The sequence below is a fragment of the Nitrospira sp. genome, assembly GCA_035968315.1.
GTDB lineage: Bacteria > Nitrospirota > Nitrospiria > Nitrospirales > Nitrospiraceae > Nitrospira_D.
This window is the reverse complement of the sequence record JAVYIN010000007.1, coordinates 57,118-172,460: the sequence shown is the minus strand read 5'-3', so window position 1 is coordinate 172,460 and position 115,343 is coordinate 57,118. Positions and strand designations below refer to the sequence as shown.

110 protein-coding genes and 1 tRNA gene (2 of these 111 only partly in view) are annotated in these 115,343 nt (G+C 61.0%); 45 read left to right on the top strand and 66 right to left on the bottom strand.

The annotated features are described in order from the left end of the window. Positions 1 to 857, top strand: the 3' portion of a protein-coding gene (gene tdh, locus RI101_10595) for an L-threonine 3-dehydrogenase (protein ID MEC4890497.1). 178 nt of this gene lie to the left of the window's left edge; the window shows 857 of its 1,035 coding nt (coding positions 179-1,035); its start codon lies beyond the left edge, outside the window; its stop codon occupies positions 855 to 857. 98 nt (positions 858 to 955) lie between these two features. Next, the gene (locus RI101_10590; GenBank protein MEC4890496.1) at positions 956 to 2,146 is read left to right on the top strand and encodes a glycine C-acetyltransferase; all 1,191 of its coding nucleotides are present in this window, start codon (positions 956 to 958) and stop codon (positions 2,144 to 2,146) included. Between the two features lie 82 nt (positions 2,147 to 2,228). On the opposite strand, the gene RI101_10585 is transcribed toward RI101_10590, so the two are convergent. Next, entirely contained in the window at positions 2,229 to 3,137 is a 909-nt protein-coding gene (locus RI101_10585) for a VacJ family lipoprotein (GenBank protein ID MEC4890495.1), read from the bottom strand. A 146-nt stretch (positions 3,138 to 3,283) separates the two neighbouring features. Continuing rightward, on the bottom strand, positions 3,284 to 4,048 hold the full coding sequence (locus RI101_10580) for an alpha/beta hydrolase (GenBank protein MEC4890494.1): 765 nt from the start codon (positions 4,046 to 4,048) through the stop codon (positions 3,284 to 3,286). 117 nt (positions 4,049 to 4,165) lie between these two features. Between RI101_10580 and RI101_10575 the strand changes: the two genes are divergently transcribed. Beyond that, a complete protein-coding gene (locus RI101_10575) occupies positions 4,166 to 4,678 on the top strand; it encodes a hypothetical protein (protein ID MEC4890493.1) in 513 nt (170 codons plus the stop codon). Positions 4,679 to 4,701: 23 nt separating this feature from the next. Here RI101_10575 and RI101_10570 read toward each other — a convergent pair whose 3' ends face one another. The 11 genes from RI101_10570 to RI101_10520 all read right to left on the bottom strand — a co-directional run bounded on the left by RI101_10570 (position 4,702) and on the right by RI101_10520 (position 16,796). Beyond that, complete coding sequence (locus RI101_10570) at positions 4,702 to 6,687, bottom strand: DUF4105 domain-containing protein (GenBank protein MEC4890492.1); 1,986 nt, start codon at positions 6,685 to 6,687, stop codon at positions 4,702 to 4,704. Positions 6,688 to 6,712: 25 nt separating this feature from the next. Continuing rightward, complete coding sequence (locus RI101_10565) at positions 6,713 to 7,219, bottom strand: DUF3015 domain-containing protein (GenBank protein ID MEC4890491.1); 507 nt, start codon at positions 7,217 to 7,219, stop codon at positions 6,713 to 6,715. 114 nt (positions 7,220 to 7,333) lie between these two features. Further along, positions 7,334 to 7,849: a DUF3015 domain-containing protein gene (locus tag RI101_10560; GenBank protein ID MEC4890490.1), complete on the bottom strand. Its 516-nt coding sequence runs from the start codon at positions 7,847 to 7,849 to the stop codon at positions 7,334 to 7,336. An 82-nt stretch (positions 7,850 to 7,931) separates the two neighbouring features. Then, positions 7,932 to 8,093, bottom strand: a complete 162-nt coding sequence (locus RI101_10555; protein MEC4890489.1) for a hypothetical protein — start codon at positions 8,091 to 8,093, stop codon at positions 7,932 to 7,934. A gap of 29 nt (positions 8,094 to 8,122) precedes the next feature. Continuing rightward, complete coding sequence (locus RI101_10550; GenBank protein ID MEC4890488.1) at positions 8,123 to 9,268, bottom strand: M48 family metallopeptidase; 1,146 nt, start codon at positions 9,266 to 9,268, stop codon at positions 8,123 to 8,125. A 108-nt stretch (positions 9,269 to 9,376) separates the two neighbouring features. Further along, on the bottom strand, positions 9,377 to 10,060 hold the full coding sequence (locus RI101_10545) for a TIGR00266 family protein (GenBank protein MEC4890487.1): 684 nt from the start codon (positions 10,058 to 10,060) through the stop codon (positions 9,377 to 9,379). Positions 10,061 to 10,179: 119 nt separating this feature from the next. Next, on the bottom strand, positions 10,180 to 10,722 hold the full coding sequence (locus tag RI101_10540; GenBank protein ID MEC4890486.1) for a DUF3106 domain-containing protein: 543 nt from the start codon (positions 10,720 to 10,722) through the stop codon (positions 10,180 to 10,182). Then, positions 10,719 to 11,036 carry a hypothetical protein gene (locus RI101_10535; protein MEC4890485.1) on the bottom strand — a complete coding sequence of 106 codons (318 nt, stop codon included), beginning with the start codon at positions 11,034 to 11,036 and terminating at the stop codon, positions 10,719 to 10,721. The genes RI101_10540 and RI101_10535 overlap by 4 nt, the downstream gene beginning before the upstream one ends. Beyond that, entirely contained in the window at positions 11,020 to 11,373 is a 354-nt protein-coding gene (locus RI101_10530) for a hypothetical protein (GenBank protein MEC4890484.1), read from the bottom strand. Before RI101_10530 ends, RI101_10535 begins: the two co-directional genes overlap by 17 nt. After that, positions 11,370 to 11,981, bottom strand: a complete 612-nt coding sequence (locus RI101_10525) for an RNA polymerase sigma factor (protein ID MEC4890483.1) — start codon at positions 11,979 to 11,981, stop codon at positions 11,370 to 11,372. The genes RI101_10530 and RI101_10525 overlap by 4 nt, the downstream gene beginning before the upstream one ends. 231 nt (positions 11,982 to 12,212) lie before the next feature. Continuing rightward, positions 12,213 to 16,796 (bottom strand): hypothetical protein, encoded by a 4,584-nt coding sequence (locus RI101_10520; GenBank protein ID MEC4890482.1) that lies wholly within the window; start codon positions 16,794 to 16,796, stop codon positions 12,213 to 12,215. Between the two features lie 501 nt (positions 16,797 to 17,297). Here RI101_10520 and RI101_10515 point away from each other — a divergent pair. The 3 genes from RI101_10515 to RI101_10505 are packed head-to-tail and all read left to right on the top strand — an operon-like array spanning position 17,298 to position 19,428. Next, the gene (locus RI101_10515) at positions 17,298 to 17,633 is read left to right on the top strand and encodes a hypothetical protein (GenBank protein ID MEC4890481.1); all 336 of its coding nucleotides are present in this window, start codon (positions 17,298 to 17,300) and stop codon (positions 17,631 to 17,633) included. Then, on the top strand, positions 17,630 to 18,463 hold the full coding sequence (locus RI101_10510; protein MEC4890480.1) for an HDOD domain-containing protein: 834 nt from the start codon (positions 17,630 to 17,632) through the stop codon (positions 18,461 to 18,463). The genes RI101_10515 and RI101_10510 overlap by 4 nt, the downstream gene beginning before the upstream one ends. After that, positions 18,460 to 19,428, top strand: a complete 969-nt coding sequence (locus RI101_10505) for a diguanylate cyclase (protein MEC4890479.1) — start codon at positions 18,460 to 18,462, stop codon at positions 19,426 to 19,428. The genes RI101_10510 and RI101_10505 overlap by 4 nt, the downstream gene beginning before the upstream one ends. 100 nt (positions 19,429 to 19,528) lie before the next feature. Here the strand turns inward: RI101_10505 and RI101_10500 are convergent, their stop codons facing one another. After that, positions 19,529 to 19,912, bottom strand: a complete 384-nt coding sequence (locus RI101_10500; protein ID MEC4890478.1) for a hypothetical protein — start codon at positions 19,910 to 19,912, stop codon at positions 19,529 to 19,531. A gap of 182 nt (positions 19,913 to 20,094) precedes the next feature. Here RI101_10500 and RI101_10495 point away from each other — a divergent pair, with 182 nt between their 5' ends. After that, entirely contained in the window at positions 20,095 to 21,657 is a 1,563-nt protein-coding gene (locus RI101_10495; protein ID MEC4890477.1) for a secretin N-terminal domain-containing protein, read from the top strand. Positions 21,658 to 21,770: 113 nt separating this feature from the next. Here RI101_10495 and RI101_10490 read toward each other — a convergent pair whose 3' ends face one another. Continuing rightward, positions 21,771 to 21,998, bottom strand: coding sequence for a hypothetical protein (locus tag RI101_10490; protein ID MEC4890476.1), 228 nt, complete (start codon positions 21,996 to 21,998; stop codon positions 21,771 to 21,773). A 117-nt stretch (positions 21,999 to 22,115) separates the two neighbouring features. Between RI101_10490 and RI101_10485 the strand changes: the two genes are divergently transcribed. Further along, the gene (locus RI101_10485) at positions 22,116 to 23,144 is read left to right on the top strand and encodes a zinc-dependent peptidase (protein MEC4890475.1); all 1,029 of its coding nucleotides are present in this window, start codon (positions 22,116 to 22,118) and stop codon (positions 23,142 to 23,144) included. A 116-nt stretch (positions 23,145 to 23,260) separates the two neighbouring features. Further along, entirely contained in the window at positions 23,261 to 23,476 is a 216-nt protein-coding gene (locus RI101_10480) for a hypothetical protein (GenBank protein MEC4890474.1), read from the top strand. Positions 23,477 to 23,721: 245 nt separating this feature from the next. Here the strand turns inward: RI101_10480 and RI101_10475 are convergent, their stop codons facing one another. The 8 genes from RI101_10475 to pyrF form a co-directional block, all read right to left on the bottom strand. Then, a complete protein-coding gene (locus RI101_10475; protein MEC4890473.1) occupies positions 23,722 to 23,934 on the bottom strand; it encodes a DUF2283 domain-containing protein in 213 nt (70 codons plus the stop codon). Next, positions 23,919 to 24,230: a DUF4258 domain-containing protein gene (locus tag RI101_10470; protein ID MEC4890472.1), complete on the bottom strand. Its 312-nt coding sequence runs from the start codon at positions 24,228 to 24,230 to the stop codon at positions 23,919 to 23,921. Before RI101_10470 ends, RI101_10475 begins: the two co-directional genes overlap by 16 nt. Continuing rightward, complete coding sequence (locus RI101_10465) at positions 24,227 to 25,420, bottom strand: restriction endonuclease subunit S (GenBank protein ID MEC4890471.1); 1,194 nt, start codon at positions 25,418 to 25,420, stop codon at positions 24,227 to 24,229. Before RI101_10465 ends, RI101_10470 begins: the two co-directional genes overlap by 4 nt. Beyond that, positions 25,417 to 26,952, bottom strand: a complete 1,536-nt coding sequence (locus tag RI101_10460; protein ID MEC4890470.1) for a class I SAM-dependent DNA methyltransferase — start codon at positions 26,950 to 26,952, stop codon at positions 25,417 to 25,419. The genes RI101_10465 and RI101_10460 overlap by 4 nt, the downstream gene beginning before the upstream one ends. Before the next feature lie 90 nt (positions 26,953 to 27,042). After that, positions 27,043 to 28,545 (bottom strand): ATP-binding protein, encoded by a 1,503-nt coding sequence (locus RI101_10455; protein MEC4890469.1) that lies wholly within the window; start codon positions 28,543 to 28,545, stop codon positions 27,043 to 27,045. 34 nt (positions 28,546 to 28,579) lie between these two features. Further along, complete coding sequence (locus tag RI101_10450; GenBank protein ID MEC4890468.1) at positions 28,580 to 30,997, bottom strand: DEAD/DEAH box helicase family protein; 2,418 nt, start codon at positions 30,995 to 30,997, stop codon at positions 28,580 to 28,582. A gap of 172 nt (positions 30,998 to 31,169) precedes the next feature. Then, a tRNA-His gene (locus tag RI101_10445) sits at positions 31,170 to 31,246 on the bottom strand. An 84-nt stretch (positions 31,247 to 31,330) separates the two neighbouring features. Further along, on the bottom strand, positions 31,331 to 32,044 hold the full coding sequence (gene pyrF, locus RI101_10440; GenBank protein MEC4890467.1) for an orotidine-5'-phosphate decarboxylase: 714 nt from the start codon (positions 32,042 to 32,044) through the stop codon (positions 31,331 to 31,333). A 93-nt stretch (positions 32,045 to 32,137) separates the two neighbouring features. Here pyrF and rpsT point away from each other — a divergent pair, with 93 nt between their 5' ends. Next, positions 32,138 to 32,416: a 30S ribosomal protein S20 gene (gene rpsT, locus RI101_10435; protein MEC4890466.1), complete on the top strand. Its 279-nt coding sequence runs from the start codon at positions 32,138 to 32,140 to the stop codon at positions 32,414 to 32,416. Here the strand turns inward: rpsT and holA are convergent. From holA to leuS, 3 genes are all read right to left on the bottom strand, one after another. Continuing rightward, on the bottom strand, positions 32,388 to 33,500 hold the full coding sequence (gene holA, locus RI101_10430) for a DNA polymerase III subunit delta (protein ID MEC4890465.1): 1,113 nt from the start codon (positions 33,498 to 33,500) through the stop codon (positions 32,388 to 32,390). The genes rpsT and holA overlap by 29 nt on opposite strands. A 16-nt stretch (positions 33,501 to 33,516) precedes the next feature. Further along, a complete protein-coding gene (lptE, locus tag RI101_10425) occupies positions 33,517 to 34,158 on the bottom strand; it encodes an LPS assembly lipoprotein LptE (protein ID MEC4890464.1) in 642 nt (213 codons plus the stop codon). A gap of 404 nt (positions 34,159 to 34,562) precedes the next feature. Next, entirely contained in the window at positions 34,563 to 36,998 is a 2,436-nt protein-coding gene (gene leuS, locus RI101_10420) for a leucine--tRNA ligase (GenBank protein ID MEC4890463.1), read from the bottom strand. 126 nt (positions 36,999 to 37,124) lie between these two features. Here leuS and RI101_10415 point away from each other — a divergent pair, with 126 nt between their 5' ends. Further along, on the top strand, positions 37,125 to 37,766 hold the full coding sequence (locus RI101_10415) for a class I SAM-dependent methyltransferase (protein ID MEC4890462.1): 642 nt from the start codon (positions 37,125 to 37,127) through the stop codon (positions 37,764 to 37,766). Here the strand turns inward: RI101_10415 and RI101_10410 are convergent. Beyond that, the gene (locus RI101_10410) at positions 37,735 to 38,442 is read right to left on the bottom strand and encodes an HAD-IA family hydrolase (protein ID MEC4890461.1); all 708 of its coding nucleotides are present in this window, start codon (positions 38,440 to 38,442) and stop codon (positions 37,735 to 37,737) included. The two genes, RI101_10415 and RI101_10410, sit on opposite strands and share 32 nt — an antisense overlap. Before the next feature lie 85 nt (positions 38,443 to 38,527). Between RI101_10410 and der the strand changes: the two genes are divergently transcribed. From der to RI101_10375, 7 genes are all read left to right on the top strand, one after another. Next, entirely contained in the window at positions 38,528 to 39,904 is a 1,377-nt protein-coding gene (der, locus tag RI101_10405; protein ID MEC4890460.1) for a ribosome biogenesis GTPase Der, read from the top strand. Positions 39,905 to 40,034: 130 nt separating this feature from the next. Further along, complete coding sequence (locus RI101_10400) at positions 40,035 to 41,024, top strand: hypothetical protein (protein MEC4890459.1); 990 nt, start codon at positions 40,035 to 40,037, stop codon at positions 41,022 to 41,024. A 57-nt stretch (positions 41,025 to 41,081) separates the two neighbouring features. Beyond that, on the top strand, positions 41,082 to 41,723 hold the full coding sequence (locus tag RI101_10395; protein MEC4890458.1) for a sigma-70 family RNA polymerase sigma factor: 642 nt from the start codon (positions 41,082 to 41,084) through the stop codon (positions 41,721 to 41,723). Positions 41,724 to 41,725: 2 nt separating this feature from the next. Beyond that, positions 41,726 to 42,028 carry a zf-HC2 domain-containing protein gene (locus RI101_10390; GenBank protein ID MEC4890457.1) on the top strand — a complete coding sequence of 101 codons (303 nt, stop codon included), beginning with the start codon at positions 41,726 to 41,728 and terminating at the stop codon, positions 42,026 to 42,028. A gap of 141 nt (positions 42,029 to 42,169) precedes the next feature. Continuing rightward, complete coding sequence (locus tag RI101_10385) at positions 42,170 to 43,885, top strand: hypothetical protein (GenBank protein MEC4890456.1); 1,716 nt, start codon at positions 42,170 to 42,172, stop codon at positions 43,883 to 43,885. Positions 43,886 to 44,100: 215 nt separating this feature from the next. Next, positions 44,101 to 47,034, top strand: coding sequence for an ATP-binding protein (locus RI101_10380; protein ID MEC4890455.1), 2,934 nt, complete (start codon positions 44,101 to 44,103; stop codon positions 47,032 to 47,034). Between the two features lie 36 nt (positions 47,035 to 47,070). Then, entirely contained in the window at positions 47,071 to 47,706 is a 636-nt protein-coding gene (locus tag RI101_10375) for a response regulator (protein ID MEC4890454.1), read from the top strand. A gap of 114 nt (positions 47,707 to 47,820) precedes the next feature. On the opposite strand, the gene RI101_10370 is transcribed toward RI101_10375, so the two are convergent. Beyond that, on the bottom strand, positions 47,821 to 49,188 hold the full coding sequence (locus tag RI101_10370) for a M20/M25/M40 family metallo-hydrolase (GenBank protein ID MEC4890453.1): 1,368 nt from the start codon (positions 49,186 to 49,188) through the stop codon (positions 47,821 to 47,823). Positions 49,189 to 49,295: 107 nt separating this feature from the next. Here RI101_10370 and RI101_10365 point away from each other — a divergent pair, with 107 nt between their 5' ends. From RI101_10365 to RI101_10355, 3 genes are read left to right on the top strand one after another with little or no spacing between them, the layout of a single operon-like run. Further along, positions 49,296 to 49,775, top strand: coding sequence for a hypothetical protein (locus RI101_10365; GenBank protein ID MEC4890452.1), 480 nt, complete (start codon positions 49,296 to 49,298; stop codon positions 49,773 to 49,775). A gap of 5 nt (positions 49,776 to 49,780) precedes the next feature. Continuing rightward, positions 49,781 to 50,695 carry an NAD(P)-dependent oxidoreductase gene (locus tag RI101_10360; GenBank protein ID MEC4890451.1) on the top strand — a complete coding sequence of 305 codons (915 nt, stop codon included), beginning with the start codon at positions 49,781 to 49,783 and terminating at the stop codon, positions 50,693 to 50,695. 7 nt (positions 50,696 to 50,702) lie between these two features. Further along, positions 50,703 to 51,455, top strand: a complete 753-nt coding sequence (locus RI101_10355) for a hypothetical protein (protein ID MEC4890450.1) — start codon at positions 50,703 to 50,705, stop codon at positions 51,453 to 51,455. Positions 51,456 to 51,512: 57 nt separating this feature from the next. Here RI101_10355 and RI101_10350 read toward each other — a convergent pair whose 3' ends face one another. Beyond that, a complete protein-coding gene (locus tag RI101_10350) occupies positions 51,513 to 51,995 on the bottom strand; it encodes a DUF1566 domain-containing protein (GenBank protein MEC4890449.1) in 483 nt (160 codons plus the stop codon). Between the two features lie 179 nt (positions 51,996 to 52,174). On the opposite strand from RI101_10350, the gene RI101_10345 reads away from it, so the two are divergent. Continuing rightward, positions 52,175 to 52,798: an acetate uptake transporter gene (locus tag RI101_10345; GenBank protein MEC4890448.1), complete on the top strand. Its 624-nt coding sequence runs from the start codon at positions 52,175 to 52,177 to the stop codon at positions 52,796 to 52,798. A 17-nt stretch (positions 52,799 to 52,815) separates the two neighbouring features. Here the strand turns inward: RI101_10345 and RI101_10340 are convergent, their stop codons facing one another. The 8 genes from RI101_10340 to pyk all read right to left on the bottom strand — a co-directional run bounded on the left by RI101_10340 (position 52,816) and on the right by pyk (position 61,336). After that, on the bottom strand, positions 52,816 to 53,394 hold the full coding sequence (locus RI101_10340) for a hypothetical protein (protein ID MEC4890447.1): 579 nt from the start codon (positions 53,392 to 53,394) through the stop codon (positions 52,816 to 52,818). 217 nt (positions 53,395 to 53,611) lie between these two features. After that, positions 53,612 to 54,583 (bottom strand): site-2 protease family protein, encoded by a 972-nt coding sequence (locus RI101_10335; protein MEC4890446.1) that lies wholly within the window; start codon positions 54,581 to 54,583, stop codon positions 53,612 to 53,614. Between the two features lie 8 nt (positions 54,584 to 54,591). Beyond that, positions 54,592 to 55,434, bottom strand: coding sequence for an MBL fold metallo-hydrolase (locus RI101_10330; protein ID MEC4890445.1), 843 nt, complete (start codon positions 55,432 to 55,434; stop codon positions 54,592 to 54,594). A gap of 172 nt (positions 55,435 to 55,606) precedes the next feature. Next, entirely contained in the window at positions 55,607 to 57,037 is a 1,431-nt protein-coding gene (locus RI101_10325; GenBank protein MEC4890444.1) for a pitrilysin family protein, read from the bottom strand. A gap of 41 nt (positions 57,038 to 57,078) precedes the next feature. Beyond that, on the bottom strand, positions 57,079 to 58,674 hold the full coding sequence (locus RI101_10320) for a pitrilysin family protein (GenBank protein ID MEC4890443.1): 1,596 nt from the start codon (positions 58,672 to 58,674) through the stop codon (positions 57,079 to 57,081). Next, a complete protein-coding gene (locus tag RI101_10315) occupies positions 58,671 to 59,318 on the bottom strand; it encodes an HAD-IA family hydrolase (protein MEC4890442.1) in 648 nt (215 codons plus the stop codon). The genes RI101_10320 and RI101_10315 overlap by 4 nt, the downstream gene beginning before the upstream one ends. Continuing rightward, the gene (locus RI101_10310) at positions 59,315 to 59,860 is read right to left on the bottom strand and encodes a hypothetical protein (protein ID MEC4890441.1); all 546 of its coding nucleotides are present in this window, start codon (positions 59,858 to 59,860) and stop codon (positions 59,315 to 59,317) included. The genes RI101_10315 and RI101_10310 overlap by 4 nt, the downstream gene beginning before the upstream one ends. A 15-nt stretch (positions 59,861 to 59,875) precedes the next feature. Further along, positions 59,876 to 61,336: a pyruvate kinase gene (gene pyk / locus RI101_10305; GenBank protein MEC4890440.1), complete on the bottom strand. Its 1,461-nt coding sequence runs from the start codon at positions 61,334 to 61,336 to the stop codon at positions 59,876 to 59,878. 228 nt (positions 61,337 to 61,564) lie between these two features. Here pyk and RI101_10300 point away from each other — a divergent pair, with 228 nt between their 5' ends. Beyond that, positions 61,565 to 62,008, top strand: a complete 444-nt coding sequence (locus tag RI101_10300; protein MEC4890439.1) for a ribonuclease domain-containing protein — start codon at positions 61,565 to 61,567, stop codon at positions 62,006 to 62,008. Further along, positions 62,005 to 62,541 (top strand): barstar family protein, encoded by a 537-nt coding sequence (locus tag RI101_10295; GenBank protein ID MEC4890438.1) that lies wholly within the window; start codon positions 62,005 to 62,007, stop codon positions 62,539 to 62,541. Before RI101_10300 ends, RI101_10295 begins: the two co-directional genes overlap by 4 nt. A 51-nt stretch (positions 62,542 to 62,592) precedes the next feature. Here RI101_10295 and RI101_10290 read toward each other — a convergent pair whose 3' ends face one another. Next, positions 62,593 to 62,853, bottom strand: a complete 261-nt coding sequence (locus RI101_10290) for a hypothetical protein (GenBank protein ID MEC4890437.1) — start codon at positions 62,851 to 62,853, stop codon at positions 62,593 to 62,595. Between the two features lie 264 nt (positions 62,854 to 63,117). Between RI101_10290 and hemL the strand changes: the two genes are divergently transcribed. Then, positions 63,118 to 64,401 carry a glutamate-1-semialdehyde 2,1-aminomutase gene (hemL, locus tag RI101_10285; protein MEC4890436.1) on the top strand — a complete coding sequence of 428 codons (1,284 nt, stop codon included), beginning with the start codon at positions 63,118 to 63,120 and terminating at the stop codon, positions 64,399 to 64,401. 197 nt (positions 64,402 to 64,598) lie between these two features. On the opposite strand, the gene RI101_10280 is transcribed toward hemL, so the two are convergent. Beyond that, positions 64,599 to 64,829 carry a hypothetical protein gene (locus RI101_10280; protein MEC4890435.1) on the bottom strand — a complete coding sequence of 77 codons (231 nt, stop codon included), beginning with the start codon at positions 64,827 to 64,829 and terminating at the stop codon, positions 64,599 to 64,601. A gap of 131 nt (positions 64,830 to 64,960) precedes the next feature. Between RI101_10280 and RI101_10275 the strand changes: the two genes are divergently transcribed. Beyond that, on the top strand, positions 64,961 to 65,545 hold the full coding sequence (locus RI101_10275) for a thermonuclease family protein (GenBank protein MEC4890434.1): 585 nt from the start codon (positions 64,961 to 64,963) through the stop codon (positions 65,543 to 65,545). Between the two features lie 168 nt (positions 65,546 to 65,713). Beyond that, positions 65,714 to 66,313, top strand: a complete 600-nt coding sequence (locus RI101_10270) for a hypothetical protein (GenBank protein ID MEC4890433.1) — start codon at positions 65,714 to 65,716, stop codon at positions 66,311 to 66,313. A 368-nt stretch (positions 66,314 to 66,681) separates the two neighbouring features. Here RI101_10270 and RI101_10265 read toward each other — a convergent pair whose 3' ends face one another. The 3 genes from RI101_10265 to RI101_10255 form a co-directional block, all read right to left on the bottom strand. Beyond that, positions 66,682 to 67,083, bottom strand: a complete 402-nt coding sequence (locus RI101_10265; GenBank protein MEC4890432.1) for a YbgC/FadM family acyl-CoA thioesterase — start codon at positions 67,081 to 67,083, stop codon at positions 66,682 to 66,684. A gap of 102 nt (positions 67,084 to 67,185) precedes the next feature. Further along, positions 67,186 to 67,539 (bottom strand): four helix bundle protein, encoded by a 354-nt coding sequence (locus RI101_10260; GenBank protein ID MEC4890431.1) that lies wholly within the window; start codon positions 67,537 to 67,539, stop codon positions 67,186 to 67,188. A 66-nt stretch (positions 67,540 to 67,605) separates the two neighbouring features. Further along, on the bottom strand, positions 67,606 to 68,862 hold the full coding sequence (locus tag RI101_10255; GenBank protein ID MEC4890430.1) for a TIGR02710 family CRISPR-associated CARF protein: 1,257 nt from the start codon (positions 68,860 to 68,862) through the stop codon (positions 67,606 to 67,608). A gap of 113 nt (positions 68,863 to 68,975) precedes the next feature. Here RI101_10255 and RI101_10250 point away from each other — a divergent pair, with 113 nt between their 5' ends. The 3 genes from RI101_10250 (at position 68,976) to RI101_10240 (ending at position 71,260) form a co-directional block, all read left to right on the top strand. Continuing rightward, a complete protein-coding gene (locus RI101_10250) occupies positions 68,976 to 69,554 on the top strand; it encodes a D-sedoheptulose 7-phosphate isomerase (GenBank protein ID MEC4890429.1) in 579 nt (192 codons plus the stop codon). Beyond that, positions 69,538 to 70,530 carry a hypothetical protein gene (locus RI101_10245; GenBank protein MEC4890428.1) on the top strand — a complete coding sequence of 331 codons (993 nt, stop codon included), beginning with the start codon at positions 69,538 to 69,540 and terminating at the stop codon, positions 70,528 to 70,530. Before RI101_10250 ends, RI101_10245 begins: the two co-directional genes overlap by 17 nt. 76 nt (positions 70,531 to 70,606) lie before the next feature. Beyond that, positions 70,607 to 71,260: a SprT-like domain-containing protein gene (locus tag RI101_10240; protein ID MEC4890427.1), complete on the top strand. Its 654-nt coding sequence runs from the start codon at positions 70,607 to 70,609 to the stop codon at positions 71,258 to 71,260. Here RI101_10240 and RI101_10235 read toward each other — a convergent pair. Continuing rightward, positions 71,257 to 74,454, bottom strand: a complete 3,198-nt coding sequence (locus RI101_10235; protein ID MEC4890426.1) for a PAS domain S-box protein — start codon at positions 74,452 to 74,454, stop codon at positions 71,257 to 71,259. The two genes, RI101_10240 and RI101_10235, sit on opposite strands and share 4 nt — an antisense overlap. Further along, positions 74,454 to 78,860, bottom strand: a complete 4,407-nt coding sequence (locus RI101_10230) for a PAS domain S-box protein (protein MEC4890425.1) — start codon at positions 78,858 to 78,860, stop codon at positions 74,454 to 74,456. Before RI101_10230 ends, RI101_10235 begins: the two co-directional genes overlap by 1 nt. 211 nt (positions 78,861 to 79,071) lie before the next feature. On the opposite strand from RI101_10230, the gene rfaE2 reads away from it, so the two are divergent. The 4 genes from rfaE2 to RI101_10210 all read left to right on the top strand — a co-directional run bounded on the left by rfaE2 (position 79,072) and on the right by RI101_10210 (position 85,008). Beyond that, complete coding sequence (gene rfaE2, locus RI101_10225; protein ID MEC4890424.1) at positions 79,072 to 79,554, top strand: D-glycero-beta-D-manno-heptose 1-phosphate adenylyltransferase; 483 nt, start codon at positions 79,072 to 79,074, stop codon at positions 79,552 to 79,554. 3 nt (positions 79,555 to 79,557) lie between these two features. Further along, positions 79,558 to 83,013 (top strand): transcription-repair coupling factor, encoded by a 3,456-nt coding sequence (gene mfd / locus RI101_10220; protein MEC4890423.1) that lies wholly within the window; start codon positions 79,558 to 79,560, stop codon positions 83,011 to 83,013. A gap of 32 nt (positions 83,014 to 83,045) precedes the next feature. Continuing rightward, positions 83,046 to 83,945, top strand: a complete 900-nt coding sequence (locus tag RI101_10215; protein ID MEC4890422.1) for a peptidylprolyl isomerase — start codon at positions 83,046 to 83,048, stop codon at positions 83,943 to 83,945. Between the two features lie 91 nt (positions 83,946 to 84,036). Continuing rightward, the gene (locus RI101_10210) at positions 84,037 to 85,008 is read left to right on the top strand and encodes a peptidyl-prolyl cis-trans isomerase (protein MEC4890421.1); all 972 of its coding nucleotides are present in this window, start codon (positions 84,037 to 84,039) and stop codon (positions 85,006 to 85,008) included. On the opposite strand, the gene yihA is transcribed toward RI101_10210, so the two are convergent. Next, positions 84,986 to 85,588, bottom strand: coding sequence for a ribosome biogenesis GTP-binding protein YihA/YsxC (yihA, locus tag RI101_10205; protein MEC4890420.1), 603 nt, complete (start codon positions 85,586 to 85,588; stop codon positions 84,986 to 84,988). The two genes, RI101_10210 and yihA, sit on opposite strands and share 23 nt — an antisense overlap. 84 nt (positions 85,589 to 85,672) lie before the next feature. On the opposite strand from yihA, the gene mtgA reads away from it, so the two are divergent. After that, positions 85,673 to 86,407 (top strand): monofunctional biosynthetic peptidoglycan transglycosylase, encoded by a 735-nt coding sequence (gene mtgA, locus RI101_10200; protein MEC4890419.1) that lies wholly within the window; start codon positions 85,673 to 85,675, stop codon positions 86,405 to 86,407. A 46-nt stretch (positions 86,408 to 86,453) separates the two neighbouring features. Here mtgA and RI101_10195 read toward each other — a convergent pair whose 3' ends face one another. The 5 genes from RI101_10195 to murJ form a co-directional block, all read right to left on the bottom strand. After that, positions 86,454 to 87,386, bottom strand: a complete 933-nt coding sequence (locus RI101_10195; GenBank protein ID MEC4890418.1) for an isoaspartyl peptidase/L-asparaginase family protein — start codon at positions 87,384 to 87,386, stop codon at positions 86,454 to 86,456. Continuing rightward, positions 87,383 to 87,949 carry a hypothetical protein gene (locus RI101_10190; protein ID MEC4890417.1) on the bottom strand — a complete coding sequence of 189 codons (567 nt, stop codon included), beginning with the start codon at positions 87,947 to 87,949 and terminating at the stop codon, positions 87,383 to 87,385. Before RI101_10190 ends, RI101_10195 begins: the two co-directional genes overlap by 4 nt. A 118-nt stretch (positions 87,950 to 88,067) precedes the next feature. After that, entirely contained in the window at positions 88,068 to 88,523 is a 456-nt protein-coding gene (gene dtd / locus RI101_10185) for a D-aminoacyl-tRNA deacylase (protein ID MEC4890416.1), read from the bottom strand. A gap of 3 nt (positions 88,524 to 88,526) precedes the next feature. Then, positions 88,527 to 89,066, bottom strand: a complete 540-nt coding sequence (locus tag RI101_10180; GenBank protein ID MEC4890415.1) for a methylated-DNA--[protein]-cysteine S-methyltransferase — start codon at positions 89,064 to 89,066, stop codon at positions 88,527 to 88,529. Positions 89,067 to 89,069: 3 nt separating this feature from the next. Then, on the bottom strand, positions 89,070 to 90,683 hold the full coding sequence (murJ, locus tag RI101_10175) for a murein biosynthesis integral membrane protein MurJ (GenBank protein ID MEC4890414.1): 1,614 nt from the start codon (positions 90,681 to 90,683) through the stop codon (positions 89,070 to 89,072). Between the two features lie 102 nt (positions 90,684 to 90,785). Between murJ and RI101_10170 the strand changes: the two genes are divergently transcribed. The 3 genes from RI101_10170 (at position 90,786) to RI101_10160 (ending at position 93,790) form a co-directional block, all read left to right on the top strand. Continuing rightward, positions 90,786 to 92,168, top strand: a complete 1,383-nt coding sequence (locus tag RI101_10170) for a cytochrome P450 (GenBank protein ID MEC4890413.1) — start codon at positions 90,786 to 90,788, stop codon at positions 92,166 to 92,168. A gap of 405 nt (positions 92,169 to 92,573) precedes the next feature. Then, positions 92,574 to 93,338 carry a hypothetical protein gene (locus tag RI101_10165; GenBank protein MEC4890412.1) on the top strand — a complete coding sequence of 255 codons (765 nt, stop codon included), beginning with the start codon at positions 92,574 to 92,576 and terminating at the stop codon, positions 93,336 to 93,338. A 92-nt stretch (positions 93,339 to 93,430) separates the two neighbouring features. Beyond that, complete coding sequence (locus tag RI101_10160; protein ID MEC4890411.1) at positions 93,431 to 93,790, top strand: hypothetical protein; 360 nt, start codon at positions 93,431 to 93,433, stop codon at positions 93,788 to 93,790. Positions 93,791 to 93,934: 144 nt separating this feature from the next. On the opposite strand, the gene RI101_10155 is transcribed toward RI101_10160, so the two are convergent. Genes RI101_10155 through RI101_10145 form a run of 3 tightly spaced genes read right to left on the bottom strand, consistent with a single transcriptional unit; the run spans position 93,935 to position 96,088 of the window. Next, positions 93,935 to 94,597 (bottom strand): TPM domain-containing protein, encoded by a 663-nt coding sequence (locus tag RI101_10155; protein ID MEC4890410.1) that lies wholly within the window; start codon positions 94,595 to 94,597, stop codon positions 93,935 to 93,937. After that, on the bottom strand, positions 94,584 to 95,456 hold the full coding sequence (locus tag RI101_10150) for a TPM domain-containing protein (GenBank protein ID MEC4890409.1): 873 nt from the start codon (positions 95,454 to 95,456) through the stop codon (positions 94,584 to 94,586). Before RI101_10150 ends, RI101_10155 begins: the two co-directional genes overlap by 14 nt. Positions 95,457 to 95,485: 29 nt before the next feature. After that, on the bottom strand, positions 95,486 to 96,088 hold the full coding sequence (locus RI101_10145) for a LemA family protein (protein MEC4890408.1): 603 nt from the start codon (positions 96,086 to 96,088) through the stop codon (positions 95,486 to 95,488). Positions 96,089 to 96,186: 98 nt separating this feature from the next. Between RI101_10145 and RI101_10140 the strand changes: the two genes are divergently transcribed. Beyond that, positions 96,187 to 96,492, top strand: a complete 306-nt coding sequence (locus tag RI101_10140) for a hypothetical protein (protein MEC4890407.1) — start codon at positions 96,187 to 96,189, stop codon at positions 96,490 to 96,492. Here the strand turns inward: RI101_10140 and RI101_10135 are convergent, their stop codons facing one another. After that, positions 96,493 to 97,008, bottom strand: coding sequence for a PilZ domain-containing protein (locus RI101_10135; GenBank protein MEC4890406.1), 516 nt, complete (start codon positions 97,006 to 97,008; stop codon positions 96,493 to 96,495). It abuts the gene before it with no gap. A 237-nt stretch (positions 97,009 to 97,245) separates the two neighbouring features. Here RI101_10135 and RI101_10130 point away from each other — a divergent pair, with 237 nt between their 5' ends. From RI101_10130 to RI101_10120, 3 genes are all read left to right on the top strand, one after another. After that, positions 97,246 to 97,578, top strand: coding sequence for a PilZ domain-containing protein (locus RI101_10130; protein ID MEC4890405.1), 333 nt, complete (start codon positions 97,246 to 97,248; stop codon positions 97,576 to 97,578). Positions 97,579 to 97,679: 101 nt separating this feature from the next. Further along, positions 97,680 to 98,507 (top strand): DUF6502 family protein, encoded by an 828-nt coding sequence (locus RI101_10125; GenBank protein MEC4890404.1) that lies wholly within the window; start codon positions 97,680 to 97,682, stop codon positions 98,505 to 98,507. A gap of 18 nt (positions 98,508 to 98,525) precedes the next feature. Continuing rightward, entirely contained in the window at positions 98,526 to 100,043 is a 1,518-nt protein-coding gene (locus RI101_10120; GenBank protein MEC4890403.1) for a DUF5666 domain-containing protein, read from the top strand. Between the two features lies 1 nt (position 100,044). On the opposite strand, the gene RI101_10115 is transcribed toward RI101_10120, so the two are convergent. The 12 genes from RI101_10115 to RI101_10060 all read right to left on the bottom strand — a co-directional run bounded on the left by RI101_10115 (position 100,045) and on the right by RI101_10060 (position 112,058). Further along, positions 100,045 to 101,358, bottom strand: coding sequence for an NAD(P)-binding domain-containing protein (locus RI101_10115; GenBank protein MEC4890402.1), 1,314 nt, complete (start codon positions 101,356 to 101,358; stop codon positions 100,045 to 100,047). Between the two features lie 14 nt (positions 101,359 to 101,372). Next, a complete protein-coding gene (gene ccmI / locus RI101_10110) occupies positions 101,373 to 102,650 on the bottom strand; it encodes a c-type cytochrome biogenesis protein CcmI (protein ID MEC4890401.1) in 1,278 nt (425 codons plus the stop codon). Next, positions 102,647 to 103,090, bottom strand: coding sequence for a cytochrome c-type biogenesis protein (locus RI101_10105; GenBank protein ID MEC4890400.1), 444 nt, complete (start codon positions 103,088 to 103,090; stop codon positions 102,647 to 102,649). Before RI101_10105 ends, ccmI begins: the two co-directional genes overlap by 4 nt. Positions 103,091 to 103,104: 14 nt before the next feature. After that, entirely contained in the window at positions 103,105 to 103,632 is a 528-nt protein-coding gene (locus RI101_10100) for a DsbE family thiol:disulfide interchange protein (protein ID MEC4890399.1), read from the bottom strand. After that, positions 103,629 to 105,620: a heme lyase CcmF/NrfE family subunit gene (locus tag RI101_10095; GenBank protein ID MEC4890398.1), complete on the bottom strand. Its 1,992-nt coding sequence runs from the start codon at positions 105,618 to 105,620 to the stop codon at positions 103,629 to 103,631. The genes RI101_10100 and RI101_10095 overlap by 4 nt, the downstream gene beginning before the upstream one ends. Next, on the bottom strand, positions 105,617 to 106,096 hold the full coding sequence (gene ccmE / locus RI101_10090) for a cytochrome c maturation protein CcmE (protein ID MEC4890397.1): 480 nt from the start codon (positions 106,094 to 106,096) through the stop codon (positions 105,617 to 105,619). Before ccmE ends, RI101_10095 begins: the two co-directional genes overlap by 4 nt. After that, positions 106,093 to 106,272: a heme exporter protein CcmD gene (gene ccmD / locus RI101_10085; protein MEC4890396.1), complete on the bottom strand. Its 180-nt coding sequence runs from the start codon at positions 106,270 to 106,272 to the stop codon at positions 106,093 to 106,095. The genes ccmE and ccmD overlap by 4 nt, the downstream gene beginning before the upstream one ends. After that, entirely contained in the window at positions 106,272 to 107,015 is a 744-nt protein-coding gene (gene ccmC / locus RI101_10080) for a heme ABC transporter permease CcmC (protein ID MEC4890395.1), read from the bottom strand. The genes ccmD and ccmC overlap by 1 nt, the downstream gene beginning before the upstream one ends. Positions 107,016 to 107,024: 9 nt before the next feature. Further along, the gene (ccmB, locus tag RI101_10075) at positions 107,025 to 107,708 is read right to left on the bottom strand and encodes a heme exporter protein CcmB (GenBank protein MEC4890394.1); all 684 of its coding nucleotides are present in this window, start codon (positions 107,706 to 107,708) and stop codon (positions 107,025 to 107,027) included. Beyond that, positions 107,705 to 108,325: a cytochrome c biogenesis heme-transporting ATPase CcmA gene (ccmA, locus tag RI101_10070; protein MEC4890393.1), complete on the bottom strand. Its 621-nt coding sequence runs from the start codon at positions 108,323 to 108,325 to the stop codon at positions 107,705 to 107,707. Before ccmA ends, ccmB begins: the two co-directional genes overlap by 4 nt. A 2-nt stretch (positions 108,326 to 108,327) precedes the next feature. Next, complete coding sequence (locus RI101_10065) at positions 108,328 to 110,631, bottom strand: tetratricopeptide repeat protein (GenBank protein MEC4890392.1); 2,304 nt, start codon at positions 110,629 to 110,631, stop codon at positions 108,328 to 108,330. Positions 110,632 to 110,699: 68 nt separating this feature from the next. Next, the gene (locus RI101_10060) at positions 110,700 to 112,058 is read right to left on the bottom strand and encodes a cytochrome c3 family protein (GenBank protein ID MEC4890391.1); all 1,359 of its coding nucleotides are present in this window, start codon (positions 112,056 to 112,058) and stop codon (positions 110,700 to 110,702) included. A 270-nt stretch (positions 112,059 to 112,328) separates the two neighbouring features. Here RI101_10060 and RI101_10055 point away from each other — a divergent pair, with 270 nt between their 5' ends. The 3 genes from RI101_10055 to RI101_10045 all read left to right on the top strand — a co-directional run. Then, a complete protein-coding gene (locus tag RI101_10055; protein MEC4890390.1) occupies positions 112,329 to 112,463 on the top strand; it encodes a hypothetical protein in 135 nt (44 codons plus the stop codon). A 470-nt stretch (positions 112,464 to 112,933) separates the two neighbouring features. Then, positions 112,934 to 113,860 (top strand): hypothetical protein, encoded by a 927-nt coding sequence (locus RI101_10050; protein MEC4890389.1) that lies wholly within the window; start codon positions 112,934 to 112,936, stop codon positions 113,858 to 113,860. 15 nt (positions 113,861 to 113,875) lie between these two features. Further along, positions 113,876 to 115,343 carry the 5' portion of a hypothetical protein gene (locus RI101_10045; protein ID MEC4890388.1) on the top strand. Its footprint extends 524 nt past the window's final position, so the window shows 1,468 of its 1,992 coding nt (coding positions 1-1,468); its start codon is at positions 113,876 to 113,878; its stop codon lies off the right edge, out of view.

Genomic DNA, 115,343 nt, shown 5'->3' with positions numbered 1-115,343 from the left:
TCATCGGCCATGAAATGTGCGGCGAGGTCGTGGCCGTCGGTTCCGATGTGACGCTCGTCAAGGTCGGCGACTACGTGGCGGCTGAATCACATATCACCTGCGGCCAATGCTTCCAATGCCGCACCGGCCAGGCGCATGTCTGCCGGAACTATCGCATCCTAGGGGTCGATCGAGACGGATCATTTGCCGAATACGTCGCCTTGCCCGAAAAGGTGCTCTGGCACACCGCGGCGGCGCTGCCACCGGAATGGGCGTCCGTCCAGGAACCGCTCGGGAATGCGGTGGATGCGGCGCTGGCGGAAGATCTCACCGGCCACACGGTCTTGATCACCGGCTGCGGTCCGACCGGGCTCTTTTCAACCGCCGTCGCGCGCACCGCGGGTGCCGCCACCATCATCGCCTCCGACGTGAGCGACTATCGTCTCAATCTGGCCAAACAGGTGGGCGCGGACTACGTACTGAATGCCAAGACCGAGACGCCCGCGCAGATCGCCGCCGCCATTCGCGACATCACCGCCGGAGAGGGCGTGGACGCGGCGCTGGAAATGTCCGGCAACCCCAGCGCCTTGCACGTAGCCTTCGGCGCTGTGAAGAACGGCGGGCGCGTCACGCTGTTCGGCATTCCGACCGGTCCCATTGCGTTCGACCTGGCCAACGAAATCATCTTCAAGGGCATTCGCGTACACGGCATTACCGGCCGGCACCTCTTCAGCACCTGGTATCGCTTGGCCGGTCTCTTCAAAGCCGGTCTGAACATCAAGCCGGTCATCACCCACACCTTCCCGATGAGCGACTATGCCAAAGGGTTCGAGTTGATCAATTCAGGCCAGTGCGGCAAAGTGGTGTTGTTTCCTTAAAGATGGGCACGGGGTACGTGGCGAGAGGCAAGAGGGCTGAAAATCAAATCGGATGACCCTCTAACCCCTAACCCCGCGCCTCTTGCCTGAGACAGACAATGGCCTACACCTCTCTCAAAAAGATCCTCGTCCAGTCCCTCGCCGACATCCGTGCCGCCGGATTGTATAAACACGAGCGGCACCTGCTCAGCCCGCAAGGGACCGATATTCGCGTGGCTCAGGGATCGGTCGTGAACCTCTGTGCGAATAATTATCTGGGGCTCGCCAACCATCCGGACATCCGGCAAGCCGCCACCGAGGGATTGAACCGGCACGGATACGGCATGGCCTCCGTGCGCTTCATCTGCGGCACCCAAGACCTGCACACACGCCTTGAACGGACCATCAGCGATTTTCTGGGAACCGAGGAGACCATCCTCTATGGCTCCTGCTTCGATGCGAACGGCGGGCTCTTCGAAGTGTTGCTCGATGAGCAGGATGCGGTCATCAGCGACGCGTTGAATCATGCCAGCGTGATCGACGGCATTCGCCTCTGCAAGGCCCAACGGTTCCGCTATGCCCATGGCGACATGGCCGACCTGGAAGCACGGCTGCAAGACGCCCGCGCCTGCCGGTTGCGCCTGATCGCCACCGACGGCGTGTTCTCGATGGACGGGGATCTGGCCAAGCTGGACCAGATCGTGAACCTGGCCGACCGTTACGACGCCGTGGTGATGGTGGACGACAGCCATGCGACCGGCGTCCTGGGGCCCAACGGCCGGGGCACGCCGGGGCACTTCGGCGTCACGGAGCGCGTGGACATCGTCACGAGCACATTGGGCAAGAGTCTCGGGGGCGCGGCGGGGGGATTCACCTCGGGACGGGCGGAGATCATCGAACTGCTGCGCCAGCGATCCCGGCCCTATCTGTTTTCCAATGCCTTGCCGCCGGTCATTGCCTCGGCCGCGCTCAAAGCCGTGCAGCTGGCCGCACAAGGCGATACGCTCCGCGCGCAGCTGCAGGACAACGCCGCCTTCTTCCGTGCGCAGTTGAATGCCCTGGGGTTCCGTCTGGTACCCGGCACCCACCCGATCATTCCGGTCATGTTAGGGGAAGCCGCGCTCGCCACACAAATGGCCGATCGCCTGTTGCAAGAAGGGATCTATGTGGTGGGGTTCAGCTATCCCGTGGTACCGAAAGGGCAAGCCCGCATTCGCGTGCAGATGTCGGCGGCGCACACCAGAGCCCAGTTGGAGAAGGCTGTTGCGGCCTTTGCCACCGTCGGAAGAGACTTAGGCCTCATTCCCTGAAGCGGGCAAGAGGCACGAGGTGAGAGGCGAACCGTCATCGTTCTCCCTCTAGCCCCTTGCCTCACACCCCTCGCCTTGCAATCTATTCCTGAATCGCCCTGATCCGCTTCTGCTGATAGGCATTACGGACGGCGGTATAGAGATCCAGCGTCGCTTCTTCGACGCCTTGATACTTTTCCAGATTCAGCGAGCGCTCATTGACGATTTCAAACACGCGCCCTCCCAACTGGATCGTGGACGACGTCATGCGATTCTTATGTGCGATCACCGAGGGCACACCGTTCACTTCGATAATCGGCGCCACCAGCCAGTTGATCGGATTGAGCGCAATATCGCCGAGGAACCCGGCAAAGTCTCGGACGTTGAACGGCGGCAGCAACGGCAGCACCAGATAGGGGCCTGGCGGCACCCCATAAAAACCCAGAGTCTGACCCGTGTCTTCCTCGGGCGTCTTCAAATCGAGGTGTTGCGCAACGTCGAAAAATCCGCCGATCCCGGCTGTCGAGTTGACGAGAAAACGGCCCATCTCGATCCCGGCTCCCTTGGCCTTGCCCTGAAACACATTGTTCAAGAACCGGGGCGGGAAGCGGAGATTATAGAAGAAGTTGCTGATGCCGACCTGCGCGGCATTCGGCATGATGAAATCATACCCCTTCGCGACCGGCTTCAACACCCAGCGATCGACCTGCCGGTTGAACTCGAAGATCTTCGTATTGAAGGGCTCCCAGGGATCATATTCTTCAACGGTCTCCTCCCCGCCTTTGGCGAAGGGATCGAACAGATCATCCGGCGGCGCGGCTTGGCCGTTTCCCTCTGGCCTGACTGGAACATCATTCGCCGCCAGCAGCCCCGGCGCTTGCCCGTCGCGCACCCCCATCGACGCCCCAGGCCCCTGCGACGTCGATCCTGGCCCACTGGCACAGGCAGAAAGCCACAACGTCGCCACCACTATTCCAACGCCCCGAAACACTCGCGTCCGATCAATCCTCACTCCGGCCTCCTTGCACACGATTCAACACCGTCTCCCATCCGCCGCATTTCCCCGAATGGGCATGCGGCGCACTGTATCAAAAGTTCCCGGCTTCGCCAACGCCAATCGCAATCCCCGTGAGGCGTTGATCATCGAGACTTGCGATCTCACATCCGAGTGGCCCGCTGGATGAACTCGGCCCACCGGCGGAAGTACGGCGCCCCTCCGGCCTGATAGGTGTTGTTGTGATCGGCGCCCCGGATCACATACCACTCTTTCGGAGGTGTGGCCGCCTCAAACACCTGGCGCCCCAGTTCGATCGGAATAATGTCGTCTCGATCGCCGTGAAGGATGAGCTTGGGCAGAGAGAGCTGCGGAAGCCGGTCGATCAACCGGAATTCCGCTCCCAGCAGCCAATGCACCGGCGCACCGCCGTAATGGTATTTCGCGACGGCTTCGATGGAGGGGAAGGACGATTCGAGAATCAATCCGGCCGCCGGTTGTTGCGCAGCCAGCTCTCCCGCCACGGCCGCACCAAGCGAGCGGCCAAACAGGACGAGCCGATCGGGACGAATCCGCCTCGTGCGCGTCAGATACTCATACGCGCCCAATGCATCCTGATAGAGCCCCGCTTCGCTGGGCCGGAGGTTCAGGCTTCTCCCGTACCCCCGGTAATCGAACAGGAAGACCGATATTCCCAATTGGTAGAGGAGCGTCAGATTCTCAAGGCGGTGAATGATATTGCCGGCGTTCCCATGGCACCAGAGAATCACCGGACGGTCCGCCTGCGCCTCGACATACCAGCCAAAGAGCTTCGCCCCGTCGCCGGACTGAAACCAGACCTCCTCCAGCGGCAATCCGCTGAGGCCGGCCCAGTCCCGCTCCTGCCAGGGCTCCGGATGATAGACGAAGATTTGGTCGAGAAGGCTCACGGCCCAAGAATAAACGAACTCGCTGATGCAGGAAAGCGGTTGTCAGAAATCATTCGTTGCGTTATACGGTAATCCTTCCTATCTTTTTGAGTGTCACACCGACTAAGGGAGACTGCCATGAAAAAGACTCTGATGACTATCCTTGGTGCCTTGTATGCCACTGCGATTCTGTCGGGCTGTTCCATCGGCATGGCGCTCTCAGGCCATCCAGAGCCCGATTTCGACTACATTACGGTAGGAGCGAGTCGGGAAGAGCTGGAATTTGAACTTGGCAAGCCCATCTCTGAACAAGTTCTCACTGATGGCAAAAAAGAATCCGTGTACAAGTATGAGATGGGGAACACCGTCAATGCAGGGCGAGCGGCGGTCTGGGGTTATGCCTGGTTGACCATTATCGGAATCCTCGGAGAGCCCATCTATGACTTGATTGAACTGTCCCAAGGGCACGACGAAGAAACACGCGTCATTTATGATGCTCAGAACCGTGCCATCGAAATATCTGGCTATATCCCCCCTGCTCTCTCTGAAACAGAGAAAGCAGCACGAGCCGCCCAAGAAGAACATGTGCGGAAGCGGCCCAAACCCTCGACCGAACGCCAGACGGGACCCTCTACTCCCCCTCAACCATAACGACAGGGTAAGAATACTCGAGTCTAGAAATAGAACAGTCCTGAAAAGACCACATCGTCATCACGGTCTCTGTGGTTGTAATCAAGTCGGAGCGAAAAGTTCTGCAGAATCGTCACGCGTTGGCCCACAGTCCAGCGCACGTCGTCACCGTGTTCTCCGAGCGCATAGCGAAGGTACGTCCCTGAAATCAGCAGCTTCCAGCGATCCGTAAGGTCCGCCAACAACCCGACCGTGCCGCCACCGCCAATGCGATGGCGCTCCTCGTACGCTTTGCTGTAGTTGGCTTCTGCTTCCGCGAAGGCAAACCACAATTCACGCCTCAGCCAGTGACTTTCCGTCGAACCGCCCATGCCCGCATTGAACACCCCGTTGCTGCACAATTGGCAGGTATTGTGATGGATCGTGTTCATCCCGATTCCAAGCTTCCAGGAGGGCGCATGGAACAGGCTGTCCATGGGAGCTAAGGACACCATGTTGAATAACGAAAACCGCTCCAGACGGACCTGCGATTCATTCAGGCTCCGGCCCATGCTCATGTTGTACCAATTAGCCGGCGCATACTTTCTGATGGCCAATGAGACGATTTCAATTTGCGCATCCGGCGTATAGCCCCGCTCTGGGTCAAGAATGTCGTGATACGCCCCGCGGAACGCTACCTCCTCGAAAGGCCGATTATTCCTCCAGCCAGCACCTACCCCAATACGCCTGGTCTCATGCCCAGCATCAGGACGATCGACAAAAGGTTGCACCTCCATGTCTGGAGATGGCGTCTTTAGCTCCGCGCGAGCGGACAGTATAATTTTATTGCGATCCCGCCAAGGATTCTCCTTCTCACCGGCCCCTTCGCTCCTCAACAGCAGATAATCTGACGCAGTGTCCAGAAGAAGAACCCTGCGAGCCTGCGGGACCGCAGAAAACGACTCGCTCCGCGCCTCATCTGGCTTCTCTAAAAGTCGCCGCAACCAGCGATCTTCTTCCTGGTCAAGCAGCTCCCGTTTGCGTTTGACCAGCGTCAATCGTGACGGGCGGTACACGACCGCGCCGACAAGCCCCTGCTGCGCCAACACGGCGCGCATACTATCGGCGGGAATCGTGTAGTACGGGAACTGGTCGGCCAGCCGGAAGGCCGTGTCGGCGGCATCCAAGAGGGCCAGGATGTGATATGAGCAATTCTCGCCGAAGAAATAGTAGTCGAAGGTCGCATTCCCCATTTCCCAGGCATGCATGAGCAGACGGCGGACTTGGTCAGGCGTCAGATTGAGCCGGTACTCCCAAATATCCCGGTTCTCGATATCCCGATACTCCTGCACCTTGAGATAGTACGGAATCGTTGAAAAATACCCCGGGTACATTCCGAAAATGCCTTTGATCGGATATTCGATTCCGGCGTCCGGCGGTAATTCCGCGGCGAAGTTGATCGTGGACGCCAGTATGCGCGTGTGCGGAGTTTGGCCCTTTTGATCGATCCTGAGAAACGTGTGCCCAAACATGGACGAGGGATTGTTCATGAACCCGGTTGGGAATATGAGACTGATTCCCTCCACATCGAAATCGGCCAGCCAATTATTGAATCGCTCGCACACGAGAGGCCGTAATCGTTCCGGATCAAATGCGAGCCGCTCTTTCAGAAAAGAATACCGCGCCACGAATGCGCATTGGGCCGGCTGCTTCGATCGCCCGACAAACTCGTCGGAGAAAAACTGCGTCAATGTGGCCGCCAATTCCGCCTGTGGATTCACTTTCCCGTCCGGCGCCAGGAAAAATCCTGGGGCATCCTGCTCGCTCGTATACCCGCCCCACAAATTCCTCCGGTAATGAAGCAAGACCTGCCATTCACGAGTCTCCGCCAAACGCAGGCCATTCGCCCGGGTGACTAACTCGTCAAGATAGGCGCGCGAAACATCCTCGGTCGCCCAAACAGGCCCCGCGAGGCTGAGAATGATCAAGGCAGTGGTCAGGAAGGGGAACAAGGAGCAACGTAGAGGTAAAAATAAAAGGGGTCCGGCCATCAGCCGGACCCCTCCGCTTCTTGGATTACTTTACAATGGCTTGAGCCAGCACCGGATGGGTCGCGATCGTGGCATTCAGCGCCTTCACCATGGCCACGGGTGAAGCCTCGCCCGCTTTCACCAAGGAGGTGTAATGTTCCTGCGCGAGGGCGAAAAATTCACCCTGGTGCTGAGCCGGCACCCCCATCAGCGTCGCCATCGACGCCAGGTGCTCACCCTGCCCCTGAGCCATCTCCTGAGACAGGTTCTCGAAATTCAACTCCGCAAACATCGTCGCCTTATGTTCGCTCATGATCTTGCCGTCATTGGTGCAGCCGGAGGTACCCGAGCTGATTCCAAATGTCTGGCTCCAGAATGTGCCGTTTGTCGTGGCCATCAAAACCTGCGGCGCGATGTCCTTCTGGTTCTTATAATCGCCCCACGCCAACTTGCCGAGGCCACAGCCTGGGCCAGTGTCGGGATTGGCCGCCATAGCAAGGCCTGCCTGCATGCCAAACAGCACTGCTACAGACAACAAAAGCATTTTCTTCATAGGTCCTCCTCCGTTAGTAGTATTAATAAAATACCAATCCTACCGGTCATCAACCGGGTGGGATTATACCCTACTCCGTCAATCTCGTTAAGAACTATTTTCTCGCCCACTATCCTAATCGGCTTGCGACATCTTCGCGAACACAGGATGCCGCGACATCGCCTCATCAAGCGCCTTGATCAACGCACCCGACGAGTTCCCGCCTTGGCTTTCCAGCTCGCGATAGCGCTCCTGAACGAACGCAAAAAACTCCGCTTGGTGATCGCCAGGCACTCCCAATAGCACCGCCAACGCACTCAGATGTTCCCCCTGGCCACGGGCCATATCCCCCGCTAAATTGTCAAACGTAGCCGCTACAAAAAACTCCGTTTTGTGCTCGGCCCACACCTTTCCATCATTGGTGCAGCCGGACGTTCCAAAACTGATCCCGAACGTCTGACTCCAAAAAGTCCCGTTCGTGGTAGCCATGAGTATCTGTGGCGCTATATCTTTTTGACGTTTGAAATCTGACCAGGCCAGCTTGCCCAGCCCGCAGCCGGGACCCGTGTCAGGATTCCCGGCTGCCGCCGCGATCCCCACCTGACTCAGCCCAATGAGAACCATAACGAGTACGCTCCGCAACACCTTCATTAGGAACACCTCCTTAGAAACTAACAGCACAGACCGCCCCCCGGCCACCTGAACTACATATAACCGAACCAACTGTTTTCACCTACTCAAATAGTTTATGGGCCGCTCCCTTCACCTCTGGCATAGCGCGGCCCACCAATGAAATCACGCGTGCGTTCGCTTTCCCGTTGGCAAGGAGAATGGCCGCCACGCTGGCAACCTGCTCGATGAGCGCCGGATCGAACAACCCATGGGTATCAGCCATCACGCCGATACGAGTGAGCCCCTGCGGGTTTACGGAACCGCGACCGGCTGCACACCGAGCGCCTCCTGCACGGTCTTCCACTCGAAGGTGAACGGCTCGGAGGAGCGTTTCGGAAGCGCGGCCAGCTCGGCCTTCAGGCGCTCCGCTCGGGCGCGGCTCATCGGGTGGGTGGAGAGCCACTCCAAGCGCCCCTCGTCTTTCTCCGACAGCTTCTGGAAAAAGGTAATCATGCCGGACGGGTCGATCTTGGCCCGATAGACCAATTGCAACCCGGTGAGGTCGGCTTCCGTTTCCTGCGCCCGGTCGAACTTCAGCGTCAGCAGCTCGACGCCCACTTGCCGCATCAATCCGATAAGCCCCTGCTGATCCCCGGCGATGATCGCGACCACCGCCATCACGCCCATGTTCTTCACAATCCGTTCGAGCCCGTGGCGCTGGAGCACATGGTTCAGCTCGTGCCCTAAGACACCCGCCACTTCCTCGCCGCTGTCGGCTTTTTTCATCAAGCCGGTGAACACGACCACGTAACCGCCGGGCAGGGCGAAGGCATTGACGACGTCGCTCTTCACCACCGTCACTTGAAACTTGTAGGGGTTGTTCGGGATCTGGTCCGCCAGCCGCTGCGTCATCTCCTCCACCGCTTTGACGGCGGGCCCCTCTTTCATCACTTCTTGATGGCTGAGAAAATCACGATAGGCCGCTTCGCCGAGCTTCTGCTCCCACTCAACCGGAATCCGGCTGACCGCCATTTCAACCAGCAGATCGGCCCCGAACCAGAGTCCTACCACCACAGCCAGGATCGAGCCGGCGGCAGTCCCCCACATGACACGATGCCGGTGGCGTATCTGGCGCACCCGCTCGGCCGCTTGCTCGAACGGCTGGCTCAGATGATCCGGCGCCGCATCGCGAAAGGCCCGGATGAGATGCGGATTCTTGAGGTACAGGGTGCGCGCCTGCTGCGCCTCACCCCATTTCAGCACGAGATGATCGTGATCCAGTCCGCCGGCGGACACCGCGAAGGCCGCAAACGGCACCGTTTCCTGCACACCCTCTCCACCATCCCGGTCAAACGTGATGGCCAGTCCGTGCCCCTCGATTTGCACAAAGCAGGGCACGCCGCTGGCTGGCAACTCCTCACCGAAACAGAGGGCGTTGGGGGAAATCGTGGTGGCCATTTAGAGATGATCCGGCCGCTCAACACGGCAGAGAACGAAGCTCGGGAACCAGCGTGTCCTGGCGCGCGGGGAATGGGTGGGTAAGCCGGTTGCCGTGTTCAGCATCCGCTACTCGGATACCGGGATGAACTGTCTGATCCACGCGCCAAAGCTGCCTGGATTGCGGCTTTGAATATAGACCACACCAGGCCCGCGGAACCGGCACACGAGACCTTCGCCGGAGGTAAAACTGGCCACCCAGCCGGACGCGGCTTTTTCGATATTGTAGGACGTCGTGGCAGACCAGGCGACAAGGTGGCTGTTGTCCACGATGTATTCCTGGTCCGGTTTCAGCTCGATCTTGTGAATGGCCCCGAAACTGTTCAGGACCAGCGTGCCCTTCCCGCCGATCTTCAGGATGAAAAATCCTTCGCCGCCCAGCAGTCCCCGGCTGAGGCTCTGCATCTTGCTCTCGATCGTGATGGAGTCGGCCCCGGCCAGGAATCCATCCTTCTGAACCATATATTCATTCACCCCGTCGAGTTCCAAAATGACGATTTCACCCGGCACGGTCGGCGCCAGCAACACTTCGCCGGCCCCGCGGCTCGCCCGCAAGGTCTGGAAGAAGAATTTTTCCCCGGTCAGCAATTTGCGGGAGAGGGCGCCGAGAAACCCGCCTTCCATCTTGCTTTCGACATCCACCGTCGGCGAGGAGCCCACCATGGCACCGGACTCGGCTTTGATGTGCTCGCCGGAGGCCAATTCGATTCGCACCATCGGAAACGCACCCGGATATAAGATCTCGCTTTTCATCGATTCATCTCCTGAGATACGCGCGCGGCCAGCAGACAATCTGGCGGCCTATCGCGAGCGGTGATTCTGTGGAATACCTCCGGCGCTGTCAAGCTGCGGCGGAAAACCGGCCCGCCGAATCAACGGCCGTGACGGGGGGGATGGTTCTGAAACGGACGGTCGTGCGGGCGCGGCTGGTTGGGCGGCACTCCCTGTCCCTCGCCAAACCGCTGGCGGAGCTGGCGCCGGTAGGCCTGCCGCTCTTCGGGCGACATATTCTTCCACTGCTGGCGCATCTCGTGCCGCTCTTCCTGCGGCAGGGATCGGTACCATTGGCGGGCATTGCGAATGGCCTCACGCTTTTCCGGGGGCAATTCCCGAAAGCGCTGGAATCGCTCGCGCAACCGCTGCTGCTCGTCCGGCGACATCTGGCGCCACTCTTGGAACCGCTGGCGCGCTTCGGACCGCTCGTCGGGATTCATGTTCGCCCACTGCCGCGCGCCGTTGCGCAAGCGCTCCTGACGATCCGCGGGAAGCTGATCCCAGTCCTGATTGAATTTCTGCAAGAGCTGCTGCTCCGGCTGGCTCAGCTGGTTCCACGGCACACCGTGAGAATCGGCCTGGGCCCAGGCCGACAGGCTCCCTCCGCAGAACACGATGATAGTGAGCACCAGGACCATCATGGCGTCATCTCTCGCTGAGGCTCGACTGGCCGGCTGCCCTTTGCATCCGATTCCCCACGGCTCTCTCGCCGTTTCGTTTGTGGCCGCGCTTGGGATTCAGATGGCCGGATGTCTCTCTGAGGATCCACGGACTCCTTTCCCGACAGATCGGCCGCATGAAAGGGATCAACCCAGCGGTCATCACCGGTCTGCCAGGAACCCAAAAACTCCAAGAACTCCGCATCCGGAACCGGAGCGGCGTCGGGCGGCGCCGCAGAGGCCGTTGCCACACCCCACAACAGCACCGACAGCGCCCAACTAACCCGTCGTATCATCGTCGGCCAGCCAATGAAAAAATTCGAGGTCTTCGGCTAGCTCGACATTCTCCACCGAGGTGACGAGCTCGACATCGTCCAACGAAACCGCCGCATGCGGCTGGGGTGCGGGCTGCCGCATCCACAGGAACACCGCCAACGCCGCCACCGAGACCACGGCAAACCCCGAGGCCCAGGGGATCCAGGCCGGCCTCCCGGAACTGGCCGCGAGGGCCGCAAGGCGCCCCCGCTGCAGCCGCAAGACGGTCGGCTGATCCAGATCACTAACCGTGCGATCCAGCGCCGCCTTGGCCCGGCTGATCCATTCGCGCTCGTCTGACTGAAGGTCCTGGCTCATGGCCAATGATTCCCTAACTGTTTGCGCAGCGTATGGATCGCCCGAAAGTAATGCGTCTTCACGCTTCCCTCCGAACACCCCATGGCCGCCGCCGTCTGCGCGACATCCAGCTCTTCCCAAGCCCGCAACAGAAACGCCTGCTGTTGTCGTAACGGCAGCGTCCGCAAGGCCTCCTCGAGGGCAGCCGCAGCTTTTTGGGTCTTCAGCTGGTGCTCCGCGGTCGGGACCGTCGTATCGGCAATCGCCTCGAGAGGATCGTCGGCCTCGTCACCATCCTCGTCCCGCCCCAGCCAGAGCCGCCACCGATTCCGCACCCTCGTACGCCGATACCAATCGCGAATCTTGGACTGGAGAATACGATGAAAGAGCGGTCCCCACTCGGCTTCCGGTCTCGCTCCATAGTGCTCAACCAGCTTCAGCATCGCCTCCTGCACGAGGTCGAGCGCGTCATCGTCATGCCCCAGGGCAATCTGCGCCATCCGGAACGCACGGCGTTCTACTCCGGCCAGAAACCGATCGAGAGCCCGCGTCTCCTCCAGGGTCGAGATCCTCCCACTCAGACAGTATCGACCGGTCTCAGCCTGTGTCATGCCTTCGGATACGAACATTCGCCGCTCCTCATCTCGGTGCTGACGGCAAGGCACTGCGGCGCTGCACACGATTGTCGTGCAATCCGCGCCCGGGATCAAGTCGCCGGTCTTCCGTCCCGCGGCGCTGGCGCACGCAGAGCCCCTGCCACTCGTTCTAATGAACGTCATGCCCCACGGCTGGTTGACCGGGGGGAACGGCGATCCCGGAGCAGATGGGCGGCAAGAGGATCGCAGCGCGATGAAATGTGGTTATTTGGGCTTCCCGGAGTTCACAGACCCTTTGGCGCTTCCGGACGAAGAGGGACTGGGAGGAACGGACACCACCACGTCCTGCTGGGAATCCGCATCCTGGTCTTTTCCGTCATGCCCGACGCTGTAGATCACGCCGCGCTTGGGATTCACCAGCATGGGCATTCCTGTATAAGGGTCGTAGAATCGCTGACCGGCCTTGGCGATGCGCGTCACCAGATCGCCCTCTTGCGAGCCACGGCGGAGCCAGGCCTGTACACTCGCGAGACGCAACCGCGCATCGGTATCGATCACCATCCCGTTATACTGCTCCCAGGACGACAAGGGCTTGATCCCCACGATGTTTTCGATTGGGTTGGTCAGATAATCCATGGCCGTCGCCGGCGGATTCTTGATATAGGCGGCGCGCTTGGGCATCGCGCCGTGCCGTCCCTCGCCGGCCGCTTTGGAAGAGGCGTCATAATACGCCGCATACTCGTTCAAGCGCCGCTGTTTGGGCAGCGGCAGCCACTTGGCCACCATGACATGCCACGGAACATCGTCGCCATGATCGCCTTTGAGCTGCGCGTCGGCCGCCTGGCTTGCGGCGGCCAGTTCACTTTGCATCGGCCAGCGCATCGACGACTCCACCTGATCGAGCGGGCGCAGCATCGTGGCCAGAGCAGGAAGGTCTTTGTTGTCGAAGTCCGCTTGAACCAGCAGTCCGGAGGCCACCGCAAGATCATCCTGCAGCGCGTGCACCGCCAGCATCTTCACCGGCAGGGTCTTCGCCTGCCCCAATGCCGTGCGCCAGGCCTCCATATCCTCCTGCAGCCGATGAATCCCCGAATCCGCCGGCTGTCCAGATGCAAATCCTTCCGCAATATACAAGCGATGCGCAAAGAGAATGGCGGCGCAGGGCGGCGCCACCGCCTGACCGTAGCCCCAATCCTCAAACGGCATTTTGAGCCATTGCCGATAACGCCCGATCGATGATTGGGCTTGACCGATCCAATCTTTCAACCCGTCCGCTTTCGTCTTGAACTGCGCCACCGGATTGGACGAGCGGAACCACCCGTCTGCCACACTCGCCGTGGCATTGAGCGGCCCCCCACCGGAATGGCCATCGGGCCCGCCCAAACAGGCCGACAAGGCTTCCTCCTCGTTCACACCAGGCTTGCGCTCATACCCTGCTTGAATCGGATCGGCCCCCGCCTCCGCATCGAATCCAAGCAGCAGCACATACCCGTTCTTCCGTGAATCCATCGGCGAATGTTGCGGCGCCGCGGTTAAGCTTTGGAAGGCCGGACTCGGTTTCTCTTCCATGATGACCCACGCCACCCCCACCGCTCCGATCGCGATCGCCGCCAAGGCGCCCACCACGGCCACCAGCCCGACGAGCGACATGATCAGTGCCTGCGAGGTGGAGAAACAGGAGCCAATGAACGCGGACAGGGCCAGCCCGACACGGGCCAGCTTTGCACCGATTCGTGGACGAGGTTTGGCGGCCGTCGCCTGTTCGCTCGTGTGTGTTCGCGCCATGCGCCCGGACGATTGAAACAGCGCATCGACGGCTGACGCCACAGGGGCAGACGCCGGCTCCCCGGAATCTCGAGCGGCCGGCCTGGCCGATTGAATGCGCCGAGAATCAACCAACCGAACAGACTCGCCAGTTCTCACCCACGCCTCTTGTTCCGGCACAGGCGGAGGCTGGGGCACGGCGGGGACCGAGTCCTCCACTGCCGGAACACTGACAGGCGATACCGCAGAGGGGCCGGCAAGGTCTACCGCGTGGTGTGCCGGCTCGACGGCCGCCGCGCTGTGGGATACCCCAGGACTTTCCTTCGTCCCTTCCGAACGCTCGTAAACGGGAGACTCCACCATCGGAATGGCATCATGACTCAAGACCTGAGGAGCAACCAGTTGCTCCTCCTTGTTCAATACCGGTTCGCTGACCGCCGCCGGCTCTCCCGCGGAAACCACCTGACAGGCCTCCGGCGGAATCAATGGCGTTACGCCAAGCGAAGCGGGGCTCAGAAGCTCCTCTCTCTCCTCATCGGCCACCGAGGAGATCGCCTCACGTGCTGAAATCGTCCGGAATTCGTCGGGCTGCACCAACGGGTCAGGACTGGCTACGGCAGGACTGAAGACCTCCCGCAATGCAGCCTCTGGTGCCGAATCTAAGGAAGCGGGCCCGCCTGAAGCGACAAACCGGAATTCGTCCGGCTGCACCGGCGGTTCGGAATGTACTGCGGCAGGACTCGAGACCTCCTGCGGCAACGGCTCAACCGGCGGCGCAGCCTCCATTGCCGGCTCGGCAACCGGTGCAGGCTCTGCCGCCATTTCCATCGATGAATCACCCCACGACGCGGCAGTCCCGATTTCCGGCGAGGGAGGAACCAAAACCGGCTCAATCGTATCGGCCATCGTCGGGGTCGGAAGAACCAGAGCCTCTGGCTGATCGACTGCCGGTGCGACCTCCTGAGGAATCTCCGCAATAGCTTCCGCGGGCGCCACAGCCATGTCCACAGCGGAATCCGCTGGGCGATGTTCAACCGGCTCCACCAGTGGAATGGTGATAGGAACCTCTTGCGCCTGCTCACTGATTATGGCCTGGGCCACCGGCTCCGGCGGAGTCTCCATCACCGGCGTGGGATCTGCGGCTGGGGCCTCGTGAACCGCAGCAGCTGGCGCCACTGATTCCGCAGGCGGAAGCAAGACTCCCGTTTCGCGCGGCGCATCAACTGGAGCAAGATGAACTGGCTTTTTTGAGGACGACGATGAGGGGCCATATTTCCAGGTGCTGAAAATCGACTCCCAGGAGAATCCTGTATTCTTAGGCGTCTCCGTTTTCTCCGGAAGAGGCGGATTCTCAGACGGTGATATCGAGTCGGCCGGCGGCGGCCCTGAGATCGGGGCCTCACCGCTGACTGGCTCCTGCGGAGAATCTGCAGGACCGGCCGAAAGTTCCTGAGCCTGCTCCCATGTAGTTGAAGCGTCCATCGGCTCAACGGCCGCAGACAGCGGCGCGTCTGCCGGTGAGGCTAAAGCAGCTGGAGCTGCCTCACCTGTCGAAACAGGCTCTTCCACAGAATGCGATGGGAAAGATGCTTCCGGGGGCAAATCCGGGCTTGCCGCCTCAGGCCTGGCCGAGGCCGTATCGGGAGCGGTCCAGGCTGACAGACTCCCCGCCTGCGGCTCGGCTTGAACGGCATCCGACAAAGCAAAGAACGGAGACTCTGTGGCTACCGAGCTCGCCGACCGGGTTTCGATGCCACTGGACTCGTCGGCATGGGGAATCGTCACTGTGACATCTTGCACTTGATCCCACGGCATCGGGGCTGATACCGAGTCAGCGGCCGTCTCTATATTCGAAGGAGTTTGCGGACCGTTCGCGTCATAAGACCAGGGTCCTTCGGACGCAGTCACCGCTGGCGACTCCGCAGACGAAATATCCATCGGTCGTGATTCGACGCCGGAACTGGCTTCTACTGGCGGGATGGTAACCGTGACCTCTTGCACCTGATCCCACGGCATCTGAGCCGGAACGGATTCAATCGGTTGAGCCGGCTGGACCGCTTGCGGCCCCTCCTCTACGCGAGAGAGTGGCGTATCCGTGACAATGGACTCGCTCGTGATGTTCAACGCCGGAGAATCGGGAATGGGAGCCTGAGAGGTCGATTCGGAAGACACCACCGGCTCGCCGACCGCGGCCGCTTCTGTGGCATGACTGTCCGATGAATAGTCGGTCCGAGGATCCGCTCCCGAGGCACTCTCCGCTTCGATCTGGCCCTGCGCAGACTCAGGCAGCGGTGAAGAGATCTGCCAGTCCGTGATATCGGACTGATAGCCGGATGACGGGGCGGAAGAGCCCTCTTCCCCAACTCGGTCCCATGGCATCACACCGGACACCGGCTCGTCGGGCCTCAGCAGAGTATCGCGAGACACCTCTGGCATCGCTGGTTCAACCAACTCAGACGGAGAGGCCTCTGATACGCTCAATTCAGCAGGGGCCGCCGCCGGACGGACAATCAGCTCTCCGGTTTGCGCATCAAAATAATTCGCCAGACGAAACGCCGGAGGACTTGCCGGTGCCAGCTCACGAATCTTGGCATACAGCTGGGTGGGCTTGTTGGGATTCTCCGTATCGGGATCTTCGAGCAGAACGTCGATGGCCTTGCCGAATTCTTCCGCCGCAGCAAGTTCATCGCCCTTTTCCTGGTAGACAATCCCCAGCTTCTCGATGAACGGCACGCAGCGGGGACCGGCCACGAGATATTCCCGCAACAGTGATTCGGCCAGCCAGTAGTCTTGCCGTTCCAACGCCTCGTTCGCCAACGCCTCGAATGCTTGCCTGGCCGGCAGCAGACTGCCGAGGCGTAGATGCAGCGTGGCAAAGAGCCGGCGAGCCTCCAGGTTGAGGGGATCAAGGGCCAGCAGTTCCTTCAGCGCCGCTGACGATCGCCCATACTTCCCGGCATTCATCTGGGCAATGGCGTCTTCGAGCAGCGCGGCCTTCTTGCTATAGTCGGCCCCACCCCGCTTGCTGTTCAGGGCTGTGCTTTTCTGGTCGGGTTTGAGTGGCGATTTCTTTGCGGCACGCACAATAATATCTCTATTCTCTCTTGTTCTCTCTTGCAGATCCGAAAGGGTTGTCAGTCTTATCGGTGACCGATTCACGCGACTTAATCGGAGTCCGCGCCATCCGGGATAGCGAGGGAACCCCTTTACCATGCAAGCGATGCGCCTCAGACCAGGAATGCCGTCCATGGGTCAACCCATTGATCTCTCGTGAAAATTATTTTTGTGACGCCCGTCACTAGCCAAGCAGGCTTTCCATTTTTGAACACTCGTGCAGGATCCGCCCACTCCTTGCTCACGAAACCGGCGATAGGCGACGAGCTCCATCTCCTGCTCTCCCACTGCCCACTCCGAACCGCTCAGTGGGCATCCACGGAATTCCGTGATGGGCTCAACCTTCAGAAAATCAGCAGAAAAACCGATACAGCCTCTGCGGAAGAGCAGGCGATGGCTGGAATCCATGCGTCCTCGCCTCTGCACATGATAGTGCGTTTTTCAATGATCCAACGGTAGGAACGTACGACGATGAAACGCGTGGTCATCACCGAAGTCTTGCCCGGCATGGTCCTCGCCAAACCGGTCACCAATGCCAACGGGCTCCCGATTATCTCGGCCGGCACCACCCTGGATGACGCCATGATCGACCGGCTCAAACGCCTGGAGCTGACGTCGGTCTATGTCGAGGGAGACGCCGGAACCGCTACCGGCAAGACCTTGGCGGAACTGGAAGCCGAGCTGGAGCACCGCTTTCGCCGCGTCATCCGCGATCCGCTCCAACAGAACATCCTGGCCGCCCTTCGCCTGCACCTCCAGCAGACACACGGCGTTGCCGGCACAGAAGGGGAAGCCTCCACGTCATGAGCGTCACAGCCACAGATTTCCGTCAGCGAATCGGCCAACTCGGCGACCTGCCCACCCTGCCGCACGTGGTGCAGAAACTGACCTCGATGATCGGGCGGCCGAATGTTTCCGCCGAAGACATCGGCTCCCTGATCGAAAAGGATCAGGTGCTGGCGGCAAAAGTCCTGCGCCTGGCGAATTCGCCTTTTTACGGATTTCCTTCCCGCATCGCATCCGTGCCGCACGCCGTGGTGATCCTCGGCCTTAACGTGGTCAAAGGGCTCACGCTCTGCGCGACGGCCTACGACATCATGAAAGACGCCGGCATGGTGCAGTTATGGCGGCATTCGCTCGGCGTGGCCATCACCTCGCAAATCCTCGGCAAACACTTGAATATGAAGAACCCGGAAGAGGTCTTTGTCGCCGGCCTCCTGCACGATATCGGCAAAGTCATTCTGTACGTCAAATGGCCGGAAGTGGGCACCAAGATTCGAGCGGCGAATCCAGCTGGCGACCGCCCGATGTTTGAAGTCGAACAGGAATTGTACGAGGTCTCCCATGCCAACGTCGGCGGATGGCTGGCCAATGCCTGGCATTTGCCGACCGCGCTCCGGGAGCCGATCATGTTTCACCATCAGCCGGGCGCGGCGCAGGAGGCCCCCCTCCAGACCGCCGTGGTCCATGTTGCCGACATCCTCGTCAAAGGCATGGCCTGCGGCAATCCTGGCGATGACCTGATCCCGCCCCTCTCGCGCCAGGCCTGGGAGCTGGTGGGATTGACCGACGAGACTCTGGCCGGCTGCCTCGCCGCCGCGTCAGAGGAATTTCTCGCCATCGACGACTATCTATGACCAAGTCCACACCAACCCAGCGGGTGCTGATCCTCCACAACGACCCCGTCGAAATGGAATCCCTGTCGAGCCTCCTCACCAGCGCGGGCTACCAGGTCGTGGCGGGGGATTTGTCCAGCATCGCCCTGCATGAACTTGTCCATGACCCGCCCCACCTGATGCTGGCAGCAGAAGGGACCAGCGGGCGATCGGTCGAATCTCTGACCCGGCAGCTGAAAAATGACCCGTTTTTGGGGCGGCTGCCCCTTATCGTCCTCATCCGCGAAAGCCGGCTCAACGATGTCGACTGGGGCGCCCTGCACGTGGATGACTATATCTGCCTGCCCTATCGCCCCGACGAAATCGTCCATCGGGTGCGCCTCTGCATGAGCCGGCTAACCCGCTCGCTCGATGCCAATCCGCTAACCAGGCTTCCCGGCAACACCACGATCCTGTTTGAAACCACGGCACGGATCGAGAGCGGCAAACCCTTCGCGCTGGCCTATCTCGACATCGACAATTTCAAGTCCTTCAACGATCGCTACGGCTATGGCCGTGGCGACGAAGTCCTCGTCGTCACCTGCCGCATCCTCTCCACCGTCGTCAGCGAGCTGGCGGGAACAGAAGGCTTTGTCGGGCATGTGGGCGGCGACGATTTTGTCTTCATGAGCGCGCCCGACCGTATCGACGCCATCTGCGAGACCATCATCAAGCGGTTCGATCTGGTGATTCCTGACTTTTACGACCGGGAGGAGCGCCTGCGCGGCTATATCGACTCCGTCGATCGGAAAGGCAACCGCGAACAATTTCCCATCATGAGCTTGTCCATTGCCGTGGTGACCAACTGCCACCGTTCCATCGACCATCCCGGCGATGTCAGCAAGATCGCATCGGAACTCAAGAAACGCGCCAAAACGCTCCAAGGCAGCGTCTTCGTAAAGGACCAGCGTACTCCCGACGCCACCGCAGCCCACCACGCCGCATAACGGCGCAACACGCAGGGTTCGGCTTTTATTTTAATTGGGGCGATTAGAAGAGGGATTGTTCGTCAGAACAAGCGAATAAGACGATCCGGGAAGGCCCGTCCTACTGGCACGGCTCGAAATCATCGCACGCATCCGCTGTCACACGGGACCCCACCTCATAGACATAGCCGGACAGGATCGCATGTTCCACGTCGCGGCCCTGCTTCGTGAGGACCTTCCCACATCGCAAACAATGCTGGACGCCTTCCCAGGACGCCTCTCCGGCAAGATGCTGAATGGGCTGGCCGGACTCAATGGCATGCTCCGGCACGAGCACTTTCCGAACCTGCGCCACCAGTCGATGCACATGATCGCCAGACTCCAGCTCGGCATCGTCCAAGACCAGCACCAGAAGGCCCAAGGCACGCACAGGATCGCCCTGTGCTTCGTCAAGCAAGCGTTGTGCGAACGCCTGAACCTTATCGTGTAGGGGCTGTGAGTTCATAGCAAGTACCCGTTGTCCATCTGATATCGCTCTATCGGCTGGAATCGGGAAAATCCTGAGGCCCATCGGAAGCCCCCCGGTAAAAATCTGCTCGTCGGTTGTCTCTCCACGCCCCCTATGATAGCTTCCCTGGTGGGATCGTTCGTCCATTGTCGGCTAGGTCCAATACGTATTGAGGGATTGTGGCTAGAGATTTGTTCCTGTCATCGCCGTATCGACCCCGCCGAACGGGACGCTGGCTTGGCGCGGCCTTGGCACTCCTCCTGGCCATGCAGCCAATGTCGGCCTACGCCGAATCCCCGGGAACCTCATCCGGCAAGATTACCCTCGATTTCAATGAAGTCGATATCCCGGTCTTTGTCCGGTTCATCAGCGAGTTGACGGGCAAGAACTTCGTCCTCGACGATACGATCAAAAAACAGAACATCAAGATCTCCGTCTTTTCCCCCACGAAGGTGACTCCGGATCAGGCCTATAGCATGTTCGTCTCCGCGCTGGAGGTCAGCCGCCTGGCTGTCGTGGCCAAGGGCGGCATCCATCAAATCGTCCCCATGGGCGAACTGCCTCCCGAGCGTGGTGTGTACGTGTACAAACTCAAGCATGCCAACGCCACCGACCTGGCCGCCGTGCTGACCAACCTGGTCGCCCGATCGCAAACGGTCGCCCAGACCTCGCCGGGCACGAGGCCCCCCATGCGGCCGCTGACCGAATTCGAAGCCCCCGTCCAAGTCTTTGCCGACAAAGCGACGAACGCCATTGTCATCAGCGCCACCAAGGCGGCATACAGCCGCCTGCAATCGGTTATTCACGATTTGGATACCCGCCGCAAACAGGTGTTTGTCGAGGCCGTCATTTTGGAAGTGCAGGTTGACCGGCTTCGACAGATCGGCACCGACCCCCTCCAAGTCATCGGTTCCGGCAAAGCAGGAGCGCTGCAGGGGATCGCGGGATTCAATCGCGCACCGGAAGATCTGGCCGCCATCGCCCAGACCATCAGCGGCGTCGCCTCGGGGGGCACCGCCGCCGTTCTCAACACGGTCAATGTCCGCGCCTTCCTGCAGCTGCTCATGAGCCTTACGGACACGAACATTCTCTCGACGCCGCAAGTCCTGGCCGCCGATAACCAGAAGGCCAAAATCGTCGTCGGTGAAAATCGTCCTTTCCCGACCGGCCAGGCCCAGGGCATCACCGGCGGCACCCTCGTCACCATTGAGCGGAAAGACGTCGGCGTCACACTGGAACTCACCCCCCAGGTTCTGGAGGACGACCTCATCCGCCTGGAGCTCAAACAGGAAATTACCGCCATCGCTGAAAACGTGGCGCAAACCATCGGATCAGGCACCGCCAGCATCCCTGTCGGTCCCACCACGACCAAACGGTCCATGGAAACGACCACCATCGCCAGAGACAATCAAACCATCGTGGTGGGCGGACTCGTGCGGGACAACGTCACCATCAGCGAGCGAAAAGTTCCCCTCCTCGGGGATATCCCCTTGATTGGCTGGCTTTTCCGGTTTCAAAGCCGCCAGACAGAAAAACTCAACCTGCTTGTTTTCCTGACTCCCCAGCTCGTCCGGGACGAACACGACATGGCGGACCTCAGCGCCAGAAAAGCCAAGGAAATTAATATCCTCCAGCGGGATAACCGGATTGAAGAGCCCACCAGGCTGAAGCAGGATGTCCTCGAACGCCTCGAACGGCCTGCACCAGCCTCTCCCGCGCCGGCTGAACCGAAAACTCCCTAGCGAACCGACTTCATATTCACCGCATCCCCCATCCGCTGAATTTCGCATGAGTGACAACGAGACATCATGTCCCGTCACGTCCGCATTCCTGCGACCACGGGAACAAACTGCCGTCAGCGACCGATCGTGAGCCAGATAAACGGCGTCAGGTAATACGCCACGATGGACGAGAGCAGGCCGAGCACCGCGCCAAACAGGCCCGTCACGTAGAGCCCGGCGAAGGGAGAGAGGAACACGATCAGGATCATCAATACCGCAATGGACCGATGATCTTCATAGAATTGCCGGCGGCGGTCGCTGGTGAGCGACTCGGCGAAGGAACGGTCAGAGCGAATGGGCATAGCCGGAGTATAGTACAAATCTCACGGCCAGCGCAGGCACGGCAGCCACACCCTCTCCAGAAATATCACCGGCACAAGAGAGACAGCCGCCAGGGCGTTCAGAGTAGAATTGTGGCATTGGCCATATCCTCCCTGGAGATCGACTCGATGCTCGTGACGCCGGACAGTCATCGTCGGAACCGACGGCAGGCATTCGTGGTGGCGGCGCTCGTAGCCTGGGGCGCGATCTTGCTCGGCTGGGCCGCCCCTCCGTTCTGGCTGCTGCTGAGTCTCAGCCCCCTCAGCTATTGGTGGGTGCGGCGGCGGGCGCTCCGGCGGGCGGCGGTAATGCGGCAGCCGTTTCCCGAGGAATGGGAGCGGATTCTTCGCGAACGGGTGGCGTTCTTCACCGCACTCGATAAGGCGGGACAATCACGCTTCCGGCAGCTGGTGCAGATTTTTCTCGACGAGGTGCGGATCACGGGCATTCGCACGGAGGTGGATGAGACGATTCGGGTACTGGTGGCGGCAAGCGCGGTGATCCCGATCTTTGGCTTCCACGACTGGGAATATCATCAGTTGCGGGAGGTGCTGATCTACCCGGACACCTTCGACGATGCCTATCAGCACACAAGCGAGGCGTCGATCGTGGGGATGGCAGGTCTCCACCATTTGAGCGGAGTGATGATTCTTTCGAAACCCGCGCTGCTCGCAGGTTTTGCCCCTGATCCTGGGACCCACAATGTCGGGGTGCATGAATTTGCGCACCTGGTCGAAATAGAAGCCGGCGAGTACGGGCTGCCTCCCGAAGTGCCCTGGATGGCGGTCCGCCAATGGGTGCGGTACGTGGGGCGTGAGCTGGCGCGGCCCTCCAAGCATGGCGCCCACATCAACCCCTACGCCTATACGAACGAGCACGAATTCTTCGCGGTGCTGGCGGAATATTTCTTCACGTCGCCCGAGCGGCTGCAGCGCCGCGATCCCGCCTTGTACGCGCTGCTGCGGGACCTCTTTCACCAGGATGCCGGCGCGCTGCTCTCGCTGGTGCCCCGGCGCCGCCAGGGGATCAGCCGCAACGCGCCCTGCCCCTGCGGCAGCGGGAAAAAATACAAGCACTGTTGTCTCAAGGACCACATCTCAAATGGCGTACGGAAGTCCGATCAGTGACGCGAGGCAATATTCCTGGCCGACACAATAAGCGACTCTGCGGTTACGTCGCGACCACAATCCCCATTGGTGAACATAACAAAACGTCTGTTAGGGGAAGTGCCCTCCTATGGTGCATGGAAGCCACACATGACTTGCGCATCCCGCGCACAACGATCCGAGACTGGGTGTCCAGCCGGCATTACCGCAGCACCACAGGCATTCCAACGGACGTCATCGCAAAACGATATAAAGCCGGTGAATCCGTGGACGATTTGGCAGTGGACCATGGACGGCGGCGCCTCGAAATCGAAGCAGCCATCAGGTGCGAACTCTCCGTCGAAGCCGCCTGAACGACCCGTCTTCTTTCTTGACCGATCTCTGGGAAAGAATCGTGTGGCCTCAGCGCTCCGTCAGTCTGGTGCCACACTTCACATCCACGTCGATCACTTTCACCACGATGCCAAGAATGAAAAGGGATGGCTTGCTCTAGATAGGGGCGGGAGTTCGCAGGACTTCCAATTATCGAAGGTGGGTGGCGCGAACGGCGTAGAGATGACGGTGAGTGTAGATGGGGCGGGCACAAACATCCGCACGATCACTCTCCGACCACCAATTCCGCTTCTAACGGATGGTCTTTGCGAAAGCGGCTGACGCCAAGCACGCTGAAACCGAGGACATGCCCCGCCTCGTCCACCCGTTCCATGACGGCATCATGAGCCGTCGGGCGCATGAAGCCGGGCGCCTCACGGAATTGCACTTCGAGATAGTCCGCTTCCGGGTCAAACCAGACTTTTACTTTTTCGGCCATATGGTTTCTCCTGACTTCAGTCGATCGGTCAAATAGGCCGTCACCACAAACGCATCCTCTGGTGGGCACTTTACCACGACGCAGAGCCATTTCCCACCAACCAGCGTTTGCGCGTAGAATTCGTAAAACAACTGCACGGTGTCGTCCGATCGAGACAGGCGCACTTCAGCCGGGGCTTGGAGCACCCGCTCAATCTCTGCCTCCATCCCTGCCATTTCCTGATGTTGAAGGATATGCACGACCCGCTCATCGGTCAGCCTGACGGAGCGCCCGAAACAATCACGGATAATCTTCATAGCTCTCCCTGAAACACGCGATGGAGCATGGAGTGAAAGAGATCGTCCAGGCGGCGGCGGGAAGCGGCTTGCTCAGCCTGCATGGCGCGGATCTCGGACACGCGGGCAGCGAACTCCTTTTGCAGGAAAAGTGGCGGAAGCGGAACAGGCAGAGCACGCAATTGTGTCATGTTGATGCTCGCGAGGTTCGTCGTCCTCTTGGCGCAACCGAGGAAGTACCTGCGGGCCTCGCCGGTCAAAAGGAACTTAGCGAAATAGACCGGATCGAGCTCCGACTGCTCAACACGCACACGAAAGACATGATTTTGGTGGATGTAGTTTGGGAGGTCTTGCTCCAGCATTGCCCCACGTCCCAACTTGTCGAAGTCGCCGCCTTCTGTGAGCAGTACGTCTCCCTTCCGCAGCGCAAGTTCTTCGACTTCTTCCGGCAACGCCTGAATCGTTTTGATTTCTGACAGATCAAGATGCCCTGCCTGCACGTTTGCCACACGAAGGTAAGGAACTTCGACAGGCAACCGTCCGTTGAACTTCCGGCCCTTCGCAACACCAGAGACAACTTCAGCGATTTGTCCCAGCTTTGCATGGGCGTGTGGCTTCTTCGCATTCTCTCCAAACATTTCGTGGAAGAGGGCTGGGATCAGGTCGGCGGTGCGGCGGTCGGCTTGGGCGCGTAGCTTCCGCAACTCGTCCGCTTCGTCCAGCAGCTTCACAATCCGCTCTTGCTCCACCAGCGGAGGAATAGGAATACACACTTGGCGGAGATCTCGCAAAACGATTCTTCGTATAGCCGAACCAGATTTCCGGTTGATGGCGTCTCCAAGCACGGCCTCGGAGCGCAAAGCATAAGCGAGAAATCGTTGATTCAATACATCTTGCTTTGGACGAAGGATTGCCAGCGATGAAAGAACAACGAAGTCGGCGTCGAAATCAATAACTGCCACTTTGCCAACCGTACCATCTTTGGAAAAGAGGACATCACCTGGCAAAGGACGGCAGTCGTTTCGTCTAAGCTCCTCAAAGTCTGAGGGTGAGATTCGCTTGCATGATGCAAGATCGATTATGCCATTGTCATCCACGTGCGCCACTGTAGCGAATGGATAACCTTCCTCTGTGAACGGCGGCGTGCGATGAGAACCATCTGTTATTCTCTCGCAGGCATCAGCCAACGGTTTGGCAATCCAGCCGCTCATTTCTTTCTACCGATTTGGCCAAGCAGAGCGTTGCCGCGCTTGACGATTTCACTCTCAAGCTCAAGCACCTCGCCGAGAATGTCAGCAGGCTTGTCATGGTTGACGGCTTTTGCTGTGACAGGTTTATAGCGGCCTGCGGCGAGACTCCAGTCGTGCTCCCGAATCTTCTGAACCGGCACCCGGTAACTGTTCGGCCCTTCTTCACGGTTCGGCCATTTCGCCAGTGTGTCGGGAATGTCGTTGGCCTCGATTGGCGTGCGCTTGTCGTCCAGGCTGTAGCCGTCGGCGGTGAGGTCGTAGAACCAGACACTCTCTGTCTTCTTGCCCTTCTCAAAGATCAGCGCGGCGGTGCCGACGCCGGAATAGGGCTTGAACACGCCGCTCGGCAGATTGATCACCGCTTGCAGGTCGCACTCGGTCAGGAGCAGCTCGCGCAGGCTGGTGGCGGCGTTGGTGGAGCCGAAGAGTACCCCATTGGGCACGATGACGCCCGCGCGCCCGCCGGGCGCGAGATGGTCGATGAACCATTTGAGAAACAGCAGTTCCGTCGAACGGGTATTCAGCTTGTAGTTGAGGTCGGCCAGGATGCTTTCGTCCTGCACCTTTCCGGCGAAGGGCGGGTTGGCAAGAATGATGTCGAACTGCTGGCCCGGATAGGCGCCGCCGAAGCCAGTGGTAAGCGGGTTCAGCATGGAGACGCGCGCTTTCTCCAACTGGTGGAGGTAGAGGTTCAAGATGGCGATCTTCACCATATTCGCGTCGTTGTCAAAGCCGGTGAAGGCCTGTTCTTCGAGGAACTTCCACTGCGCGGCCTTGAGGAGCCCGCCGTCCACTAGGCCCTGCTTCAGGTCCGCCGGTTTCGTGTGCTGGCGCAAGATGTGCGTAAAGGCCGAGATGAGAAAGCCCGCTGTGCCGCAGGCCGGGTCGCAGATCCGGTGCTTCGGTTGCGGGTTTACGAGCGCCACAATCAGGTCAATGATGTGGCGCGGCGTGCGAAACTGTCCGTTGGTGCCGGAGGCCGACAGTTTGCTCAGCAAATACTCATACATGTCCCCCTTCAGGTCGTGGCCGTCATGGGCGGACAGGTCCATCCCGTGGATAGCTTGCACCACGGCGCGGAGGGTTGGGCGGTCGTAGATCTTGAGGGTGGCGCGGCTGAAGAGCAGCTTGCCGGTGTCGGTCAAGCCCTGGAGTTCATGCAGCTTTTCAATGGCATCGCGGACGGCGGTGAAGAGATCATTGCCGGCCAGCGTGACGAAGTTGCCCCAGGCGTATTTGGCCCACTTGCCGGAGAAGATGCAGACATATTTCTTGTCGAGACTGGCGAGGACGTTGTCCTTCTCCGTCAGCAATCGCAGGAACAGCAGATAGGAAATCTGCTCGATGGAATCCATCGGATTGTTCACGCCCCCGGCCCAAAGGATGTTCATGAGCTGATCGACCTTCTGCCGGAGGCCGGAGGAAAAGAAATTCGACGGCGCGGCAAGGGCCTGGGCGGCAACGGAGTCAGACTGTACAGGAGGCGTGCGCATGGAGTTCTAGAACCCTTCTTTGGTCGGCTTATGGCTTATTGGGAGACTTTTGGATAACAACGGTTTTGCAAGTTATTGAATTGCCTAGCCTTACGCCTTCCCCTTTCGTTGTTTTCCTTCGAGGGAGGAAAACAACTGGATTGGAGGAGGCATATTCGGTTTGCTATATCGCCGGGCGCGAGTCCCCACTGCGGGGTTGAGAATAATCAACAGACCCTGGTCAAGCCACTTCTTAATCTGCTTTGAAGCTGTCAGCACATCGTCTGTTTCCATCGCCGCACGAACTTCGGTATTGCCGATAGAACCATGCTGGTCAATGTGTCGGCTCACCTGTTCCCAGGCAGTCGGCCGATGCTCGTTCAGTAGAAAAACAATAACCGCTTCACGCTGAACATGCGGACGAGTCAAGTAGAGCGGCGGGTATAGCCCGACGGCCTGCATGGTGCCGAACATCATGCGGACCCCCTCGCCAGCATCGAGATTCGGTGGCGTGGGAAAGTCACGGAGATGGTTAACTAAGACGGGGTTGCGGGCATGCGTGCCGATGGTGCCGATGTTCGCAGCGGTGACCGGACCGACCAGTAATCCAGGGCTTTCTACCTCGATGCGATCGGAAAAGATCCGGATGTGCACATCGGCGGACAGACGATAGTCTCGGTGGATAAGGGCATTCGTGATGGCCTCTTTGATGACACGGACAGGATAGCTCTGGACGATGTCGAACCCGAGGGGCCCCATTTGCACGCCTGAAGCCAATTCACTCACCACATAATCGGTGGCGTCTTGAATCTGACGAATGATCGGACCAGAGATCGTTCGCGGCGGCTTGAGCAAGTTGGTGTGTGGATCAGTCTGAACACGGTTGCCGCGATAATGGAACACACGAACAGCGGCTTTGCCGCTGAGCAGGCCAGACGGCTCCTCGGCAAACAACAGCACGGCAGCACGGCTTGGGCGCAATGTCCCCTGTGCATCTGGCCTAGCCAGACCGATGTGGCGCAACGCCTCGGCGATGGGACGCGTAAGACGACGGTGCTGTGCATACTGTTTCCAGTAGTCGGTATCGAGTAACTCGATCTCGATCGGTTCTAACTGGGCTTCAACAGAAATCGTGCCGCGCGAAAAACACAGATCATTGATCTCATTCGCCGTTAGTTCTTTATTGCCCTTTTCGAGACGAACCCATGTGCCGTCATCCACAATCGAATGGATGCGGTTACTCTTCTCGATTTTTAAGAACACGACCGATCCCCTAGCTCCATCACGGAGTGTGCAGCCTATCTCGACGGGCGAACAGGGGAGCAGATTGGGCTCAGTAATGCGCGACTGAAGGTGTCGCCGAAGTTCATCCCAATTGTTTGGATTTTCCTGGATACCATAGACGCGGTCACGGCCCTTTGCCTTATCGGGATCTTCGAACCCCAAAGCAATGATACCCCCCTCGCTGTTAGCGAGAGCCACAATGGATTCGAGGACTGAGGTCAACTTCCCCGCCAATCGCTTGCATTCAAATTGGCTATTCTCCGGCCATTGGAGAAACTCGTCGATGAGCTTGTCGTCGAATGGCGGGGACAATGGTGGTGGCTGTACCATGTGAGTCATATGCTCATCCGTTCAGTTGAGCCATTCACTGAGGAGGGCTAGTGGGCAATTGTGAGCCGCCCAATGCACTTTGCCGGACGAGCGTGGACTGGCGCAAGGCGTCGAAGACTTGCTCTCGATCCTCAAATCGGGCGAGCGCGGAGACGCCGCCCAACTGGTTGAACTGACTCGCCGTGAACAGCGTCATGTCTCCTGCCAGAAAGCGGCGAAGCGCCGCAGGATCTTCGGCCAGCAATTGCGCGGTGGCATCGACCCACTTCTGCTCACTGTACCGGAGGTTGAACCGGGCGGCGATGGAATCGACCGTGTCCGTCACGATGGCGTCGCGCGTGGGGAGCGGCTTGCGCCCGAGCGCATGATAGACAAAAGCCGGTGTCGTCGCCGGCACGCCATAGGAGACGATCAGCTTGTCCGGCGAATAATACATCTCCGGGCGATGGTAAAACCGCTCATTGAGAATGGCTTCGATGGCGTCGTCGTCCTCAGCTTCTACGGCGTCTTGCAGCGCAGGCGTCTGCGCAACGAATTCTTTGATATCCCGCTCGTAGCCGCCACGGAAGGTCATGACATCGACCTTTTCGCCATTGGGGCCGACGATCCGCACCTCCTGACTCACGAGGGTGTCGATCCCCTCCCAGGTCGGGATCTCGCGCTGCGGCCGTTCCCCCCGAGGAAGATCCGGTTGAGCTTCTGCCGCCACACTGTTGCCGCCATCGCCCTGGGCATACGAATCCGTTGAGGCCGGGGATTTCTTTTCGCGCGGAGCCTTCAATGGGACCGAGTAATTGTATTGGTCCTCGAAGTATTCCGCGACGGCACAAAAGTCGAGGAGGTAGAAACAGGCCTTCTCATAAGCGGTGTGGCCGATCATGAAGGTATAGCGACGGGTCCCCCGGCCTTTGATCTGAATATATTCCGTCGGCGAGAACACCGGGCGAAAGAGGCCGATGTTCAGCACGTCGCGGCAATTGTAGCCGGTTGAAAGCATGTCCACGGACACCGCAATGCGCTCGTGCCGTTTGCCGTCACGAAACTCTTTCGCCAGCACCGATGCCTCGGGGATGCGCGAGGTGATGGTCAAGGCGATGCCGGGCTGCAGCTCGTTGAAGATCTTCGTGAGGTTGGTGGCATGTGCCTGATTCACGGCAAACACGATGGACTTGCCGATGGCCCCTGCCGGATCTTGCTGCGCCTCCTTCAGAAAGGCTTCGCACATCAGCCGGTTCCGTGCCGGCGTGAAGATCTTCTTTTCCAGATCCTGGATCTTAAAACTCTCTTCCTTCTCGTTGACGACGACGGCCCAGCCGGACTCAGCCAGCGCCTTAGTCGTGATATCGGAACGGAGGTCGAAAATCTTCGGCAGACAGAGGAACGGGCCTTCCGAATCTTTGACAGCGTCGATGATGTCGTAGCGAAACGTGGGGAAGCCCGGCTTGCACCCGAAGTAATGGTACGTGTCGCGCAACTGACGCGCCTCCAGCGCCTTGGGATTCTCCTCGGCCAATTTCTCAATATCGACGTTCTTGAGATAGGCCTTGGGCGTGGCCGTCAGACCAATGCGCGTGGCCTGGAAAAATTGCACGACTTCGCGGGCATCGCCATAGATGGACCGATGCGCCTCATCGTTGATGACGAGATCGAAATAGAAGGGCGTGAACTCGTCTCGATAGCGGCGATCGGTCAGCAGCGATTGAATGGTCGCGATCACGACGGACGATCCCAGCAGCTCACCGGTCCGGCGAGCGGTTTTGTAGATCACCGGCTTGAACTCCGGCAAGACGGCGGCAAAGTCTTCGATGGTCTGCTTCGCCAGCTCGATGCGATCCACGATGAACAGCACGCGTTCGGCATTGCGGGTCATGAGAAAGCGGCGAATCAGCGCGGCACAGAGCAGCGTCTTGCCCGTACCCGTCGCCATCTCCAGGAGGAACTTCCGCAGGCCTTGGGCATCAAAGTGCCTGGCAATCTCATCCATGGCGTGAATCTGATAGCGCCTCAGCGTGAGGCCGGGCTTGAGCTGGCGGAGATACTCGGGCGTGATGAGTTCGCTTCCGAGGGGACGCGGCGGCTGAAGATTCTTGAGCCGGGCTCGTTCAAGATCATCACGCGAGGGCAGCCGCTCGATGCGGTAGGCGTCGCGCTGGCCGGCCCGCTCATAATTCCAAAACCAATGCTCGCGGCCGTTGGACAATATGATGAAGGGAGCCTTGAGGCTCCCGGCATAACCACGGGCCTGTTCTTTTGCATCGTAGGGATCACGGCCTTCGCGTTTTGCTTCGAGCACGCAGAGTACCCGGCCTAAACTGTCCTTCAGCAGATAATCTGCCCGCCCATTCCCTGTATGCAACTCGAACTGAACCTGCTGAGGATTCAGCAAATCCCATCCACTAAATTCCAATGCTTTGTCGATGAGGACACGGGAGAAGGCTTCAGGTTGGCTCATTGCCGATCGACTCCCTCAGGCTCGCATTAGCGCCGCAGCTTACCCCTTTCCCCGAGAGAAATCATTAGCCCGAAGTGGCACGAGACGTGAGCCGTGAAAGGTGAAACGCAGGAAAGGCTCAGACGTGCTGAGCGTTAAGCCCTGAGTACCGAACAAAGGCATGGTAAAGGCATGGGGTGGATGACGGGTTTCGAACCCGCGACCTCCGGATCCACAATCCGGCGCTCTAACCAACTGAGCTACACCCACCATGCAGGGAGAGACTTGGAAGCACTGTGGAAGGGGGGATCTTAGCAAAGAGGAGTAAGGCCCCGCAACCAGACCGACTTCGGGCTATCCCCGTGCGTCGAAGGCGGCCTGCATCTCGTTCACAATCTCCGTCACGGTCGCGGAAGGATCGGCCGCGTCTCGTATGGGCCGGCCGATGACCAGGTAATCGGCTCCGGCCGCGATGGTCTGCGTCGGCGTGGTTGCCCGTGCATGGTCATCCACGCCTTTTCCAGCCGGCCGCACGCCGGGCGTGACGATGACGAAACGAGGCCCGACTTTCTGCCGGATCGCCGCCGGCTCTTCGCCGGACGCGACGACGCCGTCGCACCCCACTTCCGAGGCCAGGAGCGCCCGCGCAGTCACCAAGTCCTGCACCGTCCGCTGGATGCCCATTTCACGCAGGTCGTGGCTGTCGAAGTTCGTCAGCACGGTGACGGCCAGCAATTTCAGAGAGGAGCCCTCGCGTCCCTGCACCGCCGCGGTCAGCGCCTTGCGGTTGGCATGGACCGTGAGAAAGTCGACGCCCATGGCGGCGACCCGCGCGGTGGCGCGGCGGACGGTTTCTTCGATATCGAGAAATTTCAGATCGAGGAAGACCCGCATATTGCGATCAAGCACCCGCTTGATCATGTCCGGCCCCGCGGCGGTATACAGCTCCAGTCCGATTTTCACGAACGAAATGTGGCCCTGCAGCCGATCCAGCAGCCGCTCGGCTTCGGCCGCGGACGGCACATCGAGCGCAAAAATGAGCCGGTCACGTGCGATGATTTTTCCCATGGACAATCTCCTCACTCACGACAATCCCCGCGCATTCTTGACGCTGCGCTGGTTTCTATGCTACAAAGCTCATTCTTTTTGGAGGATTCTATAATGCCTATCGTTCACAAATCGACGATTCGACAAGCCCGCCGGGCCGAACTCCGGCACAAGCGCAACCACGCCATCATGAGCGCGGTGAAGACGCTGGTCAAGAAGGTTCAAACGGCCGTGGCCGAGAACAAAGCGGATGACGCCAAGACCGCCCTGCGCAGCGCCACCTCGGCGATCAGCAAGGCCGTGACGAAGGGCGCCCTCAAGCCCAATACCGCGTCCCGTCGTGTGTCTCGCTTGACCCAGCATGTCAATGGCCTGACCGCGTCCCGCTCGTAATCGTCCTGACATTCGAGACCACTCGCGCCGATCCCCGCCCGCTTGGGGCCGGTGGTCGGCGCGGGGCATCGGTCGGCGCTCCGCCCGTCGCAAACCGGCACAGCTGCAATAACACCCGCTCCATCGTGAGCTTGGGCTGGCCGCTGCTGCCTCCCTTGAGCTGCCCATCCGCTTCCAGAAACAGCCGCATTGCGTTCTGAAGATGCGCCTCGGAAAACCGGCTGAGGAACGCCCGCACTTTCAGCGGATCCATCCGCAACGTCCGCGCGGCCTCGCCTTCACGGCCCCCTTCACGAATCTGCTCCTTCACTTTCCAGATCCGGCGATACTGCCAGGCCAGCGATCCCAGGATGCGGAGCGGCGCTTCACCCGCCTCCAAATTCCTCGCCAGAATTGACAGCACACGCCCGCGCTGTCCATCGGCGATCGCCAGCGTCAGATCGAAGACCGACGCGCCGGGCTCGACGCCCCGCAGCTGATACACATCGTCGGCCGTCGCGGGACGGTCAGGCGCGACATACGACGCGAGCTTCTCCATCTCACGGCGCGCCGCATACAGCGAGCCGCCGCAGGTTTCCTTCAATACCTCGACCGCCTTCTCATCCAGCCGCAACCCCAGCCGCTGCGCGTCACGGCCCAGCCAGGGCCCCACCTGCACGTCCCGCAGCGGCGAGCAATCGACCGTCACCGCCGCGCGCGTGAGCGCCTGGGAAAACTTCAGCCGTCCGTCCAGTTTCACGGCCACAAACACCAGCGTCGTGCTCTCGACCGGCGCCGCCAGATAGGCCAGGAGCTTCTCCGCTTCGCGGGCCGGCAGTTTCTCAGCGGTCTTCACCAGCACCACCCGGCGCTCGGCAAACACCGGCACTTCCGACGCGCAATTGAGAATCTCCGACCCCTCCGCTTCGTCGCCATAGAATAGGTCGAAATTGAATTCGCCGCCTTCGCCCAGCAGCGCGGCCTTGAGCGTGGCGACGGCTTCGTCGCGCAGCAAATCCTCTTCCCCCACCACAAGATAGAGCGGCGCGGGCGGCCCTTGCTTGAGCACGGATTGCAATTGTGTCGGATTGACGGCCGTTCCCATAGATCCTGTGCGAGTCTTATTTTGTATCCGGCGCAACGGCCGGATCGACAGCACCCGGCTTCTTCAGCCCGCCGGATTCCAGCTGCAGGAGAAACCGCGAAGCCAAATCTTCGGCGACAAAGCGGCCCGCCTGCTCCAGAGCGCGGTTTTGCAGCGCGCGGTTAAATTGCAGATCGGGAGTGATATAAAATTCCGACGACCCTTTGGCGATCTGCATCCAGACCATTTTTTTCGTCCGGGTCTCTTCCACTTTGACGACGACGGTGACTTCCGTCCGGCTTTCCATGGTCGTCGCCGATCCCGTGGTATTCCCCGGCGTCGGCGTGAGACTGAAACTTAAGGTGGGCACGCTCACCGACAGGATCTGCCCGGTCAGGACGAGATCGGCCGCCTCGGAATCGGGCACCACTTGTGCGCCGCTTCCAGAGGAGAATTCGCGCCGCAGATAATTCGTATAGCGGGTTTCCAGATTGGGCTCAAAACTCTTATTTTCCAACGTCCGGATCACCAGCCGTGGCGGGGGCACTTCGGACACCTTCGCCGTGGTCCCGCCGATGGTCGGACCGGCGCCTTCCACGCGGAATTGATAGCCGCAACCGGATAAAACTGAGGCCAGAATGAGAATCACCATCTGGATTGAGATCGTTCGGTGCAGCATCCTCATTCCCGCATTGCAACAAGTTTTCGCCTAATATTCGACATGGAATGGGGCATTCCTCTTAGGCTCCTCCATCAAGACCCATTCCGCAATTCGCACATTTACTCAAGGCCCAGACAGAGGGAAAGGGCCCTTTAAAAAAAGATTTGTGGCAACTCGGACACACACTCATCATTGGCGACATCCATGTTGCAATACTCAAGATCACCCACACCAGTCCGGCCACTTTCGCGGCCGCGATGCTGACCGGGATAAGCAAAAGCGCTGACACAAGCCCGCCACACAATGTGATCCAATGTAACCGGGCACGCAGTCTTATCTTTTTTAGGGCGCGCTGAATTGCATGGATCTCCGCCATTGAATGCATCCTCTTTTAGAATATGGAAAGAAGAGGAGCCTCCTCTCTACACTACGAAGTTCATCAGCTTCTTTTCGACGTAGATCACCTTTTTCGGCTCTTTCCCCTGCAGCCATTCGGCCACGACTTCACGAGACGCGCGCTCAATCGCCTCGCGCGACACATCCGCCGCCACGTCGATCTTGCCGCGCAGCTTGCCGTTCACTTGAACCGGGATCGTCAGCCGGTCGCTCACCGTGAGCGCCGGATCGAACATCGGCCAGGGCTGCTGCGAGACGCTCGGCCGATGCCCAAGGATCCCCCAGAGCTCTTCGGCGACATGCGGCGCAAAGGGCGAGAGAAGCAACACAAACGGCTCCAGCAAGGCTCGTGGCCGCTGCTCGGCCTTGGTCATCTCGTTCGTGAACACCATCATCTGCGCGATGGCCGTATTGAAATGGAGCTCTTCGATATCTTCCGTCACCTTCTTGATCGTCTGGTGCAACAGGCGCTGCTGCTCGAGGCTGGGCGCCGAAGACACGACCGACGGAGAGACCTCGCCCTCTTCCGTGACCATGAGGCGCCACACCCGCTCCAAAAAGCGGGTAATCCCATCCACGCCTCTGCTGCTCCAGGGCTTCATGGCCTCCAGCGGGCCCATGAACATTTCGTAGAGCCGCACCGCATCGGCGCCGAACTGGTCCATCATCTCGTCGGGATTCACGACGTTGCCGCGCGACTTGGACATTTTCTGATTGTCCTCGCCGAGCACAATGCCTTGATGGACCAGCTTTTTGAAAGGCTCCGGCGTGCTCACCACTCCGATGTCGTGCAGCACCTTGTGCCAGAATCGGGAATAGAGCAGATGCAGCACCGCATGCTCGCTGCCGCCGACGTAGAGATCCACCGGCATCCAATAGTGTTCTTTGGCCGGATCGACGAGCTGCGCCTGATTCTTCGGATCGATGAAGCGGAGGTAGTACCAGCAGGATCCGGCCCACTGCGGCATCGTATTCGTTTCCCGCCGGGCCGGCTTCCCGGTGGCGGGATCGGTCGTCACCAGCCAGTCTTCCAAATTCGCCAGAGGGCTTTCGCCCGATCCGGAGGGCTTGAAGTTGCTGGTCTCCGGCAAAATCAGGGGCAACTGTTCTTCAGGCAAGGGACGGGATTCGCCATCCACCCAGATGATCGGAAACGGTTCACCCCAGTAGCGCTGGCGGGCAAAGAGCCAGTCGCGCAGCTTGTAGTTGATGGCTTTTTTGCCCTTGCCGCGCTGTTCCAGCCAGGCCGTGATCACCGGAATGGCGTCGGCCGGCTTCATGCCGTTGAGCGAGAGCGCCCCGTCGGCCGAGACGGAATTCACGACCGTGCCGCGATCCGTCGCCACGAACGCCGCTTCGTGGACATGACCGCCCTGAATCACTTCTCGAATGGGCAGCTGATAGGCTTTGGCAAAGGCCCAGTCCCGTTCGTCGTGCGCCGGCACCGCCATGATCGCGCCGGTGCCGTAACTCATGAGGACGTAATCGGCGATCCAGATCGGCAGCCGCTCGCCGTTGACCGGATTGATCGCGTACCCTCCGGTGAAGCAGCCGGTCTTTTCCTTGTCGAGTTCGGTCCGCTGCAAATCGCTCTTGCGCGCGGCGGCGTCACGATAGGCCGAGATTGCCGCCTTCTGCGACGCGCTGGTCACGACCTCGACCAGTGGATGCTCGGGCGCCAACACCATATAGGTCGCGCCAAAGAGGGTGTCCGGTCTGGTGGTAAAGACCCGGATCGCGCCGTTGGTGTCGGCCAGGGCAAAATCCACTTCCGCGCCGATGGAACGGCCGATCCAATTCTTTTGCATCTCCAGCGTGCTGGGGGGCCACTCCACCAGTTTCAAGTCTTCCAGCAAACGGTCGGCGTAGGCCGTGATCTTCAGGACCCACTGGCGCATGGGCTTGCGAATGACGTCGAACCCGCCGACTTCGCTCTTGCCATCCACGATTTCTTCGTTCGCCAGCACCGTGCCCAGCGACGGGCACCAGTTCACCGGCACTTCGGCCACATAAGCCAAGCCGCGCTTGTAGAGCTGAAGGAAGATCCATTGCGTCCAGCGGTAATAGTCCTGGTCGGTGGTGCTGATCTCCCGCTCCCAGTCATAGGAGAGCCCCACCCGTTTCATTTGCCGTTTGAACGTGGCGATGTTTTGCGCGGTGGTAAGGGCCGGATGCACGCCGGTCTTCACCGCATATTGCTCGGCCGGCAGGCCGAACGCATCCCAGCCCATCGGATGCAGCACATTGAAGCCCCGCATCCGTTTATAGCGCGAGACAATGTCCGTCGCCGTATAGCCTTCGAGATGTCCGACGTGGAGGCCGGATCCCGAGGGATAGGGAAACATGTCGAGGCAGTAATACTTGGGCTTCGAGGAGTCGTCCAGGGCTCGAAACGGGCGATGTTCTTCCCAGTAGGCCTGCCACTTCGACTCAATGGCGTGATGATCGTACCCTTTGCTCATAAGCTCATAATCGTCCGGTCATGAATGGGCGGTAGAAAACGACGCAGGACTCTAACACAGCCCCCCTAGCGTCACAAGATTGGCGGCGGGCTGCGGCACACCGGGTTTGGTATACTGGGCCTCCCCATGGGACTCTACAGCCGCTACATCTTCCCCCGGCTCATGGACCGGCTCATGAGCGGAACGGAGTTTCAACAACTCCGGGCGGCGCTGTTGCAAACAGCGCATGGGCACGTGCTGGAAATCGGCCTGGGAACCGGACTGAATCTGCCGCACTATCCCGGCGCCGTCTCGTCGTTGCGCGCGGTGGATCCCGCCCCCCTGCTGCCCGATCGTCTCGCGGAACGGAGCGCGGCCCTGCCGTTCCCGATCGAAGTGGCCCGCATCAGCGCCGAACGGCTTCCATATGAGGACGGGATGTTCGACTGCGTGGTGAGCACCTGGACCCTCTGCACCATCCCCGACCCCCTCGCCGCGCTTCGAGAAATCCGCCGCGTGCTCAAGCCGGATGGGACCTTTTTCTTTCTGGAACATGGGCAAAGCGACGATCGACGGATCGCCGTCTGGCAGGATCGCCTGAACCCGATTCAGAAGGTGCTGGGCTGCGGCTGCCACTTGAACCGCCCGATCGACCGGCTCATCACGGAAGCCGAGCTCACCCTCACGCACCTGGATCGGTTCACGATGGAGTCCGTGCCGCGCATCGGCGGGACGATGTACCGGGGCACGGCCGTCGTCAACGCCCCTGAGAGCCCGGATGCCCGTTGAGCAAGGCCATCATGCTCTCGACCGAGGGGAACCCCGGCGCCGCCACGGGCGGCAGTTGGGAACTGGACTTGGCGCTATGGACAATGTGCCCAAGGCCGAACTGCCGTGCGGCGGAGAGACAGCCCTCGTCGTCATCGACATAGAGTGACCGTGCCGGGTCGAACCCCAGCAGCCGCTGGCAGGCCGGCCAGTATTCCGGCCGCATCTTGAGATAGCCGACCTCGAATGCGTCGATGATGCGATCCACGTGCCGGTCGAGGCCGGTCTTGGCGGCCTTCACCGACACCCCCGCCTCATGCGCATTCGTGACAATCGTCACGCGCTTCCCCAGCCGCCGGAGATCCAGCAGGAATTCTTCCGCCCCCGGCAGAAACCCGATCATGTGATCCAGCTCGCGATGCAAGGCCACGACGTCGATCCCCACGCGCTCGGTCCAGTAATGCAGATCGGTCCAGGCGAGTTCGCCTTCCACGGAGCGGTACATGGCCATCAGCCGGTCGCGCGATTCTTCGAAGGTAAGGCGGTGGAGCGCCGCATACCGGCGCGGCAGCTCTTCCTCGAAGAAGAAATTGTCGAAATGCCGGTCCAGCAACGTGCCGTCCATATCGAGCAGCACATCGTCGATTCGGGACCAATCGATCGAGTGATCAGTGATGCCTGAGGGGTGACGAGCCATTGGAATTTCAGTATACCTGAGCTGGCCGGAAGCGGCGAGGCCTGTTGTGCTGGGGAAAACCTGTGTGATACGGTCCAAACTACCTATGAGAACCAAACGCGACTCCATTACGACGACGAATGCCCTGCCTTTTCGCTCCGATGCTCCGATGCCGCTCGTGGCGATCATCGGCCGGCCGAACGTGGGCAAGTCCACGCTGTTCAACAAAATCCTCGGCGTGAAGACCGCCATCGTCGATGACGTGCCGGGCGTCACGCGCGACCGGAACTATGCGGACGCCAGCTATCGGGAGCGCAAATTCCGGCTGGTCGATACCGGCGGCCTCGATCTCTCCGCCTCGGATGGCATGCTGCCGTTGATTCGCCGGCAGTCCGAGCTGGCGATCGCGGAAGCCGACATCCTCCTGTTCGTCCTGGATGGCCGGGCCGGGTTGATGCCGCCGGATCACGAGGTCGTGAAGCTCCTGCGCGGCGTGACCAAGCCCATCTTTTACGTGATTAACAAGATCGATACGCCGAAGGCCGAGCCGCTCATGGCCGACTTTTATCGATTGGGCAAAGACGAACTCTACGCGGTTTCCGCCGAACACGGGATCGGCGTGTCAGAATTGCTGGATGCCCTCTACCCGCTGCTGCCCCCCGCGGACCAGGCGGGGGAGATCGCCCAGCTTCCCCGGATCGCCATCGTCGGCCGGCCGAACGTCGGCAAATCCACGCTGATCAATGCCGTGCTGGGGGAAGAGCGCGTGGTCGTCAGCGATGTGGCCGGCACCACGCGGGATCCCATCGACTCGCTCGTCACCCACAACGGCACACGCTATATATTCACCGATACCGCCGGCATCCGGCGGCGCGGACGCATCGACCGGGGCATCGAAGGCTACAGCGTCATGCGGTCGCTCCGGGCCATCGGACGGTCCGACGTGGCCGTCCTCTTGCTCGACGGAGTGGAAGGCGTGACCGAACAGGATACGAAAATCGCCGGCGCCATCCTCAAGCAGGGCCGGGCGTGCGCGCTCCTGGTCAACAAGTGGGACCTCCGCGCGGGCGATGCCGAGGCGCGGAAAGAATATGAGCGGGAATTCAACCGGCGCTTTCCCTTTCTCACCTGGGCACCGGTCTTCTACGGCGCCGCGGCCAAACCCGAGTCGCTGCGCCAGCTGTTTCCTCACATCGACACCGCCTACGGCTCCTTCACCAAACGGGTCCCGACCGGACAACTGAATCAATTCCTCCAGGAAATTCTCACCCAGCATCCGCTGCCGGTGCGCAAAGGCAAGCCGTCCAAAGTCACCAAGTCGGCCTTCATGACGCAAGTCGCCACGAAGCCGCCGGTGTTCGCGTTGTTCGTGGGGCATCCGCAAGACATCACGCCGTCCTATCTCAAATTTCTCGAAAGCCGCCTGAGAGACACCTACGGATTTTCCGGCACCCCGATCCGCATCCTCGCGCGCAAAAAATAGCTGCACGCACAGGCATTCTCCGGACGATCCGCCTCATGTGCGACGAGGCGGATCGCTTAGAACTTGACTCCCTTTCGATCACATGTTATTCGCAAATGACTCGAAACCGGCAATACCGACGGCTGACTCCATGATGACACCCCTGCACATCGTTCTGCGGATCCTGTTGATCATGGCCGGCCCGGCGGGAGCGCTCGCGTTGAGCCCCGTCGCTCCTGTGTGTGCGGAAGACTCGCCCGCGCCATCCTCCGCACCTCCTATCGAACGCCCCGCCGATCCTGCCGCCGCGAATGCCGATGAAATCAACCCGTCCATCACGCTAAAGGGGTCAATCTGGCGCACGAAGCCGGGCATCGTGTTTTTGAAAACGCCGGTCGGCCTCCTGACGCTCAGTTCCAAGACGACCTTGAAAGATCTGCGCGGATCACAGGAGGTTTCATTGTGGATTCATGGCGCCAGCATGGCCATCGACATCCGCAAGCGAACCGACGGCTCGCTCGTCCATCGCTACCTGAGCGGCCCCTTCACAACGGGAGAGGATAAACAATTGCCGCGCTGGACCCCGGAGGGGAGCCAATCGTTTCACTACGGGAATCAGGAAGCGCCGCTCACCGTCCTGCGCCAGGGCGACCCCGTCACCGTGGAAGTGGACGGCACCGGCACCATCATCGGCCTGCACGATCTGCAATTCGATTTGCAAATCGGGCAAGTCCCGCCGAGCGGCTCGTCGGCGCATGTGTTGCTGAGCGGCACCGTGTCCAAACTCAAATCCAACTTCATTTTCTTCCGAACCCCCGTCGGCGTGATCAACGTCAATGCAAAAATCGGCATCAAGAACGCCAAGGTGGGCCAAACGATGACGCTCCATGTGCATCAACACCATGTCGTCGCCGATTTGTCCGCGCCCCAGCGTACAGCCCCGGCCCATCGGTTTGTCACCGGACCGCTCGAATTCGCAACGGAGGACCGCACCAGCGTAAAACTCTGGACGCCCGAAGGCGAACAGATCTTCTCCGCCGACCTGGGGAAATCCGCGCTGGCGGGCACGAAGGACGGCACGCCCATTACCGTCGAGCTCGACGCGCAGGGATCCGTCGTCGGATTTCATCGCTTCAATTAGCCGGCGTGGCGTTCCTTGACAGGCTTTTCATTCCCTCCGTAGACTCCACTGAATACCATGGCCAGCTCCGCCACCAAGACAAGTCCAGACCGGCCCTCTGCCGATCCTTCACGCACGGCGGCGAGCTTCGATGCGCTCTATCGCGATCATGTCGATCTCATGTACCGGTTCGCCACCAGGCTGTGCGGCGAAACCGAAGCGGCGAAAGACCTCGTTCAGGAAACCTTTCTCAACGCGTACCGGGGATATCACGCATTCCGCGGGGACGCCCAAATCTCAACCTGGCTCTATACGATCGCGTCGCGCGCCTGCATGCGCATGCGGCGCAAACGCAAAGGAGAACCGGACCACGAACTCTCGCTGGAGGAGTTTATCCCGACCTCGGAGGGAGAGTTTCGTCTTCAGATTCCCGTTGACGGCCTCAGCCCGGAAGAAGCGCTGCAAAACAAGCAGCTTCGCCAGGCGCTCGACGACGCCATTGCCAAACTCCCGAAAAAGTACCGCATGGTGCTGATCTTGCGCGACATGGAAGGGCTCAGTGCCAAAGAGGTCGGCAGTATCGTCGGCCTCAATGAGCGCGCGGTGAAATCCCGGCTCCACCGTGCGCGGTTGTTTGTCCGGCGCGAACTCAGCGCGCGCGGCATGGCCGAGCCTCACCACGCGCACAACGGACACCCGGCTCCACAGGGAAGGATCTAACCATGGCGAAACGCGCGGCGGCAGACACCACTCAGAAATCCGTCTCGGCATCGACGCACACGCACGGGAAGGGACGGTGCGTGGCGATCTTGAAGCAACTGTCGGCCTATCTCGACGATGAGCTGCCGGGAGACATTTGTTCGGACTTGCGCCGGCATCTCGGCGCCTGTCCGAATTGCGAGGAGTTCCTCACGTCACTCCGGCAGACCGTCACCCTCTGCCGCCACCAACCGGCGCCGGCCCTGTCTTCCGCAGAACGGGCCCGCATGCGCGCCAACATTCTTCGGACCGCCCGGCCGCGCTAACCCCCTGAGCGCCGACTCATCCGCTAGATCGGCGCCCGGCATCAGCGCACCGCATCCCCGGCCCTTTCAGATTCGCCGACCGCCATGCTAGAGTGTTATTTTTTGACTGCCAAGACCTTTACTCGCATACAGGTGATCATTATGATTCGTCGTTCTTTGACGCCCTTGTCTTCCATGATCCTTGCGGCACTGGTTGCGCTCCCCGTTGCGGGGTGGCTGGGTACCAGCCAGGCCCTTGCCGCGCCTGCGCACAAGCACACACCGGCCAGTCCGGCGAAAAGTCCCGCCACAGAGACCGCCCTGCTCTATGCCGAAGCCCTCGCGAAAGGCGATCGCACCACAGTCGGCCGCCTAGACTTTGCCTGTCAATTTCGCCTTGTGTCCGCGGCGCCGTCCGGGCTGAAATCCTACCCCCGGGCCGATGATCCGTCCTACGAATCCTGCTGGCAGGAATTGCAAACCGCCCATGCTCCCGCCTTGAAGCGGGACGACGTCGGGATGACCGTCCTCTGGCCGAGCGCCGGCCCGCTGGTGTTCTTCGGCGACGATCTGCCGCGCCTGCCGGCGTCGGCGTTCGTCATGAATGAGCTGGGCATCTCGCCTCCCGGAAGCGGTCTGCACGTCGCCGTGACCAAGAGCCAGCCGCTGCCCTCCGGCTCATTCCGCCTGAATGCGAACGGAAAGGTCCTCGCCGCGCCGGCCACGCTGGTCACGATGACCGTGACCTACCAGGATCCCCTCGCATCCCCGGTGACCTATGCCGCGGGCACCGTCAAGTGGACCAATACGATCAAGCGCGCGCGAAAAGCGCTGAAGTCCGTCGCGACGCAGTGGGTTGTGCTCACCGGCTTGAAGAAACACGGGTTTCCCGGCGATGCCGCCGTCTTCAATCTGCCGGTGGTGATGCAGCCGGCGGTGGCCGGCATGCAGCCTGAGAAAATTCCCTTTACGACCGAGATCAGCCGTGTCCTCCCCGAATCGATGGTGTGGTGGGGGCCGGACGACCAGCCGGGCACCTTGACCGCCGCCGCCGCCCGCGCCGCGACATTCCCGGACATGCGCGACCGCGTGGCGCTCCTAAACCGCATCCTGCTGATCGACCCGAACCAGGTGGATGCGCTCACCGTCCTGACCCGCAACCTCTATGCGATCCTCCTGCGGGAAGGCGGCAAGGGCCACAACCTCCTCGTCAAGGATCCGTCGCTCTCGCTGGTCGTCAGCGAATTCTATTGGAACATTTACGCCCAATCGACCAGAACCGATCTGTCGAACGGCATGGAAATGGGCGGGCTCTCACAACCGACCCCGGCCGACTATCTCTTCCGCCTCTTGCCGGCGGCTGAAGCCCTGGCCACCGTCCGGCCGGAACAGCTCGACAACCGGTTTCGCCTCGGCGTCGCCTATCGCTGGAATAACGACCAGCAGGCCGCCATCGAGACGCATGACGCCCTGGTCAAAGACATTCCCGACAGCCGGCGGTCGGCCAAGGCCGAAGCCTTGCTGCAGCTCGCCTGGTCCCGCCTGCATAAATCGGCCTGGAACCGGATCCTCCACGATCCGGAAATCAACCGCGCCTACGCCGACGCCGAGGCCTCGCTGGCGGTCGCCGACCTGCCGCTCGACAAATTTCTGGCCGAATACACCATGGCCTACAGCATGATCTTCATGCCGAACTACGGGGACAAAGCCCAGCTCCTCCACCATGTGACGGAAGCCAAGCGGTGGTTTGACGAGATCCCCGGCAAGACCGACGACGTCTGGCGGTATTTCCTGCACTCGGAACTGCTGAAGGCCGTGCTCGACGCCGATCCGATGTTCCTGCCCATTCTGGCCTCAGCGGAAGAGAAGCAGCCCTAAGCTTCTATTAGGCGGCGGAGGCCTGCATCCCAACCCTCCGCCGCCGTTTCGTTCCCTTCTGATTCCTCCTGACCATCCATTCGACGCGCAGATTCCAAACTGAAAATCTTCTAGGTATTCCACCCACCTCGGGGTATTTTAAACATGTGTGCGGCACATTCCTTCTCGCATCGCGAGGCACACGGTCCCGTCCTGACGCACAGGCTCACGGCATAATGATGTGGCAACGCTATCTGGGCACTTCCCTCATCCGTCGAATCGTCATCGGCCTGATCGTGGGCCTGGCCCTCGGCTTGGTGCCAGTGACGCTCCTCCTGGTAAAACAGGAACTCATCGCGCGCGCCGGCGACACAGTGGCGCTCGGCGCAGCGGATATCGCCGACAAATTGGATATGGTCCTGGCCGAACGGCTCGGGGACATTCAAGCCTTCTCGCGCGCGCCCGTGCTGAATCAACCGGACCGGGAACGGATCACGGCGTATCTGGACCACCTGAAACAGCTGTACCCAATGTACCAACGCCTCTCCGTCGTAGCGACCGATGGCCGCGTCCTGGCCTCCACCGATCGCGCGCTACAGGGAACGCCTCTTTCCTCGGAAGCCTGGTTTCGGGCCATTGCGCACAACCCTCAGCCGTACGCCGAAATCGTCCAGCAACATCATCACGCCGGAGGCTCCCTGGGTTCGGTTCGCTTTGCGACACAATTCGTCGGGACCACAGGTACGTGGCAGGGTGCCATCATGACCGAGGTCCATGAACAGGTCTTTCGCACATTCGTCACGCAGACCACCCATCGGGGGAACGAGTCGTCCTCCCAACCGGAAATTGCCGAATTTCTGGTCCTCAGCCCAACCGGCGACGTTCTGCTGACTTCCGATGCTCACCCGGCTGCACCATCCGATCGGAACCCGGTTCGCTTGCCGTCGACCGTCCTCGCAGACCAGGGTAAGACCGGCTATGTCGAGGAAGTCGATACCGGCAGCGGAATCAACGCGCTCACCGGATTTGCGCGCATGGGCGGGTTGCCGCATGAACCGGAATTTCAATGGCGCATTCTCGTGCGAGCCGACCGGAGTGCGGTGCTGCACTCTATTTGGATCCTGCTGTGGAAACTGATCGGGATCGGCACAGTCGCCCTGCTTCCCCTCTTGGGGCTGTTGTATCGATCATGGCGCCAGCAGCTCGCGGATGAGACGCGAGCAGCGATCGCCCATCGCGCCATGGAGGCAACCAACACACGGACACGGAAAATTATCGATATTGCGCTCGATGCGGTCATCACGATCGACCACCAGGGCGTGATCACCGGCTGGAATGCGCAAGCAGAACAGATCTTCGGGTGGACCGTCGAAGAAGCGCTTGGGCAATCCCTGACCGACACGATTATCCCGCCCTCCTACCGCGAGGCGCATGAGCGTGGCATCCGGCTTCACAGGGAAACCGGCCAGGGCCCGGTCTTGAACCAGCGCATTGAGGTTTCGGCCCGCCATCGAAGCGGGCGAGAATTCCCGGTCGAACTGGCCATCACGCCCATCCATCTCGATGGGCAGACAGAATTCAGCGCATTCTTGCGCGACATCACGGAACGCAAGCAGACGGAAGAAGACCTGCGGCGCACCCGGACCGCCGCCGAATCCGCCAACCGGATGAAGACCGAATTTCTGGCCAATATGAGCCATGAGCTTCGCACCCCGCTCAACGCCATTATCGGAACCAGTGACTTGCTCTTGAAATCCTCCCTGACACCGGAGCAGCGGGAATGCGCCGTCATGGGACAGCGTGCGAGCCAGGCGCTCTTGCGGCTGGTCGACGACCTGTTGGATCTGGCGAAGATAGAAGCCGGCACCTTGCGTGTGGAATCTAGTCCCTTCGATCTGACCGAACTTCTGGAACGCACGAGACGGCTCGTGGAATTGCGCCAGCGGGGAAAAGACGTCGCGTTGCACATCGACATCGCCCCGGAGGTGCCGACTCTGTTGGAAGGAGACGGATTCCGGCTCCAGCAAATTCTCCTCAACCTCCTAGGGAACGCGCTGAAATTTACGGAGCAGGGCTCCGTCAGCCTCATCCTGTCGATCGCCCAGGCCGATCCCCGCCGCCCCCTGCTTCAATTCACCGTCAGCGACACAGGAATTGGAATCCCTGCGAACCAGCTCGATCACATCTTCGGCCGCTTCACACAAGTCGATTCCGGCGACAGCCGAAAATATGGAGGGGCCGGCCTGGGGCTGTCGATCTGCAAGCAACTGGTGGACATGATGGGAGGCACCATCCAGGTGACCAGCGAGACCGGCAAGGGGAGCACCTTTACCGTGGCACTCCCCTTCTCCGTCACGGCCGCACTGTCCGGAACGCCCGCGACGTCTGATCGACTGGAATTACCGGACGCGGCCGCCAGAAACACGCCCGCCAAGACGCAGGCTGCCGTGCCCTTGACCATCCTGCTCATCGATGATTCCCCCGAGACCGGACAACTGGTGAGCCTGTACCTCAAAGACCTCCCTTATCAGCTGGATCTGGCTGGCAGCGGGCCAGCCGCCCTTCAACAGTGCCAGGCCCACCGCTACGACCTTGTGTTCCTGGATCTCCAAATGCCCGGTATGGACGGCTACGCCACGGCCGAAGCCATTCGCGCCTGGGAGAAGGCGCAAGGACTTCCCCCCATGCCGATTCTGGCCTTGACGGCCGATGTGTTGAATGCCGCCTGGGAACGGAGCCTCAAAGCCGGATGCACGGGCTTCATCGGCAAACCATTTTCCCAAACGGCCTTCCTCGAAACGATTTCGTACTACGCCAACCTGTCCACGGCCCCTCCGGATCGGAAACGGCCCTCGCCGGCGGATTCGCCTCCGCCGCTGATGGATGAACAGGATCTGGATCGACTCCGTGAAAAATTTCTCCACAATCGCCGGCTCGACCTCGAGATCTTGGCCTCGGCGGTTCGCACCAGCGATTGGGCCACTATTCAGACCATCGGCCATCGCATGAAGGGTCTGGCCGGATCCTACGGATTCACGGAGATCGGCGCGATCGGCACCGCCCTGGAAGACGCGGCGCACAGGCGACAACTCCATCGTGTTGCAGCGGAAATACACGCGCTCACACAGATTCTGACCCCGCTCGACCCCGCGCAGGATCACGCGGCATGAGCAAGGCGATGCAGCCATTCCATTGGAGACACGGACATGAGCATTTTGCTGGTCGACGATTTTGACGAAGAACGGGAATTCTTACAGCTCGTGCTACACAAGGCAGGCTATGGCCCGGTGATCACGGCCGAATCGGGCCGCCAGGCGCTGGACCTGCTCGGAATCACGGGCAGGAGGATTCCCCCCTGCAATCCGGACGTGATTCTCATGGATCTGATGATGCCGGACATCGACGGGCTGGAAGCCTGCCGTCATATTCGGTCGAGCGAACGGTTGGAACTGGTTCCCATCATTATGATCACGGCGAAAACCGACGCGAGCGATCTGCAAGCCGCCTACACTGCCGGCGCCACCGACTTTCTCAGGAAACCGATCACCCCGGTCGAACTCATCGCCAGAGTCTCCACCGCCCTTAGCCTGAAGCAGGAACTGGATGCCAGAAAGGTGCGCGAGCAGGAACTCCTGATCAAGACGGAGGAACTGGAACGGGCTCTTGAAGAACTGAAAAGCCTGCGCGGGCTGATCGCCATCTGCGCGAAATGCAAACGTGTCCGGTCGGACGGAACTTACCGGAAACGGATCGAAGACTATCTGGAACAGTGCTTCGACAGAAAGCTGACACGGGATATCTGCCCCGACTGCCTGAACGAGGCCTATCCCAAGGCGGGATGACTATTCCCACTCTCCTCTCACGGGAGCATCCGGCCTATCTTTCACTGCGCGCATTGAGGGACCACCGCTTTATCGTGGGGCCTCAGCGAGCAAGAAAGACGGGCCGGGTGCTCCCTACCCCTTCCCCATTTTCGCCAGTTCCTCGAAATAGTGCGCGAAAGCTTTCATGCCGCTGGAGGCCTGGCCCCAGTCGAAGTATTCGTTCGGCGCATGATAGCCGTGCTCGGGCAGACTGAGGCCCAGAAACAGAATCGGCACCTTCCAGGCTTTCTGCATCGTCACCACGGCGCCGATCGATCCGCCTTCGCGAATAAAGGCCGGCTCCTTGCCGAATCCCGCCTTGGCCGCCCGCTTCACCGCGTCGACATAGGGCCCTTCAAACAGGCCCTTGAACGGCTGGAGCATCCCTTCCCGCTCCACCTTCACATTCGGATTCACCTTGGCGACATGTCTCTTGAGCAGCGCAAAGGCCTTTTCCGGCGTCTGGTTCGGCACCAGCCGCATGCTCACTTTGAGTTCGCCATGCCCCGGCACCACGGTCTTCACACCGGGGCCATGATAGCCGCCGGTGAGGCCATGCACTTCAAAGGTCGGTGCGGCCCAGATGCGGCGCATGATGTCGGCCGGATCCTGCGTGCGCAGCGTCTGAAATCCATAGGCCTGCTTGAATCGCGACACTTGAAATCCTGACTTCAGAAAACTCTTGATCTCCGCCTTCGTCGGCTCCACCACATCGTCATAGAATCCGGGAATCTTCACCTTGCCCGTCTTGGCATCCACACAGGCCTGGGCGACTTCCATGAGTTCGGCCAGGGGATTGCGCGCCGCGCCGCCGGTGACGCCGGAATGCGCGTCCTTCGTGCCGGTTTTGAGCGTGAGCCGCGCCCCGATCAACCCGCGCAACCCGTACGGCATGGCGGGCTTGCCTTTGGCGAGCCAGATGGTATCCGACACGACCACCGAGTCAGGCCGGGGAATCGCCGCGCGATTCTTCAAACCGGCCGCAAAGTGCGGACTGCCGATTTCCTCTTCCAGCTCCCACAGAAAGCGAATATTGATGGGCAGCCCCTGCTCGATCGCGAAGCGCGCGCCGAGCAAGGCCGCCAACGCCGGCCCCTTGTCATCGGTCGCGCCGCGGCCATGATAGATGCCGTCCTCCTTGCGAAAGGCGAAGGGCGCCTCTTTCCATTCCGGCTCCTGCGCCGGCTGCACATCGAGATGATTGTAAATCGTCACGGTCGGATGATGGGCGCCCGTCGTCCATCCTCCGGACACAATGGGGTAGCCGCCTGTTTCGACGACCTTCGCCTCGGCTCCGAGACTCGTCAAATAGTGCACGGCCAGCGTCGCCGCGCGCGGCATCTCTCCGGCCCGCGCCGGATCCATGCTGATGGACGGCACTTCCACCAGCTGCCCCAGCAGGTCTTCAAAGCGCGGCCGGCTGTCGTTCACAAAATGTTTCAGCTGCTGCTCGTTCGCCATGGTCGTCTGCCTCCAGTCTGATGAGCGCGAATTATACCGGCGAGGCGGCGGAAGAGAAAGCGGCCCGCCGCGCGCTCATTCGTCAAACAATGGTAGAATAGAACATTATGAACGCCCTCAGACCCACGACGAAGAGCGCCGTCCAGGTCGCCTCCTGGCTCGCGCTCCTCATCCCCCTCATGGCTCTGCCCACACCACTCCTGGCCGAGGAACCGATTCCGATTGAGCAGATCCTGGAAGATCCGCGCATCTATCATTTGCGGCAAGTGACCATGCTGGGCGTCGCGCGTGATGTCACACCGCTCGATCCCTATAAACTCCAGAACGAACACGTCTGTTACGGCGGCTACCTCTTCAAGCTTGAAGACGATACCGGTGTCATGTCCGTCGCGGTGCTCGGCATCTGCGATCGGCCACTGGTGAAAGACCCTGACATCGAGGACGGGCAGCGCGTGGAAGTGAGCGCCACCATTCAGGCGCCCAGCCATGGCGGCTACTACCTGAGCTTTCAAGGGCTCAAGGTTGTCCGGGAAGAAGAAGGCTTTGTCCAAGCCGTGGCCACACGTATTCTCCCCGTCATCGAGTGACCAGCATGTCCGCACCGGTCCATCCATCCCGCACCACTGTCGCCTGGATCGGCACCGGCGTGATGGGCGCCGCCATGTGCGGACACCTCCTGAAAGCCGGCTATCGCGTCTCCGTTCATACCCGCACGCCGGCCAAGGCCCGACCGTTGCTCGATCTCGGAGCGGCCTGGGCGGAGTCGGTGCGCGCGGCGGCCGCCGGAGTGGACCTCCTCGTCACGATGGTGGGATTTCCCCGGGATGTGCGAGCCGTCTACTTCGGCGACGAGGGCCTGCTGCACGCCGCCAGACCCGGCACGATTCTCATCGACATGACAACGACCGAGCCCTCGCTGAGCCGCGAGATCGCCGCAGCCGCGGCGGCCAAAGGCGTGACAGCCATCGATGCGCCGGTGTCCGGGGGTGACGTCGGCGCGAAACAGGCCACCCTCTCGATCATGGCGGGTGGGGACCGTGATGCGGTCGAACGCGTGCGCCCCCTCCTCGAATGCCTGGGCAAGAAGATCGTGTATCACGGCCGCGCGGGCGCCGGCCAGCATGCGAAGCTCTGCAATCAGATCGTCATTGCCGGCACGATGGTGGGGGTCTGTGAAAGCCTGCTCTACGGCCACACAGCCGGGCTCGACCTGCCCCGCATGCTGGAATCGATCCGAGGCGGCGCCGCCGCGTGCTGGACGTTGGATCACTTGGCGCCCAGAATGTTGCAGCGCAACTTCGACCCGGGGTTTTTCGTCGAACACTTCGTCAAAGACATGGGCATCGCGCTGGAGGAAGCGGCCCGCATGGGCCTCACGCTTCCGGGACTCGCCCTCGTGCACGGCCTGTATCAGCGCGTCCAGGCCCTGGGCCACGGCCGCAGCGGCACCCAGGCTCTCGTACTGGCCCTGGAAGAACTGTCCGGCACCACAGGCTCCATGACATGAGGATGGGATGACTCGACCCACACCGCTCTCGGCGCTCACGCTTCTGATGCTGCTCACGCTGCCGGCCTGCGCCAGCCACTCCGCGTTTAACCGGACGGAGATACAGGACGTGATCCGTCAGACGGTGACGGTGACTCTGACCCAGCCGCCCACAGTGCCTGGGGTCGCAGAACAGCCCATACCCTCGGTGGCTGCCCCGTTCCGCCTCGGTGTCTTTTTCACGCGCCAGGAATTTCCCACCAGAGAGACCATCCGGCCGGTCGAATGGCTGAGCCAGGACAAGGATGCGCTGCTTCGTGCGCTGGCCCCCTTGCAAGACCAGCACATTCTGCGCGAGAGCCTCATCCTTGCCGACTCGGCCGTGCCGCATGTCAGCCTCGCGGATATCAGGAAAGCCGCCGCCCGCTATGGCGCAGACGTGATCATGATTGTCACCGGAGCCGGAGCCGTGGACCGCTACAACAACGGCTACGCCCTGCTCTACCCGACGATCCTCGGAGCCTACCTCGCGCCGGGCACCGTCAGCGAGGCGCTGGTGCTCATCGACGGCAGCCTGTGGGATGTCCGCTCCGGATTGGCTTATGGCATCGTGTCGGCCGAGGGCCAATCACGGCTTGTCGGCCCGGCCATGGCCATTGAGGATCAGGCTGCGTTCATGCAGGGGAAAAACCTGGCGTTGGACACATTGAACACGAGGCTTGTCGAGCAGTTGCGTCGGCTCAGACAGTCCCATCCGAAGGTGACGAATTCCCAACCGTGAGTCGAATACACCCCACATGGGTTCGCCATTCAGGGAGCAAGCTACGAAGCGTCAGAACTACCGCGTTTCATTGAGCACGCACCACATGCGGCGCGTGCCGGATTTCTGGTCGGTGACCGGCTCGCCGCTGAAGAAACTCACCTGCCACGCCACGATGTCGTCCTTGGGATCGGGCGTCGCGGTCCAGTAAATTTCTGATTTGATATTCGAGAAGGGATGGCCGGCCGGCAAGGCGGGATCATGCTGTGACGGATCGATCAAGGTCTTGAGCTCGTCGATGGTCGGCCCACGCCAGCCCTGCTGGCCACCGACGGTTTTCGCCGCACAGCGCTCATTGGACCGGCCCCAGACGTCATGCTCCCGGTCCGGTTCCTGTTCCCAGATAAGCCCGGTCTTGGCGTCTTTCACGCCCGCTCCGTTCAACACCAGCGTGAAGCGTTCCAGACTTGGGCCGGCAAGACCCTCTCCCGGCAGAAACAGCAGCGCACTCCCCAGTCCGATCAGCCGGAAACCCGCTTGAAGCAATGCTCGCCCCGCCATGGTGATCCTTTCCTCCGCACGATCGCGGCTTGTTCGATCACAGATGAGAAGGCAGTCTGCCGCAGGGCGCTTGTCTTTTCAAGAGCCCCTCAGGCATGCTGGGCGCCGATTGGCGGCAGCCGGTCGCTCGCACCATTGGGGAACGGCGGCCTTCGTAAGACCATCAAGGGAGGGGCCCTATGAGCGGCGGAGAGCATCATCGTCGAATTGATGTGCTGGCGATCGGGTTATTCGGTCTCGCGGTCGGCGCCTTGACCTTGGGGATCGCGCAGATGGGCGGCATTCCCGACTCCAATAAAGTCGGCACCCTGGTGATCGCCCTGATGTTCGGAGGGGTCGTGCAGATTCTGGCCGGCATCACCGATATCCGCTACCACGAGCAGCTGGGCGGCACGGCCCTGACCATGTACGGATTCTTCTGGCTCACCGTCTCCATCGCGAAACTGGTCAGCGAAGGCACCTCCTTCCATCTCGATATGGTCCTGTTTGCCCCGATCAATTTCGTGTATGCCGCCTTTTCCCTGGTCATGGTCTATCTGACGGCCTACAGGAACGCCACGCTGTGCATTCTCCACATCGTCATTACCGTTTCCTTTTCCTCCACCGTGCTGGCGCGGCTCAACATCATCGGCGAAACGCTACCGGGCATTCTCCACCTCATCGTGGGATTCATGGCCTTCTATCACGCCGTCGCCAGCCTGACTCAAGCCTTTACGGGCCATCAATTGGTTCCGCTGGGACCTCCGTTCCTGCATCGCACCCCGTTGTTGCGGCGCGCGACGGACCGGCCTCAGGCCGGTTAGTCTCTCGGAATGGGAGGCTACCCCTGTTGGCGCCGGTAGTGGCGCAGGAGCAGCCAGCCGCCCCACGCGAAGGAGGCCAGCATCAGCACGATGCCGAGGTTGTAGGCCAGATGCGCCAGGCGATGGTCCCATGGCAGCCAGCCAAGCATCGTGAGCAGATTGTTCCAGTCATGCCCGTCGGTTTCTTTCCCTGTCACTCCGCCTAACAGCATCAGGTCCATGGCTCGCGCGTCGTTGATATAGGGCGCCACGTCCATGAGACTCTCCGCCGTCCACCAGAGCGCCACCGATCCTCCGAATGGATCGCGGGTCTTCACGAGGAACGTGCCGAGACAGATGAGCGGCATCAGCACCTGCCCCAGGCTTCCGCCGAGGATCATCATGAACCGGCCGAAGGGACTGAAGATCAGGTGCCCGGCTTCATGGAATGGGAGATTGATGAGATGCAGGAACGACTCTCCCGTATAGTTCGTTTCGAGCGGCGTGACGATAAATTTCAGGCCCCACCACACCATTAGGACAAAGACCAGTCCCCGCCCCATGAGCGTCATGGAATCGGCCGCCTGATCAGATTCGATCAGCCATGCTCGCGCCATGGGCATCCACCGGGACTCGCTCACAGCTGGAGCCGGTCCAAGGACGTAAGCCGGCAATGGACGATATTTTGAGAAGATAACCCCGCACCGCGCACATTCGATCGCCGTATCAGACCGATCGGCCCGGCACTTGGGGCAGGAGTGGGGTGAGGCTTCGACGGCATCCATGCCTGCATGCTAGGGCGAAGCGTCCCATCCGGCAAGAATTTGTGTGGAATCAGCGAGTCACAATAGGGAAGGGCGTAAAAATGAGTACAAACAGGACAACCGTGGCCCAGCCGAGCCCGATACGCAATACGCCAAGCGGCGACCGGGGAGAGGGTATCGGCGGATGGGCCACGCCCAAGAGACTCGACAAGACGACCCACAACCACCAGCCTGGCCAGCCCACGTAGCCCAGCAGCAGCAGAATGGGGATCACGCCCAGGGCAATGGTCCGCTGAGCCCTGCCCCACAAGGCATAGGCCACATGCCCGCCGTCGAGCTGCCCGATCGGAATCAGATTGAGACAGGTCACGAAAAGCCCGAACCAGGCCGCCTCGGCAACCGGGTGCAAATTGATACTCGCGCCGCGCGGCAACTCGCCGAATACCCACGCCACCCCCCAATCGATGAGCAGCGACCGGCCTACCAGAAAGGGGCTGGTGGGGCTGACCCCGATTTCCACCTGCGACCAGGACAGCCCCGCCACCAGCGCCACCAGCGCGACGGCAAACCCCGCCAGGGGACCGGAAATGCCAATATCGAAGAGCGCCTTGCGCTCCAGGATTTGTCCGCGCACCCGGATGATCGCGCCAAACGTACCGACCAGCACTGGCAGCCCCGGAATAAAGAGCGGCAGCGAGGCCGGAACACCATGCCACTTGGAGCAAAGAAAATGCGCCAGTTCGTGCGTACCCAAGATCAGCAAGAGCGTGGCGGCAAAGGGAATCCCCTTGACCAAGTCGCCTGGCCGCTCAACTAGAAACTCCCACGCCCCGCGAAGCGGATGAAACAGATTGGGTTGATCTTGGTAGGCCCCGGCCCAGAGGGTCGTAAAGACCGTGAGCGCAAACAGTCCGACAGGCAGCACATAGCGCGAGAACGACGATTCAATATACTCATCGTCGTCCGCCATGGGCTCGCCGGCGAACGGCGGGTCGATCCCCTCATCGAGAGGGCCGCTCGTCCTCCGCCGGTCATCAGTCATCTGAACTCCTAGGAGGCCGCGTAAAATGGATTGTGGGTAAGTTCTTCTGAGACGGTCGTGGCCGGTCCATGTCCCGGCAGCAGGCGATAGGCCGGGGGCAATCCGAGGACTCGGGTCCGGACCGATGCGAGATGGGTCTGATACAACGAACCGGGATTCGAGCGGCCGATGGACCCGGCAAACAACGTATCGCCGACACAACAGAGCGGCGCGTTCGGATCATCCACTCGATAGCAGACCCCGCCGGGAGTATGACCCGGCGTTGCCAGGCACTGGACGCGCAGACGCCCGACCGCGATCGTGTGTCCATCCTCCGGCGCATGGAGTTGCGCGGCGGGAGGCCGCCAGCTGAGCAGCGCGACATCTTCCGCCCCGAGATACACCGGCACCTCGCGAAACCGTAGAAGCTGCTCGATGCCATCGGCATGGTCCGCATGACCGTGCGTCAGACCAATGCCGACCAGCTTCAGCCGATGCATGGACAAGCACTCGATCATCGCCGGAGCATTGTAGGCCGTGTCGATCAGCAGCGCGTCGCCCTCGTCATGAATGATATAGCCCTGCACCCCATAGCCATTGATCGAGCCCTCGATCCTGTGAACCCAGGCAGGCAGTTCCTGGGCAAGCGGTTCCCACTTCTCGATGGCGATTTGTTCCAGCGGCCCGGGACGAAGCCCGAGCGCCTTCGCCAGCGCCCGCACCTCCATGCGATCGCGCGGCGGATCGCCGCGCTCCAGCGCCGTGATGTCGCCGCCAGGCAGGCCCGTCATCCGCGCGACATCCACGACGGAAAGGCCCTGCCCGGTCCGGGACTTTTTCAGAATGTCACAGAGCTCGTCTTCTAAGGGCATGCCAACCGATCACCCGTTATGATCTTTCTTCCCCTATCCTCTCCAAGGCGGGAGGAGGGGGTCGTTCTTACTGCGCGCATGCACCGAGCACCGCCCCCTTCGATGAGACGTCCATTGATCCTGCGTGCGCGGGGCGCGAGCAAGAGAACGCCCCCCGCCTCCGGCCATTCCCTCACCCTTCCGGACTCAGCTTGATCTCTTTCACTTCTCCAAACGTGGAGAGCACTTTCGGCAGCGCTTCGCCGGAGCCGACAGCCACGATCTTGAGGCGGTCCGGATGGAGATGCTTCTTGGCCGCAGCCAGCACCTCCTCCTTGGTCAGTTTCAGCACGTGGTCACGCACCTGCTGGAGAAAATCCTTGGGCAGTCCGTCGTACTCCAAGTCCACCAGCCGGCTGACGATCGCCGACGGACTGCTGAACGAGAAGACAAACGAATTGACGTAGGCCTCTTTCGCCTCGGCTAATTCCTGGTCGGTGACGAGTTCCGTGCGCATCCGTTCGATATTGGCCACGAACCGGCTCACCACTTCCTGCGTCGAGGACAACTTCGTCTCCGCCCGCATGAGCCAGACCCCTTGATCGTGCACGCCGGAATTCAGCCGGCTGCCGACGGAATAGGCCAAGCCACGCTTCGTCCGCACGTCGTTAAAGAGCCGGCTGCGGAAGGAACTCCCGCCCAGAATATCGTTGGCAATCGCGAGCGCCACGTAATCCGGATCGTTCTCCCGAATCGTCAAGTGGCCCACACGAAGATGGGTCTGCGACGTTTCTTTGTTCACAAACCGGATCGCCGGGGTGGCGCTGTCGCGCTCCGGCACGTCGGCAATCTTCAATTCCGGCAGCGGGCCTTTGGCCCAATCCCCGAACGCGGCACGCAAGGCCGCCAGCATCTCCGCTTTCTGAAAATCGCCGGTGATGCCCAGAATGATGCCGTTGGGATGAACCGTGCTCCGGTGAAACGCCACGAGATCGTCGCGGGTGATCCGCGTGATCGAGGCGAGGGAGGTTTCCCGCGCGGACGGATGCTCCGGCCCGTAGAGCAATTTCATGAACTCCCGGCCCACGACGGATCCGGGGCTATCCTGCCGGCGGCGGATGCCTTCGAGGGCCTGCAGCTTGGCAATCTCCACCCGCTCCTGATCGAACGCCGGCGCCCGCAGCAGCCCGGCAAAAATCTGGAGGCCCCGCGTGAGATCCTTCTTCAGCACATCGAGCGAGGCGGAGCCTGATTCGTGCCCGATCGAGATGCTGACATCCCCGGCAAAGTGCTCCAACTCTTCATCCACCTGCTCCGGCGTCAGGCCGCCCCCGCCACCGGTCCGCATGAGCGCCCCGGTCAGAGCGGCCAACCCCACCTTGTCCGCCGGATCGAGCCACGATCCGGTCTTCATCGTGGCCGTGACCGTGACAAGCGGCAGCTCATGATCTTCCAGGAGATACACCACCATCCCATTGTCGAGCACGACACGGTCCGGCTCCGGCGGCGTAAACTCGACCGGCTTGAACGTCATCGTCCGCGGATCGCTGAGCGCCGGCCCTCCCGCGCAGGCCGTGGTGACAGCACCTGCCACCAGCACAGCCACACTAAATAGACCCAGCATTCCCACGCCCCTCGCCTCTTGCCCCTTGCCTCTTGCCTGCCTCATCGCGCCACCTCACTGCCCGGCATTGCCGCCATCGTTTTCCCGTTCAGTTTTTTCACAAGCGTCCCCACCGTGCGATTGGATTTGATGAAATACTGTTTCGCGACCCGTTGAATATCCGCCGGCGTGACCGCCGCGACCCGGTCCCGCGATGTCAAAACATGGCGCCAATCCCGCGCCACGGTCTGGTACAAGGCCAGTTGCGACGCGAGGCCGCTGTTCGAGCGGAGCGTCCGCACCAGATCGGCATCGATATTGTTGATGATCTTTTCCAATTCCTTGGCCGGCACCGGTTCGGTCTTCAGCCGGTCCAATTCCTCATACAGCGCCGCTTCCACTTCGGCCGCCGTGTGGGGCGCGAGCGGCGTCGCCGTAAGGATGAACAGATTGGGCGCGCCCACGCCCGGATAGTTGGCATCGGAGCCCACGGACGCAGCCAGCCGCTTCTCGCGCACCAGTTTGGTCTGCAAGCGGGAAGTGAGCCCGTCGGTCAGAATCTCATCGATCACGTCGAAGACCTCGTCATCAGGATGGCCCAGACTCGGCTTGTGATAGCCGATGGCCACGATCGGTTCGGCGTCGAATTCCACTTCCACACGCCGTTCCCCGCGCTGTTCCGGCTCAACCGTGACAATGGCCGGCGCCTGCGGGGCTGCGGGAATCTTGCCGAACGTCTGCTCAATGAGGGCGATGACCTCCTTCGGATTCACGTCGCCGACCAGCGCGATGGTCGCATTGTTCGGCCCGTAATAGGTCTTGAAGAAGGCTTCGGTCTCCGCCGGAGTGAGCGAGAGAATGTCCGATCCCCAGCCGATGGTCGGAATCCCGTAGGGATGCGCGCGGAAGGCTGCGGAGGTAAAGGTCTCGAACAGCAGGCCGTTGGGGCTGTCGTCGTTGCGCAGCCGGCGCTCTTCCATGACGACGCCGCGCTCTTTGTAGAATTCACGGAGCACCGGACTGGCCATGCGATCGGCTTCGATCGCCGCCCAGAGCGGCAAGCGGTTGGCCGGCAGGCTGATCGTGTACCGCGTCAGATCTTTTCCCGTGGAGGCATTGAGGCCGACTCCCCCGTGCCGCTGATAGAGCAAGGCCATTTCGTTGCCAACCACATATTGTCCGGCTTGGGTTTGCAGATCGGCGACGCGCTTTTGCAGCGCCTCGATCTCGGCCTGGTCCTCCGCCGTCGCCCCTGCCCCCTTCTTGGCCACCTCGCGCTGCCGCTGGTCGAGGAGCGTGCCGGCGCGGGACAGCTCGTCGAGCAGCGGTTTCTCTTTCTCATAGTCTTTCGTCCCGACCGTCCGCGTCCCTTTGAACGCCATATGCTCGTAAAGATGGGCGATGCCGGTTTGCCCGATTTGCTCGTTGACGCCGCCCACCCCGAACGTGATGTTGATGGACACCACCGGCGTTTGATGGCGCTCGACCATGAGGATCGTCAGCCCGTTGGCCAGCTTGTGCTCGATGACCCGATCGGCCAGGCTTGGCGACGCCGCAAATAAGAGATCGAGATTGAGGCTCAGGCTGACGATCAGCGCGAGGCACAGCACGGTGACGCGTGACGCGTGACGCGAGAGGAGCGAGGTTTCTCTCATCATTGAAAAATCTCCATCAGTTGTTCCGGCCGTTCAATGAACCAATCGGGCTGGCACGCCGCCATTTTCTCCCGGTTGCCCATGCCGTAGCCGACGGCGCAGACCCGGATGCCGGCGTTGTGCCCGCCATTGATATCGTTCGTACTGTCCCCCACCAGAATGGCGCGGTCTTTCGGCACGTTCATCTGCTCCAGAATATGCAGCAACATGCCGGGTTCCGGCTTGAGCCCGAATCCGTTATCCCCGCCGACGACATAATGAAAATGCTGCGCGCCCAACCCGTTCAAAATAACCTGCGTGTACTCGATGGCTTTGTTGGTCGCCACCGCCTTCTGCTTGTGTGCGAAATGCCGGAGCATCGGCTCGATGCCGGGGTAGAAGACCGTCCGATCCAGGCAATGGTCAAGGTAGTGTCCGCGAAAGACCTTCAACGCCTCATCGAAACTGACGCCCTCGCGCTCCCCAACGGCCAGCCGCAGCAGCTTCTTTACCCCGTCGCCGACAAAGCCGAATATTTCCTCCAGCGGGCGTTCCGGCAGGCCCAGCTCGACTAGCGTGAGATTGACCGAATGGGCGATGTCCCATTTGGATTCGATGAGCGTGCCGTCGAGATCGAAAATCAGCAGATCGACCGGGGTCTTCGTCATGGTGTGACCTTTCGCAATGTCGCGCCCAGCGCCGCCAGGGTGCGGCGCTTCTCGGCGTCTGTTTCCTTGAGTTCCGCTTCACGGGCCAAGTCGATCATGCGTTTCAGCCCGACATGCGGCGGGATCATCGGCTCCACGATCCGCCACTTGCTCCGCACTTCCTTGACACGAAAACGCACCTCCTCGGTCGTGGCTTCGGGCACGAACGCGGCCGTTTCGAGGTACACCGCCCCCAACACATGAAACGTAGCGGGGATGACGACTTCGAGCTTGTTGACCACCTCCCACTGCCGGTAGTCCTCAGGCACCGTCACGTCGCTGATCACCACGACCCGGCCCCAGACCGGCTCCTCATACCAATCAATATACGGCACCAGCGTCTCGAACGACATGGCATCCATGCGCGCCCCCTTCTTGTCGAGGGTCACGTACCGCTTTACGATGGTGGTCGGCGATTGATCGAGCGACCCGCTCTGCGCCAGCGCGCACACAGGGCCACTCAGCAGGAGAATGAGAATGAGCAGACGGTATCTCAGTGGCATCACCAACACGCGCTCCTATTGAATCACCTGCAGCTTCATGACGTTCGTTCCGCCGGGCCGGCCGGCCACGGTCCCCGCCAGCAACACCACCCGATCGCCGGCGACAGCCAGCCGGTCGGTTTTCAATCGGCGATCGATCTCCGTCACCTGCTCGTCGGAATCCGGCATCCACTGCATCAGCCGTGGGATCACTCCCCAATACAGGGCCATGCGGCGGCGGATCGGCTCATGCGGTGTGAAGGCCACAATCGGGGCCGCCGGTTGCTGTTTCGACAAGAGCCGTGCCGTCATGCCCGATTCCGTCAACACCGCCAGCGCAACGGCCCCCGTGGTCGCGGCAGCCGACGCGGCCGCGCGGCACATCGCTTCCGCGATCGTCTCGGTCTCTCCCGTCGGCCGGTCAGCGGCCGGCACGAGACGCCGCTCCGCTTCCGCCGCCCGAACAATACGATCCATCACGGCGACCGTCTCCACCGGATACCGGCCCCGCGCCGTCTCACCGGAGAGCATGACCGCATCGGTCCCGTCGAAAATAGCGTTGGCCACATCGGAGGCTTCAGCCCTGGTCGGCACCGGCTGCATCATCATCGATTCCAGCATCTGCGTGGCCGTAATGATGACCCGGCGGCGGCGGTTGGCGTCCAGAATGATCCGCTTTTGCAGTACCGGCACCGCCTCCGGTCCCATTTCAACACCGAGGTCGCCGCGCGCAATCATGACGCCGTCGGCCGCATCCAGAATCGCGCCGAGCGACGCAATGGCTTCGGCCCGTTCAATCTTGGCAATAATCGGCTGATCGCCGCCACAGGCGCGCACGAACTCGCGCGCCGCGTCGATGTCTTCCGGTCCCCGGACAAACGACAGGGCCAGGTAATCGACCTGATGCGCGACGCCGAACCGGATATCCGCCCGGTCTTTCTCCGTCAATGTGGGAGCACTGACCACCGTACCGGGAAGGTTCATGCCTTTCTGCGAGGTCACCAGCCCGCCGGTGATCACCCGGCATTCGACGGTTCCGCCTGACACCGACGAGGCCAGCAGTTCAATGCGGCCGTCGTCGATCAAGATTCTGGCGCCGGGCCGGACGTCTCTCGCCAGTTGCGGATAGGTGACCGGCAGGTCGATCGTGAGGGCCGGCGCCACCGTCTGTGCGCCGATCTGTCCGCCCGACCGCAGCAAGCCCCCCACCAGCCTGACCCGTTGATCGACCGTCAGTTCGACCCCCGCATCCGGAAGAGTGCCGAGGCGAATACGCGGCCCCTGAAGATCTTGCAGCACGGCGATCGCCGCGTGGCGGCGGTCTGCCGTGGCCCGAATGGCTTCTAGCGTGGCGGCGTGACTCTCCTGCGAGCCATGGGAAAAATTCAGGCGCGCGACGTTCATGCCGGCGTCAATCAACCGATCCAGCATCGCGGGATCACGGCTGGCCGGACCGATCGTACAGACGATTTTCGCTCTCCGCATGGCAGCGGTCATGCGTCACAGTCTCACATCACATTGGCGTCGGATCTACAGGGGTCGTCGTATCGACTGGATTGGCCCCACTCACTGGCTCTACGTACCTGTCTCCATATCGAACGGCATTCTAACCCAGGCCTTGGATGACCGCAAAGGACTTGCCACAAACAGCCGCCGCATGGTTTGACCGGCTCCAGTCAGCGTGGTACGGTCACTCACTCGTCGCCTCACCAGGACCTGTTCACCATGCGCTGGAATCGTTGGCGTCACTCTGTTGCGAGTCAGTTCCTCGCCTGTGTGTTTCTCGGGCTGATCGCCCTGGCTTCATGGGCACCGGGTTCCCTTGCCGGGATCCTCGCACCGGAGCAGCCCCTTCAGCCCCAGCAGGAAGACCGGCCCCGTGCCTCGCAGCACGCGGACATCCCCCAGAAGGCGCACGATCTGCTCAAGATCCTGCGAGACCGAAACGGAGTGCCGTTACCCGGCTATGTCGGAGGCCGGGACTTCAACAATCGAGAGCGACGGTTGCCTCCAGGCCGGTACCGGGAATACGACGTGAACCCGAAGGTCCGAGGCCAATCACGAGACGCGGAACGAATCGTGATTGAGCAACGCACCGGCAACGCCTACTATACCGGCGACCATTATCGAACGTTTATACCGCTCAATCAGCATACAGAGAGCCCATGACACAACCCCACACACTGGCCGGTTATCTTCAGACGCCCAAAGCCCCCTGGTCATCGCTGCTCGTGGTGCCGGCAGGAACACCCGCGGCCAGCCTGCTCAAGGCCCCGGCCGGGTTCGCGCTCCGCGTCATCAACGGCAAGAAATGCGCGACAGCGGCAGGCCTATTCACCGAATTCGCGCGCGCCTTAGGATTTCCCGACTACTTCGGCCACAACTGGGATGCGATGGAAGAATGCCTCGCTGACTTGGAATGGCTGCCGGCCAAAGGCTATGTGCTGCTCATCACAGACGCACAGGCCGTGCTTCCCGGCGACGAAGAGGAATACGAGACCCTGTTGGAGATTTTAAGCGACGCCGGCGAGGCCTGGAGTACAGGACAAGCGGGAGAAGGATCGCGCGCGATCCCGTTTCACGCCCTCTTTGCGGTATCAGAACAGGAACGGCGAACACGCAAACATTGGGATCTTGAACCAGCGCCGACTGGGGTGCCCCCAACGCCGGCGAAGAAACCGGCGCGCAAAACATCCCCGTAAGCTGATTCACTCCATTGAGGGCGAAAAGAAGGACCGATCGGGAAGCGGCCGCTAGAGGCCGGCTTTACGGGAGAGGTTCCGCAGACTACTCCAGAGACCGGAAGCAGAGCGCACGACATACCCGCCCATCTCTTTGGCCGCTGACGTCTCGCTCGGTGGCGTGGAACGCGCGAGGTCATCCCAACTGGCCCGCACCTGGCTCCGATGCGCGGCGCAGATCCCATGGGTTTCCCGGCGATCTTCGAACGGCGCTTTTTCCCGCACCACTCCGGCTCGCCCTTCTTGCCTGCACCATGAACAGACCACCGTCATAGATACTCCCTCAATCAACCAAACAGATACCCGCAACAACAGCAAGAGTTGGGCCGCAACCTGTGCGATTGTGCGTCTTCAAGAATCTGCCCAAAATCAGCGATCCCTGCCGCTTCCGCAGAATATCTGCTGTATCCAAATCGGCGCGCGCGTATCTTTTGTGACATATTTTGTCCCCATGTGAGACATTCCTCGCCATCGATTCCCATGCGCGTGCAACTTCCTTGACCAACACAAGCGAGCATGTTAGGGTGCGCCCCCATTATGAAGACGACCCGCTCCGCGAAACTCTTTGCCGACGCTCAGCAACTCATTCCCGGTGGGGTGAACAGCCCTGTTCGCGCCTTCCGCTCCGTCGGCGGACAGCCACGGTTCATCAAACGCGCCAAAGGCGCCAAGCTTTACGACGTCGACGGCAATATCTATCTTGATTATGTCCTGTCATGGGGACCGATGATCCTGGGCCATGCGGCGCCGGCCATCATCCGCGCCATCAAGAAAGCCGCCGATAACGGCACCAGTTACGGCGCCCCGACGGAGCTGGAAGTCACGCTCGCCCGCATGATCCGCGACGCCTTCCCCTCGATGGAAAAAGTCCGGCTGGTCAGCTCCGGCACCGAAGCGGTGATGAGCGCCATTCGCGTGGCCCGCGGCTTCACAAAGCGGGACAACATCTTGAAATTCGAAGGGTGCTATCACGGACACAGCGACTACCTGCTGGCCAAAGCCGGGTCAGGCCTCGCCACGCTGGGCATCCCCGATTCGCTCGGCGTTCCCGCGGATTTCGCCAAGCACACCCTCACGGTCCCATACAATGACATCGATGCCGTTCGGCGCATCATCGCCGAGCAAGGCAAGACCCTGGCCTGCATCATCCTGGAGCCGATCGCAGGAAACATGGGCGTGGTGCCGCCTGCGCCGGAATTTTTGGCCGCGCTGCGCCGGTTGACGGCGGAGCACGACATCTTGCTGGTCTTCGACGAAGTGATTTCCGGGTTCCGCGTCGGATACGGAGGCGCGCAAGGGCTCTATGGCATCACGCCGGATCTCACCGTGCTGGGGAAAATCATCGGCGGGGGCCTGCCGGTCGGGGCCTACGGCGGGCGAAAAGAGATTATGGACTTGATTGCCCCATCAGGGCCGGTCTATCAGGCTGGCACACTCTCAGGCAATCCGCTGGCGGTATCCGCAGGCATCGAAACACTGAAACAGTTGAAGAAAAAGGGCGTTTATAAAAAGCTCGACACCCAATCGGCCGCGCTCGCCAAGGGCATCGGGGAAGCGGCAAAGAAGGCCGGCATTCCGCTCACGCAAACCCGCGTGGGCTCCATGCTCACCTCGTTCTTCCTCTCAGGCCCAGTCACGGACTGGAATACCGTGAAGCATGCCGACACCAAGCGCTATGGCCAGTTCTTCCACAAGATGCTCGAACAGGGAATCTACCTGGCTCCGTCACAATTCGAAGCCGCGTTTCTCTCCACCGCCCATACGGCTCAAGATATCGAAAAGACGATCCGCGCGGCGCATACCGCGTTCAAGAGCCTCTAAGCTCGACCGTCGCTCGAGAAGCATCGTTCGTATCTCGCCAGATACAAAAGAGCAGCTGTTTCGATACAACAACGGCCTTGCGGGTGATCAAAACGATCATCCCGCAAGGCCGTAGCTGCATTCAACCAGCGCGTTCTTTAAGTCAGTTACACCCGGAGCGCCGCGAGCACGACGCTGGCGGGCGTTTCAACAGCGTCCTATTCGTCGTCCTCGTCGTCCGCATCCAACGCTTCCTGCCGCTTTTGCTCCTCCATCGCATTATGGAGCAACATGCGAATAAACATCGAATAGAGCGAGCCTTTTTCGAGCGTCCCGCCAGGCGGAATAGCAATTTTCCCTTCCTTGATCATCTTATCCATCCACACCTTCTGATCCGGGGCGATCAGAATCGGGACTTCCACCAAGCCGACTCGACCAAACATTTCCATGATCTATCCCTCCGCGACCCTGTCGCTTATGAGCTATCAGCCATCACCTATCGGCTCTGAAAATGCCACGCCGTTTTCCCCGTTGTCAACCGAACCACTCCTGGCACGAGCTGTGCGAGGACGATGCGTTCATGCGTCACCACACAGCCACCCTTCTTGCCTCCCTGCTCCTTTGCCTGAACAGCATGACGCCGGCAATGGTCGCCCAGGCCGCGAAGCTCTCCGCTGCCAATAGCGGATCGACCGTTCCGCAAAATTGTGATCTGTGTTGGAGTCCATCGGCCGGCGACTCCAATCGGTTGCCCTCAACCTTACAACCCTATCGTCCCCATCACCCGCGGAGCAGCCGCCCCCACCGCCGACCCTCAGGCCGGTACAAAATTACACCCTATCAGAAACAGATTCAGCCCTCCGCACTCCGCCGCCTGCTCAGACCAAGACTTCCGTACAACCAGCCGATCTCGGCAGTCGACGGCGACACCGTGCGGATGGGTGGCGAGCGCATCCGGCTCAGAGGCATCGATACTCCAGAGCTGAATGAACCGGGCGGACAGGAAGCCAAACAGCGGCTGGAAACCCTCCTGCACGACGGCCCGATCCGCATCGTGCCTTACGGACAAGACGTCTACGGCCGCACCGTTGCCGACGTGTTTGTGAATGGAAGAAATGTGGCGGAGGTGCTGAGACAAGAGGGGTTTTCAAAGCCGCAGTTGTAGAAATCCGAAAGAAATCAATTGGGCTTAGGCCCCTAACTTGGCAGGAGATGTCATACAAATTCTATCCAACATCCTAAGACGATTGGGATTTATACGGAACCAGATAATACATAGTCAGGGGATATCAGAAAAACTATTAAGGTTTTTCAACCGTGGATGGAGGTAATTATGTGTGATTTTAACAGGATTTCCGGTCTGATAATCGGTGCTCAAGCCGCATTCTTAGCCAGCCTTGTTATCGTGATTGCGGCTATAGCCTTAGGTAGTAATCCTTTTACATCGGCTGCCAATATTCCAGCAATGATTGTATGTGGAGCCCTTGCTGCAACTGCTACCGGTTTACTGGCTGGAGCACTTGCATCTTTAGATGAATGTGCAAATGGACCGTGCGGGGCTTCCGTAGCGAACCTTCGCACAAACTTAATTATTCTAATCGCCTCAATGGCCACATATGCTGTAGCACAAGCTGCATTAGCGGTAATAGCTGGTATCCCCTTCGCGGGATCCGCTGCGGCATTGGCCCTAAGTTTATGGGCGGTTAGTTTATCAACTTTGTTTGCAGCAATGGCTTCTGGAAGCCTTACGAACACCATACAAGCATTTAATGCTTGCATGGCTCAACAAGGCAAAGGGAATAACACAACGACATCGGTTATCGTCATCGCAAGTGTGCTCGTCACTATAGCAGCGGTTATTGTTGGTGCTTCAGCAGGAGTAGCGAACGGTACGTTTCCGTGCATTGGGCCAACATGTAAATGGAATTTCTAACTCAATAATATAGCGGGACGCCGCAAAAGCGCGGCGCCCCTTAACTTTACGTTAGACATCACCCCTTGCGCCAAGCCCAACACACAATCCTTAGGCACATATTGAAAAGGATCTTGCTTCATGTTTTTACGAGAAGAAAATGTACCGGGAGTCTTTTCTGTGACTGCAGGCCTCTATCTTAGGAAGAATTGGAGCAGTCGTACGTAGCGGTCTTATCGGAGAAATAACGATAGGGCCTTCCCCTCGGGGATACCCTATGGCTTTTTCTTATTCTTCTCCGTCGGGTTCTCCGAAAACAGCAGCCAGCCAAGCACGATAAATCCAATCGCGACGCCCGTGACGGCCAACCAGGTTCCAAGCTTATCCATTTATTTCCCTTTCGTGGCACCGGACTGTAGCGCGGCGACCAGCCCCTTGTCGAGGCGTTTCACTTTCCCGTTGCCGTCCGTCGCGGCGAGGCGCGCGGAGCCTTCGACCACCACCCGCCCGCTCGTCTTCTCGCGCAGCACATGAGAGAACGTGAACGACGCCGGTGTGACATCGGACACGACCGTGTCGATCAGAATCGTCTCGCCGTAGCGGGCCGGCGACCGGTAGTCTACCTCGGTCCGCACGACCACAAACACAGTCCCTTCGGCCATCAGCCCTGCGACGGAGAATCCGCACTGCTCGATGTAGTGGGTGCGTGCCCGCTCAAAATATTTCAGATAATTGGCGTAATACACCACCCCGCCGCAGTCGGTATCCTCGTAGTAGATCCTAATTTCCATAAGAGCTTATGGCGGATAGCTGATGGCCGATAGTAGAAGCACCCGTTGAAGGAGTTCGGTAAGGACAAGAACAGATGGCAAATGTCTGATGAGTAAGCATCATCACCCTAAGGCATTCCGAAAAGCATTAATGCTCCTCGCCAATTTCTGTCCTTCATCGTATAAGCCCTTCTGCTCCTCGCTGGTAATATAGGCGTTATCGACGGCAAGAAATGAAGCCGCAGCCACTTCGAAAGTTGATCCGATGGCCACTTCAAGATGGTAGTCGAAGGCTTTCTGGCTCCCTTTGGCTGAGCCTTCCGCAATGTTTAGTCCGATCGAGTTGGCTGCCCGGTTCATCTGAGATCGTAAGCCATAATCTTCATGGCGCGGAAATTTCGCAGTCGCGCAATAGACTTTCCGGGCATACTCTCTCGCCATGTGCCAAATGTCCAGGCTCTCAAACCGAAATGGCACGGCCCTCTTTATCCCCGATGAGTCTCTCTCTCAGAGCATCAGCTATCTGCCATCTGCCATTAGCTCCTAGAGACTGAGGTTCGGAAAATTCGGCAGCGACGAGTCGGTCACACCCGAGAGCTTCAGAACGATGTCATACAACTGCTGCACCCGTTCGGCCTTGACCGGTTCGAAACCATGGCCCAGCACGGCCTGGTTGGCCGCGTCGAGGAGCGGTTTCATCGTGGGCCAATCGCGCAGAAACGCCTGGCCCAGTTGATCGCCCAGTCCGGCGAGCACGCGGAACTGACTCTGCAGCGACAGCTTGTACTTCCCATCGAGGTCTTCCAGCCAGCACGTCCGGCAGGTTTCCTGAAGCGCCTGCGGGAGTTGCTCCGGCTGCACGTCCCAGCTCTTAATCTTATGTTGCTTGAACAATTGCCGCTGCGCAAAGGCTTCGAGGGCCCTCACCAGCGCGACCATCGCTGCTTCGGGATCATGGCCTCCGTGGAGCTGGCGGCCGGCGTGCGCCAGCAGATCCAGCGCCAGCGAGTCCTTGACCGCGGTGGGATCGAGCACGAGACGTTCGAGAAATCCGGCGTTGGCTTTGATCCCCGGCAATACGGTCTTCAAGCCAGGAGGGCCGCCCCAGAGGGCCGCCATCTCCAGCGCCTTGGCGGCGGTCTTCAATTTGTCCCAGGCCTGCCGGTAGTGGAACCGCTCCCAGAAATCGTAGCCCTCGGCGAGATCGGCGAAGGCGCGGTAGGTCGGTTTCTGTCCGCCGCTCACGCGCACTTCGATCTCGTGAAAGAATCGGGCCGAGGCCGAAAACAGTCCGCGATTGAACAGCTCGGAGGCTTCGCGCCGCGAGACGATTGCCACATCGTCCCACAGATTGCTCTGCACCCACCGCACTGGCCGGCCGTTCAGATCGATGGCCTCGCCATCCTGGCCCTCGCTCCAAGGCAATAGAGAAATCGTTCGTGAGCTCACGGGCAAGGTGACGAGCGTCAAGGCTCCGGCCATGGCGGGCGTCGCGCCCGTCACATCCACGACCAGCTCGCCGGAATGCACCTCCCACGTCTTCAAGAGTTCGGGCAGCGCATGCGCCAGCACGTGGTGGCAGGCGCTGACATCCGCCGCCTCGGCCAGCGTGATCCAATCCCAGCGCCGGGGCATGCGCTCGATCTTCGGCTGGATGGCGGACTCCACCAGCCCTTTCGCCGGCTCCGGCAGCACAAAACAGAGCGCCTCCGGCTGGAGACGATTGATCACATAGACGGCGGCGTCCGCGTCGTCGGTGAACGCCATCACCAAGGCTTTTATCGATTGTTCATGCGCCATCGGGCGCGGACTATAGCATTGCCTCCCGGCCTGTTCAATTCACAGCACCGCCGCGCGTGCGATTGCGGCGTCTTGTTTGACAGGACTGCCGCCCTCGCCTAGAATCGCCCTGCATGAAAGACTTCGTCCTCAAGGCCTTTGCCGATAGCGCGAGCGTGAAACAGCAGTTTGCGCACGACCATGCCGACCGGATCGCCCAGGTCGCCGCGCTGATGGTCGTGGCCTTTCGCGAAGGCCGCAAAGTCCTGCTGTTCGGCAACGGCGGCAGCGCCACCGACGCCGCGCACATCGCCGCGGAATTCGTCGGCCGGTATAAGCGCGAGCGCCAGCCGCTGCCGGCCATCGCCCTGGCCACCGATATCGCCGCCATCACCTGCATCGCCAACGACTACGGCTACGATGAACTCTTCGCCCGCCAGGTGCGCGCGCATGGGCAGAAGGGCGACATCGCCATCGCCATCAGCACCAGCGGCAATTCGCCGAACGTGTTGAAGGGTGTCGAAGCGGCCCGCGCCTGCGGGATGATCACCGTCGCCTGGACCGGCGGCAGCGGCGGGAAACTCGCGGCCCTTGTCGATCATCCATTCGTCGTGCCATCGAGCGTCACCGCCCGCATTCAAGAAAGCCATATCACGCTCGGCCATGTGCTGTGCGAACTCGTAGAGGAATCACTCCTTGGCCACGCGTCCTAACCGGACTCCCCCGCAACAGCCGGCCCCCAAGCTGATTCCCCCGATCAACGTGTCGGATCTCACGACCTATCCCCTGAAGAAACGCCACAGCAAAGTCCGCGTCTCCGACTTCGCGCAACCCTGGACGCGCGGCGGCTCGTTTGCCCAATTCGCGGCGTCGCTCCCCGATCTGCTGGCCGTGAAAACGTTGCGCGCCGTGGCGGCCGCCATCGCGGCGGCCCACCGCCACCATCACCCGGTGATCCTGGGCATCGGCGCGCATGTGATCAAGGTCGGGCTGAATCCCGTCATCGTCAATCTGATGGAACGCGGCATTGTGACGGCCGTGGCGATGAACGGCGCCGGCATCGTCCACGACTTTGAACTGGCGCTGATGGGCCATACGTCGGAAGACGTCGAAGCCGAGATCGACGACGGCCGCTTCGGCATGGCCGAGGACACCGGCCGCATTCTGAACGAGGCCATCGTGCGCGGCGCGCAGAACGGCCAGGGACTCGGCGAGGCCATCGGACACGCCATCAATCGCACGCAGGGCCAGTTTCGCCACAAGGCCACGAGCATTCTGGCGGCCGGCGCGCGGCTCGGCATTCCGGTTACCGTCCATGTCGCCATCGGCACCGACATCATCCACATGCATCCGTCGGCGGATGGCGCCGCCATCGGCGCGACCTCGCTGCTCGATTTTCGCCGTCTGGCCGCCGTCGTGGCAGGCATGGAAGGCGGCGTGTACGTGAATGTGGGATCGGCCGTGATCCTCCCGGAAGTGTTCCTGAAGGCGGTCTCATTGGGCCGGAATCTCGGCCATCCGCTGGCCAAAATCACCACCGTCAACATGGATTTCCTGTCGCACTACCGGCCCTTGACCAATGTCGTCCGGCGCCCGACCCAAAAGGGTGGCAAGGGCTACACCCTGACCGGTCATCATGAAATCATGCTGCCGCTGCTGGCGGCGGCGGTCCTCGAACAACTCCGTTAGCCCGCCGGCCTGTGCCATGACACCGACTTCCTCAGAAAGCCCTCGTTCACCCTCTATACTATGGAGCGCCGACCGCTTGCAGGCCGAATGGCGTGCGCTCAACGAGCGCTACTTCGCCGGACTCCTGCCGGCGGTCGCCATCGTGTGGAGCCGCCGCCTCACCTCGTCGGCCGGCATGTTCGTCAGCCGTGGAGGGCCCCGGCCACGCCTGTTGGGCGCGCTCATCCCCGCGCATCGGATCACGCGGGAGATTCGTCTCTCCGCACCGCTGTTGTCACAATTGTCCGAACGAACGCCGTATGCCGGGCAAGAACTGCTGAACACCCTGGCACACGAGATGATTCACCAGTGGCAGTTTGACGTCCTGAAGCGGAAGCCGAATCACGGCGCAGACTTTCTGCGAAAGATGACGGAGATGAATCGGAGCGGGCTGGTGTCGATTACGATCTGCCACTCGCTAAAAACGGAAGTGCTGGCTCTGGCCCGGTTTGCCTGGCGCTGCACAGGCTGTGGACGGGTCTACCGCCGTCAGCGCAAGACCATCGAGCCGCGGCGGCACGTGTGCGGGAGCTGCCGAGGCCGCTTGCAGGAAGAGCCGGGCCATGATCCTCTTCCCCCTCCCCCGACGCCGGCTCACACGGAACCGGCTCTATTGCAGCCATCCGCCGCCATCCATCAGGCGGCTCAACTGGCGCTGGATTGGGACTCGCGCGCCCATTCCCCACGCTAAGCGGCTTGGGCCTGCTCCGGAGCCTCGCTCCCAGCGGGGGGGCCGGCCAGACGCGTGGTCACCACGACATGATTTCCGCGGTCCCGATATTCCAGGTGATCGAAACTGATCAGTTTGGACATCGCGATCCCGCGGCCATGCGATCCACCGGACGGTTCGCGTCCGGGATCGAGATACTGCGACCAATCGAACCCTTTGCCTTCATCCACAATGGCCAGTCTCAATTCGGTGTCGGTCCGCGCGGTCGTCACACGCACACGCCGGCGGGCATAGTCCGGCAAGGCCAGGCGCCGCGCCAGTTCCTCGTCCAGCTTGCCCTGCTCCAACAGCCCGGTCTTCTCGTCATACGAAATGTCCAGATTGCCGTGCTCGACGCCGTTCACGAGCAGCTCCGTGATCCCCAACTGGGCGCGGGCCGGATCCGGAAACGCGTAGGCGAGCAATTCCGCCAGATGTTTCGCCTCGGACAGCGTCTGCAGCTCAAAGCGGCCTTCGCGAAGCAACTGCATCGTGTGCGCGATCGTCCGTTTGCGCGCGGTAATGTCCTCGATCGTCCCAAGATACCGGACACCGGTTTCCGTGACCATCGGCCACAGCAGCACCTGAATCCATTGCGCCTCTTCCCCTCCGCCCGCCAGTCGGCATTCGTGCTGAATCGGCACATAGGCCGAGGTCGTCTTCGCCCACGCCGCCTCTATGGCCGGACGATCGTCCACATGAAACCACTGCGTCCATGACTTGGACGGCGCGGCCGCCATCTTCCGATGCCCGGCCTGCCCGCCATGACCACGGCAAATCAGCTCCCACATCTTATTCGTGTACAAACAGGCGCCGGCGGCGTTGACTTCAAAGACGCCGACCGGGAGCTGTTCGGACAGGAGCCGGAAGAACATTTCCCGTTCGTTCAACCGTTCGACCATCTGTTTCCGCGCCGTGATGTCCCGCACAAAGGCGCTGAACATCATGCCGCTCTCCACTTGTAACGGCGTGATCGTCAATTCGATGGGGAACTCCGACCCGTCTTTCCGGACCGCCGTGATCTCGATCATCTGATTCAGGACAGGCCCTTCGCCGGTCGCCAGATATTTGGCCAATCCCGCACGATGCGCCTCCCGCAGCGACGGCGGGACAATGGTTTGGCTGAGATCCCGTCCGAGGACTTCCGCTTCCGGCCAGCCGAAGGTATCCTCCGCCTGCCGGTTCCATCCGGCGATGCGCCCTTCTCCGTCCATGAGCACGATCGCGTCCAAGGCTCCGCTGACGACGGCCCGCATCCGCGCGTCGCTGTCGCGCCGCGCCTGCTCCGCCTGCCGCCGTTCCATGACCGAGCCGACCCGCGCCCCGATCCACGTGAGCGCACCCAACAAGCTCTGATCGGAGGTTTGCACCGCGGTCGAGAAAAATTCCAACACGCCCACCATCTCGGTGCCCACCGCGATGGGAATCGCCAGGGCTCCGTGGAGCCCGGCCGTTTCGGCCGGCGACACGCGAGGAAAGTTCGGATCGGCCAGCACGTCGGGAATCCAGGCCGGCTGGCCGCTCTGCCACACACGCCCCGGCAGCCCGATGCCCGGTTCAAAATCGATCTGCCTCGTCGCCTCGAGAAATTCCGCGCTCCTGGCAGGATCGGACGCCCAGGTAGCGCGGCAACAGAGCCGATTGGCCGCCGCGTCCGGTCCCCACCACACCCCGACCGCCCAATCGAGACTCGAGCCGATCGCCTCCAGCAACGCCGGCATCAGGTCGCCGATCACCGTCGTGCCCGCCAGCACCTTGGCCAGGGCATACTCCATCTGGCGCTGCCGCTCGCGCAACTGAACCTCCGTCATATCGCGGACGAACGCGCTGAACAGCACGCCTTGTTCCGTCTGCACCGGCGTCACGGTCAGCTCAATGGGAAACTCGGTCCCGTCTTTCCGAAGCGCCGTAATTTCGATGCGCCTGTTGAACACCGGGCCTTCCCCGGTCGTCAGATAGCGGGCCAGGCCCCGGTTATGCGCATCGCGATGTTGCGGCGGCACAATCCGCGTTCCCAGATGATGCCCCAGCACTTCCTGCATCGGCCAGCCCAAGATCCGTTCCGCTTGTTTATTCCAGCCGACGATGAGCCCCTGCGTATTCATGACGATCACGGCGTCCATGGCGTTATCCAGAATCGTCCTCGTCCGGGACTCGCTCTCCGCCAGCGCCCGCTGCGCCTGCGCCGACTTCTCCTCCTCTTGCCGCTGCCGGGCGTTCGCCCAGGCCACCAATCCCACCAGCGGAATGAACGCGGCGCATCCGGTGAATGCCAGCTTGAGCAGAATCCCTTGGATGCTCGCCAGGACCTCCTGACGATCGGCCCGGACCAGAATGCCCCACTGCAAGGCCTCGCTGGTTCCAACCCCGCGCATGCGGGCATACCCGGTAATGATCGGGGTTTTGCGCGCGACATCCGCTTCTTCGACCCAGCCCGGCCGGTTGGCCGCCACCCGCACCGCCGACGGCAACCCCAGCCGCCTCAAGTTCCCCGGCAGCCCCCCCGCCTCTTCGAAGGTCAGCAGCTCCTCGCCCGCGTGATCGAGCACGCGATACCGGACCAGGCCGAAATGTTGCGCTTGCACCCCGAACTGATCGACCGTGTCCGATACCATCTTGCGCCAATAGCCACGGTCCACCTCCGTCATGATCACGCCCTGAAATGTGCCATCGGCTCCCTTGATGGGGGCCGAGAAGACGATCGCCGCCAGCCCTTGCCGGCCCTCGGAGTCTCCGATGACCGGCGCCACCTGAGCCGCAGGCCTGTGCCAGACGGCTTGAAACCAGGAGAATTCGCGCACATCCCGGCCTGCCAGCTCATGATCCGTGGACGCCACCACCAGGCCGGTACGATCCGCCATCGTCAATCGCGCATACACGGGGTAGGCGCGCTGAACCGTTTCCAAATGGGCGCGCACCAACTTCGGATCCGGCGAACGCAGCTGGGGCGCGGCCGCCAGCACCTCCAAATCTCCCACTCGTTCCGCGACCTGGGCATCGAGCTTGCCCGCCACGTCCATGGCCCCCAACGCCAGACTTTCTCCGGCACGGGCAATGAGTTCCCGCTCCACCATCCAGAGGCCGGCCATCCCCACGAGAACGGCGATGACGGCCACCAAGACCAGAAGCCCCACGCCCCGGGACGCCAAGGCATGCAGCCGGCGATAGAACGCCATTACACCGCCTCCTTGAGATCCTGCTCCACCTGCCGGCGCACACGCTGAAACTCCAGTTCCAGCTCCGTCAAGAGCGCCGGCACACCGGCAAGGTCGCGAGCCGCCATGAGCGCAACCCGCTCACTGACTCGGGCGATCCCCGTGAGGCCGAGATGGGCAGCCCGGCCCTTGAGGCGCTGGGCAATCCGCCGGACATCTTCCGCCCGCCCCTGCCGGCAGGCCGTGCCGAGGGTGGCCAGCCTGGTCGGCGTGTCGGCCACGAAATGGCGCAGCAGGCGGACCGGCACGCCGGGATCGTCGTCATCCGTCAATTCCCGCAACCCGCCGAAGATCAGGGGATCGATCGACGGCAGGGAGGCCCCCGGCGGCAAGCCGGCATCCGTCCACCGCCAGCGCTCAAACACGGCCGCCAGCACCTCGCTCGTGATCGGCTTCGGCACATAGTCATCCATCCCGGCCTGGAGACAGCGCTCCCGATCGCCTTGCATCGCATTCCCCGTCATGGCGATGATCGGCACCCGGCGCGCGGCGCGCGGCCGGAGGCCAGAGGCTCCGGAATCCGCCGCCTCTTGCTCCTTGTCACCCGCCTCCCGCCTGCGGATTTCACGCGTCGCGTCAAATCCGTCCATCTCCGGCATCTGACAATCCATGAAGACCATGTCGTAGGGAATGCGGGACAGGGCTTCGACGGCTTCCAGTCCATTCGCCACCACGTCCACGCGATAGCCGAGCCGTTCGAACATGCGCACCGCCACCTTTTGATTGATGAGGTTGTCTTCGGCCAGCAGAATCTTCTTTCCCGTTCCCACGCTGGCTTCCGCCAGCGTGTGCCTCGTCACCAGCTCCTGTCCCTCCGGAACCGGTCCTTCTCCCGCCACAGGGCGCGGCTGCTCCAGCACCGTGGCCAGGCAGCGCGCGAGCTGGCTTTCCCGCACCGGCTTCGTCAAATACGCCGAAATCCCCATCGCCTTCGCCGCCCGGGCATCACCCCGGCGTCCGACCGACGTCAAGACGACCAGCCGCGGCGCCGGCTCTGTGCCGGCCAGCATCCGCGCCAACTCCAGCCCATCGAGCGCCGCCAGATCGATATCGAGCATCACGACATCGTACTGGTATGGGTCCCCGCGCTCCCCCTGTTCCCGCACATGCTCAAGCGCCCCCCTGGTTTCGACCAGCACGGTCGGCACCATGCCCCACTTCTTGGTCAGCAATTCCAGAATACGGCAATTGATCGGCTTGTCATCGACAATCAGAATCCGACGGCCCTGCAGCGATGCGGCCTCCGGAACCGAAAGCGCCGGCTGCACTGGCTGGACTTCGAACCGGACAGTGAACCAAAACGTGCTGCCGGCCCCCGGCTGGCTGCGTACGCCGATCTCGCCGCGCATCATTTCGACAAGCCGTTTGCAGATCACGAGGCCCAGCCCGGTCCCCCCGTATTTCCTCGTCGTCGATCCGTCGGCCTGGCTGAACGCCTGGAAGAGAAGCTGTTGATGGTCCTCGGAAATGCCGATGCCGGTGTCCGTCACCTCAAACCGCACGACGACCGCCCCATCTTCCTGCGAGACGAGCTGCACCTGGACGACGACATCCCCCCGCTCGGTAAACTTGATGGCATTCCCCACCAGATTGGTCACCACCTGGCGCACGCGGCCCGGATCGCCGCGGAGGGCGCTCGGCACCTCCGCATGGAAGAGGCAGGCCAGATTCAGCTGCTTGGACGAGGCCCGCTCGCTCAACAAGTCGAGCGCGTCCTCGACCGCGTGGCGCAGGTCGAAATCGATGATCTCCAGGCTCATCTTGCCCGCTTCGATCTTCGAGAAGTCCAAGATGTCGTTGATGAGGGTCAGCAAATGATCGCCGCAGTTGCGCACCACGTCCGCGTATTCGCGCTGCTCCGCCGTCAGCTCCGTGTCGAGCAAGAGCCCCGTCATGCCGATGACGCCGTTCATCGGCGTCCGGATTTCATGGCTCATGGTCGCGAGAAAGGCCGATTTCGCCTCGGTCGCCGCCTGGGCTTGCGCCAGCGCTTCGTCCAAATTGTGATTGCTCTGCTCCAATTGGCGGGCATAGGAGGAAAGGGCGAGTTCGGACTCCTTGCGCCGGGAGATGTCCCGGATAAAGGCGCTGAACACCACCGTGTCATCCAACTGCAGCGGCGCGATCGAGAGCTCGACGGGGAAGACCCGGCCGTCGCGATGCTGGGCCTGCAACTCCACCAGCCGTCCCATCATCCGGTTTTCGCCAGTCTGGAGATACCGGCTGATTCCCTCCCGGTGGGCCGATCGCTGGGCTTTGGGAATAATCGTCTCGGCAAGATCCCGTCCGATCGCCTCATGCGCCGGCCAGCCGAACAGCTGTTCCGCCTGGGCGTTCCATTCCGTGATGTGCCCCTGCGCATCCATGGTCACGACGCCGTCCAGCGCCGTATCGATGATAAGCCGGGTTCGGCTTTCGTTCTCGCGAAGGGCGGCTTCCACTTCGGCCCGTTCGAGAAACAGCCCGATCTGGCTCCCGATGGTGCCCAGCGTCCGCAGCAGGTCCGCATCGCGCGTTTGGGTCTCGCGGCAATAGAACTCCATGACGCCGTAGACGCTCGCGCGCAGCCACACAGGAAAGGCGCACCCCGAATGGAGCCCGGCCACGGATGCCGCCGCCGTCCGCACAAAATCCGGCTCCTGCGTCACATCCGCCGCCCAGAACGGTTCACCCCGCTCCCAACAGCGCCCCGGGAATCCCACGCCCGACGAAAACGTTTCCTGGCGGCTGGCCGTGAAAAAGGTCTCCGACAGCACCGAATCCACGCCCCAGGTATGGACACAGGCCAGCGTCTTGGTCTGGTTGTTCACTTGCCAGAAAACGCCCACCTCCCACTCCGAACTGGCGCCGATGACGCGGAGAAGGTCCGGCAGCGCCTGCTCCACCGTCGAGGCCTCCGCCAGCACTTTCGCCACCGCATGCTGCAGCGCTTGCCGGCGCTCGGCGTGTTTGGGCTCGGTAATGTCGCGGACCACGCTCAACACGGACGACACGGCCCCGTCTTCTGCCGGCAGCGGAACCGAGGTCATTTCGAACCAGCGGGATTGTCCCGAGAGCCCGGTGAGCCGGCCCTTGTTCAACACCCCCCGCCCCTGCAACGCGGCCGCATGCGCCTCTTCATAGGCCCGGCGGTCGTCCGCATGAATGAAGTCGGCGACATTGCGGCCGAGAATCTCTTCCGGAAATCCGGCATCGAACAGGGCGCAGCCCGCGGGATTCACTTGCAGGACACGCCGGTCCGCCCCGATCACCAGCACGCCTTCGGGCTCCACTTCGAGAATCGTCTGCAGCCGATGCTCGTTCTCTCGCGACCGGATTCGTTCATCCTGCGCTTCCAGCCACTCCACCTGAGCCCGGCGGGTCGCCTGAACCAACAGTCCGATGAGCGGCCCGATCATCACCAATCCGGCCGTCCCCACCGTCCAGAGAAAATGCTGCACCGGAGCGACCACTTCCGCGCGTTCCACCCGCAGCAACACGGTCCACCGAGGCCCATTCACATCACCCTGGCCATGCGTGCGGGCATACCCCGTCAGCACCGGCACCCCGCGCCGCAGATGCGCTTCTTCCACGAACCCCGACTCGCCAGACCGGGCATGGCGGACCGACGGCAATCCGCTCTTGGCCAAGTTCATTTTGCCGGCATGGAGCGAGTCCGAATCGATAAAGACGGTTCCGTCCTCCCGCAGCACCTGATATTCAACCGTATGAAAGAAGGAGGTGCGTTTCTGAAACAATTGGATCGCATCCGTCACCAATTGTTCCAGCCGCGCGGCATCCACCCGGGTGGACACCACTCCGCGGAACGGGCGGTTCCTGGCGTCGGTCCGATGGTCCACAATCGGGGCAGTGAAGGAAACCGCCTCGTGGCTGCCGCTGACCTCGTCATATTGAATATCGCCGATATACATCTCACCGCCGCCCTGCTGCACCGCTTGAAACCATGAAGTCCCCTTCACATCGAGGCCTCGCGTGCTCGCATTCAGCGATTCGACGATGCGGCCGGCCGCATCGGTCACCCCGATCCACAGATAGAGCGGATAGGCTTGATGAAAGGCGCGCAGAAGGTGCTGCCTCTCGGCGGCAGTCGTGCCGTTCATCGCGATCGTTTCCGAGATGATCCGAATGTCACCGGCCCGCTCGTTCATCAGCAGATCGAGCTTCGCGGCGATTTCGGTCGCCATGATCGAAATCGTCTCGCCGGACGCAGCGACCATCTGCCGTTGCAGCCAGGTAAAACTCACCATGGCCGTGATCAGGGTGGCCGCCGTGATCAGCGCGATCAGGGTGACTTGCCGGCGGTAGGTAAACCCCGACCGCGGCGTGGCGGAGCGTACGATCGACTCAGGCCCTGACCCCATGGACATATAATCCTCGTCGTAGCGACAACCCGGTCTTCCGGCGGACGGCAGCCACTGAGCACGACCGCTCGTGCACAGACCCTCCCTTGCCATCGGGTCTCTCCTTTATCGGGCAGGTTTTTCATAAACTTAAGGAATCAGACAGGGAAATGAGCCGGCCGGACCAGAACGAACGGTGCCGCTTCCCATGTGAGGATGGGACAGGTATGATGGCCCCATGACACAGAAAATCGTCACCCGCGATCACCTGGCTGCACGGCTGCCCGCGCTGCGGGCGGGAGGGGCCAGAATCGTCTTTACGAACGGCTGTTTCGATCTGATGCACGCCGGCCACACCCGCTATCTGCAAGCCGCCAAGGCCTTGGGGGACGTGCTGGTCGTCGGCGTCAATACCGACGCCTCGGTCCGCAGCCTGGACAAGGCGCCGGACCGGCCGATCGTCCCGGAGGCGCAGCGCGCCGAAGTGCTCGCGGCATTGGGCTGCGTCGATTTCGTCGTCCTGTTTCCCGAGCCGGACCCTTATGCGCTCATCGCCGCCCTTCAACCGGACGTCTTGGTCAAAGGAGGCGACTGGGCCCTGGATCGCATCGTCGGCCGCGACATTGTGGAGGCGCGGGGCGGCGTGGTGAAAACCATCCCGCTCGTGCCCGGCCTCTCGACGACCGCCTTGATTCACCGTATTCGCTCAACCCAAGCCTGATCCGTGTCACGCACACCCTCGCCATCAGATGCCTGGATCGCCCCGCTGGTGTCCGCGCTCGGCCAGCCGCCGGCACGCCCCTGTGTGACCGGACTCCATGGTTCCACGGGGGCCTTCGCCCTGACCGGGCTCGCCAACGCGCCGTCGATGGCGGCGAGCCGGAACAGGCCCTGGCTGATCGTGACCGCGAATAACGACGCCGCCGAGCGGCTCTTTGCGGACCTCCGGTTTTGTCATCACCTGACCGGCGGGCCGGCCGACCGGATCACGCTGTTTCCCCAATGGGAAACGCTGCCCTACGAAGCGACCGCGCCCCACATCGGCTTGGTCGCCCGCCGCATGCAAACGCTGCAGCGCCTGCGGACCACGCCGGGCACCATTCTGGTCACATCGGTCGCCGCCTTGATGCAGCGGCTGCTCCCGGTGAACGCCTGGACAGAAGCCACCCTGCAACTCACACGCAACGGCGCGATCGAACGGGACGCGCTCACGAGCGGCCTCTTGCGCCTGGGATACCGGCGCGTGTCGGTTGTGGAAATTCCTGGCGAATTCAGCATCCGCGGCGGGCTGGTGGACATTTTTTCCACGGCCTACGCCGACCCGCTCCGCGTCGAATTTCTCGGCGACACGGTCGAGGCCATCCGCCTGTTCGATGCCGCCACGCAAACCTCGGTGAGCAAATTGGACGAAGCCTGGGTGCTGCCGGCCCGGGAATACCTGCGCCCGGCCGATCATCCCGACGCCTGCGCCCCCGTGGCGCCCGATGCCGAGTGGCGCTCCCCCGACCTCTATCCGCAGATGGGCACGCTCTTCGACTATTTCTCGACGGAGCCGGTGCTGATCCTGGATCAGCCCGCGGCCCTGCAAGACACCTGCGTGAACCTCTGGGAAAAAATCAATGACGGCTATCTCCGCCATGGCGAGCGGGACGCCGCGAATCCCTATCCCACCCCCGACCGCCTGTTTATGGCCTGGGATGAGATCGACATTCTCACCGCCGGATGGCCGAGCCTGGCCTTGGAACCGCTGACGCCGGCCAACGCCTCGTGGAATCCGGTGTTCCCCTTTCCGGCCCAAACCCCGGCGACCGCGGGCTTGGGAATTCGCGGCACGCCCTTCAGCCAGACCTTGGCCATCCTGAACCAGCTGCGCGAAAGCCACCGGGTCGTCCTGATCGCGCGCAGCCACGGCCAGGTCGACCGGCTGCTCGCCCTGCTCCGCGAACACGATCTTCCGGCCATGGAATGGCAACCTTCCGCCTGGACGCGCACAGAGGCGGGCAAGCCGCCGTTTGCCGTGGTGCAGGGCGAGCTGTCCGCCGGCTGGCTCTCCGGCGATCTCCGTCTCGCGCTGCTCACGGAAGAAGAGCTCTTCGCGAAAGGCACGCGGCATAAGCCGCAGCCCAAGAGCAAGACCGCCACGTTTCTCTCGTCGCTCGAAGACCTCAACGTGGGCGATTATGTCGTGCATGTGCAGCACGGCATCGCCCGCTATCTCGGCCTGAAGCGGCTGACCGTGCAAGAGTTCGAAAGCGATTTCCTGATCCTGGAATTTGCCGGCAACGACACGCTGTACGTGCCGCTCGACCGCCTCAGCCAGGTGCAGCGCTATAGCGGCGCCGAAGGGCACGTGCCCCGCCTCGACCGGCTCGGCGGCACCAGCTGGGCCAAGACGACGGCCCGCGTCAAAAAAGACATCGAAGAAATGGCGCAGGATCTCATCGATCTCTATGCCAACCGCGAACTGGTGAAGCGGGACGGGTACGGCAGCGCCAGCATGCTGTATCACGAGTTCGAAGCGGCCTTCGAATATGAAGAGACCCCGGATCAATTGGCCGCGATCAAGGACATCTTGCGCGACCTGGAATCGGGCAAGCCGATGGACCGGCTCGTCTGCGGCGACGTCGGCTACGGCAAGACGGAAGTGGCCATGCGCGCGGCCTTTAAAGCCGTGGAGAGCGGACGCCAGGTGGCCGTGCTGGTGCCCACCACGCTCCTCGCCCATCAGCACTACGAGAATTTTGCGGAGCGGTTCGCGCCGTTTCCCGCCAAGGTCGCGGTCCTCTCCCGCATGCAGTCGCCGAAGGAATCGACCGCCACGCTGAAAGACCTCGCCTCCGGCGTCATCGACGTGGTGATCGGCACGCACCGCCTGCTGCAAAAAAACGTCGTGTTTAAACAGCTCGGCCTCGTCATCATCGACGAAGAGCAATGGTTCGGCGTCAAGCACAAAGAGCGGCTGAAACAGTTGCGGACGCAGGTCGATGTGCTGACCCTGACCGCCACGCCTATACCGCGCACGCTGCAAATGGCGATGTCGAGCGTGCGGGATCTGTCGATCATCGACACGGCGCCGGCCGGCCGGCTCGCCATCCGCACCACGGTCATCAAATCGAACGACAAGGCGATCCGCGACGCGATCCTCCGCGAGCTGGGCCGTGGCGGCCAGGTCTACTTCATCCACAATCGCGTGGAAACGATGCCGGCCACCGGCGCCTGGCTGCAGCAGCTGGTCCCGGAAGCCCGCATCGTCATGGCGCACGGGCAGATGGACCCCACGCTGCTCGAAGCCATCATGCTGAAATTCGTCAAGCACGAAGCCGACATCCTGATCGCCTCCGCCATTATTCAATCGGGCATCGATGTCTCTTCGGCCAATACGATCATCATCAACCGCGCCGATACCTTTGGCCTGGCCCAGCTCTATCAATTGCGCGGGCGCGTGGGCCGCGGCGGCGAGCAGGCCTATGCCTACCTGCTCATCCCCGATGAAGGCCGGCTGTCGGACGACGCGCAGAAGCGGCTGATGGCCATTCAGCAGTTCACGGAACTCGGCTCCGGGTTCCGGATCGCCGCGGCCGACCTCGAAATCCGCGGCGCGGGCAATCTGCTCGGCAAAGCGCAGTCCGGGCACATTGCGGCCATCGGGCTCGATCTGTACATGACCATGGTGGAGCAGGCCGTCCAGCGGCTCAAGGGCCACGTGGTGGAAGAAGAGCCCGATCCGACCTTGCGGGTGCCGGTCTCCGCCTTCATTCCCGAAACCTATGTGGAAGACGCCCACCAGCGCCTCTCGTTTTACAAACGCCTGAGCGGCTGCACACAGGTCGGCGAACTCGCGCTGTTGCACGGAGAAATCCAGGACCGGTATGGCGTGCCGCCGGAGCCGGTCGAACGGCTGCTGGAAGTCATGCAGCTGCGCGTCCTGGCCAAGCTGCTCCGGCTCAGCGCCATCGACGTGACCCATCAGTCGGCCATCGTTACCTTGAGCCCCAAAGCCTCGATTGCCGACTCCGCGATCCATGCCATGATGGACCGGCTCAAAAAGCGCCTGCGGTTCATCTCGCCCGTCTCGTTCGAGATCCAGATGCCGCATGACGACTGGCCGGCCGCCTTTGCAGAACTCAACACAACCTTGCAAAGCCTCGGACACTGTGATACCAACAAATCCACCAGATGAATCCATACGAAAAAGGCCCGATCCATCACGTGATGACACCAGACCGCAAACCCATGTTTCCGCTCCCCGAGACACAGATATCGGCCGGCCTCGCCGTCCTGCTGGGCGGCGCCCTCTGGCTGCTGGCCGGCTGCGCGCCGCCACAAGACGACGCCGTGCTGGCCCTCGTGAACGGCCGCACCATCACGCAAGTCGAATTCGATATCCGCTGGAACGAACTCTCCGAGGCCACCCGCGCGCGCTACAGCAAGGAAGGCGGCAAACGCCGCTTCCTCGACGAATTGATCACGCGCGAACTGCTGATGCAGGAGGCCAGGCGCCAGGGCCTGGACCAGAACGATGTCATTCGCGACCGCACTCAGCGCTATAAAGAACAGCTGATTCTCGACGAACTCTTGAAAGAACGGCTCCGCGAAAAGGTGGACCTGACGCCGGCGGAACTCGCGGCCTATTACGACAAGCACGCCAATGAACTGCTCGCGCCGCTCAAAGTCCAAGTGTCCCAGATGTTGCTGCCGAATTTGCCGGCCGCCAAGGATTTGAAGAAGCAAATCGAGACCGGAGGCGATTTCGCCAAGTTCGCGCAGCGCTACTCCCTCGACGAGAAAACCAAAGCGAAGGGCGGCGACCTGGGTCCCTATCGGAAAAGCGCGCTCGATCCGGAGGTGGATGCCGTCGTCCACACCCTGAAGCCCGGCGTGATCAGCGAACCGATCAAAACCGAGGCCGGCTATTACCTGATCAAAGTGAGTCCGCTCGACCAGGCGACGATCCAGGCCGATTTCGCCACACGCGAGCGCCTCCGCCAGGAACTGCTGGCCGACAAGCGGCGCAAGCGGTTCGAGGACGTCATTTCCGATATCCGCACCAAAGCCACGGTGCGCCTCGCCGAAGGGTCCCGCTACATCGCCGAAGACACGGGCACCCCCTAACACCACACGCCCTGCGACTCTCCTCAAGCCCGGTCGGTTCGTGTACAATCCGCAGATGCTTCGTCCGCGCCATGCTCAGGAGAACGGTGCCGTGCGTCACATCCGATGGGTCCAGAGACTGTCTCCGCCCCTTCTCTCGGGACTGCTCGTTCTTCTCTGGCTCACGCCGACGCCCCCTGTCCGGTCTGCGATGCAGCTTGAGGACCGCATCGTGGCCGTCGTGAACACCGATCTCATCATGCTGTCGGACGTCAAACGGGAACTGGCCCCGGAGCAGGACCGCATTCGCACACAATCTCAGGGAGACGAATTGGCGCAACGGCTCAAGATGGCCGAATACATGGCCCTGACCAAGATGATCGAGCGGCGCCTGCAACTGCAGGAGGCGAAAAACAAAGGCGTGGACATCTCGGATCAAGAGGTCAAACAGGCCATCCAGCAAATGAAGCAGCAGGGGGAGAAAGTAGACGAGGCCGATCCGCTCACCGCTCGAAACGTCCGGGACCAGCTCACCCTCCTCCGTGTGGTCGACCGCGAAGTCCGCAATAACGTGATGGTGGGCGAAACGGAAATGAAGCGCTATTACAAAGAGCACCAGGACCGCTTTGCCCTCCCCGAGGAATACACGCTGAGCCAGATTCTGATTCAACCCCGCTCGGCCGACGGCGCGGCCGAAGCGCTGGAGAAAGCCCGCATCGCCCTGGCGGATCTCACACGCGGCGAGAAGTTCGAGGATGTCGCGGTGCGCTACTCGGATGGACCGAACGCCTCGCGGGGCGGACGGCTCGGGCTGGTGCGGCAAGGCGAGCTGATGCCCGCGATCGAGCGCGCGATCGCGCCGCTCGTGCCGGGCGGCATCTCCGCCATCATTGAAACCAGCGAGGGGTTTCACCTCATCCGCGTCGATGAGAAAACCCCCAGGCAGTTCCGGCCCTTTGACGAAGTGAAGTTTGAAATTCAGGCGCTGGTGTTTCAGCAGAAGAGCGAAGACGTCTTCCAGTCCTGGCTGGTGAATTTGAAAAACAAAGCCTACATCGAAATCAAGTTTTCGCCAAATCCCTGAGCACGCCCCAGAGATGATCCCGCCCCTCTCCGGTCACAATGGAATAGGGAATCAGCATCTGCCCTTCCGGCAGCGCCAGCTCGCGATGGGTCTCACGGAGCGTGCGGACCCGCTCGCTCGGCTTGAGCTTATCGACTTTCGTGGCCACCACCAGCGGATCGCGCCCGATGGAGCGCAGCCAGGCCACCGTCTGACGGTCCTGTTCGGTCACCACCCGGCTTTCGACCAGCTGCACCACGCCGAGCAGCGACGGCTGGTCCGTCAGATAGGCATCGATCAGCGGCCCCCACTCGGCGCGGATCGACTTGGAGATCCTGGCGAACCCGTACCCCGGCAGATCCACCAGGTAAAACTTCGCCAGCCCCGGGTCCGAGGTCGTGATCAGGAACAAATTCACGGCTCGAGTTTTCCCCGGCGTCCGGCTGACTTTGGCCAAGCCTTTCCGGTTCAACAGGGAATTGATCAGGGAGGACTTCCCGACATTCGACCGCCCGACGATGGCGATCTCGGGAATGTCGCCCTGCGGAAAATGTTCTGGGGCCACGCAACTTTTGATAAACTCAGCCGAGAGGATTTTCATAGTCGTCTCATACGTGGAAGGCCGTAGAATTCCAGCTCAACCCGTTTCACACACTAACAGAACGACGCCCGAGAAACACCCCCTATGGCCAAGCCCCCCAGACGCCGGACCTTCGCGCGCCTCCTGGCGTGGGCCATCTTGTTGACCGGGATACCGCTGAGTCTGCTCGCCTTCTCCTGGCTGCTGACGCTCCCGGATGTCTCGGCTCTCGCCACCGCGAATCCCGGCCCGACCGCGCTCATGGAACATCGCCAGGAGATGAGCCGTGCGGAGCGCCGCCCGGTGGCACGGCAATGGACCTGGGTGCCGCTCGCGCAGATTTCCCCCCATCTGCAGCATGCCGTCATCGCAGCGGAAGACGCTTCGTTCTTCATCCACGAAGGATTCGATTGGGAAGGCATCAAGGATGCGGCCATTCACAATCTCGAAGCCGGGGAGATGAAACGGGGCGGCAGCACCATCACGCAGCAACTGGCGAAGAATCTCTACCTGTCGTCTGAACGGTCGATGCTGCGCAAGGCGCGCGAAGCGCTGATCACACGCTCCCTCGAGCACCATCTGACCAAGGAACGGATTCTCGAACTCTATTTGAACGTCGCCGAATGGGGGAACGGTGTGTACGGGGCGGAAGCGGCGGCCCGCCATCATTTCGGCAAAGCGGCGCAGGAACTGACGCCCGACGAAGCGGCCTGGCTGGCGGCGATGTTGCCCTCCCCGCGCCGCTACGATCCGCTCCGCAAGACCGCCTCGCTGACCAAGCGCCATCTGCGCATTGCGAAGAGCATGAACAAGATCCCGACCATCTCTTCGGGGCGTTGAGAAGCGACCGCCCCGCATCTCTCAGGCAGCACTCGTCACAGATTCGCTAAAACTGATCTTTCACCACCGGCTTCCCCTTCCCGTCCCACCAGCCCGCCGCCATGCGGGGCGTCACGTGATGGATGGCGAAGCGGCCGTCCGGCGCGATGACCAACGTCCCGGCAGCGCCATCGATTCTGGCCACCAGCTTGCGAAGCACGGCGCGAGCCGCCATGGCCGGACTCGTGCCTCGCTCCAACCGATCGCAGATGGCCTTGGCGACGGCGAGCCGGACGATCCCTTCCCCCAGCCCGGTCATGGACACGGCCCCGCTCTCATTGTCGGCATAGACGCCGCAGCCGATGATTGGGGTATCGCCGACGCGCCCCGGCAGCATCAGATCGATCCCCCCGGTGGAGGCTCCGGCAGCCACGGTTCCGGACCGGTCGAGCGCCACCGCTCCAACCGTTTCTTTTCCGGCGCGCTCGCGCAACGCCAGGCCGCCGGACGTCATCGCGCGATAGAGCTGCAATGCTTTTGGAGACAAGGCGCGCGTCATCGTCGTCTTGCGCCGCGCCTGACCGGATGGCCGGCGCGGCTGCCGTTCCAGCTGGAAGTGTCTCGCGAACGCCGATGCGGGCTTCCCGACGAGCAGGACGTGAGGCGTCTGTTCCATCACCAAACGCGCCGCGGAAATCGGATGGAGAATCCCCTCGATCGAGGCCACGGCTCCGGCCAGCAACTCCCGCCCCTCCATGATCGAGGCATCCATGCGCCGCACCCCGTCAAGCTGCAGATGCGAGCCTCTGCCGGCATTGAAAAGGCCGCTCTGTTCCAACACACGAATCGTCTGTTCGACAGCGGTGAGCGCGGGGGCGCCGTGATCCAGCCAGTGATAGCCGATCTGGAGCGCGGCAGTGAGGCAATCGGCTTGGACAGCGGTCATCCGGCGGAGGCCGGCGCCGCCATGCGCCAGAAGAAGGGGGCGGATGGGCTTCAATTGAGCAGCAAATCCCTGGCCCGTTGATAGGCGGGGTCGCTCATGCGGTCCAGGTCTGACCGGACAAACCCCAATCCCGTGACACAGAGTTCAAAGTTTTCGGACAGAGTCCGGAACAAGGGCGGATCGATCTCGGACCCGTGGTCGCCGATCTGGGCCACGATCCCGTAGGAACGTTTGCCGGTCTTCACATAATCCACGAGAAAATCCTTGTGGTAAATCAAGCCCGCCGATTTCAGGCGGCGCAAATATTCCGGAAAGAGCCCGGCCATGAACAAGGTAAAGTCGCCGATATGCCGGTGGACATCGCGCTCGCGCTCGAGCGACTGGGCATCGAGCAGGACTTCGGATTCATACAGCAAATCCACGACCGTCTCGACCGGCTTCTCCTGCCGGTCGCGTATCTTATAGAGTTGATCGATGGAGGTAAAATCGACGAGGAGATTGGATACATAGCTGGTCACCGTGAGATCGGGCCAGCCGAGATGCTCGGTAAAGCTGCGCTCCGTGAGCGCCCCGAAGAACTGACGGAGAGGATGCTGCGGAGATACGCTGGTTCCCATGCGCCACCTCTTACAACATGCACAGAGATTTGTCTGACTATACCAAATCTACACCTCGCGCCGAAGGCTGTCTTCTTAATAGATCTATCGGTTCCTCCTCCCCGGACTTGAGCCTCCCCTACGATGAGGGCCGATCCCGGCTGTCGAGCGTGAACGTGACCGGCCCGTCGTTCACGAGCGACACCTGCATATGGGCGGCAAACACCCCGGTTTCGACCGGCGTCCCCAAGGCCCGCAAGTCCGCCGCTACCTGCTCATAGAGGCGCTTGGCTTCGTCGGGAGGCGCGGCATCCTCGAAGCTGGGGCGCCGCCCGTTCGTTGTGCGGCCCAGCAGCGTGAATTGCGAGACCAGCAGAACCGACCCGCCGACATCCACCAGCGACCGGTTCATCTTCCCTTGCTCGTCGGAAAAGATTCGGAAGGTCCGGAGCTTCTCGACAAGGTAGCGGCCATCCGCCTCCCCATCGCCCTTGGCCACGCCCAAAAGCACCAGTAATCCCGTCCCAATCTTCCCGACGAGCGCCCCATCGACTTCAACTGAGGCGCTCGTGACCCGCTGAAGAATCGCCTTCATCGATCACGTCCGTCCGCGTTGCAGTTGCGCCAGCGTGCCTTCGAGCGTGAGCAGTTTGCGCTTTGTCGGCAGCCCGCCGGAAAATCCGCCCAACGTCGCATCCTGCGCCACGATGCGATGGCAGGGCACCACGATCGGCAGCGGATTGGCGCCCACCGCATTGCCGACTGCGCGGGCATACTGCGGCCCGCCCACGCGAGCGGCCACCCATTGGTAGGAACGGAGCTTCGCATAGGGCACCTGCAACAGCGTCCGCCAGACCTTGCGCTGAAAGGCGGTGCCATGGGACAGATCGAGCGGCAGGTCGAACGTCTGCCTGGTGCCCTCCAGATATTCAATCAGCTGCTGCTGCGCGGCCTTCAGCCGGGCCGTCGCCGCGCTCACGAAGGGCGGAGCGGATTGTTTGCCCAACGCATCCTCCACCGCCCGCTTCGACTTTTTCGGCAGACCAATACCGTCGATGCCCTTGTCCGTCTCCGAAATCCCCATCCAGCCCCAAGGGGACTGAAACACGATCGCTCGCCGCTGTTCTCGCTGCCCCATCCTCTAGCCTCGTGCCACTCGCCCAAGTTTCCGTTTCACCATCCCCCAGACCACATCCAATTCTTCAGACTTCAACAGCGCGTGGACCCCGAGATACCCGGTTACACTCAAGCCGATGGCCACCGTGAGCATCACCGTTTTGGCCATCCATTCATCGGGCCGGGACCAGACCTCCGCGCCTGCCGCCCACCAACAGGCCGCCACCAGCGGAAGACAGGCAAGCACCGCCCGGCCCATGGAGAGCCCGACCTTGGCCCATTCCACCCCGCCGAGCCGCCGGTTCAACACTATGATCAGGATGCCGCCATTCACCATCGCCGCCAAGGCGGTCGCCAGCGCCAACCCGGCCGCGCCGAGAAAGGACATCAGCGCCAGGGAAAACACCAGGTTGGCTCCGACCGCGATGGCCGCAGAGATGGCCGGCGTCTTGGTATCTTGCATGGAGTAGAAGGCCGCGACGATGATCCGCACTCCGCCGAAGGCCCAGAGCCCCACGGCATAACACAGGACCGCCAGGGCGGTTTCCGCCGTGTCGTGGGCGGTGAACGTCCCGTGCTCGAAAAACAGATGCACGATCGGCGTGCGCAGCAGAATCAATCCCACCATGGCCGGGAGGATGATGAAGAGGATCATGCGGAGGCCGAACCCGAACGTCGTGCGCAATTCATCCAGCGCGCCCCGCGCGGCCTGGGCCGAGAGCGTGGGCAGAATCGCCGTCGCCAAGGCGACTCCGAAGATCCCCAGCGGAAACTGAATCAGCCGCATCCCGTAAAACAGATAGGTGGGGCCTCCCGCGAAAAATGAGGCGAGAATCGTGCTCACCGTAATATTGATCTGCGTCACCGAGAGGCCCAGCAGCGAGGGAATCATCAGCCGCCCGATCCGGCGCACGCCCGGATGGCCCGGCTCCCAGCGAAAGCCGAACAGCATGCCGCGCCGTTTCAGCCCCGGCAACTGCATGGCGAATTGGGCCGCGCCGCCCGCCACCACCCCGGCCGCCACACCGAAAATCGGCTCCGGCAGCGTCGGCGACAGGAAGAAGGCGCAGCCGATGATAAAGATATTGAAGAACACCGGCGAAAAGGCCGGCGCGGCAAACGCCCGCATCGAGTTCAAAATGCCCATCGCCAGCGCGGCCATGCTGATGAACAGGAGATAGGGAAACATCAGCCGCGTCAGCAGCGTCGTCAGGCCCAGCTTCGCCGGATCACCGTGAAACCCCGGCGCCAGGAGCCAGACGATGCCCGGCGCCGCGATGAGGCCGAGCAGGGTGATGCCCGTCACAATCGTGAGCAGCGTCGTGAACACCGCGCTGGCCAGCTCCCACGCATCACGCTGGGTCTTCAGCGTTCGATATTCGGTGAAGACCGGAATGAAGGCGGAAGACATGGAGCCTTCGGCGAACAGTTCACGCAAGAGATTCGGCACGCGATAGGCCACGAAGAACGCGTCGGCCGCCGGCGTGGCCCCGAACAGGCGGGCCAGCACCATGTCGCGGATAAATCCAAGGATGCGGCTGGAGAAGGTCGCCACGCCGATCATCCCGGCGGCTTTCACCACCGAGTGATTGTCTTCTTGGGCGTTCGTCGCGGGAGGCGATCCGGCTGGAGTGGACATGGAGGCGGATTCTAGCGGAACACGTGCGGGGCGTCTATGGAATGAACCATCGTGCTCCATGACTTTGATGCCGGTACATGACTGTGCTAGGGTCCGCCGATCATGCCGGATCCGGTTCAGCCCTTCTCGCTCGTCGATGTTCCAGGCGGCGCCCCTCTGCTCGGCCACCTGCGCGCATTCAAGCAACGCCCGTTAGAGACGATGGCGGCCTGGTGGCGCCAGCACGGCGATGCCCTGCGCTTCAGGCTCGGCCCCAAGACTATCCACCTCCTCAGCCATCCCGATCTCGCCGACGAGATTCTGGTCCAGCAAGCCGACCGCTTCGTGAAAGTGTACGACCCTCGGCGGCCGGACGGCCTCGCGCTGGTCCTGGGCAATGGATTGGTGACCAGTTCCGGCGAGGTCTGGAAGCGGCACCGGCGCATCATCCAGCCGGTCTTTCACCGCTCCCGGATGGCGGCCATGGCCGACCGGATGGCGCAGGTCGGCGAGCAGCGGCTCGCCGGGTGGGCGGAGAAGGCGGGACAGCCGGTCGACATTGCCGCAGAAATGATGCAGCTGGCCCTGGAAGTGATCTCCCAAACCATGTTCACGACCAGCGTGGCCCACCATATCGATCAGATCAACCATGCCCTGCGTGTGAGCCTGAAATACGCGTTCGACTCGTTTCACAACCCGCTGCACCTGCCCCTGTGGGTGCCGACCGCGCGCAACCGTGAATTTCGCGCAGCCTTGCAGTTCATGGATGGACTGATCTATGGCTTGCTTGCCGAGCGGCGCCGAAGCGGGACACAGCATGACGACCTCCTGGATCTGCTGCTCCAGGCTCGCGATGAGGACACCGGGGCCGGGCTGAGCGATCAGGAGCTGCGCGACGAGGCCCTGACCATCTTCGCGGCAGGGCACGAGACCACCGCGAACGCGCTGGCCTGGGCGTGGTACCTCCTCGCCACCCATCCGGAGGCGAAGGCACGGTTTCACGAGGAAGTGGACCGGGTTCTTCAGGGGCGGACGCCAACCGCCGACGATCTGCCACACCTCCCCTATACACGCGCGGTATTCGATGAAGCGCTCCGGTTATATCCGCCGGCCCCGGCCATCCAGCGCAAGGCGGCGACCAACGCCACCGTCGGCGGGCTGTCACTGCCGGCCGGCGCGCTCGTCCTTGTCGGGGTGTACAACCTGCACAGGCATCCGGCCTACTGGCGCGACCCGGAACGATTTCTGCCGGAGCGATGGCTGGACGGCGAACGGCCGGCAGCCCGCTGCGCCTATCTCCCGTTCGGCGCGGGGCCGCGGGCCTGCGTGGGGACGCACTTCGCGACGGTGGAAGGGCCGCTGCTCCTGGCGCTGATCGGCCGCCGTTATGACCTGCGACTAGTCCAGGAGCACGTCGAACCTGAACTCATGGTGACCCTGCGACCCAAAGGCGGCATCCGCATGACGATCCAGCCACGGCACGCGCCGGTCAGATCCACTGCCTAACAGGCTGTTCGCTCATACCTGCTTGTGCGGACGTCTCGGGTGCGCTCGATTCAGTCGTGGATGCGGATTCTAGCGGTATAACGACAGTGCATTTATGGAATGGCACATGTGTGGGCGATCGTTGGGTCGAAACCAAGATATCACTCACCCGCTTCGCCAACACCGTATGTCAAATAGACATGGGCAAATTGAAATAACGCATAGAGGTGTCCCTTTGATGCGACGTAGGCTGCGAGATTTAAAGCCCCTCCAGTCTCAGAAACTATAAGTCCCGATAGTATCTCCTCGTTTCTTTCTTAATCGCTTACAGAAAGGGCACAGGTACGGGAAGAACCGATCAATCCTGATCAGACACGATAGCTCTGCCACAGTTTAGCCACACTATTCTGTAGTATGCTTCTCTGCATGAATCAGTCGAAAAATGCCTGCAGATTGTGCCTGCAGGACAAAAACCTAATTAAGGCCCACATCATTCCAGAAGGTTTCTTCCGACTGCTCAGGCACGAAAATATTGCGCCTGTATTGCATAGCAATACTCCGGGGAGTTTTCCGAAACGAATGCAGGTCGGTACGTATGATTCGACCATCCTGTGTTCGGAGTGCGACGGGAAGATGGCGCCATGGGATGATTATGGTCAGCAGATACTAATTCGCCAATTTCCTGAAGCAATTAAATTGTCACTGCAAGGAAAAACTGTTGCTTGGGAAATGGAGAAATTCGACTATCGAAGGTTGAAGCTCTTTTTTATGTCGGTACTATGGCGAGCCTCTGTATCAAAGCAAACCTTTTACAAGAGGATTTCGATCGGGCCATTTGAGGATCGGTTGAGAACCATGATCCTGAATGAAGATCCTGGTGACACACAGGAGTTTGTTGTTGTTCTTGCACGGTTTGAGGATGTTGAGATCACTGCCATGCTTGATCCTCACCCGGAAAAATTCGACGGCATCTCGTTTTGTCGATTCTATCTGTCTGGGTTTGTGGCTTACATCAAGGTGGATCAGAGGCCAACCCCTAGCTTTTTGACGGACCTTCGGTTGCAGGAGGGCAGGCCCCTAGTCATCCTTGCTCGTTCTGTTCGGAATAGCCCTGATGGACGTGTCATGCGAGAGCTAGCCGAAAGAGCTCTGTCTCATCAAGAAAATCGGAAGAGACGCACGAAACTTTGAAATAATCAAACCAAGCGTGGGATTGCACAATCGCATCAGAGAGTACGTGGAGCTAAATTTAGGATCGGCAGAAAAGAGTGAAGGGAGTGAATATGGCAAAGAAGAAAAAGAACGACCGTATCCCTGAATTGGTAACGGCATCCAGGCTGCTTCTAGCGGTTAAGATGAAAGCCACCACTGGCGAGCGAGCAGCCGCTTTTCTAGCCGCAGCTGCTGCGGAGCTCCTTTCGATCTCGGGAGGGGGGATAGACATAGCCCAACACAGTGAACGATTCGCGACCTATCTCGATCAGCCAGAAGTCAAGATAGGTCACGCCTGGGGGGACGCGCTTATCGACGCTGGCCCCCTCTGCGCAGCCTCCGTGGTGATGCGCCTGGCGAAAAATATTTCTTCGTCTAAAGAATTATTGAAGATTGATCGTAAAGATTTCGAGGCTCGTGAGGAGCACTGACTAGTTCCAGGTGGTCTGAGCCGATAAGCAGCCGGCCAGAGCTTAAGGCCTCCACATTCGCAGCTTTGAGTATGGCCTTGAATCATATTCTAAGGACACCCGATCGCTTATGTATCGAACAAAGCTTTTGATGGCTCAAACCTTCTATCCTTCCTGAATCGGTTCATCCGGCAATTCGTTGGGGTTGTTGCCGGGGCGGCCGGGGCAGGCTTCGGCAAGCACCGCACCACAGGCGGCGACGGCTTGCGCCAATCCTTCGGCAATGTTCCCGCCCTGCAACCGCTCCACCGCCGCTTGTACCACCTGCTGCCATCGTTCCGCCGACACCAGCCCCGCTAAGGAACGATCCGGCAAGACGTAGATCTGCCGCTCCAAGATCGACAGCATGATCAACACGCCGGTGCGCTCACGCGTCTGCGAGACGGCCTGTTGCGCAAAGGCCCGCTCGGCTCTCAGCACGACCTTGTGCCGCATGCGAGCGGGGGAGGTGAGCAGGCGGATGACCGGCGGCCACGTCCCGATCCAGGTCCCGCCCACATAGGCGAGCGTGACGGCGAGCACCAGCCAGGCGGCATTCGAGGCGTGCCAGCCCCAAGGCACCCAGGAGACCTCGATGGTCAGTAACGCAGCCAAGGTGGCCAACGCGGCGATCAGCCCCACCCAATGTTGAGCGTCGCGGTAGAGCCCGGACCGGGCGACGATCATCGGCACGATTTCCGCGTTGGTCCGCTGCTCGGCTGCATGGACTGCCTGCCGGATGCGCTCCCGCTCTGCTGCCGACAACGCGGCCTGTTTACCAGTCGCCACTGGCGCCTCCTCCTCCAAAATCGCCGCCCCCGCCGCTGAATCCTCCTCCACCTCCGAACCCGCCGCCTCCCCATCCTCCGCCCCTGCTGCTGTAGGAGGTCCAGTCGTCAAAGCCACGGCCACCGCGGCCCGACATTGCAGTCCCTAAGAACAGAACCACCAGTAAGGTGACCAGGCCCGTGACGATGGCCGGAATCAGCCAGGGAGACAGCCACAGAGCGAGGCCGGTGCCAGCCAGAGCGCCGACGACACGATTCACATTCGAGAGGGCCAAGCCAAACACCACGCCGATGAGCAGGGCCACGAGGATCTGACCAACCATGTCCTCGCCGCCGGCCTGTCCCGCTGGCCGCTCAGGCGCCTGATAGGTGCCTTCGATGGTCTTCAGAATCGCCTCAATCCCGGCAGTCACTCCGCCTGGCAGATCGCCCGCACGAAATCGCGGCACAATCTCGTGCCGAATAATTTGCGCCGACCTGGCATCGGTCAAGGTCCCCTCCAGGCCATAGCCCACTTCGATCCGGACCTTGCGTTCTTTCAAGGCGACCAGCAACAGCACCCCATTGTCCGTCCCCTTCTGACCGAGCTTCCAGGTGGTGGCCACCTGATGGGAAAAGGGCTCGAACGGTTCGCCTTCGAGGGAGGGCAGAATGAGGACGGCGACTTGATTGCTGGTCTTCGCCTCATGAGCCGCGAGGCTGGCGGTGAGGGATTCGACCGTGGCCGCTGGGAGCACATGGGACGGATCGACGACGCGGCCTGTGAGGGCTGGCACCTCCAGCGCCCAGGCCGAGGCGGCCCAGAGCACGAGGCCCAGACACAACATGAGCCGCGCCGGCTCAGGCCAGACACGGCTCATGGTAAACGTCCTCATGATCGACGCAATTCCTAAAATTTGACTTCCGGCGGCTTGGCCACCGCTTTTTCATCCGCCACGGTGAAATTCGGCTTTTCCTCCAGATGGAGCAGGAATTTCGCCGTGAGATTGGTCGGGAAGTAGCGAACCATTTTGTTGTACTCCGCCACCCGGTCGATGTAGCGCTTGCGCGCGACAGCAATGCGGTTCTCCGTCCCTTCGAGCTGGCTCTGGAGATCGCGGAAGTTTTGATCCGCCTTCAAGGTGGGATAGTTTTCCGCCACCGCTAAAAGCCGCCCCAATGCCGAGGTCAACCCGGCCTGCGATTTCTGAAACTGTTCAAACGCTGCCGGATTTTTCAGAGTCTCCGGCGTCACTTGCACACTCGTGGCGCTGGCACGCGCCTGCACGACGCCTTCGAGCGTTTCCTTCTCGTGTTCGGCGTAGCCCTTCACGGTCGCCACGAGGTTGGGAATGAGGTCCGCCCGGCGCTGGTATTGGTTAATGACCTCGCTCCAGGCCGCCTTGGTATCTTCATCCAGCCCTTGGAGATCGTTATAGCCGCACCCGGATACCAGGCCCGCGCAGACCATCACAACCGCCAGTAACCCATTCGTCCACCTCTTGCGTGTCATCAGACCCTCCTTCGGCAAAGACGGACGCTCTTGTCGTCCGAACTAGCGATCATGCTACCATGGCCATAGTCATTAAGATATGTGAGTCAAGAGGTCTTATGTCGCTGGAACGGTCGTCCCATCTGCCAGGCGGGTTTCAGGTGCGGCACCGCACGCTGGGCATCTATCAGGGCAGCGCCATCGAGCTGGCCTTCTGGCACCCCTCCTCGGGAATGCCGGAATACGGCCTCTGCCGCTTCTCTACGGAAACGAACGCCCAGGCCCTGATCGAATTTCTCTGCTCGCCGCTCTGTGGGGAACCGATGGAGCGGCAGGACTTCGCCATCGAACCCTACGATCTGGACGAACACAACCGCTTACTGGATGAGCATCCCCTTCCCTCTGCTTGGGAATCGCCGCAGTAACTAGCGTGCCAGACTGTGGGTCATCTCTCTGGATGAGAGGGGGCTCGAATGGGCGTGAATGAAACTCTGAAGGCGTTTATCGTCCTGCGCTTTGCGGAGGAATTTGAAGGCAATGCCGCGTGGGCCTACCGAACGCACCATCGCCGCCACTTCGAGCGGAGGGTCTTGGTCGGAAATCGCCACCTGCAAATAGAAGATGTCATCGATGTGAACTTGCGTCTCGCTCTGGATGACACAGCCCCCCATTGAGAGATCCAGCACCGTGCCTTCCCCCCTGATTTTCCCGCCTGAAAACGAGAGAAATAGCCGCACCGGGATGCGGAAATGCTCGCGACGGTCGGCCGGCGGTTTCGCCTCATTGAAGCTCAGCCGAAAAGTCAGAAACCGAAACCTGCAGTCCTGGCAATGAAACGGCGCAATCCCCAGCCACGACGCCACATGCTCGCGCAGCGACTGCGGATAGGAACGGAGCACGCGGTCCGTTTGACATTGCGGGCAGGTGAGCCGTTGAGCCATTGTGAATGGTATCCTTGCCAGGTGCCTGCGGAAGGCCAACGCCTTATGTGCCCACTATAGATGGCTTTCCCCCTCAGTCAAGCGGAATGCCAACTCATGCAAGGCGCCGGCTCATGGCGCAGTACAGGGGGCCGCCCTCCCCCCCGGTTCACTGGCAGGCGGATAAAACCCCGAAGTTTCTTGTCTCTCACCACCATTCGGACGATGATGGGCCGGTATCCTGAGGGTTTGCATCACATGTCCCTTCGTGCCCAGTCCACCCCTATCCCAGACCGCCGTCAACACCCCCGGGTAGTCACGGCATTTCAGGCCGCCTTTACCACGCCGGATGGCGAGACTGGAGAGGGCACGGCCATTGATCTCTCCACCGGCGGCTGCAAGTTCCATAGCCTCTCTCCGCTCATTCTGCACGCACAGATCGAGATCCAGATCTTCGTTCCCGGAGAACATATTCCCATCACCGTGCCGATGGGCCTGGTCCGTTGGGCCGAGGGCACCACGTACGGCGTGGAATTTCTGCAACTCACCGAGGCCAGCCGGCAACTGATCCAGCGCCTCTCCGGCCTCTAGCTGGATGCTGAACGGTCCGCGCGAGTTTTTCCGCAGCCTGTCATGCACAAACAGGCCTCTCGCCGATTGCTTTTGGCCAAAACGTGGGACTATATTCCCATATGCCCAAAGCCAAGCCCGTGCAGGCCTTGTCCGCCGCAACCCTCACATTGCTGCGCCCGCTGGCAAGAATCCTGCTCCGAAACAGCGTCTCCCACCAGACATTCGCCGAACTGGCGAAACAGGCCTATGTCGAGGTCGCGCTGAAGGAATTTGGCATTCCGGGGAAGAAACAGACGACCTCGCGCATCGCGATTCTGACCGGACTGACGCGGAAAGAGGTGCAGCGCTTGCTGGCCGCCCCGGGAGGAGCCGAGCAGAATGCGACGGAGGAATATCATCGGGCGGCCCGCGTGATTACCGGCTGGGTCCGCGACCCGGATTTTGGGGACGGCAAAGGCCATCCGCTTCCGTTGCGCCTGAACGACCGGCGCGCGTCATTCAGCGAGCTGGTCAAACGCTATAGCGGAGACATTCCGGTGCGCGCCATGCTGGACGAACTCCTGCGTGTCGGCGCCGTCAAACAGATGAAGGATGGACGGATCTGCCTCCTCACCCACGCCTATGTGCCGCAGAAAGGGACGGCCGAAAAACTCCAGGTCCTCGGCACGGATACCGCCGACTTGATCGGCACCATCGACCATAACGTGCACCAAAATCCGTCCAAGGCCCGCTTCCAGCGGAAAGTGATGTACGACAATGTTCCCGTCGAAGCGGCCCAGGCATTTCACATCCTTGCATCGGCCCAAGGCCAGGAACTTCTGGAAGCCCTCGACCGGTGGCTCTCCCAACGGGATCGCGATGTGAATCCCGCGATCAACGGCACCGGCCGGGTCCGTGTCGGCCTGGGGATCTACCATTTTGAAGAACGGCTCGATCAAGAACCCTGAGGCCTCGCCCAAAGCTGTATGACTCGTCAATCACCCAATGCCAGCATGCGGATTAAACCCTTACGCACTTCTCTTGTCCTGCTGGGGCTCTTCTTGTCTCTCGCTGCGTGCGGACCCGCCGCCCCAGGACCGCAGGCCGGTGGCGGGATCGGCGGCACCGGATCCGTGGCCACGGTCTCCTCAGGCCCGGTGACGAAATTCGGCAGCGTCTTTGTATCCGGCACCGAATACGATAATACCAATGCCCTCTATTGCATCGACCGCGAGCCCTGCAGTTCCGAGAATCGGGTGAAGCTCGGCATGATCGTGCTCATCAACGGCACTCGCACGACCTCCGCAGGCACGACACAGCCCCCGACACGCATCGCCGACAAAATTATCTATGAAGAAACCGTCGAAGGCGCCGTGCAAGCCGTGTCTCCGGACGGTCTCAGCCTGGTCGTGCTCGGACAAGTCGTCTCGGTGAATCAGAAAACGGAAATTGACCTATCCCTCCAGGGTGCGGCTCCTCATACTCTTAATCCAACAGCCGTGCTGAATACCGTTGTGGAGATCAGCGGCTTCGTAACCGGAGATGGGACTATTCTCGCCACGCTGATTCAGCCCCATACCGGCATCCCCCATTATGAGATTGAAGGGATCGTGAAAAACCACACCCCCTCGGCCAACACGTTTGAGATCGGGGAGCTGGTGGTGGACTACTCACTCGCGGACATCAGCTCCATGCCCGCACTGGCCAACCAACTCCAGACATGGGACGGCCTGGTGGTCTTCGCCAACGGCGATCGGTGGAGTCCAGGCGGGCCAGGCCCCTATGGAGCCAGGATGATCGCGACGAACGTGAAACCGAGATACCTCGGGGTTTCAAACAGTGACGATACCGAAGTCGAAGACTTCGTCACCCGTGTCGACGGACCAGGCGATTTCTATCTCAACAACGTGCATGTCCGGGTAAGTGCGGGCGCGACCTTCGAGGGTGGATCGCTCGGCAACATCATGGCCGGCACGCATCTGGACGTGCATGGTTCCCTGATCGGCGGCGTCCTGAATGCAACAAAGGTGGCGTTCGAGGGTGAGACGGAACTGCAAGGGAATGTAGCGGCCCTCAATTCAACCGATAACTCGTTAACGCTCGCCGGTTTGCCAGGCCTCACGATCCTCTTCGACCGCAACACGGACCTTCACGGCGAAGGCGATCCCCGTTCTCTCCTCAACCTGCGCAACGGCGACCACCTCCATCTTCACGGAACCGTGCTGAATAATACGGCCATCCTGGCGACGGAAGTGGAACGCACCTCTCCCTCCTCTGCGGTGCAGGTGCGCGGCCGCATCACATCCGCGGCTGCTCCATGGGTGGTTCTGCTCGGATCAGCGATCGACACATCGAACATTCCCGAGAGTGGATTCAGTGGGCCCAATGGCGCCACAGGACGAAGCAGCTTTTTTTCCGGGCTCTCCAGCGGGAAGACCGTCGCCCTCCGCGGGACGACACTGAACACCACCGTCACCTGGACGAGCGCCCGCCGAGACAATTGATTCAGCGCGCGATTGCTTGCCCATAATAGGTGTCCACCATGACACCAATGTCTTTCAGCATCGGCGTTGGAAGCGTGCCGCCGGCGCACACGATCACGGCCTCGTTCTTCAACGTGATGTCTTTCCCCTCGTGGACAAGCGTCACCGTCTCCTTCCCGATTTCTTTCACGTTGGCATTCAGATACACCGTGAGCCTCTTTCCCTCCACGGCTTGTCTAACCTGCTGGCGGTTCTTGTCTTTGGGCTGGGTATAGATGGCATCGTTGCGGCAGGAAATCGTGACGGTGGTCCCTCGTTCGGCGGCAATCGCCAAGGCCGCTTCCGCCGCGCTGTCGCCACCTCCAACCACCAACACATGCTGCCCCCGGTATTGTTCCGCATCGATCAGGCGGTACACCACCTTCGGCTGCTCTTCGCCCGGCACACCCAGTTTACGCGGCGTCCCACGCCGCCCGATCGCAAGGAGCACATTCCTCGTTTTGTAACTCTGCTTTGATGTTTTCACGAGGAAGCCCTTGTCTACCTTGTCAATCGCCTCCATCCGCTCCGAGAATCTGATTTTCAATCCCGTCTTGCGAATCGCGCCATTCCAAAACTCCAGGAGTTCTTCCTTGCTGATTTCGTGGCGATCGAACTTCCCGATAATCGGCAAATTCATCGGCGCCGTCATGGCTAGTTTCCGACGGGGAAAATGGTAGACGGTGCCGCCCAATCCATCCTCCTGTTCAACCGTCACGAACCGAAGATTCGCCTCTTTTGCCGCCAGCGACGCGGAGAGACCGGCTGGTCCTGACCCCACGATCACCACATCCAGCTGATCGCCGGCCCCCTTGTATTGACGAAGAGACTCGATGGCCCGGGCTCCCTGATCGACGCCCTTGCGGATCAATCCCATGCCACCCAGCTCGCCGGCGATATAGATGCCCGGCACATTCGTCTCAAACGTCGGCTTCACCTGTGGGATGTCGATGCCGCGCTTTTCCGTCCCAAACACCAGCGAGATGGCTTCGACTGGACAGGCCGACTCGCAGGCCCCGTGCCCAATACAATGGTCGGGCTCCACCAGCACCGCCTTCCCTCTGACAATCCCCAGCGCATGTTCGGGACAGGCCTTCACGCAGGCCCCGGAGCCGATGCACTTGTTGGTATCGATGACCGGGTGCAAGGTCAGCGGTTCAGGAATCTTCGCCTTGACCGTTTCAGCCAGACGGGCACGGTAGTGGCGTTCCTTCTTCCGATGGCGGCGGGAATAGAGGACGAGCGCGATCACGAACGGCACAAGATAGAGCAGCGCGGTCAGGACGGTGTGGGACATCGGGTCCTCCCGGACTACGGCACTTCTTGATCGATGACGACCGTGACCTGCTTGGCGCCCGGTTTCACCGGCTGGCTCATCCCCTGCAAATCGCCGCTCGACGCCTTCGCCTCTCCGGACTTGGAGAGCCGCGCCACGATCACCACGCTCCCCACATCGGAGAGTGTTCTCGACGGCATAGGACTGGTCGAGTCATCGAGCGTGAACGTAAAGGGTAGCTCTTTCTTCGTCGCGCGCACGATCGACACCGGCATGGGCGGACCATTCATTTCTCGGGCGAAGACGAAGAGGGTATCGGTCGGCGCGCCTTTCGCCGCGAGAGCGGGCGCCAGGGTCACCATGCCGCTGATGGCGGCTGCCTGCCCGCTTGGCTTCGATGGCGCCACGGAGGTTCCTGCTACATTCGCGGCTGCGGGCTTCCCGGCCGCCAGCCCTTTCGCCTCGGTGATCGCGGCCAGCAGTTCCTGCTTCGCCTCACTGTCCACATCGGCGGAAAGGTTCGCCTGGGCCCGCTCCCAATATTGCGCCGCTTGACCGAACTCCCGTCGATCGAATGCGATAGTGCCAGCCAGCATCAAGGACTTCACATGCTTCGGATCGATCTTCAGCGCCTGCTGAATTAACTGCTCCGGCTTCCCGTTTAGCGTGCGGCCCTGCAGCATCCCGAGCGCGTCGGCATAGTCGGCAAGCAACTGGGGATCGTCAGGTATCAGCGTCATGGCCTTCTCGTATATCGGCACCGCATCGGCATGCCGGCCGATTTCCGCATAGGATCGTGCCAGGAGCGCCCATCCCACACCGTCGTTCGGATTCTGCTCCAGCTTCTTCTTCAATTTTTCTGACAGCGCGTCGAGCCCCTCCGATGTTTGATGATCGGAGTCGTCCCTCCCTTGCGCGACCGGCGAAGAGGCCGTGGGATGGGTGATCGCCAGCGGATTGCCCAGCTTCCAGTACAACACTCCGCCAAGCGTCGGAATGACGACCGCCAGAGCCACGGCAATCGCCAGGCGATTGACCGGCTGCCGTGTCGCCGCAGGAGTCGGCGCGACCGGCCCGGTCTCTTCCAACAGCCGGCGTTCCAGCTCTCGCTTGGACTGTTGATACTGTTCGTCCGTCAACGCCGCATGCCGATGGTCTTGCTCCAATTCGGCGAATTGCTGGCGATAGACCGACAGGGTTTTTTCCCCCTCTTCCTGCGCGGTCGATTCCTGCCGCTTGAGTATGGGCCAGAGCAGCAAGCCGAGCACGAGGAGCGTCATGGCCCAGGCGATCAACCAAAATACGAGCGTCATGATCGTTTCTCTCCGTGTGACAAGAGCTGTTCGACTCGTCTGTGCTCTTCCTCGGTCACCGGCGCATCCGTCACCGCCTGTCCGCGGCGCCGCAACACCAGCACGAGCGCCATCCCGCCTCCCGCGAGCAAGAGAAAGGGCCCGATCCAGAGGAGGGTGGTGGTGGCTTTCACCGGCGGCCGGTAGAGGACGAAGTCGCCATACCGCTGCACGAGAAAGTCGATGATCTCCTGGTCGCTCATGTTCTTGGCGATCATCTCCCGCACCTCGCGCCGCAAATCTTCCGCGAGCGGAGCATTCGAGTCCGCCAGGGTTTGGTTTTGGCAGACCAGGCACCGGAGTTCGACGGCCAGATGCTTCAGCCGCGCCTCAGCCACCGGGTCCTCGGCCAACGGCTTGGCTTCCCCAGCCCAGGCCAGCGCCGGGAGCAGCAGAGCCATGCACACCAGCCATCTCATTGTGCTTGCAGCTCCTTGACCAGCGGCAGGATCGTCTTGGCGACCACCTCGTCATCCAAGGGTCCGATCTGTTTGTAGCGAATGACGCCCTGCTTATCGATCACATAGGTTTCGGGCACCCCGTACACGCCGTAATCGATGCCGATCCGCCCCTCTGCGTCAACGGCCGTCACGGGATAGGGATTCCCCTGCCGCCGCAGCCAGCTCAGAGCATCCTCGCGGCGATCCTTATAGTCCATGCCATAGATCGGCACATTCCCCGCCTGCGCCATGCGCATCAGGACCGGATGTTCTTCCTTGCAGCCGCCGCACCAGGACGCCCACACATTTAACAGCCACACCTGGCCGGTCATATCAGACGGAGCGAAGGTCTTCTCTTGATCGTGCAATTGCGGCAGGCGAAACGCCGGAGCCGGCTTTCCGACCAACGGGGACGGCACTTCCCTGGGGTTCAGGGTCAGTCCGACCGCCAGGAATCCCACCAGTACTGCAAAGATGGCCAAAGGCAGTAGAAACCGTTTCATGCCACACGCTTGCTCAGAGGGTGACGCGCCTCCGGCTCCTCTGGCCGTTCCCGGCGCCAGGCCAGCCGATACCGTCGATCGCTCACGGCCAACAGGCCGCCCAGTGCCATGATCAAGCACCCGCCCCAAATCCAATCCACACAGGGTTTATGGTAGAGCCGCACGCTCCAGGCGCCAGCCGCGAGCGGCTCGCCCAATGAGACATACAGGTCACGCCACAGGCCTGAATCGATCGCGGCTTCGGTCATGGTTTGATTTTGAACGGAGTAGAGCCGCTTCTCCGGATACATCACCGTGACATCACGCCCGTCCTTGGTCACATGGAAGGTGCCGCGCGCCGCCCGGTAGTTCGGCCCTTTCACGTCCTGCGCCCCGTCGAATCGGAAGGTGTAGCCGCCGATCGTCGCCGTCTCCCCGACATTCATTCGCAGATCCTGCTCCACCTCAAACCCTTTGACCATCGTCACGCCGACAATAAAAACGGCGATGCCGCAATGCGCGAGCACCATGCCCCAATAGGCCCGAGGAAGAGCCGCCAGCCCGCTCACGAGCGTCGTGCCGGCAAGATGGCTCGCTCGTTCCCGAAGGTTCACGAGAGTCGTCGTCACAATCCATGCCGGCAACAGCAGCCCCAGGCTGAGAAGCGGCGTCCACTTGCCCAGCGCCAATGGCAGCAGCAGGGCGGTCACCACACTGGCCCCGAAGGCCCAGCGCAGACGCATGGCCAAATCCGGCAGGCTCGCCTTCTTCCATTGCGCGATGGGACCGATCCCCATCAGAAAGAGGGCGGGCGTCATGAGCGGGACGAACACCGTATCGAAATAGGGGGGACCGACGGAAATCTTGCCTAATCCCAACGCATCCAGAAACAGCGGGTACAAGGTCCCCAACAGCACCGATCCCATGGCCACAACCAGCAACACATTGTTAGCCAGGAGCATCGACTCACGCGAGACGAGATCGAATCCCCCGCCCAACCCCACACGCGGCGCCCGCCAGGCATAGAGCAGCAGCGACCCGCCGATGACGACCGCCAGGAACGCCAGAATGAAGAGTCCGCGCTTCGGATCCGTCGCAAAGGCATGGACCGACGTCAGGACACCGGAGCGCACCAGGAATGTCCCGAGCAGGCTCAGGGAAAATGCCATGATCGCCAGCAAGACCGTCCAGACCTTGAACCCGCCCCGTTTATCCGTGACGGCGAGCGAATGCATCAATGCCGTTCCGGCCAGCCAGGGCATAAATGACGCATTTTCAACTGGATCCCAAAACCACCAGCCGCCCCAGCCCAGTTCGTAGTAGGCCCAGCCGCTGCCCAGCGCGATGCCGACCGTCAGGAAACACCAGGCCACCGTCGTCCAGGGGCGCGACCAGCGGGCCCAGGCCGCATCGAGATTGCCCCCCAGCAACGCCGCAATGGCAAAGGCGAAGGCCACGGAGAATCCGACATAGCCCATATAAAGCATCGGCGGGTGCATGACCATGCCGGGATCTTGCAGCAGAGGATTCAGATCACGGCCATCGGGCGCGGCGGGAATCAATCGCTCAAACGGATTCGACACGGTCAACATGAACAGAAGAAACCCCACGCTGACCAAGCCCATCACCCCGAGAATCCGCGCGCGCATCGTCTCCGGCAGATGGGTGGAGAACAGCGTCACGGCGAACATCCAGAGCGTCAGGATGAAGGTCCACAACAGCAGGGAGCCTTCGTGCGCGCCCCAGATGGCGGCAAGCCGATAATGCAGCGGCAATTGCGAGTTGGCATTGGCCGCGACATAGAGGACCGAAAAATCTTTGTCGGCAAAGGCGTAGCCGAGGCAACAGAAAGCGGTCAAGACCAACAGAAACTGCGTGCGCGCCGCCGGTTTCGCGACGGACATCAAGACCGGACTCCCGGCCGCGGCGCCATAGATGGGCAGGATTCCCTGCACCAACGCCACACAGAGCGCGAGGATCAAGGCAAAATGGCCGACTTCAGGAATCATGGGCCAGTCCTCTCCGGCGGCGCCGTCAGCGTGGTGCTGCTCTGCGCGCCGGACTTCTTCGCTTTCGCAATGGCCTCAGCTGCTTCGGGCGGCATGTAATTCTCATCGTGCTTGGCCAACACTTCGGTGGCGACAAAGGTACCGTCAGCCCCTAACTGCCCCTGCGCCACCGCGCCCTTTCCTTCCTTGAACAAATCCGGAAGAATGCCCTTATAGGTGACAGGAATGCGTTTCACCGTGTCTGTCACAATGAAATGCACCGTGAGGCCATCGCCCTCGCGAGCCAGCGTCCCCGCTTCGACCAAGCCGCCGATGCGGAAACTCCGCCCCTTCGGAGCTTCTCCGTTCGCCACCTGCGTCGGCGTGAAAAAGAACACGAGATTGGAATTGAAGGCGTTCAGCACCAAGGCCGCGGCGATGCCCAACGCCACCAGGCCAAGACCGATCATGGAAAAACGTGTGTGTCTCGGTGTCATGATGCGATGTCCATCGATGCGGATGATGGAGCCAGTGCGGCGCGGGCCGCCGCCTGTCGCCGACGAAGGGCAAGGATTTCCCCTATGAGGCAGACCGCCGTCATCCCGAACGACGGCCACACATACATTCCATACCCGCCCATCGCCAGAAACTCGCTGAGGCTCTGCCACTGCATCAGGCTCCCCTCTCCGTCTGCACCCAGGAGGCGTGCCGCTCACGTTCAAGAATGATGCACCGGACACGCATCAGCGTGACCGCCGCGCTGTACAGCCACATTCCCACCGCCATGATCCCCATCGCTGCCAGCATCGTCGCCGCCATCTTGGGCGCCGCGGTCATGCTGATCGACGCGCCTTGATGGAGCGTATTCCACCAGCGCACGGAGAAATAAATGATCGGCACATTCACGACACCCACCAGGGCCAGCACGGCGCTCGCGCGGTCGGCGCGCCGGAGATCGTCGATCGAGGCGTGGAGCAGCATCACCCCGGCATATTGGAAGAGCAGGATCAGTTCGGAGGTCAGCCGTGCATCCCACACCCACCAGGCCCCCCACGTCGGTTTCCCCCAGAAGGCCCCGGTGAACAGAGCCAGGAACGTGAACAGCGCCCCGGTCGGAGCAATCGCCTGGGCCATCATAAACGACGGGCGCGCCTTCAATCCCAGCCCCACGGCCGCCCACCCCGCCATTACGACATAGAGAAACATGGACATCCAGGCTGCCGGCACATGCACAAAAATAATGCGGTATGAATCGCCTTGCTGGAAGTCGGTCGGCGCCACCAGCAATCCCATATACAGGCCTGCCAGGATACACGCGGCTGACAAGACCGCGAGCCAGGGAATCAGGTTCCCGGCAAACGGGTACAGCGCCTGTGGCGAAGACCACTGAAACCAGTTGATACGATCCCTCTTCATCCCGTGATCTTACTCCACCGCGATCCGCAACGCCGCCGCGGTCGCCCAGGGTGCAAACGGAACCGCCAGCACGGCACAGGCCCCCAGCAGCGAAAGATGTCCCTCTGCTCCCATGCCCGCCTCACTGCTCGCCACAGCCCCCGCGCCGAATATGAGGACCGGCACGAACAGGGGCAGCACCAGCAGCGCGCTCAAGAGATGGCTTCCTCGAACTCCCAACGTGAGCGCCGCGCCGATCGCCCCCACCAGACTCAAGGTCGGAGTTCCGAGCAGGAGGGATAGGCTCAGAATCACGATCGCCTCCCCGCTTAACCCGAACTGAAGCCCGATCAATGGAGACAGCACCACAACCGGCAGCCCCGCCACAAGCCAATGGGCGGCAATTTTCCCGAACACGAGCGCGGCCAATGGCTGCGGGACCAACATCATCTGCTCAAGCGTCCCATCTTGGTAATCGACCGAAAACAATCGCCCGAGTGACAACAGACTGGAGAGGAGAGCCGCAATCCACAACACGCCCGGCGCAATCGTCCGCAAGACGGCAGGTTCCGGCCCCACGCCCAACGGAAACAGACTGGCCACGATCACAAAAAAGAAGAGCGTGGTCGCGAGATCCGCACGGCGGCGCCAGGCCAGCAGCAGGTCGCGCCGCATCAGACTCAGCACTGTCGCCATCATCCCTGATGAAGTCATTCGCCAAGCCTGAGCTGCTGGACAACAGACTCATCCAGCCCGATCGCCTGATGCGTGGCCACCACCACCAGCCCTCCCTGTGCGACATGCTGCTGTAATCGGTCCCGAAGCAACCGGGAGGACTGCGCATCCAGCGCCGTCAACGGCTCGTCCAGCACCCAGAGCAGTTGCTCGCTGCACCAGAGGCGGGCCAGCGCCACCCGGCGCTTCTGCCCTTCCGACAGCACTTTGGCCGGTAACTGATGACAGGAGGAGCCGAGCCCGACGGAATCCAAGGCCGCACGCACAGCCTCGCTTGTGACCGCATGGCCGGCAATGTGCAGCGCCGCCTGCACGTTCTCCATCGGACTCAATTCGTCTTTCAGGCCGTTGCGATGACCGATATAGAGGACGTGGGACACGAAACGCTCACGCTGCTCGGCAATGTCCCGGCCTTGCCAACGGATCGTCCCATGATCCGGCGTCGTCAACCCGCAGAGAGCCCGCAGGAAGGTGGTCTTGCCGCACCCGTTCGGCCCTTCGACCGACAACAGTCGTCCGGCCGGCAGCGATAGGCTCAAGGGCCCGAACAGCGTCCGATCCCCACGATGACAACTGAGCTCAGCGATATCCAGCATCGTTAAGAAAAATCCCACCGCAGCCCGAGAAAAAAGAACTCGCGCGTCGTCGAGTCCTTCTGAGCGGGGCTTGTCGTGAACGTTTTTTCGACACCGGCCGACCCTTCGATCGTCCAGCTATTCAAGAACCGATAATCCATCCGGATCGTCGGCGTGACACGATACAACTCAACGTGAAGGTCATCCTTTTGGTGATACAAAATCACGAACGTGTCGAACTGCCACTGCGGCCCCAACCGAGCCAAGGTATTGAGCGTCAGCGACTGGCCGCGGTAGGCCGGGCTTGCGATGTAACTGGCATTGGCCACGAACGTCGTGCTCTCGAACGGAAAATTCGCGCCAATCGCCTGTGCGGTATAGGTCCAGATATTGCCAGTCCCGGGAAGAGCTTGCAAGGTGCAGGGCGCATCCGTCGTCGCATTCGGATTGAGGAAGAGGGTGCTCGTCCCCGGCAAAATGACCAAACAATTCGACTGTCCGGTTCCGGATATGCGGTTGAGACGGACATCTCCGCCCACTTGCCATTGCGTCGTGACCGCGCGGAGCATGCCGAGCATGAACAGATCGCTGGTCGCCGTCACGGCGGCGGCTTGTGCCCGCAACAAATCCGCGTTGGTGGAATTGATATGATCCAGGGAGGCGCCCGGCACACTGTAGAGCGCATTGGTCGTCTGCAGATAGGGCGTTTTGCGATGGTCAGCCAGGACCGTGACGGTGGTGCCTTCAGTCACCCAGCTGCCATTGAGCATCGCCACATTGAGCACCCCATAGGACACATCGTAGTCGACCAGGCCAAACGCATTCTTGCCGTTCGAAGCATAGCGCACCTCGGTCCCCACCGCACGGCGATCGACCACGCCGTTCACCATCTGATTGATATAGTAGACATTTCCGCTCCAGGCCTGCCCCAAAGGCCCGATATCGACATTGGCACCGTAAAAATAGCGTTTTACATCCGCGCGGAAATTTCGCGGATCGTCGGGCACATAGTTCGAGCTAAGACTGAATTGCCTTGGCTGGCCCGCGATCAGATTGAGATTCAGGAACTGCGGAACCGCCGTATAGCGTGCCCACACTCCATCGAATCGAAAATCGAGCACCCCACCCGTGTTACCAGGCTGGCGGCCCACACGGAAGAAATACGAATCTTGGCTGGAATGCTCTAGATACATGGCACGAAGACGGTTGACATTGCGCCGCACCTCTGTGTCCGCTAAGAGGTCGTAGGTTTGGGTGCCCCGCACGACGATTTTGGTATCGTATTCGTCCTTCCGATACCGGCCGGTGACGTCAAATGCGGACTGCAGCATCGACTGATCCTGCTGATTGAATTTCGTGGTCGTATTGGCGGTCTTGTCCGTAATCTTCGTCTGCGAATAGCCGCCATAATAATATTCGTATATGCTGCCATAGACGCGCATTTCGTCGATCTTCTTCGCCGGCTTCTTCACCTTGCCCTGGGCAATGGCCTGCTGAAGATCCGCCAGCGCCGCAACTCGTTGCCGCACCCGCACGGCGCCTTCCCCGTCGGGATAGATTTTCAAATAATGTTCATACTCGGCCTTGGCCTTGCCGATATCCCCGGTCTGCTCCCGAGCCACTCCGATCATTTCTTGCGCCTCGCGGGATTGCCGGTTTGGCGGAAGATTAAGCGCGGCATTATAAATCATGACCGCCTTCTCATATTCTTCGGCCGCCTGTGCGGCACGCCCCAAGGCCATGAGATCCTCGGCATATGTTTCAATATCTGTCCCCGCCTGAAACGGTGGAATATCGAAAGTCTGCTTCGGCCCCTTGGCTGCCGGCGCGATGGCCGGCGGCCTGTTCACTTCCGGTGGAGCCGGCGGCGGGAGAACCGGCCGATCCAACTTGACCGCGATGACGATGCGGCTGGCGCTCCTCATATCCCGCTGGCTGATTCGAAACCGAACCGGCTTGTCGAATCGAATCGAGAGGCCGTTCGTGGCCTGATCGGGAAAGGTGACCGAGAACTTCGGCACGAGATCGCTTGGAGGCGAGGCCGCCAGTTCCCGCGCAAACCTTCTGGATCGATCAAGATCTGGAAAGTCGAGGAAGATCCTGATGAGATCGCCCTTTTCAGACGGAGTGTGACGCAAATACAGCGCGCGGGTATTGAACACAATGTGAATCTCGGCCACCCCGGGTGTCTCGACGATCTCGATGCGATCAAGGACCTGGGCAGAAGCAGAATCAGGCGCCGCGACACATGAGACGGCCAGCAGTCCCACGAGGAACAGCCCCCACACCACAAGACGCCACCCGCTGGAATAGCTGACCCGCAACACACGCTCCCCTAGAGTGTGAACGATGGGCCAGGGAGAGGCTCCCTCTCTGGAAGCCTCTCCCTGGAAATTTAGAAGCTACCGGTAGGTCGATGTTGTCCCGTACGGCTCGTCTTGATTTTGGTAAAGGTCGAGTCCGTATATAAATGACAACTGCCCGAACAATCTTTGAGCTCCGTGACCGTGTAGTAGATAACGGGTGAGTCAACCTTCTTATGAGCCGTCGGCTTAAAATCACCGGCGTGACATCCCGCGCAGTCTGGTTTGTAGGCGGCATATTTCCATGCAATCGCTTCGTTATTCGTCGTATGACAGGCGCTGCAGAGTACGCCAGACCGATGCGCCTTGTAATAGGGAGAGAGATGCGTGTAGGCCGTGACCGGCGTCCACGCCGTGGTATTCCCATGACACTTGTTGCACGCTTGCGTCGTGATAAAATGGCTGCCGGATTTGCCTGTCGCTAACGTTCCGTTGTGACAGTTGGCGCAGGGCGTCGCCGTCACCACCGTGTGGTTCATCGTCGCCGGCCGCCAGCCGGTTGTCCGGTGGCAGCTGTCGCAGGAGATCCCTAGATTGGTCCCCCCTTTGTGATTCGCCGGGATCCCCGTCGAGGTCACGCCATGACAGGTATTACAGGTGCCCGGCGTCACCCCCGTATGATTGAACGTTGCCGGAATCCACGCTGTCGTCGTGTGACAGGTATTGCAGGCGCCCGGGGTCATCCCGCCCTTGTGCCCGGCCGGGATGCCCCGCGCCAGCGTATTGTTGTGGCAGGTTGAGCAGGGCGTCGCCGTCACCACCGTGTGGTTCATCGTCGCCGGCCGCCACCCGGTTGTCCGGTGGCAGCTGTCGCAGGTCAATGCCGTATTAGTGCCGCCTTTGTGGGAAACGGGTATGCCCGTCGCTGTTCTGCCATGACACGTCGCACAGGTGCCTGGCACCACGCCCACATGGTTCATCGTCGCCGGAATCCACGCCACGGTCGAGTGACAACTGTTGCAGGTCCCCGGCGTCATCCCCGCCCTATGGCCGGCAGGAATCCCACGGGCCAGCGTATTGTTGTGGCAGGTTGAGCAGGGCGTTGCCGCCACCACCGTGTGGTTCATCGTCGCCGGCCGCCACCCGGTTGTCCGGTGGCAGCTGTCGCAGGCAATGGCTACATTCGTCCCACCTTTGTGGGTAACAGGAATGCCGGTCGCATTTCTTCCGTGACAGGTGGCACAGGTGCCCGGAACAACACCGGAGTGATTGTAACCGCTCGATACCAGCACCCAATTCGCTCCACCCAGTCTGTGACAGCTGTCGCACGAAGCCGTCGTGGACATGTGTGTGGCCGGCTTCCCACGAGCCTGCACTCCGTTATGACAGGTGGCGCAACTGCCTGGCACCACCCCGAGATGCTTAAAGGCCGCGCCGATCCATCCCACCATTCGATGGCAGCTGTCGCACGACATGGCTGTCGGAATATGGGTCGCAGGCTTTCCTTGAACAATACTGTTGTTATGACACTTCGAGCAGGTGCCCGGCGCAATGCCATTATGGGTAAAGAACGCTGGTTTCCAGTTCGTGGTCCTGTGACAGCTATTACAATTCACCGTGGTGGGCAGGTGGTTCGCGGGCTTAAATGTGGACGTGACTCGTCCACCAGGTGAATGGCATTGCATACACTGTGTCGGCGTTCCACGAAAGATGCCTTGCAGGTGACAGCGCTGACACTGGACCTGCGCATGGCCGCCGGTCAGGGGAAATCCCGTTGCGCCATGATCGATTTCTACATCCGTACGGTTGCTCCCCTGTGCCTCTGCCCCGCCCGGCTGCATAAGGCCCGCCAATAAGAGAAACGCGCCCAGAACCAGGACAATTCCGGGCCATTTTCTGGCTTCCTTGGGGCTTTGTTGCTGTCCGTTCATAAGCTCCATACAGGCCAATGAGGCTGAACGATTGAGAATGCTTGCCGATTTACTATGTTGGGAATATTATCCCACTAGCGCGCAGCAAGATAAATGAATGGGAAATCAATCCCAAATGTGCTTACGCAAAGGGCGTACCATTCCAATCGATCCTCTAAAACATTGAATTGATGCACGAGACGCGACTACACCCGGTACGACAAGCAGGTGAAGCTATACGATTTCTGAACAAGATGTTCCCTCGCCCCTACACCATGCGGCGAGAGAGTCTCTTTCCTTGCTCAGAAACGGGAATCGGTGGAGGGACGGCGCGAGAGTTGCTTGCTTACGGGGGAACCCGTGTCCCTTCTACTTCACAGCCTGTGATAGGCACCCTGCACGAGGAATGACAGAGCATGGCCGTTGCCGAACCCATCAGAAAACCACTGCCACGATCGATTGACTCCTCTCGCCCGCCAACAGAGCCTGAATCCAGGCCTGACAGAAACTCGACACCTGATGGCCTCTCCCTTCTCAACCCGCTGCTGGCCTTGGTCGTGTTGAGCCTCTTGGCCTGGCTCGCTTATAAAGTCGCCACCGGCAAGTATTACACCCCGCGCTCCGCTTTCGGTTTTTACTTGGGCGTCGGCGGATCCGTCACGATGCTGGCCATGCTTTTGTATCCTTTGCGGAAGCATGTGCGAGCCCTGCATCGATGGGGGGCGCTGAAGAATTGGTTTCGCTGGCATATGATCATGGGCATCGCGGGCCCTGCGCTCATTCTCTTTCACTCCACGTTTCATTTGCGGTCGCTGAATGCCACCATCGCGCTCATCAGCATGCTCATCATGGTTGCCAGCGGGGTGATCGGGCGCTTTGTGTATACCAAGATCCACTATGGCTTGTATGGCCGTCGCGCGACGCTGGAACGAGTGCAGCAGGAATTCGCCTGCCAGGCCGATGACATGCGGTCTCGTTTTCATAGGGCTCCACGGGTGGAACAATGGCTCACGGCCTTTGAGCGCGAGGCCAATCATGTGGAACGGTCCGCCATCACGATGTGGTGGTCTGTGGCCGCGCTCGGGTGGAAACGGCGTCTGTGCTCCTTCCGCTGCGGGAAAGAGTTGCGATCGATTTTAGGACGTGAACGATCGGCCGAATTTCCTGGAGGCGCGCAGGACGCGCTGCACCTCGCCAACCGCTATCTCCGGGAAGCCGAGCGAGTCGCTGAGTTCACCACCTACGAGCGCATTTTCTCGCTCTGGCATATCCTCCACATTCCACTGATTTATCTCCTCGCGGCGAGCACGATCTTTCATATCATCGCCGTGTACATGTATTGACCCGGACCATTACCCGTGCAGGCTTGCATTCGCCACATTCTCATTCTGACCCTGGGACTCTGGGCGGTCCTCTGCGGTGACGCATGGGCCGATACGGTCGAAACTGCCCTCATGCCGGGCCAGGTGATCGAGGGCCATGCCAAATGGGAAGAAGACTGCACTAAATGCCACAAGCGGTTCGATAAAGCGGCTCAAACCACGCTCTGCCTCGAGTGCCACAAAGACGTGCGGAAGGATGTCGACGCCAAACAAGGATTGCACGGGCGATTCCAAGAACAACGGGCCTGCAAAGACTGCCATACAGAGCACAAAGGCCGGACGGAGAATATCGCCCCGATGACCGAACAGACGTTCGATCATGAGCGGACGGATTTCCGGCTCAGAGGCGCCCATGCCAATGCCAAGAAAGTCGAATGCAAGTCCTGCCACAAATCCAAGACCAAGTATCGCGAGGCCCCATCAGACTGCTTCGGCTGCCATAAGAAGGACGACCAGCACAACGGGAAAGCCGGAACGGCGTGCAACAACTGCCACACGGACCTGCAATGGAAAGACATCCGGTTCGACCACGACAAGACCCGCTACAAACTTCGCAACAAACATGCGGAAGTCGCCTGCAAGGACTGCCATGCCAACAACCGCTATAAAGACACGCCCTTAGACTGTTACTCCTGCCATAAGAAGGACGACAAGCATAAAGGGAAGGCGGGACCGGGATGTGCCGATTGTCATGCCGATCGGAATTGGAAAGAGATTCGGTTCGATCACGACACAACCCGGTATAAACTCCGTAACAAGCACGCGGAGGTCGCCTGCAAAGACTGCCATGCGAACGACCGCTATCAAAACACCCCGCTAGACTGCTATTCGTGCCATAAGAAGGACGACAAGCACAAAGGGCAGGAAGGCACCAAATGCGAGGAGTGCCACAACGACCGGTCGTGGAAGAAAGCTCCGTTTGACCACAATAAATCGCGCTTCCCCTTGATGGGAAAGCATGCGGCCGTGGAATGCAAGGAGTGCCACCTGACGCCGGCGTTTAAAGATACCCCGCTTGATTGTTACGCTTGTCACAAGAAAGACGACACACACAAAGGAGCCTACGGAGAGAAATGTGCCGCCTGTCATGCGGAGAGTGACTGGAAGACCATCACCTTCGACCACGACTTACACACACGCTATCCTCTGCGTGGACGACATCTCGCTACGAAATGCGAGTCCTGTCATAAGGGGCACCTGTACAAAGACAAGACCCCGACCGATTGCGCGACCTGCCACAAGAAAGACGACCCACACAAAGGGCGGTATGGCGACCGCTGTGAGCGCTGTCACACGGAACGCGAGTGGAACATCCTGCTCTTTACGCACGATCGGGATACCGCATATCTCCTGAAAGGCTATCATCGTAAGACGAAATGTGACCGGTGCCATACCGGCATGCTCTACAAAGACAAGACCCCGACCAATTGCGCGGCCTGCCATA

Coding starts and splice junctions, on each gene's coding strand:
- RI101_10500 (MEC4890478.1), bottom strand. CDS start 19,912: ATGAACTCACAGCCCCTACACGATAAGGTTCAGGCGTTCGCACAACGC.
- RI101_10365 (MEC4890452.1), top strand. CDS start 49,296: ATGAACGCCCTCAGACCCACGACGAAGAGCGCCGTCCAGGTCGCCTCC.
- mtgA (MEC4890419.1), top strand. CDS start 85,673: ATGGCCAAGCCCCCCAGACGCCGGACCTTCGCGCGCCTCCTGGCGTGG.
- RI101_10360 (MEC4890451.1), top strand. CDS start 49,781: ATGTCCGCACCGGTCCATCCATCCCGCACCACTGTCGCCTGGATCGGC.
- RI101_10275 (MEC4890434.1), top strand. CDS start 64,961: ATGCGTCACCACACAGCCACCCTTCTTGCCTCCCTGCTCCTTTGCCTG.
- RI101_10215 (MEC4890422.1), top strand. CDS start 83,046: ATGACACCAGACCGCAAACCCATGTTTCCGCTCCCCGAGACACAGATA.
- RI101_10575 (MEC4890493.1), top strand. CDS start 4,166: ATGAAAAAGACTCTGATGACTATCCTTGGTGCCTTGTATGCCACTGCG.
- RI101_10355 (MEC4890450.1), top strand. CDS start 50,703: ATGACTCGACCCACACCGCTCTCGGCGCTCACGCTTCTGATGCTGCTC.
- RI101_10345 (MEC4890448.1), top strand. CDS start 52,175: ATGAGCGGCGGAGAGCATCATCGTCGAATTGATGTGCTGGCGATCGGG.
- RI101_10380 (MEC4890455.1), top strand. CDS start 44,101: ATGATGTGGCAACGCTATCTGGGCACTTCCCTCATCCGTCGAATCGTC.
- ccmC (MEC4890395.1), bottom strand. CDS start 107,015: ATGAAGAGGGATCGTATCAACTGGTTTCAGTGGTCTTCGCCACAGGCG.
- RI101_10465 (MEC4890471.1), bottom strand. CDS start 25,420: ATGAGCGGCTGGATTGCCAAACCGTTGGCTGATGCCTGCGAGAGAATA.
- pyrF (MEC4890467.1), bottom strand. CDS start 32,044: ATGGGAAAAATCATCGCACGTGACCGGCTCATTTTTGCGCTCGATGTG.
- RI101_10270 (MEC4890433.1), top strand. CDS start 65,714: ATGTGTGATTTTAACAGGATTTCCGGTCTGATAATCGGTGCTCAAGCC.
- RI101_10340 (MEC4890447.1), bottom strand. CDS start 53,394: ATGGCGCGAGCATGGCTGATCGAATCTGATCAGGCGGCCGATTCCATG.
- RI101_10050 (MEC4890389.1), top strand. CDS start 112,934: ATGGCCGTTGCCGAACCCATCAGAAAACCACTGCCACGATCGATTGAC.
- RI101_10250 (MEC4890429.1), top strand. CDS start 68,976: ATGAAAGACTTCGTCCTCAAGGCCTTTGCCGATAGCGCGAGCGTGAAA.
- RI101_10535 (MEC4890485.1), bottom strand. CDS start 11,036: ATGATACGACGGGTTAGTTGGGCGCTGTCGGTGCTGTTGTGGGGTGTG.
- RI101_10130 (MEC4890405.1), top strand. CDS start 97,246: ATGTCCCTTCGTGCCCAGTCCACCCCTATCCCAGACCGCCGTCAACAC.
- RI101_10375 (MEC4890454.1), top strand. CDS start 47,071: ATGAGCATTTTGCTGGTCGACGATTTTGACGAAGAACGGGAATTCTTA.
- RI101_10510 (MEC4890480.1), top strand. CDS start 17,630: ATGAGCGTCACAGCCACAGATTTCCGTCAGCGAATCGGCCAACTCGGC.
- RI101_10135 (MEC4890406.1), bottom strand. CDS start 97,008: ATGGCTCAACGGCTCACCTGCCCGCAATGTCAAACGGACCGCGTGCTC.
- RI101_10105 (MEC4890400.1), bottom strand. CDS start 103,090: ATGGCTCTGCTGCTCCCGGCGCTGGCCTGGGCTGGGGAAGCCAAGCCG.
- der (MEC4890460.1), top strand. CDS start 38,528: ATGAGAACCAAACGCGACTCCATTACGACGACGAATGCCCTGCCTTTT.
- lptE (MEC4890464.1), bottom strand. CDS start 34,158: ATGCTGCACCGAACGATCTCAATCCAGATGGTGATTCTCATTCTGGCC.
- rpsT (MEC4890466.1), top strand. CDS start 32,138: ATGCCTATCGTTCACAAATCGACGATTCGACAAGCCCGCCGGGCCGAA.
- ccmE (MEC4890397.1), bottom strand. CDS start 106,096: ATGACACCGAGACACACACGTTTTTCCATGATCGGTCTTGGCCTGGTG.
- RI101_10545 (MEC4890487.1), bottom strand. CDS start 10,060: ATGAAAAGCGAGATCTTATATCCGGGTGCGTTTCCGATGGTGCGAATC.
- RI101_10455 (MEC4890469.1), bottom strand. CDS start 28,545: ATGGTACAGCCACCACCATTGTCCCCGCCATTCGACGACAAGCTCATC.
- RI101_10325 (MEC4890444.1), bottom strand. CDS start 57,037: ATGCTGGGTCTATTTAGTGTGGCTGTGCTGGTGGCAGGTGCTGTCACC.
- RI101_10570 (MEC4890492.1), bottom strand. CDS start 6,687: ATGGCCGGACCCCTTTTATTTTTACCTCTACGTTGCTCCTTGTTCCCC.
- RI101_10150 (MEC4890409.1), bottom strand. CDS start 95,456: ATGAGCCGTGTCTGGCCTGAGCCGGCGCGGCTCATGTTGTGTCTGGGC.
- rfaE2 (MEC4890424.1), top strand. CDS start 79,072: ATGACACAGAAAATCGTCACCCGCGATCACCTGGCTGCACGGCTGCCC.
- RI101_10475 (MEC4890473.1), bottom strand. CDS start 23,934: ATGGCCGAAAAAGTAAAAGTCTGGTTTGACCCGGAAGCGGACTATCTC.
- RI101_10255 (MEC4890430.1), bottom strand. CDS start 68,862: ATGGCGCATGAACAATCGATAAAAGCCTTGGTGATGGCGTTCACCGAC.
- RI101_10550 (MEC4890488.1), bottom strand. CDS start 9,268: ATGGCCACCACGATTTCCCCCAACGCCCTCTGTTTCGGTGAGGAGTTG.
- RI101_10310 (MEC4890441.1), bottom strand. CDS start 59,860: ATGCCACTGAGATACCGTCTGCTCATTCTCATTCTCCTGCTGAGTGGC.
- RI101_10100 (MEC4890399.1), bottom strand. CDS start 103,632: ATGAAACGGTTTCTACTGCCTTTGGCCATCTTTGCAGTACTGGTGGGA.
- RI101_10095 (MEC4890398.1), bottom strand. CDS start 105,620: ATGATTCCTGAAGTCGGCCATTTTGCCTTGATCCTCGCGCTCTGTGTG.
- murJ (MEC4890414.1), bottom strand. CDS start 90,683: ATGTCCACTCCAGCCGGATCGCCTCCCGCGACGAACGCCCAAGAAGAC.
- ccmD (MEC4890396.1), bottom strand. CDS start 106,272: ATGCAGTGGCAGAGCCTCAGCGAGTTTCTGGCGATGGGCGGGTATGGA.
- RI101_10290 (MEC4890437.1), bottom strand. CDS start 62,853: ATGACGGTGGTCTGTTCATGGTGCAGGCAAGAAGGGCGAGCCGGAGTG.
- RI101_10300 (MEC4890439.1), top strand. CDS start 61,565: ATGCGCTGGAATCGTTGGCGTCACTCTGTTGCGAGTCAGTTCCTCGCC.
- RI101_10530 (MEC4890484.1), bottom strand. CDS start 11,373: ATGAGCCAGGACCTTCAGTCAGACGAGCGCGAATGGATCAGCCGGGCC.
- RI101_10370 (MEC4890453.1), bottom strand. CDS start 49,188: ATGGCGAACGAGCAGCAGCTGAAACATTTTGTGAACGACAGCCGGCCG.
- RI101_10390 (MEC4890457.1), top strand. CDS start 41,726: ATGGCGAAACGCGCGGCGGCAGACACCACTCAGAAATCCGTCTCGGCA.
- RI101_10330 (MEC4890445.1), bottom strand. CDS start 55,434: ATGCCCTTAGAAGACGAGCTCTGTGACATTCTGAAAAAGTCCCGGACC.
- RI101_10460 (MEC4890470.1), bottom strand. CDS start 26,952: ATGCGCACGCCTCCTGTACAGTCTGACTCCGTTGCCGCCCAGGCCCTT.
- RI101_10565 (MEC4890491.1), bottom strand. CDS start 7,219: ATGAAGAAAATGCTTTTGTTGTCTGTAGCAGTGCTGTTTGGCATGCAG.
- RI101_10165 (MEC4890412.1), top strand. CDS start 92,574: ATGAATCAGTCGAAAAATGCCTGCAGATTGTGCCTGCAGGACAAAAAC.
- RI101_10480 (MEC4890474.1), top strand. CDS start 23,261: ATGGAAGCCACACATGACTTGCGCATCCCGCGCACAACGATCCGAGAC.
- RI101_10400 (MEC4890459.1), top strand. CDS start 40,035: ATGATGACACCCCTGCACATCGTTCTGCGGATCCTGTTGATCATGGCC.
- RI101_10230 (MEC4890425.1), bottom strand. CDS start 78,860: ATGTCCATGGGGTCAGGGCCTGAGTCGATCGTACGCTCCGCCACGCCG.
- holA (MEC4890465.1), bottom strand. CDS start 33,500: ATGGGAACGGCCGTCAATCCGACACAATTGCAATCCGTGCTCAAGCAA.
- RI101_10505 (MEC4890479.1), top strand. CDS start 18,460: ATGACCAAGTCCACACCAACCCAGCGGGTGCTGATCCTCCACAACGAC.
- RI101_10115 (MEC4890402.1), bottom strand. CDS start 101,358: ATGTCCCACACCGTCCTGACCGCGCTGCTCTATCTTGTGCCGTTCGTG.
- RI101_10350 (MEC4890449.1), bottom strand. CDS start 51,995: ATGGCGGGGCGAGCATTGCTTCAAGCGGGTTTCCGGCTGATCGGACTG.
- RI101_10140 (MEC4890407.1), top strand. CDS start 96,187: ATGTCGCTGGAACGGTCGTCCCATCTGCCAGGCGGGTTTCAGGTGCGG.
- RI101_10450 (MEC4890468.1), bottom strand. CDS start 30,997: ATGAGCCAACCTGAAGCCTTCTCCCGTGTCCTCATCGACAAAGCATTG.
- ccmA (MEC4890393.1), bottom strand. CDS start 108,325: ATGCTGGATATCGCTGAGCTCAGTTGTCATCGTGGGGATCGGACGCTG.
- RI101_10145 (MEC4890408.1), bottom strand. CDS start 96,088: ATGACACGCAAGAGGTGGACGAATGGGTTACTGGCGGTTGTGATGGTC.
- RI101_10415 (MEC4890462.1), top strand. CDS start 37,125: ATGGGACTCTACAGCCGCTACATCTTCCCCCGGCTCATGGACCGGCTC.
- RI101_10060 (MEC4890391.1), bottom strand. CDS start 112,058: ATGGTGGGATGGATCGGCGCGGCCTTTAAGCATCTCGGGGTGGTGCCA.
- RI101_10180 (MEC4890415.1), bottom strand. CDS start 89,066: ATGGGGCAGCGAGAACAGCGGCGAGCGATCGTGTTTCAGTCCCCTTGG.
- RI101_10280 (MEC4890435.1), bottom strand. CDS start 64,829: ATGGAAATGTTTGGTCGAGTCGGCTTGGTGGAAGTCCCGATTCTGATC.
- ccmI (MEC4890401.1), bottom strand. CDS start 102,650: ATGACGCTCGTATTTTGGTTGATCGCCTGGGCCATGACGCTCCTCGTG.
- RI101_10385 (MEC4890456.1), top strand. CDS start 42,170: ATGATTCGTCGTTCTTTGACGCCCTTGTCTTCCATGATCCTTGCGGCA.
- RI101_10490 (MEC4890476.1), bottom strand. CDS start 21,998: ATGCCCATTCGCTCTGACCGTTCCTTCGCCGAGTCGCTCACCAGCGAC.
- leuS (MEC4890463.1), bottom strand. CDS start 36,998: ATGAGCAAAGGGTACGATCATCACGCCATTGAGTCGAAGTGGCAGGCC.
- pyk (MEC4890440.1), bottom strand. CDS start 61,336: ATGACCGCTGCCATGCGGAGAGCGAAAATCGTCTGTACGATCGGTCCG.
- dtd (MEC4890416.1), bottom strand. CDS start 88,523: ATGAAGGCGATTCTTCAGCGGGTCACGAGCGCCTCAGTTGAAGTCGAT.
- RI101_10160 (MEC4890411.1), top strand. CDS start 93,431: ATGGCAAAGAAGAAAAAGAACGACCGTATCCCTGAATTGGTAACGGCA.
- RI101_10315 (MEC4890442.1), bottom strand. CDS start 59,318: ATGACGAAGACCCCGGTCGATCTGCTGATTTTCGATCTCGACGGCACG.
- RI101_10560 (MEC4890490.1), bottom strand. CDS start 7,849: ATGAAGGTGTTGCGGAGCGTACTCGTTATGGTTCTCATTGGGCTGAGT.
- ccmB (MEC4890394.1), bottom strand. CDS start 107,708: ATGACTTCATCAGGGATGATGGCGACAGTGCTGAGTCTGATGCGGCGC.
- RI101_10235 (MEC4890426.1), bottom strand. CDS start 74,454: ATGGCGTTCTATCGCCGGCTGCATGCCTTGGCGTCCCGGGGCGTGGGG.
- RI101_10295 (MEC4890438.1), top strand. CDS start 62,005: ATGACACAACCCCACACACTGGCCGGTTATCTTCAGACGCCCAAAGCC.
- RI101_10190 (MEC4890417.1), bottom strand. CDS start 87,949: ATGGGAACCAGCGTATCTCCGCAGCATCCTCTCCGTCAGTTCTTCGGG.
- RI101_10395 (MEC4890458.1), top strand. CDS start 41,082: ATGGCCAGCTCCGCCACCAAGACAAGTCCAGACCGGCCCTCTGCCGAT.
- RI101_10320 (MEC4890443.1), bottom strand. CDS start 58,674: ATGATGAGAGAAACCTCGCTCCTCTCGCGTCACGCGTCACGCGTCACC.
- RI101_10120 (MEC4890403.1), top strand. CDS start 98,526: ATGACTCGTCAATCACCCAATGCCAGCATGCGGATTAAACCCTTACGC.
- RI101_10265 (MEC4890432.1), bottom strand. CDS start 67,083: ATGGAAATTAGGATCTACTACGAGGATACCGACTGCGGCGGGGTGGTG.
- RI101_10335 (MEC4890446.1), bottom strand. CDS start 54,583: ATGACTGATGACCGGCGGAGGACGAGCGGCCCTCTCGATGAGGGGATC.
- RI101_10515 (MEC4890481.1), top strand. CDS start 17,298: ATGAAACGCGTGGTCATCACCGAAGTCTTGCCCGGCATGGTCCTCGCC.
- RI101_10590 (MEC4890496.1), top strand. CDS start 956: ATGGCCTACACCTCTCTCAAAAAGATCCTCGTCCAGTCCCTCGCCGAC.
- RI101_10125 (MEC4890404.1), top strand. CDS start 97,680: ATGCCCAAAGCCAAGCCCGTGCAGGCCTTGTCCGCCGCAACCCTCACA.
- RI101_10470 (MEC4890472.1), bottom strand. CDS start 24,230: ATGAAGATTATCCGTGATTGTTTCGGGCGCTCCGTCAGGCTGACCGAT.
- RI101_10555 (MEC4890489.1), bottom strand. CDS start 8,093: ATGGCTGATACCCATGGGTTGTTCGATCCGGCGCTCATCGAGCAGGTT.
- RI101_10410 (MEC4890461.1), bottom strand. CDS start 38,442: ATGGCTCGTCACCCCTCAGGCATCACTGATCACTCGATCGATTGGTCC.
- RI101_10525 (MEC4890483.1), bottom strand. CDS start 11,981: ATGTTCGTATCCGAAGGCATGACACAGGCTGAGACCGGTCGATACTGT.
- yihA (MEC4890420.1), bottom strand. CDS start 85,588: ATGAAAATCCTCTCGGCTGAGTTTATCAAAAGTTGCGTGGCCCCAGAA.
- RI101_10170 (MEC4890413.1), top strand. CDS start 90,786: ATGCCGGATCCGGTTCAGCCCTTCTCGCTCGTCGATGTTCCAGGCGGC.
- RI101_10540 (MEC4890486.1), bottom strand. CDS start 10,722: ATGATGGTCCTGGTGCTCACTATCATCGTGTTCTGCGGAGGGAGCCTG.
- hemL (MEC4890436.1), top strand. CDS start 63,118: ATGAAGACGACCCGCTCCGCGAAACTCTTTGCCGACGCTCAGCAACTC.